93 protein-coding genes and 19 pseudogenes (2 of these 112 running past the window's edge) are annotated in these 115,343 nt (G+C 42.7%); 48 read left to right on the forward strand and 64 right to left on the reverse strand.

The annotated features are described in order from the left end of the window. The 7 genes and pseudogenes from N4T56_RS12290 to N4T56_RS12320 all read left to right on the forward strand — a co-directional run. Positions 1–1,811 carry the 3' portion of a TonB-dependent receptor gene (locus tag N4T56_RS12290; protein ID WP_390904052.1) on the forward strand. 124 nt of this gene lie to the left of the window's left edge, so only the last 1,811 of its 1,935 coding nucleotides appear in the window; its start codon lies beyond the left edge, outside the window; it ends in the stop codon at positions 1,809–1,811. A 282-nt stretch (positions 1,812–2,093) separates the two neighbouring features. Next, positions 2,094–3,675: pseudogene (locus N4T56_RS12295) on the forward strand (tryptophan halogenase family protein). Between the two features lie 93 nt (positions 3,676–3,768). Then, entirely contained in the window at positions 3,769–4,491 is a 723-nt protein-coding gene (locus N4T56_RS12300; protein ID WP_261733430.1) for a SapC family protein, read from the forward strand. A 12-nt stretch (positions 4,492–4,503) separates the two neighbouring features. Then, positions 4,504–5,136 carry a cupin-like domain-containing protein gene (locus N4T56_RS12305; protein WP_261733431.1) on the forward strand — a complete coding sequence of 211 codons (633 nt, stop codon included), beginning with the start codon at positions 4,504–4,506 and terminating at the stop codon, positions 5,134–5,136. Beyond that, the gene (locus N4T56_RS12310; RefSeq protein WP_261733432.1) at positions 5,108–5,524 is read left to right on the forward strand and encodes a cupin-like domain-containing protein; all 417 of its coding nucleotides are present in this window, start codon (positions 5,108–5,110) and stop codon (positions 5,522–5,524) included. Before N4T56_RS12305 ends, N4T56_RS12310 begins: the two co-directional genes overlap by 29 nt. 45 nt (positions 5,525–5,569) lie before the next feature. Further along, positions 5,570–7,064, forward strand: a pseudogene (locus N4T56_RS12315) (tryptophan halogenase family protein). A 7-nt stretch (positions 7,065–7,071) separates the two neighbouring features. Continuing rightward, complete coding sequence (locus N4T56_RS12320; protein ID WP_261733433.1) at positions 7,072–7,794, forward strand: DUF6445 family protein; 723 nt, start codon at positions 7,072–7,074, stop codon at positions 7,792–7,794. A gap of 1 nt (position 7,795) precedes the next feature. On the opposite strand, the gene N4T56_RS12325 is transcribed toward N4T56_RS12320, so the two are convergent. Then, positions 7,796–8,299 carry a tRNA-uridine aminocarboxypropyltransferase gene (locus N4T56_RS12325; protein WP_261733434.1) on the reverse strand — a complete coding sequence of 168 codons (504 nt, stop codon included), beginning with the start codon at positions 8,297–8,299 and terminating at the stop codon, positions 7,796–7,798. Between the two features lie 250 nt (positions 8,300–8,549). Here N4T56_RS12325 and N4T56_RS12330 point away from each other — a divergent pair, with 250 nt between their 5' ends. Together N4T56_RS12330 and N4T56_RS12335 are read left to right on the forward strand one after the other, a co-directional pair. After that, positions 8,550–9,095, forward strand: a complete 546-nt coding sequence (locus tag N4T56_RS12330; RefSeq protein WP_261733435.1) for a LysE family translocator — start codon at positions 8,550–8,552, stop codon at positions 9,093–9,095. Between the two features lie 8 nt (positions 9,096–9,103). After that, positions 9,104–10,075: an NADH:flavin oxidoreductase gene (locus N4T56_RS12335; RefSeq protein ID WP_261733436.1), complete on the forward strand. Its 972-nt coding sequence runs from the start codon at positions 9,104–9,106 to the stop codon at positions 10,073–10,075. A 28-nt stretch (positions 10,076–10,103) separates the two neighbouring features. Here N4T56_RS12335 and N4T56_RS12340 read toward each other — a convergent pair whose 3' ends face one another. The 5 genes and pseudogenes from N4T56_RS12340 to N4T56_RS12365 form a co-directional block, all read right to left on the reverse strand. Then, positions 10,104–10,277: a hypothetical protein gene (locus N4T56_RS12340; protein WP_261733437.1), complete on the reverse strand. Its 174-nt coding sequence runs from the start codon at positions 10,275–10,277 to the stop codon at positions 10,104–10,106. 258 nt (positions 10,278–10,535) lie between these two features. Beyond that, on the reverse strand, positions 10,536–10,694 hold the full coding sequence (locus N4T56_RS12345) for a hypothetical protein (RefSeq protein WP_261733438.1): 159 nt from the start codon (positions 10,692–10,694) through the stop codon (positions 10,536–10,538). A 75-nt stretch (positions 10,695–10,769) separates the two neighbouring features. Beyond that, positions 10,770–13,977, reverse strand: a pseudogene (locus tag N4T56_RS12350) (DEAD/DEAH box helicase). A gap of 596 nt (positions 13,978–14,573) precedes the next feature. After that, positions 14,574–14,759, reverse strand: a complete 186-nt coding sequence (locus N4T56_RS12360; RefSeq protein WP_261733440.1) for a hypothetical protein — start codon at positions 14,757–14,759, stop codon at positions 14,574–14,576. A 478-nt stretch (positions 14,760–15,237) separates the two neighbouring features. Further along, on the reverse strand, positions 15,238–17,190 hold the full coding sequence (locus tag N4T56_RS12365) for a monovalent cation:proton antiporter family protein (RefSeq protein WP_261733441.1): 1,953 nt from the start codon (positions 17,188–17,190) through the stop codon (positions 15,238–15,240). Between the two features lie 161 nt (positions 17,191–17,351). Between N4T56_RS12365 and dgcS the strand changes: the two genes are divergently transcribed. Then, on the forward strand, positions 17,352–18,233 hold the full coding sequence (dgcS, locus tag N4T56_RS12370; protein WP_261733442.1) for a diguanylate cyclase DgcS: 882 nt from the start codon (positions 17,352–17,354) through the stop codon (positions 18,231–18,233). A gap of 239 nt (positions 18,234–18,472) precedes the next feature. Here the strand turns inward: dgcS and N4T56_RS12375 are convergent, their stop codons facing one another. Next, on the reverse strand, positions 18,473–18,880 hold the full coding sequence (locus tag N4T56_RS12375; protein WP_261733443.1) for a UPF0158 family protein: 408 nt from the start codon (positions 18,878–18,880) through the stop codon (positions 18,473–18,475). Positions 18,881–19,327: 447 nt separating this feature from the next. On the opposite strand from N4T56_RS12375, the gene N4T56_RS12380 reads away from it, so the two are divergent. After that, a complete protein-coding gene (locus tag N4T56_RS12380; protein WP_261733444.1) occupies positions 19,328–20,218 on the forward strand; it encodes a tyrosine-type recombinase/integrase in 891 nt (296 codons plus the stop codon). Then, a complete protein-coding gene (locus N4T56_RS12385) occupies positions 20,215–21,282 on the forward strand; it encodes an IS91 family transposase (RefSeq protein WP_261733445.1) in 1,068 nt (355 codons plus the stop codon). The genes N4T56_RS12380 and N4T56_RS12385 overlap by 4 nt, the downstream gene beginning before the upstream one ends. 1,386 nt (positions 21,283–22,668) lie before the next feature. Here N4T56_RS12385 and N4T56_RS12390 read toward each other — a convergent pair. The 23 genes and pseudogenes from N4T56_RS12390 to rpsB all read right to left on the reverse strand — a co-directional run bounded on the left by N4T56_RS12390 (position 22,669) and on the right by rpsB (position 45,771). After that, positions 22,669–22,962 (reverse strand): hypothetical protein, encoded by a 294-nt coding sequence (locus N4T56_RS12390; RefSeq protein ID WP_188959236.1) that lies wholly within the window; start codon positions 22,960–22,962, stop codon positions 22,669–22,671. A gap of 54 nt (positions 22,963–23,016) precedes the next feature. Further along, a complete protein-coding gene (locus N4T56_RS12395) occupies positions 23,017–23,448 on the reverse strand; it encodes a YHYH protein (RefSeq protein WP_261733446.1) in 432 nt (143 codons plus the stop codon). A gap of 4 nt (positions 23,449–23,452) precedes the next feature. Then, complete coding sequence (locus N4T56_RS12400) at positions 23,453–24,034, reverse strand: hypothetical protein (RefSeq protein WP_261733447.1); 582 nt, start codon at positions 24,032–24,034, stop codon at positions 23,453–23,455. A 161-nt stretch (positions 24,035–24,195) separates the two neighbouring features. Beyond that, on the reverse strand, positions 24,196–25,785 hold the full coding sequence (locus tag N4T56_RS12405) for a M28 family metallopeptidase (RefSeq protein WP_261733448.1): 1,590 nt from the start codon (positions 25,783–25,785) through the stop codon (positions 24,196–24,198). Positions 25,786–25,930: 145 nt separating this feature from the next. Then, positions 25,931–26,686 carry a tRNA lysidine(34) synthetase TilS gene (gene tilS / locus N4T56_RS12410; RefSeq protein WP_261734818.1) on the reverse strand — a complete coding sequence of 252 codons (756 nt, stop codon included), beginning with the start codon at positions 26,684–26,686 and terminating at the stop codon, positions 25,931–25,933. A 147-nt stretch (positions 26,687–26,833) separates the two neighbouring features. Then, positions 26,834–27,035 (reverse strand): annotated as a pseudogene (locus N4T56_RS22790) (ATP-binding protein); the annotation flags it as partial. A gap of 28 nt (positions 27,036–27,063) precedes the next feature. After that, entirely contained in the window at positions 27,064–27,429 is a 366-nt protein-coding gene (locus tag N4T56_RS22795; protein ID WP_261733449.1) for an ATP-binding protein, read from the reverse strand. 9 nt (positions 27,430–27,438) lie between these two features. Then, positions 27,439–30,915, reverse strand: a pseudogene (gene dnaE, locus N4T56_RS12425) (DNA polymerase III subunit alpha). A 110-nt stretch (positions 30,916–31,025) separates the two neighbouring features. Continuing rightward, positions 31,026–31,656, reverse strand: a pseudogene (gene rnhB / locus N4T56_RS12430) (ribonuclease HII). 14 nt (positions 31,657–31,670) lie between these two features. Further along, positions 31,671–32,830: pseudogene (gene lpxB / locus N4T56_RS12435) on the reverse strand (lipid-A-disaccharide synthase). Positions 32,831–32,838: 8 nt separating this feature from the next. Next, positions 32,839–33,609, reverse strand: coding sequence for an acyl-ACP--UDP-N-acetylglucosamine O-acyltransferase (gene lpxA, locus N4T56_RS12440; RefSeq protein ID WP_261733450.1), 771 nt, complete (start codon positions 33,607–33,609; stop codon positions 32,839–32,841). Next, a complete protein-coding gene (gene fabZ, locus N4T56_RS12445; RefSeq protein ID WP_261733451.1) occupies positions 33,606–34,067 on the reverse strand; it encodes a 3-hydroxyacyl-ACP dehydratase FabZ in 462 nt (153 codons plus the stop codon). Before fabZ ends, lpxA begins: the two co-directional genes overlap by 4 nt. 32 nt (positions 34,068–34,099) lie before the next feature. Further along, a pseudogene (lpxD, locus tag N4T56_RS12450) lies at positions 34,100–35,124 on the reverse strand (UDP-3-O-(3-hydroxymyristoyl)glucosamine N-acyltransferase). Between the two features lie 5 nt (positions 35,125–35,129). After that, on the reverse strand, positions 35,130–35,627 hold the full coding sequence (locus N4T56_RS12455) for an OmpH family outer membrane protein (protein ID WP_188922154.1): 498 nt from the start codon (positions 35,625–35,627) through the stop codon (positions 35,130–35,132). A 64-nt stretch (positions 35,628–35,691) separates the two neighbouring features. Then, complete coding sequence (bamA, locus tag N4T56_RS12460) at positions 35,692–38,175, reverse strand: outer membrane protein assembly factor BamA (protein WP_261733452.1); 2,484 nt, start codon at positions 38,173–38,175, stop codon at positions 35,692–35,694. Between the two features lie 31 nt (positions 38,176–38,206). After that, entirely contained in the window at positions 38,207–39,577 is a 1,371-nt protein-coding gene (gene rseP / locus N4T56_RS12465) for a sigma E protease regulator RseP (RefSeq protein WP_261733453.1), read from the reverse strand. 12 nt (positions 39,578–39,589) lie between these two features. Next, a complete protein-coding gene (ispC, locus tag N4T56_RS12470) occupies positions 39,590–40,780 on the reverse strand; it encodes a 1-deoxy-D-xylulose-5-phosphate reductoisomerase (RefSeq protein ID WP_261734819.1) in 1,191 nt (396 codons plus the stop codon). Between the two features lie 5 nt (positions 40,781–40,785). Next, positions 40,786–41,644: pseudogene (locus tag N4T56_RS12475) on the reverse strand (phosphatidate cytidylyltransferase). 19 nt (positions 41,645–41,663) lie between these two features. After that, positions 41,664–42,487: pseudogene (gene uppS / locus N4T56_RS12480) on the reverse strand (polyprenyl diphosphate synthase). A gap of 81 nt (positions 42,488–42,568) precedes the next feature. Further along, positions 42,569–43,111, reverse strand: coding sequence for a ribosome recycling factor (frr, locus tag N4T56_RS12485; RefSeq protein ID WP_390904119.1), 543 nt, complete (start codon positions 43,109–43,111; stop codon positions 42,569–42,571). 157 nt (positions 43,112–43,268) lie between these two features. Next, on the reverse strand, positions 43,269–44,006 hold the full coding sequence (gene pyrH, locus N4T56_RS12490; protein WP_261733455.1) for a UMP kinase: 738 nt from the start codon (positions 44,004–44,006) through the stop codon (positions 43,269–43,271). A gap of 69 nt (positions 44,007–44,075) precedes the next feature. After that, entirely contained in the window at positions 44,076–44,927 is an 852-nt protein-coding gene (gene tsf, locus N4T56_RS12495; protein ID WP_261733456.1) for a translation elongation factor Ts, read from the reverse strand. Between the two features lie 115 nt (positions 44,928–45,042). After that, positions 45,043–45,771 carry a 30S ribosomal protein S2 gene (gene rpsB / locus N4T56_RS12500; RefSeq protein ID WP_188922121.1) on the reverse strand — a complete coding sequence of 243 codons (729 nt, stop codon included), beginning with the start codon at positions 45,769–45,771 and terminating at the stop codon, positions 45,043–45,045. A gap of 372 nt (positions 45,772–46,143) precedes the next feature. On the opposite strand from rpsB, the gene map reads away from it, so the two are divergent. The 3 genes and pseudogenes from map (at position 46,144) to dapD (ending at position 50,421) form a co-directional block, all read left to right on the forward strand. Beyond that, positions 46,144–46,941 (forward strand): type I methionyl aminopeptidase, encoded by a 798-nt coding sequence (gene map, locus N4T56_RS12505; RefSeq protein WP_261733457.1) that lies wholly within the window; start codon positions 46,144–46,146, stop codon positions 46,939–46,941. 20 nt (positions 46,942–46,961) lie between these two features. Then, positions 46,962–49,535, forward strand: coding sequence for a bifunctional uridylyltransferase/uridylyl-removing protein GlnD (gene glnD / locus N4T56_RS12510; RefSeq protein ID WP_261733458.1), 2,574 nt, complete (start codon positions 46,962–46,964; stop codon positions 49,533–49,535). A 60-nt stretch (positions 49,536–49,595) separates the two neighbouring features. After that, positions 49,596–50,421 (forward strand): annotated as a pseudogene (gene dapD, locus N4T56_RS12515) (2,3,4,5-tetrahydropyridine-2,6-dicarboxylate N-succinyltransferase). Positions 50,422–50,495: 74 nt separating this feature from the next. Here the strand turns inward: dapD and N4T56_RS12520 are convergent. The 6 genes and pseudogenes from N4T56_RS12520 to N4T56_RS12545 form a co-directional block, all read right to left on the reverse strand. Continuing rightward, positions 50,496–52,391, reverse strand: a complete 1,896-nt coding sequence (locus N4T56_RS12520; protein ID WP_261733459.1) for an HD domain-containing phosphohydrolase — start codon at positions 52,389–52,391, stop codon at positions 50,496–50,498. Positions 52,392–53,099: 708 nt separating this feature from the next. Further along, positions 53,100–53,969, reverse strand: coding sequence for a formyltetrahydrofolate deformylase (purU, locus tag N4T56_RS12525; protein ID WP_261733460.1), 870 nt, complete (start codon positions 53,967–53,969; stop codon positions 53,100–53,102). Positions 53,970–54,141: 172 nt separating this feature from the next. Beyond that, positions 54,142–55,621 (reverse strand): annotated as a pseudogene (locus N4T56_RS12530) (PTS transporter subunit EIIC). After that, positions 55,573–56,037, reverse strand: coding sequence for a flavodoxin (locus tag N4T56_RS12535; RefSeq protein ID WP_261733461.1), 465 nt, complete (start codon positions 56,035–56,037; stop codon positions 55,573–55,575). The pseudogene N4T56_RS12530 and the gene N4T56_RS12535 overlap by 49 nt, the downstream one beginning before the upstream one ends. Before the next feature lie 372 nt (positions 56,038–56,409). Next, positions 56,410–57,161, reverse strand: a pseudogene (gene truC / locus N4T56_RS12540) (tRNA pseudouridine(65) synthase TruC). 172 nt (positions 57,162–57,333) lie between these two features. Further along, positions 57,334–57,651: a YqcC family protein gene (locus N4T56_RS12545; RefSeq protein WP_261734820.1), complete on the reverse strand. Its 318-nt coding sequence runs from the start codon at positions 57,649–57,651 to the stop codon at positions 57,334–57,336. 93 nt (positions 57,652–57,744) lie between these two features. Here N4T56_RS12545 and N4T56_RS12550 point away from each other — a divergent pair, with 93 nt between their 5' ends. Both N4T56_RS12550 and N4T56_RS12555 read left to right on the forward strand, forming a co-directional pair. Continuing rightward, entirely contained in the window at positions 57,745–58,758 is a 1,014-nt protein-coding gene (locus tag N4T56_RS12550; RefSeq protein ID WP_261733462.1) for a DUF3549 family protein, read from the forward strand. Then, on the forward strand, positions 58,755–59,141 hold the full coding sequence (locus tag N4T56_RS12555; RefSeq protein ID WP_261733463.1) for a DUF3301 domain-containing protein: 387 nt from the start codon (positions 58,755–58,757) through the stop codon (positions 59,139–59,141). Before N4T56_RS12550 ends, N4T56_RS12555 begins: the two co-directional genes overlap by 4 nt. Positions 59,142–59,241: 100 nt before the next feature. Here the strand turns inward: N4T56_RS12555 and N4T56_RS12560 are convergent, their stop codons facing one another. The 4 genes and pseudogenes from N4T56_RS12560 to N4T56_RS12575 form a co-directional block, all read right to left on the reverse strand. Then, positions 59,242–59,574 carry a hypothetical protein gene (locus N4T56_RS12560; protein ID WP_261733464.1) on the reverse strand — a complete coding sequence of 111 codons (333 nt, stop codon included), beginning with the start codon at positions 59,572–59,574 and terminating at the stop codon, positions 59,242–59,244. Positions 59,575–59,635: 61 nt separating this feature from the next. After that, the gene (locus N4T56_RS12565; protein WP_261733465.1) at positions 59,636–59,950 is read right to left on the reverse strand and encodes a hypothetical protein; all 315 of its coding nucleotides are present in this window, start codon (positions 59,948–59,950) and stop codon (positions 59,636–59,638) included. A 1,795-nt stretch (positions 59,951–61,745) separates the two neighbouring features. Next, entirely contained in the window at positions 61,746–62,069 is a 324-nt protein-coding gene (locus tag N4T56_RS12570) for a DUF962 domain-containing protein (protein WP_261733466.1), read from the reverse strand. A gap of 78 nt (positions 62,070–62,147) precedes the next feature. Next, positions 62,148–62,796 (reverse strand): annotated as a pseudogene (locus tag N4T56_RS12575) (GNAT family N-acetyltransferase). Positions 62,797–62,977: 181 nt separating this feature from the next. Here N4T56_RS12575 and N4T56_RS12580 point away from each other — a divergent pair. Beyond that, complete coding sequence (locus N4T56_RS12580; protein WP_261733467.1) at positions 62,978–63,208, forward strand: DUF2789 domain-containing protein; 231 nt, start codon at positions 62,978–62,980, stop codon at positions 63,206–63,208. Positions 63,209–63,227: 19 nt separating this feature from the next. Here the strand turns inward: N4T56_RS12580 and N4T56_RS12585 are convergent, their stop codons facing one another. Next, positions 63,228–63,611, reverse strand: a complete 384-nt coding sequence (locus N4T56_RS12585; protein ID WP_261733468.1) for a DUF3192 domain-containing protein — start codon at positions 63,609–63,611, stop codon at positions 63,228–63,230. Positions 63,612–63,768: 157 nt separating this feature from the next. Between N4T56_RS12585 and N4T56_RS12590 the strand changes: the two genes are divergently transcribed. Both N4T56_RS12590 and N4T56_RS12595 read left to right on the forward strand, forming a co-directional pair. After that, positions 63,769–64,122, forward strand: coding sequence for a hypothetical protein (locus N4T56_RS12590; protein WP_261733469.1), 354 nt, complete (start codon positions 63,769–63,771; stop codon positions 64,120–64,122). Between the two features lie 3 nt (positions 64,123–64,125). Further along, the gene (locus tag N4T56_RS12595; protein WP_261733470.1) at positions 64,126–64,899 is read left to right on the forward strand and encodes a Zn-ribbon-containing protein; all 774 of its coding nucleotides are present in this window, start codon (positions 64,126–64,128) and stop codon (positions 64,897–64,899) included. A gap of 86 nt (positions 64,900–64,985) precedes the next feature. Here N4T56_RS12595 and syd read toward each other — a convergent pair whose 3' ends face one another. Continuing rightward, complete coding sequence (gene syd, locus N4T56_RS12600) at positions 64,986–65,639, reverse strand: SecY-interacting protein (RefSeq protein WP_261733471.1); 654 nt, start codon at positions 65,637–65,639, stop codon at positions 64,986–64,988. Between the two features lie 54 nt (positions 65,640–65,693). Between syd and queF the strand changes: the two are divergent. Further along, a pseudogene (gene queF, locus N4T56_RS12605) lies at positions 65,694–66,552 on the forward strand (NADPH-dependent 7-cyano-7-deazaguanine reductase QueF). A gap of 88 nt (positions 66,553–66,640) precedes the next feature. Here the strand turns inward: queF and N4T56_RS12610 are convergent. From N4T56_RS12610 to N4T56_RS12620, 3 genes are all read right to left on the reverse strand, one after another. Beyond that, positions 66,641–67,309 (reverse strand): LysR substrate-binding domain-containing protein, encoded by a 669-nt coding sequence (locus N4T56_RS12610; RefSeq protein ID WP_261733472.1) that lies wholly within the window; start codon positions 67,307–67,309, stop codon positions 66,641–66,643. 28 nt (positions 67,310–67,337) lie between these two features. Beyond that, positions 67,338–68,506 (reverse strand): IS3 family transposase gene (locus tag N4T56_RS12615; RefSeq protein WP_390904053.1). Its coding sequence is split into 2 segments (ribosomal slippage): positions 67,338–68,245 and positions 68,245–68,506, totalling 1,170 coding nucleotides; the frame shifts between segments, so codons are not numbered across the junction. A 60-nt stretch (positions 68,507–68,566) separates the two neighbouring features. Then, the gene (locus N4T56_RS12620; RefSeq protein ID WP_261733474.1) at positions 68,567–68,848 is read right to left on the reverse strand and encodes a LysR family transcriptional regulator; all 282 of its coding nucleotides are present in this window, start codon (positions 68,846–68,848) and stop codon (positions 68,567–68,569) included. 141 nt (positions 68,849–68,989) lie between these two features. Here N4T56_RS12620 and N4T56_RS12625 point away from each other — a divergent pair, with 141 nt between their 5' ends. Further along, positions 68,990–70,978 carry an alkyl/aryl-sulfatase gene (locus N4T56_RS12625; RefSeq protein ID WP_261733475.1) on the forward strand — a complete coding sequence of 663 codons (1,989 nt, stop codon included), beginning with the start codon at positions 68,990–68,992 and terminating at the stop codon, positions 70,976–70,978. 283 nt (positions 70,979–71,261) lie between these two features. Here the strand turns inward: N4T56_RS12625 and N4T56_RS12630 are convergent, their stop codons facing one another. Beyond that, the gene (locus N4T56_RS12630; protein WP_261733476.1) at positions 71,262–72,077 is read right to left on the reverse strand and encodes a 4'-phosphopantetheinyl transferase family protein; all 816 of its coding nucleotides are present in this window, start codon (positions 72,075–72,077) and stop codon (positions 71,262–71,264) included. A 165-nt stretch (positions 72,078–72,242) separates the two neighbouring features. Between N4T56_RS12630 and N4T56_RS12635 the strand changes: the two genes are divergently transcribed. From N4T56_RS12635 to N4T56_RS12650, 4 genes are all read left to right on the forward strand, one after another. Beyond that, positions 72,243–73,226, forward strand: coding sequence for an FAD:protein FMN transferase (locus N4T56_RS12635; protein ID WP_261733477.1), 984 nt, complete (start codon positions 72,243–72,245; stop codon positions 73,224–73,226). Between the two features lie 561 nt (positions 73,227–73,787). Then, a complete protein-coding gene (locus N4T56_RS12640) occupies positions 73,788–75,089 on the forward strand; it encodes an efflux RND transporter periplasmic adaptor subunit (RefSeq protein WP_261733478.1) in 1,302 nt (433 codons plus the stop codon). Next, entirely contained in the window at positions 75,082–75,804 is a 723-nt protein-coding gene (locus N4T56_RS12645; protein ID WP_315903048.1) for an ABC transporter ATP-binding protein, read from the forward strand. Before N4T56_RS12640 ends, N4T56_RS12645 begins: the two co-directional genes overlap by 8 nt. After that, positions 75,804–77,009: an ABC transporter permease gene (locus N4T56_RS12650; protein WP_261733479.1), complete on the forward strand. Its 1,206-nt coding sequence runs from the start codon at positions 75,804–75,806 to the stop codon at positions 77,007–77,009. The genes N4T56_RS12645 and N4T56_RS12650 overlap by 1 nt, the downstream gene beginning before the upstream one ends. Before the next feature lie 417 nt (positions 77,010–77,426). Here N4T56_RS12650 and N4T56_RS12655 read toward each other — a convergent pair whose 3' ends face one another. From N4T56_RS12655 to N4T56_RS22935, 7 genes and pseudogenes are all read right to left on the reverse strand, one after another. Further along, positions 77,427–78,068, reverse strand: coding sequence for a hypothetical protein (locus N4T56_RS12655; RefSeq protein WP_261733480.1), 642 nt, complete (start codon positions 78,066–78,068; stop codon positions 77,427–77,429). A gap of 587 nt (positions 78,069–78,655) precedes the next feature. Next, positions 78,656–79,701: pseudogene (locus N4T56_RS12660) on the reverse strand (IS110 family transposase). Between the two features lie 295 nt (positions 79,702–79,996). Continuing rightward, positions 79,997–80,971, reverse strand: coding sequence for a transposase (locus N4T56_RS12665; RefSeq protein WP_261733481.1), 975 nt, complete (start codon positions 80,969–80,971; stop codon positions 79,997–79,999). Between the two features lie 280 nt (positions 80,972–81,251). Further along, positions 81,252–81,710, reverse strand: coding sequence for a hypothetical protein (locus N4T56_RS12670; RefSeq protein WP_261733482.1), 459 nt, complete (start codon positions 81,708–81,710; stop codon positions 81,252–81,254). 572 nt (positions 81,711–82,282) lie between these two features. Further along, positions 82,283–82,696: a helix-turn-helix domain-containing protein gene (locus N4T56_RS12675; RefSeq protein WP_261733483.1), complete on the reverse strand. Its 414-nt coding sequence runs from the start codon at positions 82,694–82,696 to the stop codon at positions 82,283–82,285. A 522-nt stretch (positions 82,697–83,218) separates the two neighbouring features. Further along, positions 83,219–84,196: a transposase gene (locus tag N4T56_RS12680; RefSeq protein WP_261733484.1), complete on the reverse strand. Its 978-nt coding sequence runs from the start codon at positions 84,194–84,196 to the stop codon at positions 83,219–83,221. 88 nt (positions 84,197–84,284) lie between these two features. After that, positions 84,285–84,389, reverse strand: a pseudogene (locus tag N4T56_RS22935) (transposase); the annotation flags it as partial. 319 nt (positions 84,390–84,708) lie between these two features. Here N4T56_RS22935 and N4T56_RS12685 point away from each other — a divergent pair. Both N4T56_RS12685 and N4T56_RS12690 read left to right on the forward strand, forming a co-directional pair. Beyond that, positions 84,709–85,599, forward strand: coding sequence for a tyrosine-type recombinase/integrase (locus N4T56_RS12685; RefSeq protein ID WP_261733444.1), 891 nt, complete (start codon positions 84,709–84,711; stop codon positions 85,597–85,599). Further along, positions 85,596–86,663, forward strand: coding sequence for an IS91 family transposase (locus N4T56_RS12690; protein ID WP_261733485.1), 1,068 nt, complete (start codon positions 85,596–85,598; stop codon positions 86,661–86,663). Before N4T56_RS12685 ends, N4T56_RS12690 begins: the two co-directional genes overlap by 4 nt. A gap of 266 nt (positions 86,664–86,929) precedes the next feature. Here N4T56_RS12690 and N4T56_RS12695 read toward each other — a convergent pair whose 3' ends face one another. From N4T56_RS12695 to N4T56_RS12715, 5 genes are all read right to left on the reverse strand, one after another. Beyond that, positions 86,930–87,334: a hypothetical protein gene (locus tag N4T56_RS12695; RefSeq protein ID WP_261733486.1), complete on the reverse strand. Its 405-nt coding sequence runs from the start codon at positions 87,332–87,334 to the stop codon at positions 86,930–86,932. Between the two features lie 612 nt (positions 87,335–87,946). Continuing rightward, the gene (locus tag N4T56_RS12700) at positions 87,947–89,524 is read right to left on the reverse strand and encodes a general secretion pathway protein GspF (protein ID WP_261733487.1); all 1,578 of its coding nucleotides are present in this window, start codon (positions 89,522–89,524) and stop codon (positions 87,947–87,949) included. 103 nt (positions 89,525–89,627) lie between these two features. Further along, positions 89,628–92,066 (reverse strand): LamG domain-containing protein, encoded by a 2,439-nt coding sequence (locus tag N4T56_RS12705; protein ID WP_261733488.1) that lies wholly within the window; start codon positions 92,064–92,066, stop codon positions 89,628–89,630. A gap of 2 nt (positions 92,067–92,068) precedes the next feature. Further along, complete coding sequence (locus tag N4T56_RS12710) at positions 92,069–92,329, reverse strand: hypothetical protein (RefSeq protein WP_261733489.1); 261 nt, start codon at positions 92,327–92,329, stop codon at positions 92,069–92,071. Beyond that, a complete protein-coding gene (locus N4T56_RS12715; protein ID WP_261733490.1) occupies positions 92,311–93,276 on the reverse strand; it encodes a hypothetical protein in 966 nt (321 codons plus the stop codon). Before N4T56_RS12715 ends, N4T56_RS12710 begins: the two co-directional genes overlap by 19 nt. Before the next feature lie 568 nt (positions 93,277–93,844). On the opposite strand from N4T56_RS12715, the gene N4T56_RS12720 reads away from it, so the two are divergent. The 18 genes and pseudogenes from N4T56_RS12720 to N4T56_RS12805 all read left to right on the forward strand — a co-directional run bounded on the left by N4T56_RS12720 (position 93,845) and on the right by N4T56_RS12805 (position 109,562). Further along, a complete protein-coding gene (locus tag N4T56_RS12720) occupies positions 93,845–96,382 on the forward strand; it encodes an HzsA-related protein (protein WP_261733491.1) in 2,538 nt (845 codons plus the stop codon). A gap of 55 nt (positions 96,383–96,437) precedes the next feature. Further along, positions 96,438–96,596 (forward strand): hypothetical protein, encoded by a 159-nt coding sequence (locus N4T56_RS12725; RefSeq protein ID WP_261733492.1) that lies wholly within the window; start codon positions 96,438–96,440, stop codon positions 96,594–96,596. After that, positions 96,559–97,179, forward strand: coding sequence for an outer membrane beta-barrel protein (locus N4T56_RS12730; RefSeq protein WP_261733493.1), 621 nt, complete (start codon positions 96,559–96,561; stop codon positions 97,177–97,179). Before N4T56_RS12725 ends, N4T56_RS12730 begins: the two co-directional genes overlap by 38 nt. Further along, on the forward strand, positions 97,149–97,811 hold the full coding sequence (locus tag N4T56_RS12735) for an outer membrane beta-barrel domain-containing protein (RefSeq protein WP_261733494.1): 663 nt from the start codon (positions 97,149–97,151) through the stop codon (positions 97,809–97,811). The genes N4T56_RS12730 and N4T56_RS12735 overlap by 31 nt, the downstream gene beginning before the upstream one ends. Before the next feature lie 128 nt (positions 97,812–97,939). Then, positions 97,940–98,382: pseudogene (locus tag N4T56_RS12740) on the forward strand (TlpA family protein disulfide reductase). A 7-nt stretch (positions 98,383–98,389) separates the two neighbouring features. After that, positions 98,390–98,650 (forward strand): DUF4266 domain-containing protein, encoded by a 261-nt coding sequence (locus N4T56_RS12745; RefSeq protein WP_261734822.1) that lies wholly within the window; start codon positions 98,390–98,392, stop codon positions 98,648–98,650. Further along, the gene (locus N4T56_RS12750; protein ID WP_261733495.1) at positions 98,637–99,791 is read left to right on the forward strand and encodes a DUF3570 domain-containing protein; all 1,155 of its coding nucleotides are present in this window, start codon (positions 98,637–98,639) and stop codon (positions 99,789–99,791) included. Before N4T56_RS12745 ends, N4T56_RS12750 begins: the two co-directional genes overlap by 14 nt. 65 nt (positions 99,792–99,856) lie before the next feature. After that, on the forward strand, positions 99,857–100,411 hold the full coding sequence (locus N4T56_RS12755) for an AraC family transcriptional regulator (RefSeq protein ID WP_261733496.1): 555 nt from the start codon (positions 99,857–99,859) through the stop codon (positions 100,409–100,411). Between the two features lie 6 nt (positions 100,412–100,417). Next, positions 100,418–102,553, forward strand: coding sequence for a hypothetical protein (locus N4T56_RS12760; RefSeq protein WP_261733497.1), 2,136 nt, complete (start codon positions 100,418–100,420; stop codon positions 102,551–102,553). Continuing rightward, a complete protein-coding gene (locus tag N4T56_RS12765) occupies positions 102,553–102,675 on the forward strand; it encodes a hypothetical protein (RefSeq protein WP_261733498.1) in 123 nt (40 codons plus the stop codon). Before N4T56_RS12760 ends, N4T56_RS12765 begins: the two co-directional genes overlap by 1 nt. Next, on the forward strand, positions 102,668–104,869 hold the full coding sequence (locus N4T56_RS12770; RefSeq protein ID WP_261733499.1) for a hypothetical protein: 2,202 nt from the start codon (positions 102,668–102,670) through the stop codon (positions 104,867–104,869). Before N4T56_RS12765 ends, N4T56_RS12770 begins: the two co-directional genes overlap by 8 nt. Continuing rightward, entirely contained in the window at positions 104,809–105,597 is a 789-nt protein-coding gene (locus N4T56_RS12775) for a hypothetical protein (protein ID WP_261733500.1), read from the forward strand. The genes N4T56_RS12770 and N4T56_RS12775 overlap by 61 nt, the downstream gene beginning before the upstream one ends. A 54-nt stretch (positions 105,598–105,651) precedes the next feature. Beyond that, positions 105,652–106,371 carry a tetratricopeptide repeat protein gene (locus N4T56_RS12780; RefSeq protein ID WP_261733501.1) on the forward strand — a complete coding sequence of 240 codons (720 nt, stop codon included), beginning with the start codon at positions 105,652–105,654 and terminating at the stop codon, positions 106,369–106,371. 1 nt (position 106,372) lies between these two features. Next, on the forward strand, positions 106,373–106,693 hold the full coding sequence (locus N4T56_RS12785) for a hypothetical protein (RefSeq protein ID WP_261733502.1): 321 nt from the start codon (positions 106,373–106,375) through the stop codon (positions 106,691–106,693). A 119-nt stretch (positions 106,694–106,812) separates the two neighbouring features. Further along, on the forward strand, positions 106,813–107,466 hold the full coding sequence (locus N4T56_RS12790; RefSeq protein WP_261733503.1) for a MotA/TolQ/ExbB proton channel family protein: 654 nt from the start codon (positions 106,813–106,815) through the stop codon (positions 107,464–107,466). A gap of 5 nt (positions 107,467–107,471) precedes the next feature. Continuing rightward, the gene (locus N4T56_RS12795) at positions 107,472–108,026 is read left to right on the forward strand and encodes a biopolymer transporter ExbD (RefSeq protein WP_261733504.1); all 555 of its coding nucleotides are present in this window, start codon (positions 107,472–107,474) and stop codon (positions 108,024–108,026) included. Beyond that, a complete protein-coding gene (locus N4T56_RS12800; protein ID WP_261733505.1) occupies positions 108,023–108,556 on the forward strand; it encodes an ExbD/TolR family protein in 534 nt (177 codons plus the stop codon). Before N4T56_RS12795 ends, N4T56_RS12800 begins: the two co-directional genes overlap by 4 nt. A 1-nt stretch (position 108,557) precedes the next feature. Continuing rightward, positions 108,558–109,562, forward strand: a complete 1,005-nt coding sequence (locus N4T56_RS12805) for an AgmX/PglI C-terminal domain-containing protein (protein ID WP_261733506.1) — start codon at positions 108,558–108,560, stop codon at positions 109,560–109,562. A gap of 85 nt (positions 109,563–109,647) precedes the next feature. Here N4T56_RS12805 and N4T56_RS12810 read toward each other — a convergent pair whose 3' ends face one another. The 6 genes from N4T56_RS12810 to N4T56_RS22525 form a co-directional block, all read right to left on the reverse strand. Further along, a complete protein-coding gene (locus N4T56_RS12810) occupies positions 109,648–109,926 on the reverse strand; it encodes a hypothetical protein (protein WP_261733507.1) in 279 nt (92 codons plus the stop codon). Positions 109,927–109,949: 23 nt separating this feature from the next. Continuing rightward, the gene (locus N4T56_RS12815) at positions 109,950–110,495 is read right to left on the reverse strand and encodes a YHYH protein (RefSeq protein WP_261733508.1); all 546 of its coding nucleotides are present in this window, start codon (positions 110,493–110,495) and stop codon (positions 109,950–109,952) included. Further along, entirely contained in the window at positions 110,452–110,976 is a 525-nt protein-coding gene (locus N4T56_RS12820; RefSeq protein WP_261733509.1) for a hypothetical protein, read from the reverse strand. The genes N4T56_RS12815 and N4T56_RS12820 overlap by 44 nt, the downstream gene beginning before the upstream one ends. 214 nt (positions 110,977–111,190) lie before the next feature. Next, the gene (locus N4T56_RS12825; protein ID WP_261733510.1) at positions 111,191–112,165 is read right to left on the reverse strand and encodes a GGDEF domain-containing protein; all 975 of its coding nucleotides are present in this window, start codon (positions 112,163–112,165) and stop codon (positions 111,191–111,193) included. A 304-nt stretch (positions 112,166–112,469) separates the two neighbouring features. Next, positions 112,470–112,718: a class I SAM-dependent methyltransferase gene (locus N4T56_RS22520; RefSeq protein ID WP_315903049.1), complete on the reverse strand. Its 249-nt coding sequence runs from the start codon at positions 112,716–112,718 to the stop codon at positions 112,470–112,472. 24 nt (positions 112,719–112,742) lie between these two features. Beyond that, entirely contained in the window at positions 112,743–113,084 is a 342-nt protein-coding gene (locus N4T56_RS22525; RefSeq protein ID WP_315903050.1) for a class I SAM-dependent methyltransferase, read from the reverse strand. Positions 113,085–113,554: 470 nt separating this feature from the next. Here N4T56_RS22525 and N4T56_RS12835 point away from each other — a divergent pair, with 470 nt between their 5' ends. Together N4T56_RS12835 and N4T56_RS12840 are read left to right on the forward strand one after the other, a co-directional pair. Continuing rightward, complete coding sequence (locus N4T56_RS12835) at positions 113,555–114,427, forward strand: transcriptional regulator (protein WP_261733511.1); 873 nt, start codon at positions 113,555–113,557, stop codon at positions 114,425–114,427. Further along, positions 114,411–115,343 (forward strand): annotated as a pseudogene (locus N4T56_RS12840) (phosphopantetheine-binding protein); it runs 7,266 nt beyond the window's last position. Before N4T56_RS12835 ends, N4T56_RS12840 begins: the two are co-directional and overlap by 17 nt.

The raw sequence follows: 115,343 nt of genomic DNA on the forward strand, positions 1-115,343 counted from the left end.
GTGGTTCATTAGGTTTCAACATTGAGTGGCAAGCTACCGATGACTTAAAACTAACTTTTGATGCACACAACTCAGTTGCTGAAAACAAACCAAACAACATTTACGGTTCAAGCAACAACTTAAGTACTGCAGCCTTTATCCGTACAAGCGCAGCAACCGACTTTAGCGGCGACTTACCCGTACTTGCAGTGGGTGGCGGTAACGCTGTGACCGCGGCAGATATGATGGTAACGGGTTCAGTATTTACCAACTCACGTAACAAGTCTGAAATTGACCAGTATCAATTTGACGGTGAATACTACCTTGAAGATGCGGGTAGCATTGATTTTGGTATTGCAATAACTAACGTCAATAACCACTCTCAAACCGTTAACGTACAACGTAACGACTGGGGCGGTGTTGGTTCAGCAGGTGATTTAGACGATGCATGGTTCCCAGCCGACACTATTCATGACAAATTTGATGCCAACGGCGGTGACTTCTCACTTGCTGATGGTGACTTTGATATCTTAAACACCATTTTCATGTGGGACTTTGACTCAGTTCGTGATTACGCTGCGGCTAATTACAGTTCTTCAGTGAGTGGTGATTGTGGTAATGGTTTCTGCCCATCAACTAACTATGCGTCTGAAACCGATCGTTACACAGAAGAAGAATCGCAAGCGGTTTATGTACAGTACAACTACGATAATGAAATCGCAGGTATGCCATATGATGTGCATTTCGGCCTTCGTTATGAGCAAACCGATGTGACCTCAACCGCAGCTGTTGCCGGTTATGATGGTGCCAATTGGATTGCTGAAACGGAAATCGCGTTATCGGCAACCGGTGAACAAGTCTTTGAAACGAAAAAAGGTGATTATGACTACTTGTTACCAAGCTTTAACTTCAATATTGAAGTGGTAGAAGATGTCATTTTACGTGCTGCATACAGTGAAACCATTGGTCGTCCAGATTATACCGCGATTCAAGGTGGTACAGTATTAGCCACATTAGCAAACCGGACTAACGGCGGTGGCTCAGCGGGTAACCCAACGTTATTACCATTAGAGTCTGAAAACATCGACTTCTCGGCTGAGTGGTATTATGCGCCTTCAAGCTACGTGTCCGCGGGTTACTTCCGTAAAGATACTAAAAACTTTATTAGCTCTGAAATAGTACAAACCACTAACGGCATTTATAACCCAGCATCGGGTGATTTATATAAAGCCGCAGTAGCTGCAACAGGCACCACTGAAGCTGGCGCAGTTCGTGATTATATTTTCGCTAACTTTGCAGATAACGCTGCCGTAGATGTTGATAATCAAATTATTAGCGGCAGTGCAGATAACAACGATGAATTACTAAACTTCAATATTTCTACACCTTCGAATAGCTCTGATAACGCTGTGATTGATGGTTGGGAGTTTGCAGTGCAACACTTCTTCGGTGAAACCGGAGTGGGTGTGATTGCTAACTATACGCTGGTTGACAGTGATATTGCCTTAGTGGGTATTAGTGATACCGCCAACGCGGTGTTAGTGTACGAAAACTATGGTTTCCAGGCTCGTGTTGCTTACAACTGGCGTGATGAATTCTTAAGCGCCACAAGCCAAGGTACTGGTTTATTCCCACAGTACACTGAAGCTTACTCACAAATCGATTTGTCAGTGAGTTATGACATCGAGCAAGTTGAAGGCTTAACCGTGTTTTTCGAAGGGCTTAACATTACTGAAGAATACACACGAGTTCGTGGATACACTGACGATCAAGTGTTAAATCTAACCGAAACAGGTGCACGTTATAGTATTGGTGCACGTTACACCTTCTAAGTTGTATTTAACTTGATGTTATCCCGTCTAACCCTGGCTTTAACGGGATACATCAAGGCTCTATTTAGGTCGTTGGGGTGAGCAAACTTTGCCACCTCTTTTTGATATATTAAGTAACAAGGACGTTACTATTTTTGTTTTGCGGATAACTCGCTTACCCTGTAAAACAAATCACTGAAACAGCTTACATTTTACAAAATTCTACTTATGATGTTTCTGATGCGAACAAAACATCATAGAACACTTAAAATAACAATAACGCCAAAAGCGTAGGTAGATATTATGCAAAAACCAATCACCCAAATCGTCATTGTTGGCGGCGGCACCGCAGGTTGGATCACCGCAGGGTTACTGGCGGCTGAGCATAATGTCGACAAGGGCGTATTGGCTATCTCTCCTAAGCTCAACATCACCTTAATTGAATCGCCCGATGTAGCCACCATTGGTGTAGGTGAAGGCACCTGGCCTTCAATGCGCTCAACCTTGAGCAAAATAGGTATTGATGAAAATGACTTTATTCATCGTTGTGATGCGAGCTTCAAACAAGGCTCTCGCTTTATTAATTGGCGCACCGACGCGTTCGAAAAATCCAACAGCTACATACATCCTTTTAGCCTGCCACATGGACATCAAGAACTCGATTTATGCCCATTTTGGTTGCCTCACTCAGATCAAGTTAGCTTTGCACAGGCTGTCAGTAGCCAAGAAGTATTATCACAACTCGGTTTAGCGCCAAAAACCATCTCGTCAACGCAATATCATTTTCAAAACAACTATGGTTATCATCTCAATGCAGGCAAATTCAGCCAGTTACTCACCGAACATTGTACGCAAAAACTAGGGGTAACTCATATTCGCGATCATGTCGAACATATCGTCAATAATGAACAGGGTGACATTGAAAAGCTTATTACTCAGCAACATGGTGAAATAAACGGTCAATTATTTATTGACTGTACAGGCGTTAAATCTTTGCTATTAGGTGAGCATTTACAAGTACCGTTCTTATGTCAAAAATCCGTATTATTTAATGACAGCGCCTTAGCAATGCAAGTGCCTTATGAAGATCCTGCAACGGCTATTGCCTCTTGTACTCACTCAACCGCCCAGCCAAACGGCTGGATTTGGGATATAGGCTTACCTACCCGCAAAGGGGTTGGTTATGTGTATTCATCAAGCCACAGTAATGATCAACAAGCTGAGCAAGAGCTGCGAAATTACTTAACAACCAACGGCACCAGTAAGCAACTCGTTTCACAACTTGAGCCTCGAAAGCTGAATATTAGCCCGGGTTATCATGCAAAATGCTGGCAAAACAATTGTATTGCCATAGGTATGGCTGCTGGATTTATCGAACCGTTAGAAGCCTCAGCCCTTGCGTTAATTGAGTGGACAGCGTCCACACTAGCGCAGCAATTACCGTCCAATCGTCAGGTGATGGACACCATTGCAGATAGAGTCAACTTACGTTATCAGCAGCATTGGCAACAAATTATCGACTTTCTAAAACTGCATTATGTCATTAGCCAACGCGATGCCGATGCCTATTGGCGCGACCATCGTGACAGCAACTCAATACCCGATCGCTTACAGGCGCAGCTTGAGTTATGGCGATACCAGGCACCAAGCCAACATGATATTAGCTACAAAGAAGCGCTCTTCCCTGCGGCCAGTTTTCAATATGTGCTTTATGGGATGGGCTTTCAAACCCAATTACCTCAACATGTTAAACCGTCTCAGTTGCAACTTGCACAACGATTATTTAACGATAACCAACAACGTACCCAAGCATTGAGTAAAAGTTTACCGACTAACCGTGCTTTATTAGATAAAGTGGCTCCAATATGGGTTTCCCAAGCTTTAAAGACTTTTTAAACAAAAAGATTTGAAACTGCAAAATCACTTACAAAAACCATAACAACATACTGTATTTGAACGAACAAGATAGGACATCATCATGAGCCAACACGTATTACTGAACAGCATCGACCATAAAGACTTAAAGGTGAAAACCAGCCGCTCTGCCGCCTTAGGCGACAATGTGTGGTTCAGTGTCACTTTTCCGCAAGAGTTTCGCAGTATTCAGGCTCATTACCCTATTTTCTTTCATAAAGACTCGGCTACCGGCCAATTTTATTCAATGGCATTGTTTGGTTTTCAACAAGATGAAAACCTGTTTTTATCAGATGCTGGTTGGAGCGCCTCTTATGTGCCGCTCAGTGTGCGCCGCCAGCCCTTTTTAATCGGCCAACAAACCGTGCGCGAAGATGGCGTAGAGCGTCAACAACGGGTTATCCATATTGATATCGACCACCCAAGAGTCAGCCAAACGGAAGGCGAAGCGCTGTTTTTACCCTACGGCGGCAACACTCCGTTATTAGATGAAGTCGGTGAAATGCTGGAAGTCATTCACCACGGGCTTATCGACAGCCAGCGTTTTATTGACGCGCTCATTGAGCATGAATTGCTTGAGTCCTTCACCTTAGATATCGAACTCGACAACGGTAAAAAGCATCAAATGATTGGCTTTTACACCATTAACGAAAACACCCTCGCGACGCTATCAGCAGACACCTTAGCGACATTGCATCAACAAGGTTACTTACAAGCCATTTATATGGCGCTGGCTTCACAAAGCAAAGTACGCGATTTACTTAACCTTAAAAATGCTCAAGGCTAAGGAATAGCGCTGATGTCCAATGACACATTAACACCCGTCGACTGCGTCAGCGATTGGACGTTAGCGCAAGTGATGGCGCACATAGAGCAAGCCGACAAACCCATAGTGTTTAAAGGTTTATGTCGTCATTGGCCTTTAGTGCAAGCTGGGCTTGAATCAACCGATAAAGCATTAGACTATTTACGCCAGTTTTATCAAGGTTCTGCCGTTACCGCCTACTACTTGGCGCCAGAGGAACAAGGGCGAGTGTTTTACAATCAGCAGCTTGATGGCTTTAACTACCAAGCTGGACGCCTTGATTTCAATCAACTGTTATCTCGTTTACAACAGGAAAATACTAGCGCTCATCCTGCCGGCATTTACATGGGTTCTACCGATATTCATCAATGTTTACCGGGCCTTGGTGAACAAAACAGTCTGGATTTACAGCCCATCAATCCACTCACCAGTATTTGGCTAGGCAACAAAACTAAGGTAGCAGCTCATTTTGACTTTCCGCTCAACCTTGCCTGTAACGTGGTGGGTAAACGTACCTTTACTCTTTTTCCGCCTGAGCAAATAAGTAACCTCTATGTCGGCTACAATGGAGTTTTCTCCCGGTGGGCAGGACATCAGCATGGTAGATGTCGAACACCCAGACTTTGAGCGTTTCCCTAAATTTCAACAGGCGTTAGCTGCGTCGTTAACAGCTGAATTAAATCCAGGTGATGTGTTATTTATTCCCAGCATGTGGTGGCATCATGTTCGCGGAATTGACGATATAAATGTGCTCATTACCCACTGGTGGCGTGATACCCCAGGCTACTTAGGTCGTCCTAATAACGCATTACAGCACAGCATGTTAAGCCTACGCTCATTGCCAAAGGCACAGCGTAAGGCATGGAAAGCTATGTTCGATCATTACATCTTCGATCATGATGATGTTGACGACAGTTATATTACAGATAACGCAAAAGGCATGTTAACCAAACCGTTAGATGAGTTAAATGCACGTAAGTTACGTGCAGATTTAATCAATAAATTAAAACGATAATGCTGAATACAGCAACAAACTAAGACATTAAACAGGAAGCCCAAGATGAATAAATCAATCAAAAAAGTTGTTATCGCTGGCGGCGGTACTGCAGGTTGGATGGCTGCAGCCGCGTTTAGCAAACTTATGGGCAAAAATCTTGATATTGTCTTAGTAGAATCTGACGACATTGGCACTGTGGGTGTTGGCGAAGCCACCATCCCTACCCTACACATTTTTCATCGATTATTAGGTTTAAAAGAGCAAGATGTGATGGCTGCTACCAATGCCACTTTTAAGCTGGGGATTCAATTTGAAAACTGGCACGACGTCAATAAAGACTATTTGCACTCGTTTGGTTTTTTAGGCAAAGACTGCTGGGCTTGCGGCTTTCAGCACTTTTGGCTTAAAGGCAAGCAGCAAAATATGGTCAGTGAGATCGGCGATTACTGCACTGAACATTTAGCCGCTCGTCAGGTGCCGTTTTGCAGTATTACCCAACCAAGATTACAACCATGCTTACCATATGGACGCCAGTTTATATGCCAAATTCTTACGCAAATTTGCCGAGCAACACGGCATGACGCGCATTGAAGGTAAAATTGCTGATGTATTACAGCACGATGACTCAGGCAACATTAAAGCGTTACAGCTTGAAAATGGTGACATCATTGAAGGCGATTTATTTATCGACTGCACCGGATTTAGAGCCTTATTAATCGAGCAAACCTTAAATACTGGCTTTGAAGATTGGAGCCACTGGTTACCGTGCGACAGCGCCATTGCAGTACAAACCGAAGCGGTACAACAACCCATTCCTTATACTCGCTCAATTGCGCATCAATCGGGCTGGCAATGGCGTATTCCATTGCAAACCCGCACAGGTAACGGCTTGGTGTTTTGCAGCAAATTTATTTCGGATGCCGACGCCACCGAGTTACTGCTCAATAACATTGAAGGCCAACCGATTAATCAACCGCGCGTGATTAAATTCAAAACTGGCACGCGGCGCCAGCATTGGAACAAAAACTGTGTTGCGGTTGGCTTGTCTGCAGGCTTTTTAGAGCCACTCGAGTCTACCAGCATCCATATGATCCAGCGCAGTATCGTGCGTTTGCTGCAACTGTTTCCGGCTCATGGCGTCATTCAGGCTGACGTCGATGAATTTAACCAACAAACCAAAATTGAAATGGACAATATTCGCGACTTTATTATTTTGCATTATAAGGTTACCGACCGTGAAGACAGCCGCTTTTGGCGCTACTGTAAAAACATGCCAATACCCACCTCATTGCAACATCGTATTGATATGTTTAGTCAATCAGGCAAAGTTTATAAATACGGTAATGAACTGTTTGGCGAAAGCTCGTGGATCCAAGTCATGATGGGACAAGGTTTGATACCAAAGGAATACCACCCGATTGTCGATTTAATGGAACCTGCTGAGTTGCAAAGCTTTTTAAACAACATAAAAGCCACAGTTAAACGCAAAGTTGATACCCTGCCAGCGCATCATGACTTTGTGCAACACTATTGCAAGTCAACCGCGATGCAAGGCTAAACTAACGATGTCGTCGCAAGCCACTCAACCGCTAATACAGGTCAATCCTATTGCGCCGCAGGTGCAGTTGATCGGCCAACAACAAACGCCGGTTATCGTGATAGATAATTTTGCAGGTGATATTTCTGAGCTGGTTGATATCGCAATTAATGACAGTCAATTTAACCAGGATAAAAGCTCGTTTTATCCTGGTCAGCGTACTGCACTACCAAGGCAATATATTATCGATGTGCTTAACGCGGTATTTCAACTTATTTACGATGTGTATCGCATCCCAACAACCCGGCGCTTAAAACCGCAACAAGGGGTATTTTCATTAATCAACACCCAAGCAAAAGATCTAGTACCACTGCAATGTTTGCCCCACTTTGATACGCCAAACCCCTATTACTTCGCCATATTGCATTATCTTAATGACGGCCCCCATGGCGACACCGGATTTTTTAAGCACAATGCCAGTGGTTTTGAGCGGATTACTAACGACAACATTGACTCATATTTTACCCAAGCACAGCCTTTTGTTGATCAAATAATCCAATCAAACCCACGCTATTGTGTGGCCAGTAATGATCATTTCTGCTTGTATCATCGGGTAGAATATCGGCCAAATCGTGTGGTGATTTACCCAGGCAACTTACTGCATTCAACCCTAGTCAATCCAGATGTAGACATCGATGCCAACCCGCAAACCGGTCGCCTTACCGCAAATATATTTATCGATTTTCAATAAGCTAGCGTTCAATAAACCCAATTAAGCATTCAGTCAGTTGTTGTGCTAACTCAGGCTCTCCGGCTTGTTTAAGCAATAATGCCACGCATTCTGCGGTGCATAACCCACCCTCAAGTTGATTACGCCTTAAGGGATAAATAGAGGCATATGTTGGCTGCAAACCCACTTTAACTAAGCTTTTAAGATATGGGCTTTTATTGTACATTTTGCGCGCTTCTTGCCAGGTGGCGTCAATCAACAGCAAATATTCAAAAGGTGGCGTACACTCCTTTGCAGATGCATTAACATTATCAGCAGAGTTTGAGCTCACAAGTGGCGGGTCATCATCTGTTGGAAACACTAACCCCACAAGCCCTGCATCAATGGCGGTTATTAATACTGGATCAGGCTGCTTACGGTGCCACTCAATCACACGAGCACGCTCGCCTAACACTTGCGACACTAATTGGCCGGTGTTATTGGCGCGAAGCAACTCTCTTGAGTGGGTTAATAAGATAATTTGCACAGCAATTCCTACTACATTCTATACACCTGAATAATCACGCAATGTAACACATCTACCCTCTAATTTTCAGACATAATGGATTACATAATTGATGCCTGATCGCGCCATACTCTATAGAAATGTACGATATAATGATAAACAGTAAACTAATATCCCTATACCGTATTAAAAGAACATTAATGGCTTACCAACAAATCGTCGCGTTATTTTTTACTATGCTGGTTTTAGCCATTGTGCCCGGCTACCAGCGGTGTTTGCGGTGGTATCGCGCTCATTCTCAAATGGTTTTAACCATGGTGCAGCGTTAACACTTGGCGTGCTGCTTGGCGATTTTCTGTATATTTTATTGGCTTTATTTGGTTTGGCTGCCATCGCCAATGCGATGGATTCCACATTTGAACTGATTAAATATGCCAGCGCCTTGTATTTATGCTGGCTTGGCATCAGCATGCTGCGCGCGACAGCACATGGCATTCAACTCGCAGTGCCGCCTAAAGTCAGCTTAACTAAAAACCTCTTTACCGGGATTATCATTGCTTTAAGTAACCCTAAAGCGTTGGTTTTTTATGTGAGCTTTTTCCCCGCATTTGTGCCTATGACTCAAGTCAGTTTTTTGGATGTCATCATTATTATAACCATCGCCACTGCCGCTTTTGGTTCTGTAAACCTGACTTACGCATACCTTGCATCAAGTGCGAAGAGAGTGTTTAACTCAACTAAAGCGGCCATGATAATTAATCGTACTGCGGGCAGTATTATGTTGCTTGCTGGAATCTTGGTTGCCATTACTCTATAGGATTTTCAATGACAGCACTGCGCTTTACCTCGTTAACCTTAATCAGCGGATTAACCTTCAAAAACCGTTTAGTGATCCTGCCGATGGCATCACAAACCGCAGACGAAAATGGTTTAGCAACCGAAAAAACCTTTAGCCATTATCAAAATTTGGCTCAATCGGGTGCTGGCCTTGTGATGGTTGAATATAGCCATGTGAATGTAGCTGGGCGTAGTGAAACCAATCAACTCGGGCTCCACGATGACGCGTGTTTACCTGGGTTAACCCAGATAGCCAGTACACTGCACAGTGCTGGCATTAAAACGGGTTTACAAATTACCCATTGCGGTGGCAAAGACAGTGCCGGTATTAGCAGCGATATCATGGGGCCTTCTGGCATTACGGTACCCGCATACGACCGTGTATTACCCACACCTAGGGCTATGACAATGGACGATATCAAGCAATGGCAACAAGACTTTGTGGCTGCTGCAATACGTGCCGACAAAGCCGGTTTTGATTTAGTTGAAATCCATTGTGCTCACGGTTATGGCATCAACCAGTGGTTATCGCCATTAACCAATCAGCGTGAAGATGAATACGGCGGTAAGCTTGAAAACCGCACTAGAATATTAATTGAAATTGTCACTCAAATTAAACAAGTGGTGCCTAGGTTAGCGGTGATGACTCGTATTCCTGGCCAAGATGGATATCCAGGTGGTTTAACTCATGCAGACATGGCACAAGTCAGCCAATGGTTAGTGGCTGCAGGCGTTGAAATACTCAATGTATCATCAGGAATTGGCGGCTGGAATCGACCTAAAGATAAACGCGGCGAAGGCTTTTTAGTAGAAGATGCCGCGCCGTTAACGGGCACCACCACTGCGGCGGTTATTGGTGTTGGCGGCATTGAAAGCGTGGATTACATCGAAACCATTTTAGCCACCAAGCAAGTGGATTTAGTGGCGGTAGGCCGGGCGATTTTAGCTCGACCCACGTGAATTTGCTCATAGGGTGATGCAAAGCTCGTTATAGCTCATCTGCTGTTTTGCTAGCGGGTGAAATAATACCTTTAAAAATCAGCGGGTAGCGTCTTACTCGCTGGCCAACATCGTCACTCATCACCTGTTTGTATAGCAATTCAATATCACCATTGTCTTCAAATACCAGTAGCAATCTATCAATGGCGGTATGCCATACCATTGTGCGTTAATAAATGATGCACTCAGCGAGAGTTTAAAAGGGCTTAGACAAGGCGCATGACTGAATGAATAGTGATTCTCTTTCGAAGTCATGCAACGCAGTGTAAGCCCTTTTAAAACTCGCCTGAAAGGAATGCCCCAGCAGATTTTGTTCTGCGTTCTCGCTATTTGAAAGGGAACAGCCATTACTGCATAACGACGCCTTAATCAAAAACCGCTGGATGCATTCTGAGTGGTCACTTATTAATGCACAATGGTATTAGCCCTTTTTCAAAAAAGGCTGCGCCTGAAACTGCGCAATGTTGTGTCTCACAATAGCGATTTTTTCTGGGTGACGGCGCAGCTCAGCAAACACTTGCTCAAAATAGTCCATGTGCAGCGCAGGCGTAGCACGATTGCCACGTCTTGTCCTTGGCACACCTGAGCCTCGTTTAAAATACATTGCAGGCAATGTTGTAACCTCAAATTAACTCGCGTTTACTCAATTAGGTGATTAACTCAACAGCGCCAATAAATCTTCGGCGTTACCTTGCCATGCACTCCTGAGTGCCATCGGATAATATGCTGTCTGCCAAACCTTGTTTATGCTGCTGCATTTCCTGAATTTTTTCTTCAACCGTCCCTTGTGCAATTAGCTTATACACAAATACCGGATTAAGCTGACCAATGCGGTGGGCACGATCGGTTGCCTGACGTTCTGCAGCAGGGTTCCACCATGGGTCGAAATGAATAACCGTATCTGCTGCAGTTAAATTAAGCCCTGTACCACCGGCTTTTAAGCTAATCAAAAACACCGAGTTGTCACCTTCTTGAAAAGAATCTATCTGAGGTTGACGGTCGAGTGTTTGGCCGGTTAATTTACTGTAACTAATTTCTAGTGTTTTAAGTTCATCTTCAATCAACGCCAGCATGCCGGTGAATTGACTGAAAATAAGGATTTTACGGCCTTCTTCAATCATCTCAGGCAGGTTTTGAATTAACCAGGTGAGTTTAGCGTTATCTTTCACTTGTTGAGCTTGCTCGAGCTTAACAAGACGTGGATCACAACAAGCCTGACGTAATTTTAATAACGCATCTAAAAACTCAATATGGCTGCTAGACACACCTTTTTTAGCAAACAGTTCGCGCAGTTTTTTCTCCATCACTAAGCGGATAGACTCGTAAAGATTACGTTGGTCTTTCTCAAGCTCAAGTGTCTGGATAATTTCGGTTTTCTCAGGCAGTTCAGACACCACTTCTTTTTTGGAGCGGCGCAGCATAAACGGCGAAATGCGCTTACTGAGCAATAGCGACTTTTCAACATCAGCTTGTTTCTCTATCGAGCCACGAAACTCTTTATTAAAGTAAGTATGCTGGCCTAATAACCCCGGTAAACAGAAATCCATTAACGATTTAAGTTCGCCCAAGTGATTTTCAAGCGGCGTGCCCGACAAACATAAACGAAACTTACCCTTTAAGGTTTTGATCACCTGAGTGACTTTAGCCTGGGCGTTTTTGATCTGCTGGGCTTCATCTAAAATGATATGGTCGAACACATAATCGCTATATATGGCTTCATCGCGCAGCATGAGCGGATACGTTGTCACCACCACATCAAAGTCATCGATTTGCTCTAACAATGGCTGGCGTTTATTACCATGGATCACCACCACATTAAGTGACGGGGCAAATTTGTTGGCTTCTTTAAGCCAGTTACCCACCAAACTGGTTGGGCATACAATTAAACTGGTGCGATGCGTCTTGGCTTCTTGCTTGGCTTTCAGTAAAAAAGCCAGCGTTTGAATGGTTTTACCTAAGCCCATGTCGTCGGCTAAAATTCCGCCCAGTTGGTACTCTTTTAAAAAGCACAGCCAATCGAACCCTTGTTTTTGATAATCACGCAGCGTGGCATTTAAACCCACTGGTAATTCAACCTCTGTTACCCCTTTAAACTCAGCTAGTTTTGCCGCAAGGTTGCGCACCCGCTCGCCATTGAGCAAACGCACATCGCTGGCAGATAAATCATTAAGTATATGGGCTCGGTTACGCGGTATGGCAATTTGGTCACCAGAGTTGCGGTTAAACAACTCTTGAATAATTGAAATCAGTGGTTTAATGGTTTTAGCTTTAATTTTAATAAAGCCACCATTAGGTCCTGGTAGCAGTAATTCATCGTCATCTGCCGGCTCACCATTTTGTTGTAACCAACGGGCAACTAAGGCTAATAACGGTACATTTTGGCCTTCAATATCGGCACTCAACGACAGCGAAAACCAGCCCGACTCGTCATCGTCAACCAAATCAACATCTAACTGCGCATCGACAATGTTTAAGTCAAAGTCATCTTCAAACTGAATTTCAACGCCCAACGCAGTTAATGCATCAAGGCCATTCTCAGTTAAGTCAGACCACTCGAAAATCGATTCTGGCAATAAGCCAACACTTAAAAAGTATTCAGGTTGCTTACCATACTCACTCGGAATAAACGTCACTAAACCGGCTTCAGTTAACCCATTTAATATGGCTAATTCTTGGTCGACTTGACGATGCACTTGATATTGAACACTGCCCTTTTTAACCAGGCTAATACGCTCGGGTTTTAGTGAGGCATTAAAACTAACATCGCCATAATGCTGCTCTACCCGAATGACCGGTTGTAATACGGGATTATTGGCATAAATCTCACGAGTAAAAATCAATATGGTTTTTAAAGGATCGTTGATTTCGCAAAAATCAATTTCGCTTGGCACTGGCACAGTTTTAGGTGAAAAGTGTTGCAGCATTTTGTGGCTAATTTGATCAACTTGAGCCAATGGTACAGGCGGCATATGTTGCAATAAATTGAGCTTTTTGGCCGATAAATCCGTGTCGATTTTGCCTAAGCGTAAGTAATCGAGTTCGGCATATAATGGTGGCTCTGTGGCAATAAATTCCCAGTTTTCAAGTCCGGGCATGCGCATTTGCATTTGTGTGTGCTTTTTATCTATCTCACACCAAATAAACTCAGGCGCAATTGATTTTGCCCAGGTTAACGGGGTGCGATTTTCTTCCCAAAAGCACACCTGTTCTGCAAGCATTTTGGTTAAGGCTAAATAGGATATTTCGCCGTCGATATAGATTTTTGAACCGTGATTATTTGACGACAATAACAAGCTAATGATTTGTTTATCTTCAGGGTCAACCCACCAAGGTATACTATAACGAATATCAGTTAACGCCAGCTTACTGCCTTTGTTATATTGACCTTTCTTATTGAGTTTACTGCGTTTGAATTCGACAAAAATTCCATTGGGATCATTAGATAACACATAGATAACGCGATCTTTCTCTTCTTGTTCATCTTCAAATTCACTGACCGTTTTTTGCTCGTCAAGTTGGCGTAACCACTGGTGAATGCGTTGTTCTTCTACGGGCTTTTTGTCCACCAGCGCCAGCATTGCGGCGGCAACATGTTTGCAATTGGTACGCACAGGACAAGTACAATGCGAACGCATTACAATTTTGTGGTTCACATTAACGAGAGTGATTTCTTGACGGTAAGGCTCATCTGCAGAGCCTTCGACATATGCTTCGATATCATGATTATTACTGCTGGCAGTCACTTCAAGAACTCGACCCTGGATCAAGTAGTTTTGTGCTTTTTGAATTTGGGTAGCCGAAAACAGTTTAGCAATCATCTCTAATGAAAGCTTAATGGGAAGATTAAACAGTTTCGCCGACATCAATATACCTAATAAAAAACCAGCAGATAAATTATCACTGCTGATAAAAAGTTAACTTACCATTCTATGGAATAAAGCATGCAATATCTAGGGTCTGTTGATCTTTCAAGGTTATTTTTGTAGCGAATTGTTAGTCTTTTATACAAGGCAGAGACTTTGAGGTGTAGTTATTCTACATAAAAAGTCGATAACGCAGTAAAAATGGCGAACAAACGCTGCCCGAAGGGTTCGGCCAAAAACGTTTTACTCTTTGTTGAATGATTCTTTGCAAATAAAGAGTTGCTTAGATGACTAGGCATCAATCCATTCGCCTCGATTAACACGTTTTTAACTCGAACAAAATTTGACCAGCAGAGTTCAACAGACCCTAGAGTTTGTCCAATATTTGCTTGTAAATCTTACTTAAAATACAGCGGTTCGTATGCTCTAGGCAATAAAGGCATGATCACTGACTGATTATTAACTTAGTACATGGCGGTTTACTGAAAGGTTAACTCTGAGCGTGAAAACAAAAAGCGCGACCTATTTAGATAAGACAAGATGATGTCGATACATTGTTTGGTAAAAAGCCAATGGCTATTCATTTGCCTTGTGAGTTACCAGTATTCAAACAACAGATTAATTAATAACATGAGTAACCAAGGCGAACAGACCAGCCCTGCTTTTAAACGGCTTAGCTGTTGTCGATAATCGTGTAAAGTAGCATCGTTCAAATGAGAAATGTCACCCGTATTAAACGATTCCATCAACATCACTTCGGTACCTTTTTGTGCTTGTCCCATTTTACTACCAACGCGCTGACATTCATCATACATCTTTGGATAACAGTCCTTGATATAATGGCAAATATATTGAGTCACTATATTTAATCGATAAACAAAAAATCCCAGCGAAATCGCAGTTAATAGCAACCAACTCAGCAACACCATTCTTGACCCTCTCGCGGTACATAAAATACTCAAAAATAAAAACTAACGATATCAGATAACTAAAAAGACAATTCTGAGTAAATAACTTTTACTCTGGAGAAATAGGTAAATCTCCACAATAGGACAAAAAAAGTAAAACCAAGTTCAATATAGGGTCTTAATGAGTAGGCTCACGGTTTAGTCATCAATATATGGATATGGCTGCATGTGCGCGAAACATCTATTATATGACGTTTAATCATAATTCATAAACGAATTATGCTTAATTAACGCTAACCAACAATAAATGGATTTATACCAGCGTTATTGATGGTGTTTTGCTTCAATGGATTTAGCCTTGTAATAAATACTCTTCGGCTTTTTCAATGCTGCGCGGTTTACCCACTAACATCAAAATATCATTACGCCTTAAAATCCAATCCGTAGGTGGTGGATCCATTTCTTCACCACGTCGGCGTACGGCTCTTAACTCCACATCTAAGGTTTGCCACGGAATATCCGCCACCGTTTTACCCACTGCACTGGCGCCATTGGCTAACGATACGGCGTGCAATAAGTCGAGGGTAAAATCGGTTTCGGTACCAGAGAAAAAACCGTGTAAATACTGGTAATGGTTGCGCCGCTCTGACTCTAACCGTTTAATAATTCGCGCTAATGGTACACCACACTTAAACAACACTTGCGACACCAACATTAAGCTACCCTCTAAAGACTCAGGGATCACTTGTGTCGCTCCTGCCTCTTTAAGCTCATGTAAATTAGCATCATCACGAGTGCGCACTAAAATTTTCACATCGGGTGCTAATTTGCGTGCAACTGCTAAACATTCTTCTGATTGCCTTGGCTCGCAAAACGTCACCACCACAAGGCTAGCCTGGCGAATCCCCATTTTTTTCAATAATGCCATTCGACAAGCATCACCAAAGTATATGTTTTCGCCTGCCGCTCTAGCTTCTGTCACCCGCGTTGGGTCAAGATCCATCACCATATAAGGCACGGCTTCAGTTTTTAAAAATCGGGCAATGGTTTGACCCACTCGGCCATAGCCTAAAATCAACACTAAATCATTATCATCACTCACAGGTAAACGGATTTCTACTGGTTCATCCAGTGGTTTTTTACTTCCTCCTGTAAGCTTTTTGGCAACATCAATACTGTGACGAATAAGCCACGGCGCTATCGACATAGAAATGACTGCCACAGCAACCAGTACGGTACTGACTTCATTTTCAAGCAATTGGTAATTCACCGCCAATGCCAATAATACAAAACTGAATTCACCCACCTGACTCAAGCAAATTGCCGTGCTTAAGGCTATTTTTGCTTTTTCACCCACCAACTTCAATAAGCCAAACACAATCGTAATTTTGGTTAATACCACACTGATTAAAATAAGCAGCACTTGCCACCAATATTGCATCACTAAATTAAAGTCGAGCAACATGCCTATCGAGATAAAAAACAGTCCCATCAACAAATCGCGAAACGGCCTAATATCAGCTTCTAACTGCCTACGGTATTGACTCTCACCTAACAACATACCAGCAATAAATGCGCCTAACGCCATGGATAACCCCAGCCACTGGGTAAATGCGCCAGTGACTAATGCCACCACTAAGGTAGAAAGTACAAACAGCTCATTTGAGCGTGAACGCGCAACTTCATCAAAAATTCGCGGCAATATCCATTTACCAAACGACATTAAGCCTAAAAAAGCCAAAATACCGGATAACAGACCCCAGGCGATGCCGTTAAAGCTCATTTGGGTGCCATCATTGGCCAATAACGGCATTAAAATTAACAAGGGTACTACGGCTAAATCTTGGAATAACAACACACTGACCGATAATTCACCGTGGCGTCTGCGTAACCAGTTTTGTTCATTAAGGAGTTTAAGCACAATGGCTGTTGACGATAATGCTATCGCCGAACCAATCACCACCGCAGCCACCAGGTTTTGACCGACTAACATGGCAATGCCGCCAGCAACTAATGCAGTTACAATCATTTGTGCACTGCCCAAACCAAACACGGTACGGCGCATCGCCCATAAACGTGGCACCGAGAACTCAAGCCCGAGTGTGAACATCAGTAATACCACGCCAAGTTCTGCAACCGACTGCATTTGTAACTGGGTAAACCAATGAAAACCACTTGGACCGCTCACCACGCCGGTTAACAAATAAGCCAAAATAGCCGGCAAACCAAGGCGGCGCAACAATGCAATCGCCACAATCGCAATCACAAGCATTGAAAGAATATGAATAAAAATGCTGTGTTCCATTACGGTATAGGCTCCTTGTCAAAAAAATGTCGATAGGGAATTTACGAATATCTAATCTCTACAGTAAATCATCAAACAACTAATAACTATAGAATTTTTTTCATAGGCACGAATATTGCTACAAACAAAGTAATTAGTTGTTACGTACTGGAGTAAAAACAATGGATTTCGCATCTACATCAGAGCTGTATCCTGAAGACTACTGGTACCGTTCAGACGCTTACTTGAACATGGACTTAGAACTCGATCTTGTTCAAGTGATTCAACAACTACATGGAAGTTTAGATCCTAGGACAGTTTTTGCCTGTTTCGGCAAAATACTAGGACAACATTTGCCGGTTAAAGGATTGCAGTTGACCCTAGAAAAACAAAAGTTTGCCTGGGGACGTCATTACGGTATTGAACTGCAACGCACTATTGTAGATAAACAAGACCAATTTAACATGACTTACCAATTAGCCATGCCGCTAAGCAAAACGCAAACGACAACGTTAAACCGGTTAGAAGCGATATTGATCCAACCGCTAAGTAATGCGATCAAGTATCAAAACATGTCTAAGCAAGCCATGTTTGATTCACTGACGGGACTGGGTAATCGTTATTATTATACCCAAGCGATCAGTACAGCATTGGCACGTGCTAACCGTCACCAAGGTAAAGTGTCTTTAGTGGTAATCGATCTAGACAAGTTTAAACAACTTAATGATATCTATGGTCACAAAGCAGGTGATTATGTATTAGTTGAATTTGCCGAACTCATTAACGAAGCGATTCGTAATACCGACCAAGCATTTAGAATTGGCGGTGATGAGTTTGTTATTATTGCTCAAGGTGATGCTAAAGCTGCTGAAATTGTTTGCCAACGTATTATTGACATGATGCCAAAACATGCTCAATTAACCGAATACGATATACAATGCAGTTTGGGTATTGCAGAGGCGATACCAGAACAACATGCAGACAACTTGTATGATCGTGCCGATAAAGCCATGTATGCAGCCAAAGCTGCTGGGCGCAATTGTTATCGCATCTGCAATAAGTAACCTAAGTCGATTGGCCTTAAACGCAATGGTTGATTTGAATAGAAAACAATAAATACAAATCAAGTCAGCCTGTACATTTTTAGTCTTTGGTTGGTCAAACAGCTCAAATTAGCCCTAGCTTCATTTGGAATTAGGACTTTTTTTAAGACTGTAACTAATTTTCACCAAGAGTGTATAATTATTTAATTTACATTAAAATCATAACGTTACACCTAACAACAATGCCAACAAACATAAATTCAATTACATTGAATGCCAATTTCATTACACCATTCTAATGCCGCATTTCTTAACGCAGCTTGTTCAAAAGCGTACCAATTGTCTAATTGATTAAGCGATGCGAGCAGGCTCTTAAACTTTGAAAATGCTCCACTGCGATTGAATATCCCATAAACTAAGTCTAATTTTTCAGGACAATGTTCTGCAATAAATGCTATGGCGAGGGGTTTACCTAAATTGAAGTCTGCTTTGCTGGGTATACAAACAAATTTTGCATTTTCATACAAATCATTAGGCACAGGCGTATCGACTGGGTCATCGACATAGTGGATTTCACCTGTTTGTATGTTGATATATGCCTCGCTATCAAACGAGCCTGAAGCGCTAAATTCAATCGCCATTTCAATATCTTCTATCTTAACCTGCATATCAATCCTTTGGCTGATAACACGCCGTAAATTAGGGCTAATAATAAATTCATATAATAATCTTAAACGCTTGGCCAAATAATGAATACAATAAATTTATCCCGTAAATAACAGTCTGGTGTGGGGGAACGGCCACGACGCTGGTGGCAGTTGGTCACATTTTAAACACCCATTGCTACATAAATGAATTAACTAATTTACTTTTAGAGGCTCTAATTCAACTCTGAATTTGAGGACGTTGAAAAATAGCGTGATCCCAGACATGGATGTCTGGCTAGCTTTAATTTAACTGAAAAAGCTGTCAAGCAAAAGCCAACTGTTTTTTGTCCGTTTAAGTGCCTTGTTGAACGAAGCCGCTCTGCGGCAGAAAAGATAAAGCCCATCTTTCTCACCATCATAAATACTTACTAGACCCTGCCTACCTTGGCATTATCTAGGAGTATCACCATGGAAACTCATGAACAACAACGCTTTGATTTTCTTTATGAACAACATCTTACCAATTTAACTCTGCAAGGCAAGCGCCCTGCTACCATCGATGCGTACGGTCGCGCAGTTAGGCGCATTAGTGCTTATTTTGACTGTTGCCCTGATAACCTTTCAACCGATGATTTGAAGCGTTATTTTGCTGATTTAATTGCCTCTCACTCCTGGAGTACCGTAAAACTCGACCGTAATGGATTACAGTTTTTCTACCGGTATGTCCTTAATCAATCTTGGGAGTGGCTCAACATTGTTAAGCCGCCGCAGGTCAAACGCCTACCGGATATTCTAACCCCTGCCGAAGTCTCAATCGTCATTAGCCTCACCCATAAGCTGCGATATCAAGTGTGCTTTTTAACCTTATACAGTATGGGGTTGCGCCTCGGTGAAGCAATTTCATTGCAGGTTGGCGATATCGATTCAGCGTTGATGCAGGTGCATATTCGTGACGCCAAAGGCGGCAAGGATAGGTTAGTACCTTTACCGCAACGCACATTGTTAGCGCTGCGGTATTACTGGCAAACCCATCGCCATCCTCGGCATGTATTTCCCGGTAAAGACGGTAAACCAGACTCGCTGATGGACCGCGGTGGTATTCAAAAGGCCATGAAAAAAGTGATTTCTGAGTGCAACATTCACAAATCTATCAGTCCACATAATTTACGTCACAGCTATGCGACTCATTTGCTAGAGCAAGGGTTAGATTTACGCTCAGTACAGCACTTGCTCGGTCACAACAGCCTAAACACCACAGCAAGGTATACACGTCTCACTCAAATTACCCGTAAGAACACGGCCTTGTCGGTTAACCAGCTCACTAATAATTTGGTGTTGAAGTGGGAGTGTGACATATGAAGTTTATCGATATTTTACGTGACCATCTTGATGTGTTTAATCAAGCTTATAATGGCCAAATAACAACATCAATGCGCCATGCCATTAATGCCATGCTGAGCTGTCGCGCTCACACCCAAAGAGCTAGCCACTGGGCTTGTCAGGGGTGCACTCATACAGCAGATTTCCCGCTGTCATGTGGTCATCGCAGTTGTCCTCAATGTCAGTACAACACCACGGCAGATTGGTTAGCGAAGCAACAGGCTAAACTGTTACCTGTCGATTACTTTATGGTGACATTTACTTTGCCATATGAACTGCGTGTGGTGGCTAAATATCAACCGGAAGCACTCTATCCAGCCATGTTTTCAGTGGCTGCCAGTGTGCTCAAAGACTTTGCGCTTAACTCTCCAAAACTGGCCGGTGATATTGGTTTCACTGGCGTGCTGCATACTCACAGCCGGCGGCGAGATTTACATCCGCATATTCACTTTATTATTCCAGCGGGCAGTTTCAACAAAACCCAACAACACTGGAAAAAGAATAAGGGCAAATACCTGTTCAACGCTTTCAATTTAGCTAAAGTGTGGCGCGCACGTTTGCTGGAACAGTTGGCAAAACTGAAACTCAAACTGCCAACCTCACTGCCGAAAAAATGGGTGGTTGACTGCCAGCATGTGGGTAAAGGGTTGCCTGCACTGCAATATCTATCACGCTATCTTTATCGTGGTGTACTGCCTGACAAAAACATCAAAAGTGAAGCCGATGGGCTTGTCAGTTTTAAGTATAAAGACAGTCAAACTCAGTCTACAAAAGTACGAACCTTACCCGCCACAGAATTTCTCTGGTTGATGCTCCAGCATGTGTTGCCTAAAGGGTTACGACGAGTGAGAGACTATGGATTACTCAGAGGCAATGCCAAAAAACTCAGGCTACAAATACAACTGATGCTGGCGGTTGCTGGGGCTGTATTTCCAATCATTCCCGAGATAAAGCGCAGATTAGCAACGCGCCGTTGCCCCTGTTGTCTGCAACCAATGCGCTTTATGGGCATAGTGAAACGACCGACAAACTTAATACCCTGAACTTATGTTGAAAATGATAATAAGGATAATGGCTTAACTGAATACCGTGGAGGGTTAATTTAAGATACTGAAATATAGCGAGTTAACTAATTAGCAAGGAGGCTAAGGGAACTGGCTGTCTACTGAAAAGTAGCTAGCTAACAATCACATCAAACAGCGCGTTTTCTCGAGCTGTTAATTACATAATAAAGAGTCACATCTCACGTATTCGGGCTTGTTCAACACTTGGGATAAGGACGCGGCTTCGCGCGGCCTATCCTTATTTGTTATATGCAGCGGTGGTTGTAGCCTAACACTGCATGAATTTAAGTCGCCCGTAATATAAAAACCTGACCGTGAACTTTTACGCTACTCACTACTGCCAGAACAAAATTAATAGCGTTGCCACCTTTGAAAAAGGAATAAATGGCAATGCTTATTAGTGCAAACACCAAACCTTGTTTAGCGTAAAACAATGGTTAAAATCTCTTGCTCTAAAACATAATTACTAAGAGCATATAACGTCGTATTGAGGTGCAAGCTTGTCCCGAAGGGTTGGCGCTTCACTTGCATTTTTCTTGCAAGAGGAGTGACAAAAAGGTTGTCACTTCCAATACTTTGTTATGTGCCGCCCATTAACATATAATATGAGTATAGAAACAGTTACACAGAAGATTTTTGACTTAGAAATAATTTGTTGAAGCCGATAGGCTGAAATATGCAAACCAATTCATATTAAGCCTGTTTTCAATATTTAGAGGGTTCATTTGCTTCAGTTAAGTACCCGACTTTATTGTTTTTATTTTTAAATTTATCAAATTATTACAAGGAAAAAACTGATCAGAACCCATTAATTATAGCTTTAAATTCTTCGTGAACATAACAGCTTATTGAACGGCCAAATAAATTTAAAGTCGGCCGTTTAAGTTATTGATTAATATCATCCTACATTTACTATCTTATTGATGTAAAGCAGTTTTATTTAACGCCACTGACACATAAAAGCGAGCTTGCGCGTTAAAAGTGAACCCAATAATCGAAAATAAATTAAAAGACATTAATATCAATGCATTAGAGGGTTCGTGAATTATTACTCGTACTACTTTAGTTTACTTATCAACCGATTAAACTTAAAAATACGCAAAAAAACCATTACAACTGTTTTTATATACAGTACACACCACATAAAGGTGAGAGACTAGCTGCAACTGGATAGCTGTCCGACATTTGTAAGCCTGTTAAAATGCAGTCAGGAGCTGGGTGAAGCGCTACGACGTTAGTGGCCGCAGGCCATAAAAAAGAACAAATACCTGGATTCCGGCTCAAAAGCAAAGCTGGATAGTGTGTTACAGATAGACTTACGCTCATCTGCCGTGTACGAAGTACTTCGATGAAGTTGCCACAAAGTTAATCTTTATTCATTGCAACAGGGTCAGACTCATTCTTTTTCGCTGGCAGTTTTTGGATTGGCTGATTTCTAACGCACATTAAAGCGTCAGACATATACTGGCAACTGCCTATGTATAAATCCTGATGCCCACCTTCAAACTGGCAGTCATCTGAACGGGCTTTGTCATGGCATACGCTCACAGCCTTTTCATTGAGATGGCCTGAATGAGCCTGGGAAAAGCTTGCTATTAACATCAACAGACAAGTGACTATTACGGCTGGTAAACGCCTTTGCGACACTGAAATGGGCATGAATACTTGCGCTCCTATTACTTTCTTTCTGGCGGATGTCCGTCTCTAGGAGGCTTACCACCTTCTGGTGGACGGCCTCCATCTGGTGGTCTCCTGCTGACCGCCAGCGGGAATGACCGTTTCGCCATGCATGCAACCAATAAACATATTTTCACTCGGGCTTGCCGCATGGTAATGATAACCACGAGTATCATCCGTGATGCCACGGCATTCATCTAACGATTCCTCTTTTCCCTCAGAATTTCTCATAGCATAAATACCATAACCATCTGACGCATAACCGATAAGCGGTGCATGTCCATCACTGGTGGTCGTTGCCTGTTTATCGGTACAACCTGTGGTTGAATGATAATGATATCCTTGATGCGCATTAATGTGCCCCCCACAGTCATCAAACGCGGCAATGGTATAGCTCCCTAAAATAGCATTTACCGGTGCCGGGCCTGATAATTCTGCACCATCAAGCGCAATACCAACGGTATGCACCCGGCTAGATTGAAGCCGCTGGAATAGGCGTTGTGGGTATAAGGTAAGTAAGAGAGAAGTCATCATCAAGATAGGATAGTTCACACTCGATACAATTTTGTTTGTATTGCTCTGCAACATCTGGACGTGCTGCGCCTAAACAAGCTTCTTTGGTTGCGGTATAACGGACTTTATTAGTCTTGGTATCATAAACGAGCCATTTTTCATCACCATAATATTCACCCAGTTTTAAGATAAATTCACCAGTGATATCCACCAAATCGCCACTGCCCGTTTTACTGAACCACGCACCACCAACCTCGGCACCATCGGTAGTATTTCTTGGGCAAAAGGGATCAGGCTCTCGACCTGCTGGGGCGCCAGAGGTCGTAAACTCGTAACAGGTTGTTACCGTACCCTGCGCGGTTTCACACTCAACGATTTTAGGCGGTTGCGTAAATGCCCCCTCTGTAAACATTCCAAGATCGATTCCCGTGGTTTTTATTGTTGGTTCAATTTTATCGCCAGAGGAAAACTCACAACCGCTTAATAAAGTGAGGCTTAAAACCATAAGGCCTATCGATACGCTTGCTTTAGATTGCGTCATGAATGATTTCCTTTTCAATGAGTCACATTGATTTTTGAATTGCTCTGCGTTGTAATATAGCTGAACCCTATTAATGTAGTAAGTACTAATTTAACTATCAAAACTACAACACTGAATAAAAAGGAAGCTTTCGCCTCCTCTCTTTATCCAACTAGCTAACACTATTTACCGTCTTGTGCTCTGCGCTTTTTAAAGTCTGACTCTTCGAGCCATTTTGGCCAGTCGTTGTTGTTGGCAAGCTTTTCAATAATTTCACTGATTAAGCCGAGATCTTGCTCGACTCCGCCTAAATTCCAGCTGGCATCATAATCGTCAGCATCTTGATGATATTTATGAGCAATATAATCTGGGTCAGTATCACCTAGGCTCATAAACATTAACCCTGGAACCCCCTGTTGGGCTAAAGCAAAGTGGTCTGAACGGAACATAAGGCCGTTTTGTGGACGAGGATCTGCTTTGACTGTGCGCCCTTGTGCTTTGGCGGCATCATCTAAATAAGTCTCTAACTCTGAAACGCCCTGGCCGTAACGCAGTATGTAACTAACACCTTTGCCAACGTTCATGCCGTCTATGTTTAAAAATGATACTATTTGTTTAGTCGGGACAGGAGGATTGGCAGCAAAGTATTGCGCACCAATAAGGCCTGTTTCTTCTGCGGTAAAGGCTGTAAACAAAATAGAGCGTTTAGGGGCTTTATTTTGCGCTTTAAAATGTCGCGCTAACTGTAATACTCCAGCAACACCTGAGGCATTGTCGACAGCACCGTTATAAATGCGCGTCTTGCCATCTTGCACTGTTTTACCTAAATGATCCCAATGCGCATGCATAACAACCCATTCATCGGCTTGTGAACTGCCAGGTAAAATACCGGCTACGTTATAAGACGTGGCCAATTCGATTTGGTTTTTGAGGGTTAAATTGGCTTTAAGTTTAAGTGGTATCGCTTTAAAACCTGGCTTTGCGGCGGTGAGTTTTAGTCTGTCGTAATCAAGGCCTGCTGCGCTAAAGATTTTTTGTGCACCGTGATGTTGAACCCAACCCATGACACCGATGTGAGATTGATTTTTGTGGTTATCCACTAAGGTATATTTGGTATTGGTGTTGCTGTTTTCAACTACGTTCCAGCCGTAGGCTGCGGGTGCAGTTTCGTGCACAATAAACACCGCTTTGGCGCCCTGCCTTGCAGCTTCTTCGTATTTGTAGATCCAGCGGCCATAGTAGGTCATGGCGTTACCTTTAAACACGTTTGGATCTTGAGTGGCAAAGCCTGGGTCGTTAACTAACATGATGACCGTTTTGCCTTTCACATCAACATTAGCGTAATCGTTCCATTGGTATTCTGGGGCATTGATACCATAACCCACAAAAACAACGTCGCTGTTGTTTAATGACACTTGTGGCTGAATTTGTTCAGTGCGGGCGGTAAAATCGCTACCGTTATTTAGCACCACATCAGCAATGGTGAGCTGCATAGTTTGATCTGCAGTGATTTTAGCCATAGGCACAGCTTGGCGATAACTATCACCAAAACCAGGGGCAAGCCCCATCTCTTTGTAGGCTTTTTCTAAATATTCAACGGTCAGTGTCTCGCCTTGAGACAAGGCTCCACGACCTTCAAACTCATCACTGGCTAGTGTTTGCACATCTTGACGGTAGGTTTTTTCATCAAATTTAAATGGCGCGGCATTTGTGCTTTGTAATAAAAAAACACTACATAAAGCTATTAAACGAAAGGTATTCACGGACAACATCCTTTGTAAATATTTAGAAGGTGATTGTTACAATAGCTCAGTATTAGAGCAGACTTCGTCCTGCTAGAAACTTCGCGACGATAATGACCAGACTCACCAATATAGTCTGAAGCAATAATCAGTGCTAGCGCTTTTTTATCGTTATTCAACGGGTTGTCAAAAGCGGCAAGCTAAGACCTGGTTGGCCTGGCGCTGCCAGGTAACGTTTGTCTATCCACAATCCTATGGCGGCAACTAACACATCATCGTAAAAGATTAATGGGATTTGCTGACGGCACCATGGCGGAATTTGACACTCCTGCCAGAGCTTCTTAAGCTCTCGAGGTTTGGTACGTTGCGATGTGGCAAACTGTGGTTGACATTTAATTGAACCCGATGCGCCATATTTTATCGTAACTTGTACGTGAGTGGCTGGCAATGTAAGTAATGGTGTTGTTGATACTGAACCTTCTTGTGGTGCAAATTCAGCTTTATGCGACTGTATTTGCAAACTCACTGTCAGTTGTCCTACTTTGCCGTTAGCTTGATTTAACTCACCGGCAAACAACGCACGAATATCATTTTGCAGTCTTGTGGCATCCAAAGGCGCTAACGCTAGATTAGTTAACACATAAGCCACATTGGCAAAACGTTTAACTTGATAATCGCCCCATTGAATGGTCACGTTGGCATCGTCTTTTGCTTCGAGCAATTGTGATAGAATTTGCTGTAATTGCGATTGCGATGGCAGATTAACACCACAATGTTGTAAATACCCCCTAAACAGCAATGCTTGCCATGCAGGAGTTAATAGGCTCAACTGCGCCAGTTTAAACCCACTAGACTCAGTGATTAATCCATTGGTATCGGTGGGTAGCGTTAACCACTGGGGTAAGCGATGACTCACTTCATCATCAATCACTTGTTGTTGCTCTGCACACAATGCAGCGCTTCTTGCTGCTGTGGTGGCAATACTTGGCCAGCGTTGTTTTAGGCGGGGAATGATTTCTAGGCGTAAAAAGTTACGATCGTAACTGTCGTCTTGATTACTCTCATCTTCTATGTGGTTTAATTGATATTGGGCAGCAAATTGCTCTATTTGCTGACGGCTAATGGCTAACAGCGGCCTAAGCAACCAGGATTGCTTATATAATTGCGTTGGCGCCATAGCGCCCAGGCCTTTGAACCTGACCACGTTTTAATGCCAGCAATAAGGTTTCGAGTTGATCATCTTGATGGTGGGCGGTAAGAAAGATATCACCGGGATTCAAATAGCGCTCAAATGCTTGATAACGCGCATCACGTGCTTTGGCTTCTAAGCTTTCCCTTGTAGCCTTTTTCTACCTTAACCCGCTCCACTTGTACCGGAAGTTGGTAATGATTCGCACGACTAATACAATGCTCAACCCATACATTAGCATTAGGGCTTAAGCCGTGATGTACGTGAATAAGCAAACATGCAATGTGTGGATGTTTTTGAGCAAAGGCACTTAAGCCAAATGCCAAGACCTCAGAGTCAACCCCACCACTGTAAGCCAGTACTAACTTAGGCGCATGCTCATTTAACTGCACACCTTGTTGGAACAAAGGCAGCACGCTATTTTCTATTAAGGTTAATAGCTGTGCGGTTGTTATATTGTCTGACTTCAGCGTGGCATGAGCCATGATATTTGCCTAATTAAACGTAATTTTAACGTTATTTGAACCGAGCAATCGTTCAAGCGATAGCATTAACTCATCGCTTGGGTTTACTCGCCATTCATCACCTAAAGTAATCTTACCGCTGGCTTCTGGTTTAACATAATTGATCACCACTGGCACCGCGCCATTACGCCATGGAGTTAAGGTTTGTTCAAATGTATCTAACCACTCTGGGTTGACATCATTGCCTTGGACATTAATTTCAACCGATTTGGCAAAGTGGCTGCGAGCTTCACCAATTTCAATCACATTACGGGCATTCATGCGGTTGCCGCCAGAGAAATCATCAAAGCTGACATCACCTTCGCAAATTAAAATGCGATCTTTTTCAAGTAAATGTCCAAATTTTTCAAACGGCTCGGTAAATAGCATGATTTCGAGACGCGCACTTTTATCATCAAGGGTAACCAGACCCATTTTAGAACCACGCTTGGTGATCATCACTCGGGTTGCTACCACTAACCCGGCCGCTTTAACGGTTTTGCCCCGTTCGGTTGGATGAATGTCTTTTAAACGACCATTAGTGTATTGCTTAAGCTCTTTTAAATACTGGTTTATCGGGTGCCCAGTTAAGTAGAGCCCTAAGGTTTCGCGCTCGCCTTCTAACCAAACTTTATCAGGCCATGGCGTGCACTGAACAAAGTTTTGCTTGCTGTCTTCTGGCTCGCTATTAAGCAAACCAAACATATCATGCTGGCCTATCGCCTCTGCTTTGGCATGCTGGGCTGCTGCGCTAATGGCTTCTGGTAATGTTGCCATCATTGAGGCGCGATGCGTGCCTAGGGTGTCTAACGCCCCTGCTAGAATAAGTTTCTCGATGACGCGTTTGTTGAGCTTTTTTAAATCGACACGAGCACAGAAATCAAATAAATCGATAAAAGGACCGTCTTTACGTGCTTCTAAAATCGAATCAACTGGCCCTCGCCCACGCCTTTAATGGCGCCAATGCCATAAACAATATTAAGGTCGTCATCGACGGTAAACTTAAACAAGCCTTTGTTTACATCGGGCGGAATAAGCGGTAAGCCCATGCGTTCGCATTCATCGACTAAGGTGACGATTTTGTCTGTATTGTCCATGTCGGCAGACATTACCGCGGCCATAAACTGCGCCGGATAGTGGGTTTTAAGCCACAATGTTTGGTACGACACAAGGGCATATGCGGCCGAATGCGATTTATTAAAACCATACCCAGCAAACTTTTCTACCAGGTCGAAAATTTTCATCGACAGTTCGCCGTCGATGCCATTATTGATAGCGCCTTCTTTAAAGATGCCACGCTGTTTGGCCATTTCTTCAGGTTTTTTCTTACCCATTGCACGGCGGAGCATGTCCGCGCCACCAAGGGTATAACCAGACAATACCTGAGCAATCTGCATTACCTGCTCTTGGTACAAGATAATGCCGTAAGTAGGAGACAATAATTCTTTTAACGACTCGTGTTGATATTCAGAATCTGGGTAAGACACTTCTTCACGGCCGTGTTTACGTTCGATAAAGTTATCAACCATGCCCGATTGCAAAGTGCCTGGACGAAACAGTGCCACAAGTGCAATCATGTCTTCAAAACAGTCAGGTTGCAGGCGCTTAATAAGATCTTTCATGCCGCGAGATTCAAGCTGGAATACTGCAGTGGTCTCATAACGTTGTAGCAATCTAAAACAAGCTGGGTCGGTTAATGAAATAGCTTCAATACGCACAGGCTCTTTACCTTCTTTAACCAAGCGCGGATTAATCATCTGCAACGCCCAGTCAATAATGGTCAAGGTCCGTAATCCCAAGAAGTCGAACTTAACCAAACCCGCGGTTTCAACATCGTTTTTGTCGAACTGAGTAACCGGGTTTAAACCTTCTGCGTCGCAATATAATGGCGCAAAGTCAGTGATACGTGTGGGGGCAATCACCACACCACCGGCATGTTTACCCGCGTTACGGGTGACCCCTTCAAGGCGGCGACACATGTCGATAAGCTCTTTTACATCTTCATCAGCGGCGTAAGCCTCGGGTAGCGATGGCTCAACCTCAAAAGCCTTGGCCAATGTCATCCCAGGTTCTGCTGGGATCATTTTTGTTAAGCGTTCAACAAAACCGTATGGATGGCCTAATACTCGGCCAACATCGCGTACAACCGCTTTTGCCGCCATGGTGCCAAAGGTAATAATCTGTGATACCGCTTCTCTGCCATAGAGTTCGGCTACGTGGTCAATCACCTCGTCACGACGGTCCATACAAAAGTCGACGTCAAAGTCGGGCATTGAGACACGTTCAGGGTTTAAGAAACGTTCGAACAGTAAGTCATACTCTAGCGGATCAAGGTCGGTAATTTTAAGCGCATAAGCCACAAGTGAACCCGCCCCAGAACCACGGCCTGGCCGCGACAGGAATACCGTTATCTTTACCCCATTGAATAAACTCCATTACGATAAGGAAGTAACCCGGGAAGCCCATCTGGTTAATGACTTTGAGTTCAATTTCAAGGCGTTCGTCGTACTCACCACGTTTTTCAGCTCTTACCTGTGGATCAGGAAATAAAAACTCGAGTCGCTCTTCTAAGCCTTTTTCAGACACATCAACTAAAAAGTCTTCAATAGATAAATCGCCGGTGGGGAAGTTCGGTAAAAAGTACTCGTGTAATCGAATGGTGACATTACACCGTTTAGCGATTTCGACGGTATTTTGTATCGCCGAAGGGATATCGCTAAACAATTCGCACATCTCATCTTGACTGCGTAAATACTGTTGGTCGCTATAAGTTTTAGGACGACGAGGATCCACAAGGGTAAAACCGTCATGAATCGCCACGCGAATCTCGTGAGCTTCAAAGTCATCTTGCTTTAAAAACACCACTTGGTTAGTGGCAACTACCGGCAAACCTCTGCTTGATGCGAGCTCAACCGCCATGTGCAGGTAACGTTCTTCATCAGCCCGCCCTGTTCGGATTAATTCTAAATAATAGCGGTCGTTAAAGTGTTGCTGGTAAAAGCTCACTAAAGCATCAACCTGGTGTTGATTGCCTTTTAATAACGCCTTACCCACATCACCTTCTTTAGCTCCCGATAAAATAATTAAGCCACTGTTAAATTTAACCAGCCATTCTTGATCTATCACTACCCGGCCATCAATTTGACCACGCAAGTAAGCTTCACTGATTAATTGGGTAAGGTTTTGATAGCCTTCGTTGTCCATCGCTATAATAGTCAACGCGCAAAATTCTTTTTCAAAGCCTGGCGTTTGCACCCAAAAGTCTGCACCGACTATGGGTTTAATCCCAGCGCCATGGCAACCACCATAAAACTTTACGAGGCCGCAAAAGTTGTTTTGATCGGTTAACGCTATCGCCGCCATGTCGAGGCTTTCTGCCGCGGCAATAATGGGCTTAACTTTTGCGACGCCGTCAGACATCGAAAAATCACTGTGAACGCGTAAATGAACAAAACGAGGATCGGACATAGATTAATTATTCTTCGAAAAAGATGAATGTAATAACATGAAAAAGCGGAATTTAGACTATCAAACTAACCTACTTTCTCCAATGATTAAGTAGGTTATTGTCTTTAATATTAAGATTTATTCTGCAGTAAAATACGTTCAGCAACAGGTTTAAAGCTTTTACGATGCTCAGGCAACACGCCGTGCAATGCTAAAGCCTCAAAATGGGCTTTAGTTGGATAACCTTTGTGTTTAGCAAAGCCATATTGAGGATATTGGCTGTCTAAGATAGCCATTTCAGCATCGCGGGTCACTTTAGCTATTATAGATGCCGCACTAATGGCTGCGACTAAGCCGTCACCTTTAATCACGGCATGGCTAGCAATACCAAAGTCAGGTACACGATTACCGTCGACGAGCACGCGATGCGGCTGAATACTTAACCCGGCAACTGCACGTTGCATGGCTAACATGGTGGCATGCAATATATTCAGCTCATCAATTTCTGCCGGGCTAGCTCGGCCAACACTGACACTCAGTGCGTTGTCGATAATATCTTGATACAAGGCATTACGGCGTTTTTCGCTGAGCTTTTTAGAGTCATTTAAACCCGCAATAGATTTATTGGGGTCTAAAATCACTGCTGCAGTTACCACGTCGCCCACTAATGAGGCCGCGGCCAACCTCATCAACGCCTGCAACCACACCTTGTGATATCAAATTGACTTGTTCAGCTGTGATGTTTTTTATCACAACCGGCATAGTATCAAGCGTTATCATTTGGATTGTCCTGTTACCAGTAAAGCATCTACGGCATCAGCAGCACGTTCACTGGCATTGCATTTAAGTAGCTGGTGCATTTGCTCGAATCGGGCATTTAACGGCGCAAAATCTTTATTCAACTGATCAATTATCGCATCTGCAATTAATTGAGGTTGGCAATTTGCTTGCATTAACTCAGGTACAATAGTTTCATTTGCCAGTAAATTGGGTAATGAATAATTGCTGATGTTCATCATGCGAATGGCGATGGCATACGTTATCGGGCTAACACGGTAGGAAACCACCATAGGACGCTTAACCAACATCGCCTCTAAAGTGGCAGTGCCAGACGCTAATAAAATACAGTCTGCAGCCGCCATCACTTCACGGGAATGGCCATCAATAAGATGAATTTCTAGATCGGGAGCGTATTGCTTTAATGCTTCAGTAAATTGTTGTTTGCGCGCCTCATTCACTAGAGGCGTCACTAATTTAATATCGGGATAGGCCTGTTTAACCAACACAGCGGCTTTAATAAAAGGCTCGGCAAGCTGTGCTAATTCACCACCGCGAGAACCAGGCAGCACGGCGAGGTATTCTGCCGTTGGGTCAAGGCCTAAATCGAAACGCGCCGCCAACTTATCACTTTGCATTGGGATGTCATCTGCCAAAGTATGGCCGACAAATGTGCAAGGGACTTGGTGTTTATCGTAAAAGGCTTTTTCGAACGGCAATAAAGACAGCACCATATTGGTGGCTTTAGCTATTTTAAAAATGCGTTTTGGACGCCACGCCCATACCGAAGGGCTAACGTAATGCACGGTTTTAATGCCTTTGGCTTTTAATTTAAGCTCAACACCAATATTAAAATCAGGGGCATCAATACCAATAAAACAATCTGGTGATAGCGCAGTAATTTGGTTAATTAAACTTGAACGGATCTTAAGTAAGCGTGGCAAGCGTGACAGCACTTCAACCAGGCTACCATTACGGCTAACTCTTCCATTGAAAATAGACTTTCAAATCCGAGCGCTTGCATACGCGGACCACCAATACCAATGAAACGGGCATCTGGATGACGTTTTTTAAGTGATTTAACTAAGCCAGCACCTAAAATATCGCCGGAGATTTCTCCGGCGACAATGGCAAATATTTTTTGAGATCGTTGAGTCATCGTGTCTTCTATCGAATAATGCCGCGACCAGGATGATTAATAAATTCCATAAAGGCTTTTACATTTTCATCTTTTTCGGCCATCTCACTGACTTCAGCGTTAGCTTCTTCAATGGTTAAGCTTTTACGGAACACTGCTTTATACGCATTTAAAATCGCACGCTGACTTTCTTTACTAAAGCCACGACGTTTTAAGCCCTCAAGGTTTAATCCTCTTGGTGCGGCAGGAGAGCCTGCAGCCATCACAAATGGCGGCACATCTTGTAATATAAGAGAGGCACCCGCTGTGAAGGCATGATGACCAATGCGAACAAACTGATGCACACCTGTCATACCGCCAAGAATGACCCAATCGCCGACATGTACATGGCCAGCAATTGAAGCATTGTTAGCCATAATGACGTTATTACCCACAACACAGTCGTGCGCAATATGCACATAAGCCATAAATAAACAGTTTGAACCAATACGGGTTTCGTGATTGTCTTGTGTTGTGCCACGATGAATGGTCACAGACTCACGTATGATATTATTATCACCGATAATTAAGCGTGTTTGTTCGCCAGCATATTTTTTGTCTTGGCACTCTTCACCGACTGATGCAAATTGAAATATGCGGTTGCCTTTACCAATCACAGTTAGGCCTTTAACAACCACATGAGAGCTTATCCATGTGTCGTCGCCAATTTCAACGTTTTCGCCAATGTAGGTCCAAGGCTCTATCGTTACATTTTGTCCGATTTTGGCTGTTGGGTGAACAAATGCTAATTTATCTATCACTTTTTAATCTCTCTACGTGCACACATAATTTCTGCAGAACAAACCAGTTCCCCATCAACTAATGCTTCACCAATAAATACACCAATGCCACGGCGCTCTTTAATCATTTTGACGTGGAAATGTATTTGATCGCCTGGTTCAACGACACGTTTAAAACGCGCTTTATCGATACCAGCAAAATAGTACAATACGTCAGGAGAAGGCTCTGTACTCATGGTTTTAAACGCGAGTAAGCCTGTTGCTTGAGCCATTGCTTCTAAAATCAATACACCCGGCATTACCGGTTGTATAGGAAAATGGCACTGAAAAAATGGCTCATTAATGGTGACGTTTTTAATCGCATGTAGTTGCTCACCTTTGGTGAAATCAAGCACACGGTCGATTAACAAAAATGGATATCTATGAGGTAGATATTTAAGGATCTCTTTAATATCCATGGTGTTTAATTGGTTTGACACACTACATTCCTTAATCAAGGCAGAATATTAGGTTATTCGTCGCCCTTGGCACTTTTTTCGAGCTGTTTAACTCGGCTAAATAATTCATCTAATTGACGGAAACGCACAGTGTTACGGCGCCAAAGTTTGTTTTCCATTGCAATAGTAGCAGAAGAATACACGCCTTTGTCACGAATAACACTCGTTACATTGGTCCCACCAGAGACATGAACACCGTCAGCAATGGATAAATGCCCAGAAATTGCACAGTTACCACCAATAATACAGTACTTACCAATGGTCGAACTGCCCGCGATAACCGTACCACCAGCAATCGCACTGTTTTGACCAATAATCACATTATGGGCAATTTGAATCTGGTTATCGATAATCACGCCGTCATGAATTTCGGTAGGTGACAACGCACCTCTGTCGATACTTGTGCACGCTCCAATTTCAACATGATTACCCACCCTAACACCGCCGGTTTGAGGGATTTTAATCCAAGTACCGCGCTCATTGGCATAACCAAAACCATCAGAACCAATTACAGTACCAGACTGCACAAGACAGTGTGTCCCCATGTGTACATCATGATAAATGGTAACGTTAGCCCAAAGTCGCGAGCCAGAACCAATAATACTGTCTTGGCCAATAACACAACCGGGCCGACTTGAACATTTTCACCTAAAATAACACCTGCTTCAATGACCGTATTCGCGCCAATAGCAACACCATCGCCAATAATGGCAGAGGGATCAATGTGTGCTGACGGATGAATGCCTAATGCTTGTTTAGGTGTGGTATCGAGCAGTTGTGCCACTCGGGCAAAACTCACATAAGGATCTGCAACAATTAATGCATTACCTTGATAAAATTCAGCTTCTTTTTCGCTCAGCAATACGGCACTAGCTTGAGTTGCCTCAAGTAGTGCACGGTATTTACCATTGGCTAAAAAAGAGAGTTGACCTTCAACCGCATCTTCAAGTGTTGCAACACTGGTAATGACTAATGTTGCATCGCCTTTAATCGTTGCGTTTAATTGCTGGCCAAGCTCTTTTAAAGTCACTTTTTGCATATTACTTACTTGCCTTTGCTTAAGGCTTCAACCACTTTACCGCTGATATCAGCTTCTGGCTTAACAAAAATAACTGCACCACGTTGTAACACTAGGTCGTAATCTTCTTTACCAGCAATGGTATTTATCGCTTGTTGAACTTGAACTAATAGTTTGTTTTGCTCTTCACCTTGACGACGACGCATGTCTTCATCCAGTGCTTTGCCTTTTAATTGGAAATCAGACTTTAATGATTCCATTTTACGTACTAATTCAGTTTTTTGAGTGTCGCTCATTAATGCGCCGTCACGTTGTTGCTTTTCAACTAGCGTACGCATTTCTTCCTGCATTTTTTGAACTTCAGCAACACGATCACCAAATTCAGTTTTTAATGACTTTGCAATTTGCTCGCGCTGTGGCAACTGCTCAAATACTTCACCCATGTCAACCACTGCTATTTTCTCTGCGTGAGCTAGCATAGGTGTAGCAAGAAATGCCAAAGTAACTAGTGCGCGATTTACCATCTTTTTCAAAGTAGACTCCTTTTAAACTTGTTGTTATCAGCAAAACTTGCCGAGTGTATTTGTTTTAGAACGTTTTGCCAATATTGAACGAGAAAATCTCTGTTTCATCGTCTTCATATTCTTTAATTGGCCAGGCTAAACTGAATACCATTGGTCCCATAGGAGACAACCACTGTACGCTCATACCCCATGATGCCCGAATACGTTCAGGGTCGCTATAATCACTTAACTGAGAAAATTGATCCGAAGGTAAATAACGATAGCCATCATAATCAAATTCAGTATCCCACACGTTACCGGCATCGATGAAGAAGCTAGTACGCACCGAGTTGGTATAAGCTTCATCTAAGAATGGCGTTGGGACGATCATCTCAATACTGGCGGTTGCAATTGCGTTACCACCAATAGAGCTACCGTCACTCACATACACTGAGTCTGGGTCGCCTGGTAAGCTACAACCATCCGCTGATGGGTCTGGCGAACAAGATTCACTACCACGGTAGAGATAGAATGAACGTGAATCAACAGAATTAGAGGAGAAGCCACGCAATGAACTTGATCCGCCTGAGTAGTAGTTCTCCCAGAACGGTAAAATTTGATCATTGTCGTTAAAGCTACCATAACCGTTAGCGTAACCTAAATGCGCTCGCGCTAACAAAACAAATCCGTGTTGACGAGTCATCGGGAAATAGAAGTTAGTTTCGAAGTCAGTTTTAAAATATTGTAAATCTGACCCCGGTACCGTCACTTTACCGCTAAAACGTTGTGACGAGCCATCTGTAGGGAACGTACCTCGGTTAAGCGTACTGCGATACCATCCTGCACTTAGCTCAAAGTTATCAAAACTTAAATCAGAATCTACATCATCAGTTTCACGGTAAATATTATAAAAACGCACCGCTTGCTCATAAGATGAGATTTCAGAAATGGTGTTATGACGATAACCAATACCACCATTTAAACGGTTAGATTCGTTTACTGGGAAGCCTGAAGTCAATGCAACACCATAAGATTTGTTCTTATAACGCTCAAGGTTAGCTTCGTTAGCATCAAACTCGTTCCAATAAATGCTTCCGCCTAAACTGACGCCGTCTTTGGTAAAATACGGGTCGGTATAAGACAAGGTCGCACTTTTTGAATATTTGTTGGTGTTAATGCTCACACCGGCTTGGTTACCGGTACCAAGGAAGTTATTTTGCTCAACGCCAAACTGTAAGCTAACGCCTGACTCTGTACCGTAACCGACACCAGCATTGAACGAACCAGATGGTTGCTCTTTAACGGTAACCGCAACATCGACCAGATCGTCACTGCCAGGGACTTGAATTGTTTCGGTTTCAACCGTTTCAAAGTAACCTAAACGGTTAAGACGAGTTTTAGATTGTTCAATTTGCGCTGAGTTTAACCAAGCCCCTTCCATTTGGCGTAATTCGCGACGCATCACTTCATCTTTAGTTACGGTATTACCGGTAAAGTTGATAGAGCGAACATAAACACGTTTACCAGGATTAACATTGATGTTGAGAACAACTTCTTTGTTTTCATCATCAATTTCTGGATAGGTTTTAACTTCTGGGTAAGCGTAACCAAAACGGCCAAGGTATTTACTGTACATTTCTTCGGTGAATGTCACATCTGCACCGTTGTACATATTGCCCGGTTTAATTGGCAAAATCGATTTCATTAACTCTTCACGTGCCATAAGGTCGCCTACTAAGTTAACGTCTTTAACCTTGTATTTTTCGCCTTCACTAACGTTGATTGTGATATACAAACCTTTACGGTCTGGGGTCATCGCAACCTGAGTAGACGACACTTCAAAGCGAATATAGCCTTGGTTGTGGTAATAAGTCTTAATAGTTTCTAAGTCGGCTTGTAGTTTTTGCTTTTGATAGCGACGCTCGCCGAACAAATCCCACCATGCAACAAAGTCTTTAAGCTCAAGCATGCTAATCAGCTCTGAGTCAGAAAAGACAGTGTTACCAACTACGTTAATTTGACGAATCTCTGCCGCTAGACCTTCTGTAAACTTAAATTTAAGTTCAACTCGGTTACGCGGTAAGTTAATGATTTGCGCCTCAACTTTAGCGCCATACTTACCCACACCGTAATAGAAATCTTGCAGGCCTTTTTCAATGCCGGACAACATCGTTCTATCTAACGACTCACCTGATTTAACACCAGAACCATCAAGACTCTCTTGTAGCTGTTCGTCTTTAATGTCTTTGTTGCCTTCAAACGAGATAATACTGATGGTTGGACGTTCTTTGACGTTCACATACAAAATGCCATTTTCATGGCTAATGCTGATGTTTTCAAAGTTGGTCGAACCATACAGGCTCTTAATGGCTTGCTGTAATTTAACTTCATCTATTGTGTCACCTACTTTCACAGGCAAACTTAATAGCGCTGCACCGAGAGCAACTCGTTGCAAACCTTCTACTTGAATGTCGGTCACTTCAAAAGGTTGGAAAGACTCTGCCCAACCATTCCCTGAAAAAGACGCGCCGACGAATAACATCGAGGCAAAAATTTTATTCAATCTCATAGAGCACTTCTAATTATTTGTCTGTCCTTGCTCAGAGTCGGGCAAAATCGTTGAATAAGGCTACGCCCATCAACATTAGCAGCAAAGCTGCGCCAAACCTGAAACCTATTTCCTGTACCTTTTCCGGTACAGGCTTACCAGTAATCACTTCTACAAAGTAATACAGCAAGTGTCCACCATCGAGCACTGGCAAAGGCATTAAATTAATAATGCCTAAGTTAACGCTGATGAGCGCGATAAACCCAAGAAAATACACTAACCCGTAACTTGCACTGGCGCCTGCGCCTTGTGCAATCGAGATAGGATCGCTTAGATTTTTCACCGACACATCGCCGGTAAATAACTTTCCAATCATCTTGAAGCTGACCACAACGAGTTGCCACGTTTTGTCTGCTGCCGCGATGAGCGAATCTACTATGCCATACTCAAGTTCAAAGCGCATATTATCTGGCCATGGTGCTTGAGTTGGGCTTATGCCAACAATACCAATGGTTTGCCCATCTGCGTTTTGTTGTGCTTTAGGTGTCACATCGACATGGATAACTTGTCCATCACGTATCAATGTCATGTTGATTGTTTGGTTTGCCGATGTTTGTACCACATCAACAAAAGCATTCCAATCACTGTAAGGATTACCGTTAATACTGGTTAAGGTGTCGCCCACCTGTAAACCCGCTTGCTCTGCAGCACTGTCAGCACTGACAACGGCAATGGTGGGGTCAATACCTGGGCGGAAAATATTTAAACCTAACGAGGTGATAGGTGACGTTTTTTCTGGGTCAAACACCCATTCACTTGTATCTAACGTGACTGTCTTTGTCGGCATATCCATGCCCGACAAGGTCGCTAGCGGGGCGATGGTTAAATCAAGACTACTGTCTCCAATGTGCCCGACTAAAGCCAGGTTCACTTCTTCCCAAGTGCGAACATTTTGACCTGACACAGCAATAATCTGTTGTGGTTCGACCACATTGATGATGCCTGCTGGACTGTCTAATTTGGTGCTATCGATAACCGGTTTAAGTGACGGGGTGCCAATGATGTACATAATGTACAAAGCAACAATGGCAAAAATAAAGTTCGCAATGGAGCCTGCAGATACAATGGCAATACGTTGCCATACCGTTTTACGGTTAAAAGCCTGGTCAACTAATTCAACAGGCACATCTTCAACCCGCTCATCGAGCATTTTAACGTAACCACCGAGTGGGATCATTGCAACCACATACTCGGTACCGTCTTGGCCTACTTTACGCCAAATGGCTTTACCAAACCCAATAGAGAAACGTTCCACTTTGACGCCACAACGACGAGCAACCCAGAAATGGCCGTATTCATGGGCAGTAATTAAAATACCCAATGCAACGATAAATGAACCAAGGCTCCACAAAAAATCTATCATTATTTCCCTGAATTAATTAAGTGTTTTAATTACTGACTTCGCGGTTACACGCGCCTGCTCATCGAGCTGTAAAATATCTTCAATGCTGGCTAATCTAGTTTGTTGTACCGAATCTAAACAGCGATGATTAACATCCGCTATATCAGTAAAGCGTATCTGACCTTTTAAAAATGCATCAACAGCAATTTCATTGGCTGCGTTCAGCACTGTCGTGGCTTCTTGGCCTTGTTTACAAGCTTGCATCGCTAATTGTAAACATGGAAAGCGGCTAAAGTCAGGTTCACAAAAGCTTAATTGTCCGACTTTGAAAAAGTCTAAAGGTTCAACACCAGCATGAATTCTTTGCGGATAGCTCATACAATGAGCAATTGGTGTGCGCATATCTGGGTTTCCCATTTGTGCGACAACCGAACCATCTCGATACTGCACCATGGAATGGATCACGCTTTGTGGATGTATCACCACTTTTAGCTGTTCTTCTTGAGTATTAAACAGCCAACGAGCCTCAATAAACTCTAAGCCTTTATTCATCATAGTGGCAGAATCTACTGAGATTTTAGGCCCCATAGACCAATTAGGATGATTACAGGCTTGAGCCGGTGTCATGGCACTTAAGGTGCTTAGGTCGGTTTGTAAAAACGGACCGCCTGAACCGGTCAATAAGATATGTGAAATGCCATGTTGACCAAGGTCGCAGTAGCCAAGTTGCCCCTGAACTTGCAGGGGTAAACATTGAAAAATCGCATTATGCTCGCTATCAACAGGTAGCACGGTAGCACCTGAGATTTTTGCTGTGTTCATAAACAACTCGCCAGACATCACAAGCGCTTCTTTATTGGCCAACAACACACGTTTACCCGCCTTTACGGCATCAAACGTAGGCACTAGACCTGCTGCACCAACAATGGCAGCCATGACCGTATCGGTGCGACTATCAGTCACTAGTGCATTAAGCGCCTGTGCGCCTGTCGTTACCTCGGTAATGCAACTGATTGGGAGCTGCGCTTTAAGCTGCTTAGCGGCGTGCTCATTAACCATATGCGCATATTGTGGTTGGTGTTGTAAACACAGTGCAAGCATCTTATCGACACTGGCATTGGCCACTAAAGCGTAAACATTAAATTCAGTCGGGTTGTTCGCTATCACACTGAGCGTACTTGCCCCTATGGAGCCTGTCGCTCCTAATATCACCATATTTTGCATTGGCATTACATCCACATTGCAATATAGATAAAGGTAAACACGGGAAAGGCCGCCGTTAAGCTGTCGATGCGATCTAAAATACCACCGTGGCCAGGTAAAATGGTGCCTGAATCTTTAATATTGGCTGCACGTTTAAACATGCTTTCAGATAAGTCACCAAAGGCAGAGGCCAATGCAGTGACTAACGTCACAGCAACCAATAATCCAAGCTCTTGCTCAGGTGCAACATACATAACGCCAGCAACCACAACCATGGTAGTGATCAACCCGCCAGCGAGACCTTCTAAGGTTTTAGCTGGGCTAACGCTTGGCATCAATTTGTGTTTACCTAGCGTGCGGTCTCGCAAAATATGCACCAGTATCGGTAGCCCATACCACTAGCATTACTAAAAACACTAATGCGCCACCATAGTATGGATCGACATTGCTGCTTAACGATTTGAGTGCGATTAGCGAGGCAAAACATGGCACTAATGTTAGCTGTCCAAACATAGACTTTAACATTGGGCTGGTTTTCCAAAATTTGGCACTTTTAGGGAAGCTGAATACCAGCACTGAACTAACAAGCCACCAAAACACACCAATGGTGATGATTGCAAGGTACATTGGATGTAATTGACCTTTAAACCACAACACATCAACTGGTACCGTTAAATTAAGCGCTATAAGCAAAAAGCCTAAGGTGGCCGTAAAAGACCATTGAGTCGCATTGCATTGAGGGTCAATAAAACTGCCCCACTCTTTTGCTGCAATTAAAAACACTGGTACTAAAACCCAAGCAAAGTAATTTGCTGGTAGTAAAAATATCGCCCCGAGTACAATTGGGATTAACCACAATGCTGTTATTATTCGTTGTTTTAGCAAAAACTAATCCTCTTAAATTTTATATTGCGCGTATTTCTTCGATTTGACTCCCTGTCAAACCAAAACGGCGCTGCCGACTAGCAAAAATGACAAGTGCATCGCGAAATGCTTGTTCATCAAAGTCAGGCCACAGGGTGTCAGTAAACACCAATTCGGCATAGGCGGCCTGCCACAAAACAAAGTTACTAATGCGGTAATCACCGCCTGTACGGATCATTAAATCAACTTCGCTCTGATTTTGCATGCATAAATGTTCATTTAGTGCATCTTCAGTCATCTGACTGCTGCTGATTTCACCAGTTGCGACTTTTTCGGCTAATTTTTGTGCCGCTTGTAAAATATCCCAGCGTCCACCGTAGTTAGCTGCCACGTTCAGTATTAAGCCAGTGTTGCCTGCCGTTTTTTCTTGTGCGGCGGCAATTTGCTTTTGCAAACGCGGTGAAAAACGGCTGATGTCGCCAATAATATTGAGCTTGACTTGGTTTTTATCAAGTAATTTCAATTCGCGCTGCAATACCGTAAAAAACAACTCCATTAATAAGCTGACTTCTTTGTCTGGACGACGCCAATTTTCACTCGAAAAAGCAAACAGCGTTAATGATTGAATCCCTAACTGGCTGGCAGTGCTCACTGCACGACGTACCGCTTTAACACCGGCTTTATGGCCAAACACTCGGGCTTTTCCCTGCAGTTGGTCCAGCGGCCATTACCATCCATAATAATCGCAACATGCTTAGGTAGAGATTGTTTTACAACATCAGATAATTGTCCCGGCAGCAATTGCGAAGCGACTAACTCCGGATCTGCATTTGGATCTGATTCAAACTCAACTGTAGATGACATCTACGGCAATCCTTTATAAAAACAAACGCCGTGTAGTATACCCTTACACGGCGTGTTAACTCTAGCGTCTGTGTCGAGAGATTATACTTCCATCAACTCTTTTTCTTTCGCCGCTAAAATAGTATCGATATTTTTGATGTAAGAATCAGTGTGTTTTTGCACTTCGTCTTCACTGCGGCGCACATCATCTTCAGTACATTCTTTGGCTTTTTCAAGCTTCTTAACTTCGCTGATTACATCACGACGTACGTTACGGATAGCAATACGGCCATTTTCAGCTTCGTTTTTAACCACTTTGATAAAGTCTTTACGACGCTCTTCTGTCAATGCTGGTAACGGAATACGTAACGTTGCCCCTGCTGTCATAGGGTTTAAGCCTAAATCAGAGCTCATGATGGCTTTTTCTACTGCTTGAACCATAGTACGGTCAAACACCGTGACGGTTAATGTACGTGAGTCTTCAACACCGACGTTACCGACCTGGTTGAGTGGTGCCATAGAACCGTAATAAGAAACTTGAATAGAGTCTAATAAACTTGGGTGAGCGCGACCAGTACGAACTTTAGCCATTTGGTTTTTAGTCGCATCAACGCATTTACCCATGCGCTCTTGGGCATCTAACATAATAGTATCAATCACAATAATTTCCTTTTTGTCACAAATTCATGTGTGCTTGAGCTTTGGTCTAAGAATGACACAAGCAATAAAACAGCTCAAACAGTTAATTTACACTTTGATAAGAATAAATATTATTTGGTATAACTATTTTTTACTTCTGTGATTAAGCAGGTTTTTTACTGCTAATAACAGTGCCTTCATCTTCACCCATAATCACACGGCGAAGTGCGCCAGGCTTGTTCATATTGAACACTAAAATTGGCATCTCATGATCACGCGCCATGGTAAATGCGGCAAGATCCATTACTTTTAATTCTGATTCAAGGACTTCGGCATAGCTTAACGTGTCATATTTAACTGCTTCAGGGTTTTTCATTGGGTCAGCAGAGTATACACCATCTACTTTAGTCCCTTTTAATACCACTTCAGCTTCAATTTCAATTCCGCGTAAACACGCTGCAGAATCGGTCGTGCAAAAAGGATTACCAGTACCAGCAGCAAAAATCACTACACGGCCTGATTTTAATAAGCTAATCGCTTCAGCCCAGTTGTAGTCGTCACACACGCCTTTTAACGGAATGGCAGACATTAGGCGAGCATTAACATATGCACGGTGCAAGGCATCACGCATGGCTAAGCCATTCATTACCGTTGCCAACATACCCATGTGATCGCCCACCACGCGGTTCATACCAGCTTTTGCTAAGCCTTCACCACGAAACAGATTACCACCACCAATGACCACACCAACTTGAATGCCGAGTTCAACAAGCTCTTTTACTTCTTGTGCCATACGATCAAGTACTTTTGGGTCAATGCCGAAGCCTTCTTCGCCCATTAATGCTTCACCGCTTAATTTAAGCAGAATACGTCTAAACGCTGGTTTTGGATTGGTGCTCATAATTTTCGTCCTGATTATAACAAGACCGCAGCGGTTGCTGCGGTCTTAGGGTACTTAGAGAAAAAGCGATTACGCTTTTTTAGTTGCAGCGATTTGAGCAGCTACTTCAGCAGCAAAATCTTCTTCTTTCTTCTCAATACCTTCACCAACTTCTAAACGAATGAAGTTAGTTACTGTTGCTTTTTTCTCTTTAAGAATTTCGCCAACAGTTTTCTTAGGTTCCATGATGAAAGCTTGACCAGTAAGAGAGATCTCACCAGTAAACTTCTTCATACGACCAGAAACCATCTTCTCAGCGATTTCTTGTGGCTTACCTTCGTTCATTGCGATTTCTACTTGTAGAGCTCGTTCTCTTTCAACAAGATCTGCAGGTACATCTTCAGGATTAACGAATTCAGGCTTAGAAGCAGCAACGTGCATAGCGATATGCTTTAACGTTTCTTCATCAGCTTCACCAGTAACAACAACACCAATACGGTCGCCGTGACGGTATGAAGATAAGTTTGCGCCATCGATGTATTCAACGCGACGAACGTTGATGTTTTCACCGATTTTAGCCACTAAAGCAACACGAGTTTCTTCAAACTGTGCTTTAAGATCTTCGATAGTCACTTTAGATGCAGCAGCAACGTCTAACACTGCGTTTGCGAAACCTAGGAAGTTTGAATCTTTAGCAACGAAGTCAGTTTGGCAGTTAACTTCTAAAAGTGCAGCGAAACCGTCGCCGTTCTTGATTAGAATAGTACCGTCAGCAGCGATGTTACCCGCTTTTTTAGCCGCTTTTGCAGCGCCGCTCTTACGCATGTTATCAATTGCTAATTCGATGTCACCGTTAGTTTCAGTCAGTGCATTCTTACAGTCCATCATGCCAGCGCCAGTGCGGTCACGAAGTTCTTTAACTTGGGCAGCAGTAATTGCCATTGTTAAATCCTCTAATTTAATTCGTCTAATTATGCATTTATAAAACAGGTGCAAAGGCCCTCGTTCACCAATTATGTTATTGGCAAATAAGGGAGATGCTAAGCATCACGCCTTATTAAACAGCTTCTACGAAACCGTCTTGCTCAGCTTGAACAGCTAAATCTTGACCACGGCCAGAGTTGGCAGCAGCAGCAACAGATGAAGTGTACAAACGAATAGCACGCATCGCGTCGTCGTTACCAGGAACGATGTAGTTAACACCGTCTGGGGCAGAGTTAGTATCAACAACTGCAACAACTGGGATACCTAGGTTGTTTGCTTCTTTAATAGCGATATGCTCGTGGTCAGCACCGATAACGAATAATACGTCAGGTAAGCCGCCCATGTTTTTAATTCCGCCTAAAGACTTTTCTAACTTGTCTAATTCGCGTGAACGCATTAGCGCTTCTTTCTTAGTAAGCTTGTCGAAAGTACCGTCTACAGACTGGCTTTCTAGCTCTTTAAGACGCTTGATTGACTGACGAACAGTTTTCCAGTTTGTTAACATACCGCCTAACCAGCGGTGATCAACATAGTACTGGTCACAAGAAATTGCAGATTCTTTGATAGCTTCGCCAGCAGCGCGCTTAGTACCTACGAATAATACTTTACCTTTCTTAGAAGCAACGTTGCTAATGAAAGCTAAAGCTTCGTTGAACATTGGTACAGTGTGCTCAAGGTTGATGATGTGTACACCGTTACGAGCGCCGAAGATGAAAGGCTTCATCTTTGGGTTCCAGTAACGTGTTTGGTGACCGAAGTGAACACCAGCTTGTAGCATGTCGCGCATTGAAACAGTAGTCATTGTATATACCTTAATGTAAGGGGTTAGACCTCCACGCATCCCATGTTTTCGACCCTCTTATTACCGTTGTAATAAAAAAGCACCCCGAAAAATGTGTCGATACGTGTGTGATTTAGTATTTAAGTTAATTGCCATGTATAATGACCGCCATATTTTACGGTTTGCCGAACTCTTTGTGATGTTTTGTTTAAAATGCCTATAAATAAGCGTTTAATGACATACAACGACATCGAGCTAACTCGAACCGTACAACAACGATCTTATACACAACGGCGCGCTTTATACCATAATCGGCAGCGAATTACAAATTTTTGCCGTAAAATCCTTGGGTAAAACAAGCCAATTTTGACCGCCAAATGATAGAGAGTTTTCATGAGTATTGTGATTAAAAATGCAGACGAAATAGCAAAAATGCGTGCAGCAGGAAAACTGGCTGCGCAAGTATTAGAAATGGTTGCACCTTTTGTAAAAGCTGGCGCGACCACGGACGAGCTTAACGAGATTTGTGCAAAGTATACCGAAGAGCAAGGCGCAATTTCAGCACCGCTCAATTACCATGGTTTTCCAAAATCAATTTGCACCTCTGTTAATGAAGTCGTTTGCCATGGCATTCCATCTGGATACGTTTTAAAAGAAGGTGATATGCTCAACATTGATATTACTGTCATTAAAGACGGTTATCATGGTGATACGTCTAAAATGTTTTTAATCGGTGAAGTGTCTGCAAAAGACAAACGCTTAAGCCGAATTGCCCAGGAAAGCTTATATTTAGCGATTCGTAAGGTTCGACCTGGTTTAAAATTAGGCGAAATTGGTACGACCATCGAAAAATTCATCAAGGCAAGCAAAACAGGGCTTGATAAGTACTCCATCGTGCAAGATTATTGTGGTCATGGTATTGGTTCTGGTTTTCATGAAGAGCCTCAAGTTGTACATTACAAAAACAATGACAAAACCGTGCTTAAACCTGGCATGTGTTTTACTATTGAGCCAATGATTAACGCGGGTCGCCATACCACAATTTTAGACAAAAGCGATAATTGGACTGTCACCACATCTGATGGTAAAAACTCAGCTCAGTGGGAGCATACATTACTGGTTACCGAAACCGGTGTAGAAGTATTAACTTTACGCGAAGAAGAAGACTTCCCTCGTATTATTAATCACTAACAGAAAGAGTAAGGATATCAATGAAAACTGCGCTGGCCGCCAAAAATGCATTAATAGACTTAAACCAGCGCTTAGTTGAGCAATACACAGCAAAACACCCTATTGCTGATATTGTTAAGCATCGCAGTCAATTTGTTGATTCTTTATTAACCCAAGCATGGCAAGAGTTCGCCTTAAATACTGGCGATCTTGCTTTGATTGCGGTTGGCGGTTACGGCCGCGGTGAATTACATCCTCATTCAGATATCGATTTATTGTTTTTAGTCAACGATGAACCGTTATCTGCCGAATTAGAAAGCCAATTAAGTCAGTTTATTACTTATCTTTGGGACACTGGACTTGAAATTGGCCACAGTGTTCGTACGCTTAGCCAAACCATTGAACAAGGCAAAGCTGACATCACCATTGCCACTAACTTAATTGAAGCAAGGCTATTAAGTGGTAGCGAACAGTTGTTCGATTTACTTTATGACAACATCCGCCAGCACGACTTTTGGCCTTCTTGTGAGTTTTATAATGCCAAAAGAGATGAACAAATATCTCGGCACAGCAAAGCCAGCGCCTTTGATTTAGAACCCAATATTAAAACCTGTCCTGGTGGGCTACGAGACATTCAAACCGTGGCATGGGTAGCCATGCGCCACTTTGATGCCGCCACCTTAGAAGAACTGGTCGAGTATGATTTTCTTGCCCCCGCTGAATTAGAAGAATTGCTTGAATGTCAAAACTTTTTGTGGGAAATCCGTTTTGCGCTGCACATCACCGCAAATCGCAATGAAAACCGGCTGCTGTTCGATTTACAACGTCAAATAGCCAGTTTACTTGGTTATGAAGACGCAACACAGCTCGCTGTTGAGCAAATGATGAAACGCTACTATCGCACGGTTCGCCGCGTGATGGAGCTTAATCAAATGCTGCTGCAATTATTTAAACGCGCCACACTTGGTCATACGCAAGCATTAGAAATTCAGCCAATCAACGAACAATTCCAACGCCGTGGTCGTTACATTGAAGTTTTAGACGATGAGTTATTTACTCGCGCTAATGAAGAGATTTTACGTTTGTTTTTAATGATAGCGAAAAACTCTAACATTCAAGATATTTACGCCCCAACCTTACGTCTACTGCGAAACGCACGTCGTGGCTTAACCGCTCCCTTGCAAGATAATCCCGCTTGTCGCAAAGTGCTTATGGAAATTTTAAAGCATCCTAGAGGCATTGAAGCATTATCATTTATGCACAAACACGGTATTTTATCGTCATATTTACCCGCCTGGCGTAAAATTGAAGGTCAAATGCAGTTTGACCTATTCCATGCGTATACCGTCGATGAGCATACTCATAGGTTATTGCTTAATATTGAACGTTTTTCACAGGCGGAACAAAAAGATGAGTTTCCTCTTGGGGCGATTTTAATTAACCAATTGCCTAAAAAAGGCTTATTGGTGCTTGGGGCAATATTTCATGATATTGCAAAAGGTCGTGGTGGCGACCACAGTAAGCTGGGTTCAAAAGATGCCATCGACTTTTGTAAATTGCATGGCATGAACGATCATGACGGACGCCTGGTTGCATGGTTAGTTGAAAATCATCTAGTGATGTCAGTCACCGCTCAGCGCCGTGATATTTCAGATCCTGACGTAGTAGCTGAATTTGCCGATAAAGTCTACGACACCGTTCATTTAAGTTATTTGTATTGCCTTACCGTTGCCGATATCTGTGCCACCAATGAAAAAACCTGGAACAACTGGAAAGCCTCACTACTGCGTGATTTATATTTTTCGACACAGCGCGTTTTAGCCCGTGGCAAAGAAAAACCTGTCGACGTAAAAGCGCGGGTAAGCGAAATTCAAGCTAAGGCTAAAAAAGAACTGATCCGCCGCGGCTTAAAAGAAAAAGACATGGACTTATTGTGGTCGCGTTTTAAAACAGATTATTTTTTACGCCATCAACCCAATCAAGTGGCTTGGCACGCCGAAGCGATTTTAAAGCATAACCGCGACGAGCCATTAGTATTAATGTCTAAGCACACGACTCGAGGCGGCACAGAGCTGTTTATTTACAGTAAAGATAAACCTAAGCTGTTTGCCACGGTAATGACCGTATTAGACAATAAAAACATCAATGTTCATGACGCCAACATCATGACCTCAAAAGATGACTACGTACTCGATACCTTTGTCATTTTAGAACAAGATGGCGAGCCGATTATTCAGTTATCGCGGATCCAAAGTATACGTAAAGCGCTCGAAAAAGCCTTAGCCAGCGAAAATCCAAAACTGCCAAAGTTCAGAAAACTGGCGCGGATCATGAAACCTTTTAATGTTGCGACTCATGTGAGTTTCTTACCGAGTGCCCGTCATGGTACAAGTATGATGGAATTAATCACCCTCGATACGCCTGGCCTACTCGCCAAAGTCGGTGACACATTTTATCGTTGTGGTGTGACATTGTTGGCGGCAAAAATCACCACTATCGGTGAGCGCGCAGAGGATTTCTTTATATTGCAAAACCAAAGCGGCGCGGCTTTAGACGAGCCACAGCAGCAACAATTATCAGAAGCCTTAAAATTGGCACTGAAATCATCTAACTAATTTTTTAAACTCAATGTTTATGCTAATTTTGAGCTAATCATTACCTACTGGGAGAAAACAATGGAGGCTTTACGCCAACGCATTGAAGCAGCATTCGAAACGCGCCAAGACATTTCACCAACAAGTGTCGATGCAAGTGTACGTGCTGATGTTGAAACTGTCATCAACATGCTAGACAAAGGCGAAGCACGCGTTGCTGAAAAAATTGACGGTGAATGGCATGTTCACCAATGGCTTAAAAAAGCAGTGTTACTGTCGTTCCGTATTTTCGACAACGGTGTGATTGACGGTGGCGACACTAAATATTTCGACAAAGTACCGCAAAAATTTGCTGACTATGAAGAAGCACGCTTTAAAGCTGAAGGTATCCGAGTTGTGCCACCAGCGACCGTACGTAAAGGCTCATTTATCGGTAAAAACACCGTATTAATGCCATCTTATGTAAACTTGGGCGCTTACGTTGACGAAGGCACCATGGTTGATACATGGGCAACTGTTGGCTCATGTGCACAAATCGGTAAAAACGTTCACTTATCTGGCGGTGTCGGTATTGGTGGCGTATTAGAGCCACTACAAGCTGGTCCTACTATCATTGAAGACAACTGCTTCATTGGCGCGCGCAGCGAGATCGTTGAAGGCGTTGTTGTTGAAGAAGGCAGCGTGATCTCAATGGGCGTTTACATTGGCCAAAGCACACGTATTTTTGACCGTGAGAACCGGTGAAGTACATTACGGTCGTGTACCAGCAGGTTCCGTTGTTGTGTCTGGTAACTTGCCATCAGCTTGCGGTAAATACAGCTTGTATGCTGCGATTATCGTTAAGAAAGTAGACGCTAAAACTCGCGGTAAAGTGGGTATTAATGAACTACTGCGCATTGTTGATTAATCATCGTACTCGATGCATTCATTAACATAAAAAAGGCGCTGATATGCGCCTTTTTAGTTAACCTGATGTAATGGTTATTGCTTTAAAATTGCATTGGCCAGTAATTGCCAGGTTAACATGCCCAATACTTGTTCTTTGTCATTTTGAACTAGCAAGTAGTTGGCATTGGTTTTATCTAGGGCGATTTTGGCATCATTTAAAATAGTGTGACCGTTAATTAAATCCATTTTATGGGTCATAATTTGATGCGCACGTTTATTTAATAAACTTCTATCGGCCGCCCGCTCTGCTGCAGTATCAATAAATGGGCTGTGCCAAAATGCTAACGTTTGGGTATCAATAATCCCAATGGGTTTACGTTCTTGCTCAGATAATACCACGGCAACGTCCAATTTAGCCTTTTTCATCATGGCTTCAGCATGCTCTAAGGTATGGTACTCCTCTAAGAATACCACTGGAATTAATGATAAGCTTGAAACATATTCTTCTTCTTTAAAATCTTCAACAGCCAAAATCTCTAAACAGGTATCAACCACATCGGCATCTAAACGTATCCCTCGACCTTTCATTAACTCAGCGATTAACGCATCCATTCCCAATGATGGACGGTATGGACGATGACTTAAAATAGAGTCTGCAATATCTGCAACGGCAATGATTTTAGCCTCTAATATGATGTCTTTACCTTTAAGACCTTTAGGGTAACCAGAACCGTCTAAACGCTCATGATGCTGTAAAATCATTTCTTTAATTGGCCAAGGAAACTCGACCTCATCGACAATCATGGCACCTTGCTCAGGATGCTGTTTCACTAACTCAAATTCAGCATCAGTTAATCGGGAAGGTTTAGCCAAAATTTGGCTCGGCAATGCCAGTTTGCCGATATCGTGAATTAACGCGCCTAATTTAAGCCCTTCTAGGCGCTCAGGCGACAAGCCCATTTTCTCACCCATTAAATAACTTAACTGTGCAACAGACTTTTGATGGCCTGCGGTATACGCATCTTTGAGCTCTAGGGCTTCAGATATTGCGCCAATCAATTGCACTAAAATCAAGGTCATTCTCTCTTTTTGCGCCTTGATAATACCAGATTGATGTGACACCGCTTTCATGGTTCTTGGCAGCTCAACACTATGCCATAAAATGGTAGCAAAAATACTTAACGATTTAGCATCTACCTGGGTATAAGGCTTATCTCTGTTACCTACGCCAATAATACCCACTAATTTTTTACGATAGTGAATAGGAATACATAAATGATTTTTAAAGGCAAAGTAGCCATCTTTTTGACTCTTGCCTTCAATAACTGTAGTTAAATCATTATGAATAACCGCTTTACGGGTTTTAATTGTTTCCGCCCAGATACCAGAATCGGCTTTATAGGTTTGTGTTTTCGGGATAGAAAAGTAATCACCAACTTCTTTGTTCCATGCGGTTTGAAGGATTTGATTCGATTTTTCATTAAAAATATGGACATAACCTACTTTTGAATGTGTTAACGATAATCCTTGATTAATTGCAGTGACAAAAACTAAGTCACCACTAGCATTAATGACTTGTTCTATTTGATCTAGCCACTCATCACTTGACTGGATAGCTTGATGATAATCAGGATGAAGTTCATTTAGCCAAGCTTGATCAAGTTCGATTTCAATAATGCTAAGGCACCAATGTTCGACACTCTCAGTTAAAGGAGTAAACCGTGCTTGTAATGCATGGCCTTTGTCATCAACAAAGTTAATCACATGAGGAGTGTCGCGAAGGGTAAAATCAATGTCGTCGAGTGTTAAGGTTGGGAACGAAATAGACAGCGGTTGTTTTAAAATCGCCGAAATCGGTTTTTTAATTAGGGTGTACAAGGGTTCGCTTAGCTTAATTAACTCAAGCCGATTGTTTACAATGCCCCAACTCAGTTTTGCACTTTTGGGTACTTCAGATGGTTTTAAGAAAAAATCAGCTTTTTGTAGCATCAACGACCCTATAAAAATTAAAATTTATCCACTATCAAATGACATAAAACATGAATAACCTAGTACTAACAATCCGTTGATTTTTGGTTGGACACCAATCTGATTTAGTATCTAATCCATTTAGTGCGTTTCAAGTTAGCTATTCACGCTGCATACAACATAACGCTATATTTGAATCACTACTCACTTGCGGGTTTAATGGCATTATTCTGTACTTGAGCCTTTGCCTAGGGTCTGTTGATCTTTCAAGGTTGTTTTTGCAGCGAATTGTTGGCCATTACTCACATATATAACTGCGCGGCAGAGACTTTGAAGTGTAGTTATTCTACATAAAAAGTCGATAACGCAGTAAAAATGGCCAACAAACGCTGCCCAAAGGGTTCGGCTAAAAACGTTTTACTCTTTGTTGAATGATTCTTTGCAAATAAAGAGTTGCTTAGATGACTAGGCATCAATCCATTCGCCTCGATTAAAACGTTTTTAACTCGAACAAAATTCAAACAGCAAAGATCAACAGACCCCAGGCACATTATAGTAAAATAGTGGGCAAGCTAGTATGAATCGCTTACCCAAACATCGTGAAACAATTTCTTACCACTACAACTATCAATGTGATAACAATAACACAATAATTTATATCGGCCACAATACGGCATAACTTAAACTCAAATTTCCATAAACTGAGTTAAGTTAATCACTACATAACGATTAAAACACCACCGTTTTGTTACCGTAAACCACAACTTGCTCATTAAGTACCAGTTGTAATGCTTTACTCAGTACACTTTTTTCAACATCACGGCCGTTATGCGCCAATTCTTCTGCACTGTAACTGTGATTCACTGAAATAACATCTTGCTTAATAATCGGACCTTCGTCGAGGTGATTATTTACAAAATGCGCTGTGGCTCCAATAATTTTAACGCCACGATCCCACGCTTGCTTATACGGTGATGCGCCGATAAAAGCCGGTAGGAATGAATGATGGATATTGATGATTTTATCCGCAAACGCTGAAACAAATTCTGGTGTGAGTACTCGCATGTATTTCGCTAATACTACAAAGTCAGGATTATATGGTTGGATCACTTTAAGCATCGCTTGTTCATGCTCTTGACGATTTAACCCTTCATGACTGACATAATGAAACGGAATATCAAATTTTTCTGTTAATGGTTGCAATACATCGTAATTACCAACGACTGCGGCAATCTCAACATCTAAACCACCATAATAAGATTTCATTAAAATATCGCCCAAACAATGGGCTTCTTTGGTCACCATAATGACAATGCGCTTGGTGCACATATCCACAAGTCTCATGTGATTTTGAGCAGGAAGCACTTCACGCAATTCGTTTAATAGACGCTCATCGTCAAACTGCCCTTCAAGTTCTGCGCGCATAAAAAATCGACCTTGAGCATGATCGACAAACTCGGTGTTTTTAATAATATTAAGATGGTTAGCGAAACACACGCTGGTAATTTTTGCGATTAATCCTTTCGCATCGGCACAATCAGTAATTAATACTTTGCGCTGTAATTCCGTTGGACTGCTGTTACTTGGCTGATGACTCACGCTTACGACTCCTGTTAAATGGCTACAATACCAATCGTTTTGCCAGTTTGCCACTGAAAACCGCTCTTAGGGGAGTTTTTTTGATGATAAATGCTCATAAACACAAATTAATTTGTTTGTGCATCGATTACTTAAAAATAATGAGCAATTGGTTAACTTGAAGTCATTCGGTTTAGCGTCGTGAATCTAAATATTTTTGCAGCAATTTACGTAACGATTCAGCCTTAGTGCCATAAACCACCTGTACACCTTTGCCCATCACGACGACCCCTTTGGCACCAAGACGCATTAACCGTGCTTTATCAATTAAATTGGCTTGATTTACACTAATGCGTAAACGCGTTAAGCAGGCATTGATTTCAACAATATTATCGCGACCACCGAGCGCTGAAATCATTGCAAGTAAGCTTTCTTTAGGTTCTGATTCCTGGTCGGTTAGATCTAATCTTCCGGGGGTTTTTAAGTTAAAGGCTAAAATACTGGCGCGAAATAAAGCGTAGTAAATAATGGCGGTAACCGGCTCCAAGTAGCCAAATCCAGTACGTATTAGCTGAGCGCGAAAACAGCAAACTAAAGTCCACTAAACCGTGGGAAAATACGATGCTGTGGTGCACTTCTAATAAAATACACACACTGTAAGCCACACCGGTTAATAAGGCATGAACAAAAAACAGTAACGGTGCAATAAACATAAAAGCAAATTCAATTGGCTCGGTTACCCCTGTTAACCAACTTGCTGTAGCCGCTGAAAGCATAATACCTGCCACACGGTTACGCTCTGATTTGTCAGCACAGCGCCAAATAGCCAATGCAGCGGCGGGTAAACCCCACATTTTAATTAAATAACCACCGGCTAAATTACCCGCTAGCGGATCGCCCGCCAGATAACGAGCCACCTCACCTCTCACTACAGTGCCTTGATTAATGTATTGGCCAACTTCAAGGTAAAATGGAGCATTCCAAATATGGTGAAGTCCTAACGGAATTAAGAGACGCTCAACGGTGCCATAAACACCAAAAGCAATTGCGGGATCTTGATATACCGACCAATCAGATAAATGCTCGATCACTAATGATAAAGGCGGCCAAACATGACTGAGCACATAGGCTAATATCATCGACAATGGAATAACAATAATAGGCGCGCTTCGTCTGCCTTCAAAAAATGAAAAAATGGCGGGTAATTTAACATGATAGCTAATCTTCACTGCGAGGCAGGTAATGGCCCCCACCAGCATGCCACCAGCAATGCCAGTATCAATGGTTTGCATTCCCCACAGTGGCCGTGACACTAAACCATAAATGTCGGTCAGCGCCCCCATGGTTGATAAGAATACGCCAAAACCAAACACCGCAGAAAATGCAGCAATCCCTTGATCACGACAAAACCCAATTGCAACCGCCACACTAAATAGCAGAGGCATCATGGTAAAAACCAAATTACCTACGGCCGATAATACAATATTGAGTTCATTAGGAATAAAAGGTAACGGGTTAACCGTGAGGCCGAGCATGACCCCTGCGGCAGGTAATATCGCAATAGGGATTAGCAGCGCTTGACTTAAGCGCTGGGCAAATTTAAACCATTGTTGCGAAAAAAAACTTACGCTTCGTTGGCCGATGTGGCGGCGTGTTGCCAACTGCTTATCCATGTTTCAGCTTCAATTTCGGGTTCCATTGTTTCACAAGCATCTATTTCAAGTGTTTCGGTGAGCTGCTTGGCACCTAGCTCTGTTAACAGTTCATCAAACTGTTTGATTGCGCCACAGAATGTGTCGTAACTAGAGTCGCCTAAACCAATTAAGCTGTATTGTAATGCAGGTAAATAAGGTGCATTCGATTTGAGTTCGTTAAACCAAGGTGCAATATCCTCAGGAATGTCACCTTGCCCTGTGGTAGAACATACCACGATTAACAATTCATCTTGTGGCGGCACAAATCCCGATAACTCATTAGGTTGCAGAAGTTTAGTGGCAAATCCTAATTTTGCAATGACCTTTTCAATGGTTTCCGCGGTATATTGGGCACTACCATAAACAGTACCAAAAACAATATTGACCTTTTTCATGGTATACTATTCCCTTAAATAAAATTCGATATAAAATGCGTTGAGTCTGAATAACTTACTTTATTCGTTAAGCTTCTCGCAAGTGCCTTTTATAACGTATGTAAAATATATAGAGCAATGATAGATACGCTCTAAGTAAACAAAGACATTACGGAAGCAGTAGCATGCGACAAGTCAGCAGAAAGCGAAAACTCAAACTCCAGCATAAATTCGCGCACATTCGCCGTAATTATTATTTTCATGCAGAGCAGCAAGACCACGAACTTTTACCCCCCATTGCAGAGTTCGAAAAACTTAAAAAGGCTCTATCTGATCACATGGAATAACGCTGGCTTGCCATTACAGCTTAATATAGTGCGTTATTTGTTTGCCTTAACTCAGTAACATACTCGGCATTGATGATAATTGATCATCATCCCAACCAAATGCGTCAAACACAGTTAACCACTCTGTTTCTAATTCCGTTTCAATATGCATGGATTGTTGGGTCACCGGGTGGACAAATTGCAAACTTTTGGCAATTAACCACAAACGGTTGATGTTAAAATGCTCTCTAAAAACTTATTTTGTTTACCATCACCATGGGTAGTATCACCCACAATTGGGTGACGAAGATGCGCCATATGACGACGTAATTGATGCTTTCGTCCTGTATGCGGGCTTAAACGCACTAATGCATATCGACTACTTGGATATCGACCTGAACTAAATGGGATTTCAGTGTTTAATAGTGGCTGAAAATCTGTGACCGCATCTTGTGCGGCTTTGTTAGGGTCAACGTGTTTATCGCCAATATCATCAAATTCTTGCTTGAGTGCGTAATCTAAGGTGCCAGACTCATGCATATTACCGCGCACAATTGCCAAATATTGTTTGTTAATGCTGTGATCGGCAAACTGTTCGCACAACTGGCGTGCTACATCACTGGATTTAGCAAATAACAATACCCCCGATGTGGGTCGGTCTAAACGATGAACAGGAAATACATGACAACCGACCAAATCACGTGTCATTTGCATGGCAAAAAAGCGTTCTTTACGCGCCAAATAACTGCGATGAACCAACAATCCTGCAGGTTTGTGTATCGCCACGATGTGTTCATCTTCATATAAGATTTCAATCATTGGCGGCTGTTCATCAGGCTCTATTGCAACATCTGTGCTCGTTAAAGGTGCAGCCTCTTCAACAAACTCAGGCTCATAGCATTCGTCGTTATCAGTGGCTGATAGCGTATCATTATCTTTAGCATTCATTATGGGTATCACTTAACTTTAGTGGGGCTTAAAATTTAATGGGTTATTGTTGGCTTAATACTGAGTCAAAGTTGTGTAAATGACGTATCAGCTCAGCGTAATCGGTCATACCTTGCCACACATGTTCAGCCATTGGCGCTATGGCCATATTGGTCGGTAACGGCTGCTCGAGCTCAATAAGTTCACGCATTTTGGGTATAAAAATAAACTGCAACCACTGCTCAAATGCCATGGTATCACAAGCAAAAGGGGCGCTGCTCGCCATAGCGTGCACACTGGGCGCACTATCAACCCATAAAGAACACTGCTTAAGTGTTTGTTCTAAAATAATTAAATGGTTTTTACAGGTAAAATAAAGCATAAACATGAACGACAATATCGAGGCTAAGTCGGATTATGATATCATTTAGCTTCTTGAATACCCATCCAACTTGTTTGATTTAGTGAAGACACCATGACCGAAATAACCACCTTAAGCCAATTTCTGACCACCGCGAACACCCAATTCCAAATTTACGATTTAGGTCGCCGTGTTCAGCACATTGATATGTTGGCATTTCACCAAATCGATTCTTTATTGGCACCTTATCCGTATCCTATTCAAGGGCATGCGCAGTTTGCCATCGTGTTTTGGCAGCAACAACAGCAACCGTATATCTGGTTTGTTAAGTTACCCTTAGACGAGCAAGGCTTGTTATCACCCGCCCCTCGCACTCAATTTATTAAAATGATTTTAGAGGCTCTAGGGCGAGATCCTACCCAAGCATTAACCGATGAGCAGCAAGAACAACTTGCTAACCATCCTTTTAGCTTTAAACCAAATCAAAATAAGCTCGCACTGTTTAATGCCTTAGTTAGACTGCAACTTGGACAAGCAGCCTCTAGCCAGTATGAATTTGCAGCACAATATTTGTCTGGCCAAGCGCCAACAGACAGCTGGCAACAATTAGGTTTACAAGGTTTAGCGGATATTTGCGTTCGCGCACATCAATTTGATCATCTTAATGACATTATTAATGCATTCGATCAAACACCAATAGAGGTGCAAGCAGCATTGTGCCAATGCCTTGAGCATATTAGTGTTGAAGCCGATTTAGCTGAACGGTTATTTGCAAAGATGTCGCAAGCTGAGCCTGACTTAAAAGTGATGTATTTAGCCGCTCTTGCGTCAAATACGCAACTGAGTATGGCTGCTATTACGCAACTGGATGAACAGCAATTGTTAAACGACAATAGTTTAATTACCATTGCAGCGCGTAATTGGCTGGCACTAAAAGATGATGCAACCCGTAAAGTGTATTTAGAAGCATTAGCAAAACAGCCACAGCACTTCTTTAACCAAGTGTTTGCTGATATCGTGGCGATACCAAGCTTACGTCAAGGATTACTGTCAGATTTACGTCATCCAGACCGAAGCATTCAATTAGCGACCGCCATTGGCGGATTATTTAAGGCCACCAGCCTATGATGAGTGATTTTTTATTAATTGTTGCTTTAGTTGTTGTCGGTGCATTTTTTTGGCAACTTAGGCAAATGGCTGAACTCAGCCGTAAAGTTACTGAGCAATCATGCAAAAAACAAAATGTTCAAATGCTTGCTATTGCGATGGAATCTGCTCGCCCAAGTATTGGCGGATCAACCGGAATTTGTTGGAAAGCCACATTTATGTTCGAATTTAGTACCGATGGTATCAATCAATTCCGCGGCCATATTATGATGCACGGCAATCGAGTGACTAAAATTCAATGGCCTATTTTCCCTGAACCAGAATGGATGGACGCCCCGATGGCAAGCGGTAAATTTGGTGGGTGTGGGTCAAGCCAAAGTTGTAACTCTGGTAAGTGCCACTAGTTCAGTATTGAAGCACCGTTTATTACCACAGTTCAGCAGTAAGCTTACTAAAAAACGCTATTTTTAACAAAATAGCGTTTTTTTTGCTTAGATTATTGGATTAGGTTTGTGGCTTATCCAATATTTTATACTCGCTATACGTCACTTTATGTATGCTATCTAATGATTTAAAAATCGCTGCGGTACCATTAATGGTGGTTGAAGTGTGCGCAGGCATCACCAATCCTTCAAACACATCAAAACCCAACTCCAATTCAAATTTGGTAAGGGTGACTGAAAATGCAGGGTTTAATTCGTCGGTATTGCTGATTAGAATTTTGCGTAACTGCTTCGAGCTCTTATCTAGGTAAATAGTCCCAGTTAATGCATTATTATCTAATTTGTCGATATTGGGTGTAAACGAAAATGCGACATTATCGCCCTCCTCATCCACTAATGTTAATGTCGATAAATTAATCAGATCAGAAAACGCTAATTCATGGGTATTTTCGTCTTTATCTTGCAGGAGTTCTTGCTGATGTTCTGCGGTATTCTTTTAAACGATTTTTGTCAGGCGTTTCACCATTTTCAGTCACTAAGCTCCAGCGTTCTGAGCCGGGTAAAGCGGCATTAAACTGTTCAACTCGGGTCATGTCTGGCATCACAGTATGTTGTGAATACTGCCAACGCACTTTAGTATCGTCAGTATTGTAATTGATATCGCTTAACGCTTGCTCGACCCATTGTTGCTGCTCTTCACTCACTTGTGCATTGCCGTTATAGCAAACTAATGAAAACCCCATCAATAGTGCAATTTGAAACCCTTTCATGCTATCTCCTCAACCATGTGTACTTAACCCCATGCGTATATGCATTTTACAATTTGACAACATATGCTGATAAAGTTCCATAATCTTAAAAAAAGCAAAAAGAAAGGCCGCGACAGTAACTGTCGCGGCCTTTTTATCTCTTGTTAAGCCTTCCCGCTATTACAGTGCTCCCTGCACCATCCATGCGTCTAACTTGCGTCCTGCTCAATCCTTGGTCATTCCGTGATGATCCTTGTGCTTGCGTACTTTCCTTCTTACTCGATTATCCATTGACCGAGCCTGCTCTATCCTAAGCGTGTCCTTGTATCATCCTTGAAATCTTTACTTATCCTGTAGCAAATCATTTGCTGAGCATTGTGCGTCCTGCAACATTATCATCCTAATAATGTTTAAAACCCGTTATTCACTTTAAGCGTATAACGTGTTTTGCGTTTCATCCTGAAACAGTCATTCGTCCATCACATCCGTTTGCTTGTGGTCATCTATGACCTATTTACTTCCTTGTGATTGTTCCGTCCTAGGAACAAGATAAATAATAGTTCATTTACCTCCACGTAAACAGGCTCTATCAAGTGAATAATTTAGCACCATAATCGCATAAAAAATAAAAGCACATTAAATTAATAACTTAAGATTTTTATAAATTATTTACTCAAAAATAAAGTGATTAATCTCACATTGCTTGTGAGATATATCTCACAAATAGGCAGGCTAAAATGGCAAGCGTCACACCAGAAGTTAACAACAAAACAACAAGTAAAGCGGTGCAAATAAGATAATGCTTGTATTAAAACAAATAAACACTCCACACGTTCATTATTGTTTTGTGAAAAAATCGTGAATGTCCATGCGTTCCCATAACAGGCAACTAAGAAGACAATGGAAAAATGACTAAGCAATTAGCGTTAAACATACCCGACTCAAAAGCAAGCTGCAAAATGGTTAGGCGAGACTGTAACTTACTTTATTTAAAAACCATTCAAATTTAATTCCCTACAACAATGAACAAACTTAAATATGGTCCTTCGAATCTAATACCATATATGGTATTAATTGAATTTTGAATCGACTTTCCCTCCCTGCGTCAACATACCGCCAGTCATGGAGATGGTAAAACAATTGATTAAAATTTTTTGGCTACAAAAGCAAAAAGGCACAACCTTAATAATAAGGTTGTGCCTGTAACGCTTTTTGTCAGCAATCCAGCTGAAATTGTGCTCCCTGCATCATCCATGTATACATGCATCCTGCATCCGTTTCCTTGTGCTCATTTCCTTGATTCTTTGTAAACAAAGTATCTTATGAGTGTCATTCCGTTGAACAGTCTATCCATCGACTGAGCATTCAATCCGTTGAGTCATCCTTGTTGCGTCCTGCAGTCCTATCCCTTTTTCCTTGTGTCGCTTGCGCTTCACCCTTCCTTGATTCGGTTATCCATTTACCGAGCTTATGCCTAGTTCCGTGGGCGTGTCCTGTGCATCATCCTTGAAATTCTGTACTAACAATCTACTTTAGCAATTGGTTTCAGTTCTCAAGCAAACTCAGCTTTATTTCTCATCCTAAGAAAACCACTTCGTTATTTGCTTTCGATGGGTACATTTTATCTAAAAAGCATTGCATGGAAAGTCACTAAAACTGACTGACATAAAAGATTCACATATCAAAAAACGTACTAAAAACACAACCCACTGTTTAATATATGATTTTAATCATGAGCCATGCTAAATGCTGGCAAAAAAAGATAAGATAACCTACATCAATGTAGGATAATGCTTACAAGAGTGTGAGCTAGGCTCTACTTTGCCCCAATAACGTTGCGCCACAGCCGTTTTAACATTTGTCCAAACATCACCCAATCTCCCCATAAGCTATACAGTGGGTAGGTAAATGTTGCTGGGCGATTTTTTTCAAATATAAAGTGGCCTAACCAGGCAAAACCATAGCCAACAACCGGTAATAAAAGCAGTTGCCACCAATGTTGGTTAATTAGCGTATTGACAATAATGACTAAAATAATAGTGCTGCCTACATAGTGTAATCTCCGGCACACAGGGTCTTGATGTTGCGACAGGTAAAACGGATAAAACTCGGCAAAAGAGGTATAACGTTTGGGTTGCATAACTTACTCCATAATGTATTTAACTAACAACGGATAACAACAAATAACCATTGAAAATGTTAGATGTTTTGTTTCGGTTTAGCCTTGGTTTGCTGCTTCCTGTTTGTTATAAAACAAAATTTCGCCATCAACTTGACCAATATTCACTTCTGCTAGACTGACAAATCCTTGTTGAACAAACACAGCATGGTGATATGGGTGAGTCACAAATACACCAATACCATCTAGCCGTGGTTGTTCGTCGCACCAGCTCAGTACCGCCTCGACTAACCGCAGAACCGTAGCCTTTTTTTTGTTCATTTGGTACTAGGGCAATAAACTGTAAAATGCCGCATTTATCTGACGGAAGATGTTCTAATATACAGCTTTCTTTTTCCATTAACCCTTGGGTTGACTTCCAACCTGTGCCCATCACCATTTTTAAACGCCAGTGCCAATAGCGGCACTCGCCTAAAGGGATTTGTTGTGTTATCACACATGCCACACCGATAAGACGTTCTTGATCAAATAAGCCAATTAGCGCCTGTTCTTGCTGCCACAGTTCATTTAACTCTTCGCGGATCGCCGCGCGAAGCTTTTGTTCATACTGTTGAATGTCTTGCTTGCCCAGTACCTCAATAAAATAAGGATCATCGTGGTATGCGTTGTAAAGGATTGAGGCCGCCACACGTAAGTCTTCAGCAGTTAAATACACTGCGCGTAAGGTTTCCAAGGTATTATTGTCCATTATCGTTATTCCTTGTGTTATGACTCTTGTTAACTTAGCAAGTTAACAAGTTTGAAACAATCAACAAATATTGTTTACCTTATATAGTTAATAGTTCGCTATATCGGCGAGTTCATTGCAATTTTTGCGCTGAAGATTAATACTGAATTAATTGCAATAAGTCATCTAGGGAGTCGTGAAAATGGATACCACAGAAAATGATTTAAGCCATTTATTTCAACAATTAGGGCTAGGCCATAAACCGCAAGAGATCAATGATTTTATTAGCCAAAATAAGTTAGCTAAACACACTTTATTAATTGATGCCCCATGTTGGAATTCGAGTCAATGCGCATTTTTAAAAGAGGCATTAATGGAAGACGCCCAATGGTCGGAAGTCATCGACCAATTGGACGTCATGATGAGAGAATAGTAGCAATAATTACATTAGCTTAAATTTGCTGATATGCCGTGTCACCCCAGCCCACTAAGAGGTTATCTCTAAACACCACTGGGGTGCACTCATCTTTAGTGGTTTTACCGTCGCCTTTTGCCCACTGAGTACGATAAAATAAGACTTTTATTGCTTGGTCTGTATTAGCTGAATTGGTTTTTGAATACGCTTCACTGAAATCAGCGGTGCCCATTAGTGTCACCACTTGTTCGCTGCTCATGCCGAGTGCAAGGTTAGCCAATAAAGCACGGTTTTTATCTTGTTGTTCTTGCCAATACTCATGGCTTTTTCCTGATTCATGATCGCCTACGCTAATCACACAGCCGCTTAATCCCACTGACATTAGCGCTACGACACTTGCCGCAATAAGTTTTGATTTCATGTTGCATCCTTTTTGTTAAAATATAGCCCGCATTGTGTTGTGATCCTTTAAGCTAGAATCATGCCAAAATATAAAACATTGAATTTAATAGGTTTTATATTTCATTTCTGCAACAGTAGTGATTCTGACTACCAAAAATTAAGGAATTTAACTAACAATGAGTCCAATTGAACAGGTGTTAGCCGCAGCAAAGTCCATTGCCATTAATGGACATACACCGAGCTTAGCGTTAATAAAAAGTCGTTTAGGCAGTCGCTTCCCCATGCCAGTGCTGATCCAGGGCTTACAACAATTTAAATCTTTGCCAAAATCTGAATGGCAAAACTTACCTGAGTTGAATGACATTCCGCCCCTAGAGTCCCCAAGTGACGAGCTCGCCAGCCCAATTGCGCAATTGCAGCAACAAGTCGACACCATGCAGCAACTGATTAACCAGCTCAACAACCGCGTAAATGAACTTGAACAACAAGTTAACCAACATTTGCCAACAACTTCCCCTAAGGCCGAATAATCCATGTTTGTTTTTGAACTTCGCTTTGAATGCTTTGCCGACACCACTATTGATGCCGCCGAAAAAGCCATTAACGGCTTACTCGAAGCGCTGCGCGCTAATGGACAAATATTGGGACGTGAGTTCGCAGTCGCGTTTAATGACGGTGAATTTAAAGTGCGCTTGTTATTGCCAGAAAAAACCAGCCTAGCCAACCGTTATAATAGCCCGTGGGTAAAAATGGCATTAACCGAGCTGACACAAGCCAAGCTGCTGGCGCCGAGAGAAAAGTTTATTGGTCAGGACATTAACTCTGAAGTAACCAATACCGACGAGCCGTCTTGGCAATTGTTGTATACCAGTTATGTTCATATGTGCTCGCCACTGCGCAATGGCGATAACTTATTACCGATCCCGCTTTATCAACTACCAGCCACCTTCAATGGCGACCATAAACGCATCATAAAATGGCAAACTGAATGGCAAGCCTGTGATGAACTGCAAATGGCGGCGGCCACTAAAGCAGAATTTGCAGCATTAGATGAAATCACTCGGGCAGACAGTGATTTATTTAGACGAGGATGGGACTTGCGTGGGCGGATTGAATACCTAACGAGGATACCGACTTACTATTATTTATATCGCGTGGGCGGAGAGTCATTACAAACAGAACTCAACCGCCCTTGCCCACGCTGCGGCTCACATGAATGGAAGCTCGAACAACCGTTATCAGACATGTTTCACTTTCGCTGCAAACCTTGCCGTATTGTGTCTAACATTTCATGGGATCATCAATAAACCTAATGAAATTGAAAATGCATCACACTTTATATACATATGAATATACAGCGTGATGCAGATATTCATTTGCAATAAACATTAACCTAATGATGTTTGCCACGTAAGGTATCCCACATCGTTTTAATCCGCTGCCAAATACCAGGGTGATCAACAATAGGCGCACTCTCTTCAACGGGCTTTTGCGGCGGTTTGATCATGGGCGAAATAATCTGCAAAAACTCGGTTAGCGACTCTGCTAATTTTGTGCGTTGTTTTTCACCTGGAATTTCAATCCACACACTGCCATCGTCATTATTAACGGTGAGCATTTCATCGCCCTCACCTAGCACACCAATAAACCAGGTTGCGGGTTGTTTAAGCTTTTGCTTCATGATCAAATGACCAATTACATTTTGTTGCAAATTTTCAAAGTCTTCTTGGTTCCACACTTGCAATAACTCACCTTCACCAAATGGCGCAGTAAACTGTAATGGCGCTGAAAAATATTCACCATAAAATGCATGAATATCTTGGTGTAGTTGAATATTTAATGCATTCTCAACATTATTAAAGTCAGCCGCATCATCACGTTTAACCGGCTGCCAAAACACAGTATCATCAGTGTCTGAGTTAAATTTTCCTTGAATACATATTGAGTCTTCGCCCAAAGGATAATAGCGCGGAAATTCAGACAAGGTATCTTGGTAAGATTTAAGATAGTTATTTATAAAGTTTTCTAATGCAGATGAACAAGACACTTAAGCCACTCGTAGTTTATAATAAAACCATATTTTGACACGGAAACCGATTAGATGACACACAATCACGACCCTTATAGTGATGCTGATGCACTTAAAGGCCTAACCTTAGGCCATGCAACTGTATATCAAGCTGAGTATGACGCGTCACTGCTGCAAGGGGTTCCACGCAAACTTAATCGAGATGCAATTGCATTAAGTGGTGATTTACCTTTCCATGGTACTGATATTTGGATCGAGCTATGAATTGTCATGGCTAAACGCCAAAGGCAAGCCTGTTGTAGCGTTATTAGAAGTGCAACTGGATATCAATAGCGCCAATCTGATTGAATCCAAATCGTTTAAATTGTACTTAAATAGCTTTAATCAAACTAAGTTTGATAGCGTTGAAGACGTGCAAGACACATTACGTCGCGATTTAGCCGCTTGTGCAGAAGGTGAAGTGACGGTGAAGGTTATCGAACCTAAACACTTTAACCTTGAACGTATTGTCGATTTACCCGGCAGCTGCATTGACGATTTAGACATCGAAGTCACAGAGTACGAGTTTAATCCAGACCATTTAATTGACGGTACAGATCCTGACAAAAATGTCGCAGAAACACTAAACTCAAACTTATTAAAGTCTAACTGCTTAATTACCTCACAACCTGATTGGGGCAGTGTGATGATCCGTTATCAAGGACCTAAGATTGATCGTGAAAAACTGCTGCGCTATTTGATTTCTTTCCGTCAACATAATGAGTTTCACGAACAGTGTGTGGAGCGTATTTTTGTCGACTTAAAAAAATACTGCCAATGCACTAAGTTAACTGTGTATGCGCGTTATACTCGTCGCGGTGGTTTAGACATTAACCCATACCGCAGCGATTTTGAAAACCCACCAGAATCTAACCGTCTCGCCAGACAGTAAACACTAAAGCACTAGCGTAAAACGTTAAAAGCCAATCATCATCGATTGGCTTTTTTTGTTGCCCGTTAAGCGGTATATACTTGTTCTATTAAGCGGAATAAGCTTGTTCCATTAACGTTTCAATAGTTTGTCTAAGCCAAATACATGACTTATCTTGCACATGTTTACTCGGCCAAATACTGAATAATTCAATAGGTCGAGTTTCAAATGGTAATTCGAGTAAATCGAGTTTAAATAACTCAGCGTAACTTTTACTAAATGTACAAGGTGCGATTCCAATAGCATTAGATTTACTGATTAATGACAACATACTCAGTATAGACGATTGTTCACTGTATAAAATTCGCTGTGGAAGCAGTTCATTAGAAATGATATCTGCCACACGCATATTATCGCGATGAAATCGATACATAACATGTTGTGCTGCAAAATATTGATCTCGATTTACACTCTGTTGAATACTAGGGTGTTGTTGGCGCACCACACAAACCATCCTCTCCTGAGCAACCTTTTGAAAATGAAACATCTTGAGTTTTGGAGGCACAATATCAATTAATAAATCAACTTTTTGCATTTGAAGATCTTGATATTGTTCATCCTCAATTGCTGGCGAATGTTTACATACTATTCTTACCGTTAAGTTGGCTAACAACTTATCAAGATACGGCTGAAGCAAATCAATCACCGCTTCATTGGCGTATATCGTAAATAGTCTTGATGATGTGCAAGGATCAAACTCGCGTATTGACCTGGTCAACTGAATTCGGACAACCTAGTTAAGTTCCTTAAGCTACATCCTTCAAATGCTTATCCATACGTTCAAACTCATTGGGACTTTGATAATTGAGGTAAGAATGCATTCGTTGGCTGTTGTACCACATTGTGATGTAATTCAAGACATCTTGTTGAGCTGCATAGCGCGTTCGATAATTGCGCCAATGAACTCGTTCTTGCTTCAAGCTACCGAAAAAGCTTTCTACTACTGCATTATCCCAGCAACAGCCTTTTTTGCTCATACTGCCGACAAACTTATGTAGCCTCAGTATCCGTCTGTATTGGTGGCTCGCATATTGAACGCCTTGATCTGAGTGTATGATCAATCCGGCTTTTGGCTTTCGTTGCCATATTGCCATTGTTAGGGCATCACAAACCAACTGTGCTTTCATTCTGCTGCCCATACTCCAACCAACAACTTTACGCGAATAGAGATCGATTACGACCGCTAAATACAGCCATCCTTCAGAAGTCCATATGTACGTAATATCTTGCACCCACGCTTGATTAGCGCGCTGAACGTCGAAATCCTGCTTAAGTTCATTATCATATATAGGCTTCTTGTGGTCGCTGTTGGTTGTTGTCTTGTACTTCTTTTTATAGCGCACCCAAACGTTTGCTTCTTTCATCAACTGCGCTGTTTTCTTACGCCCAACAGGGTAATCAAGTGAATTCAAAGCCTTTCGAATACGTCTTTGTCCATAGGTGTTATCGCTAAACTCGGCGATATTCTTCACCCACTGCAACATCTCTTGATGCTCTGTATCAACAGAGTACTGAGACTTCCGCTTTTGATAACTGTAGTAATTATTGTTTTTCACACCCAACACGTGACACATTAATATCACTGGCCAGATCTTCTTATTTTGGGCAATAAACGCGTATTTTATTTCGTTTCTTTGGCAAAGAAGACCGTCGCTTTTTTTAGTATTTCACGCTCCATTTCTAAACGCTTAACTTGTGCTTTTAGCTTGCGGATCTCTTCCTGCTCAGACGTTAACTTGCCGTTACCTCTAAAAGCATGGCCATCATAATTTTCTGCTTCTTTTATCCATCGGCCAAGAAGCTGAGGTGTTACTTCTAAATTTCTAGCAGCCTCAGCAATACTGTAATTTTGCTCTCTAACTAATGCGATAGCATCAAGTTTGAATTCTTTTGAATAGGTTTTACGTGTTTTCATTTTAATCTCCAGTTAAATCAATTATGTCTTAACTGGGTTAGTCGTATCAATTAAACCACGTCATATCCCCATTAAGGTTTGCTCCATCGAATCAAGCATTGGCTGAATAGAATTAAAAATATGTAGCCCTGTCGCTGTTGGTTCAATACCTCGTCCAACTCTGATAAATAATTCACATTCTAAGGCCACTTTTAGACGATTTATTGCATTACTTACCGAAGACTGAGTTAACCCTAATTGTTCTGAAGCCAGAGTAATTGATGAATATTGACAAACCGTACAAAACACTCTCAATAAATTGAGGTCCAAAGTCATCAATTTACACTTAAACTCATCGTTCATAGCCTTATCCTTTATCTTCAACACATTCATACTATGAATGTATTAACACCATTTAGCCATAGTTATCTTTAACTTCCAATTAACTAAGATAGATTCATCAACTTTGAACCCTAAATTTTTATTTTAATGAGGAATACCATCATGAAAAAATCTATCATCGCGCTATCAATAATGACATTGTCACTCAACGCCGTAGCTTCACAGCACGAACACGATCATCTAACAGTCGACTATCACGGCAAGGCAGCCACACCGGCTACGATTGCGCATAATATCGCTGTAGCTAAAGACCTTAACTTTAAAGATAAAGACGCATTCGAACGTTTTAGTAAAAACCAAATTGCTGAGTTTGACCAAGCGACCGCCGCTATTTTGCGAGCAGAGTTTAGCTTTATCAGTGAGCAATTTCCTGACTCCGTTAACCCATCTCTTTATCGCCAAGCACAGCTTAATATGGTGCCAAACGGTTTATATAAAGTGACTGATGGTATCTACCAAATTCGTGGCACTGACTTATCTAATATGACCTTGATCCGTGGAGAAACAGGTTGGATTGTTTACGATGTATTGCTCACAAAAGAAGCGGCAGAGCAGTCAATTAAATTTGCACTCGAACACCTACCCGAAGGCAACGATTTACCCATTGTTGCAATGATTTATTCTCATAGCCATGCTGACCATTTTGGCGGCGCACGTGGTGTACAGAATTTATTTCCTGACGTGAAAGTGTATGGTTCAAATAACATTACAACAGAAGTAGTAGATGAAAACGTACTTGCGGGTAACGCAATGAGCCGCCGAGCGGGTTATCAATATGGTGCCACATTAGGTAAACACGACCACGGTATTGTCGATGCAGCCTTGGCAAAAGGCTTATCAAAAGGTGAAATTACCTATGTGAAACCAGATTACGAACTCAACCAACAAGGCAAATGGGAAACCTTAACCATCGACGGGCTAGAAATGGTATTTATGGATGCCTCTGGCACTGAAGCAGCCAGCGAAATGGTGACTTATATTCCGTCAATGAAAGCGCTATGGTCAGGAGAGCTCACCTATGACGGTATGCATAACATTTATACATTACGTGGTGCCAAAGTGCGTGACGCCTTAAAATGGTCAAAAGACATTAACCAAATGGTCAATGCATTCGGTCAAGATGTTGAAGTATTATTTGCATCACATTCAGCACCGGTTTGGGGTAATAGTGAAGTTAATCAATACCTTAAAATGCAACGTGATAACTATGGTTTAGTGCATAACCAATCATTACGCTTAGCCAACCAAGGTGTGGTGATACAAGATATTGGCGATGCCATTATGGATACCATTCCGCAACAGGTCAAAGACACTTGGTATACCAATGGTTATCATGGTACCTACAGTCACAACGCCAAAGCGGTTTACAACATGTATTTGGGTTACTTTGACATGAACCCTGCCAACTTAAACCCTCTGCCAACTCAGCAAGAAGCGACTAAATTTGTTGAATATATGGGTGGTGCTGAAAATGTGGTCAAAAAAGCCAAGACAGACTTTGCCCAAGGAGATTATCGTTTTGTCGCAACGGCGCTCAATAAAGTAGTGATGGCAGACCCAAGTAATGAAAATGCACGCGATTTATTAGCAGACACCTATGAACAACTGGGTTATCAAGCTGAAGGCGCTGGTTGGAGAAACATTTACCTTACGGGTGCCCAAGAGTTACGCGTTGGTATACAACCTGGTGCACCTAAATCTGCTTCTGCAGATGTATTAAGCGAAATGGATATGACCACATTGTTTGACTTTTTAGCCGTCAAAGTCGACAGCATTGCTGCAGACAAGTTAGGTAACATCAGTTTAAATGTGGTCACTAAAGCGACAAACACAACACCTGAAACTACCGTGTTTGTTGAGCTTAGCCATGGCAATCTCAATAACATTGTGGTCGAAAAAGCTAAAACGGCAGACGCTACATTAACCGTCGACAAAGACGATATTGTTAAGGTGTTATTAGGTAAAACGTCACTTAAACAATTACTTGAACAAGGTAAAGCCAGTATGACAGGTGACCAACAAGCCTTTGGTAAAATAGCCTCCACTTTAGTGCAATTTGATGAAAGCTTTGCCATCGTCCCTTTAAAGTAAACGTTAGCAGTAAAACAGTTGCGAATAACGAGTAACATATTTCGTCACTTAATTCAGCCGAAGCGATGCTTCGGCTGAATTGCTTTTCCGCATATTTTTATGCCTGATGCTTTATAGAGAACTTACGATCAACAGACCCTAGGCATTAGCATCGGCCAATAATTGTGCCAGTGACAATTGATAAACCGTTAATGCACTATCGCCACAGTCGTCAGCTCTCGTTAACTCTAGCCCAATATCTTGTTTATTTACGCCTAAGGTGACAGCAAAACGATAATGCTGATCAAGCCGGCTCCATTTGCGTTTGCCATATCATCGTATTAGCAATATCTTCAGCATCGGTAAAGTTAAGCTTAACCCCTTGATATAAGGCAATAGATTGCTCAATCTTGCCCTTCAATTGCACATGCCCTTCATTTAACTCACTAAAGTCAACGGCAAAGGAGTTAAGTGACAAGGCTAAACCTAAACCACGCGCTTTAATGTAAGACTCTTTTACCGCCCATAAATCAAAGAAACGTTGCCGCTGTAGCTCAATGGGTAGCTGCAATAATGCCTCGGTTTCAGCCTGGGTAAAATAATGATTTAAAATTGGCACAATATCGGTACTGCTGCGCTCACGTTCAATATCAACACCAAAACACAGAGATGGAAGATGCACAGATTGAGTACTTTGGGTTAACTCAACATTAAACTCTGGCTTGAGGTTTACGTTTTGCAGGCTGGTCGTCGTTTCAATCACGCCAATCATTAACCATTGGCCACTGTGACTTAAATTAAAATCTAAACCCGTTAACGCAGATAAATCATGGCTTAATGCAGGTTTACCTTTGGCGCCATAAATAAACTGCCATTGAGCAGGCTTAACCTTGCTGTGACGGGATAATATCGCCCTTAACGCTAATCGTACTTGTAAGGCATTATTACGCGCAGACGGGCTTTTATAACGGGCAACTTTAGCCACTTCATCTTCGCTTAGCCAGCCAAGGGCTAACCCCGCACTAAAATCTGCTGAATGGAGTTCATCATCAAGTGGCATAAAGTAAACATGCGGAGTTATGGGCAGATAACATTGATTTTTATCGGCAATAATGGGCATTAAAACAACAAAACTCGAGTAGGCAATAATAAGGTTAAATTACCGTAATATGCACAATGCAGCGAGTAATTTGTCGATTAAGCGCTTATTTTCACTCAAGCTGTTGCCGATTGCTGTCATTTAATCAACAATCAGCGCTACCGTCTTACAGGAGACAATCGATTCATGGGTAAATTTAGTGCTGTTATTGTCATCATATTGTTTACATTCAACTCGCATTCGGCCTTTGCCCAGTGGCACCAAAAGAGTTTTCATGTCATGGGTACCCTCGCCCACGTTGAATTTTGGCTAGACGATGATGCAGCTCAAGCAACGGCAGATGAACTCATAGTGGCGGTTGAACAAGAAATGCAACGCATTGATCAAACCATGAGCCCTTATATCGCCACCAGCGCAGTGAGCGTGATTAACCGAGATGCGGCCACTCGCCCTGTTATTGTTAGCCAGGAGTTGTTTGATTTACTCACCGATGCGCACGATATTGCAGAATTAACCCACGGAATGTTTGATATCACTTATGCCTCTATCGGTTATCAATACGATTACCGCAAGCATCAAAAACCCAATCAAGATGCAATCAAACAAGCGTTAACCGCCATTAATTATCAAACCGTTATCTTAGATAAAGCTAGCTTATCCGTTAAATTTACCGATGCGGATGTGAAAATTGATTTAGGCGGTATAGCCAAAGGTCATGCGGTTAAAAACTGTATCGCCATTCTTAAAAAAGCCGGTATTGAACATGCACTTATTAGCGCTGGCGGTGACACCACACTGCTAGGCGATCGTATCGGTCGCCCGTGGTTTGTGGGCATTAAACACCCTCGCGCCGAAGACAAAACTGCGGTGCAGTTACCTCTGAGTAATGAATCGATATCCACATCAGGCGACTATGAGCGTTACTTCATCGAAGACGGCGTGCGTTATCATCACATCATTAATCCCAAAACCGGCGACTCCGCCCGCAATGTGGTGAGCGTATCGATTATTGGTAAAAACCCAACTTACGTCGATGCCCTCTCCACCGCCATTTTTGTGATGGGATTACAACAAGGTATGGCGTTAATCAATGAGTTACCAGATTACGAAGCCATCATTATCGACAACCAACAAACCTTGCATGTATCAACTGGGTTACAACAAGATTGATGATTAACAATCTTCTCGTCGTGGTGGAAAGCATTATGATGTTGCCAACATCATAATGACTTTTACAAAACCGATATCGGTCAGCTCACGGATTAGGATAGGAATAGCCTAATACGTATGAGTGTTTCAATTAACTGGCGCAGTGGTGCGAATTTAAATAACGGCCTGCATGACTGTTAAGTTTGCCTTTTATAAGCATCAGGGCAGTAAAATCGCTTCTAGCGGTAAATAAGTCACATCAAAAACAACAATAAGAGTGAGAATGCTGTACAGAAAACTGAGGCCAAAAAGCCATCGGTGAGCAGAGTATTATCTTGACTCACCGGGAGCGTCCATATGGCCATGTCACAGTGTGAACACTCATGCGGTGCCCCTAGATATTTAGCCCATTCAACACGTTGTTATATTGTAATAATTCTCGCTAAGTTGATTCAGATCACATTGCCTTTTTTTCTAATCATTACACTGATTAATATACTCCCAAGAAAGCATTGGGCTATTTATTAAAGAAAAGGTCACCAGCCTTAATAGAGATAATGCAACCCAATCGAGGTGTGCTATATGGTATCTACACCACAAAAATCTAGCACAAATCAAAAAAATGATATTCGTGAAACACTGGGGCTCGATAAGCCTTCTAAACACCACAAGAGTTTCAACAAATATTTTTGGTTCACAGGGATAATAGTGGTTATCGCTATTTTGTCATGGCAATTTTTAGCCAATGGTCAGTCTCAAACCACACAATACAAAACGACTAACGTGAGTAAAGGTTCATTAAATATTACGGTTACGGCTACGGGGACATTACAACCGGTCAATCAAGTTGAAGTAGGATCTGAAATTTCTGGAACCATTAAAACGGTATTAGTTGATTTCAATGATTATGTAGAAAAAGACCAGATACTTGCTCGCATGAACACCGATCAATTAGAAGCTAAAGTTAGCCAAGCAAGGGCATCACTTGATTCAGCAAAAGCTCAAGTTAAGCAAATAGAAGCCACCATTGTAGAAACTCAAAAAGCCTTAACTCGTTATCGTCAATTAGTTAAAAAAGACTTGTATTCAATACAAGAATTAGACGTGTCGCAAGCATCATATGACCGAGCAGTCGCTAACCTTGCCAGTGCTAAAGCGTTGGTCGCTCAATCACAAGCAGCACTGAATGCTGAATTAACCACTTTGGCAAAAGCGACCATACATTCTCCCATTGATGGCATAGTATTAATTCGTGATGTTGAGCCAGGGCAAACTATGGCCGCGTCGTTCCAAACCCCTGTGATGTTTACTCTCGCCGAAAACCTCACTCAAATGGAATTACACGTAGATGTAGATGAAGCTGATGTGGGTCAAATTAGCGTAGGTCAAAAGGCATTATTTACAGTAGATGCTTATGCAAACAGAAACTTTCCTGCAACGATAACCGACGTGCATTTTGCCTCGCAAACAATAGACGGCGTGGTGACATATGAAACCGTTTTACGCGTTGATAATTCTGATTTATTACTGCGCCCAGGAATGACGGCAACCGCAGATATTCTCGTAAAACAAATAAACGATTCATTATTGGTGCCTAATGCCGCACTACGCTTTAAACCATCAAATGAGGAGACACAATCCAGTAACAACGGCGGCTTTATGAAAAGTATCATGCCTCGACCACCCAGCATCTCCAAAACTAAAGTTGAAAGTAATGATACAGATAACCTTCAACAGCACGTGTGGACACTTCGTGATAATCAACCTATCGCGATTAATGTTACAACGGGATCAACCAATGGTATCAATACCGAAATAATCAGCGGTGACCTTAAAGCCGATATGCCATTGATCATCGATACAATCGGTACTAAAAGTGAGTAATGCTATCGTCAGTCATCAGTCCCCTCTCATTGAGTTAAGAGAAGTATATAAGGTATACGGAACTGGCCAAGCTAAAATGCAAGCTTTAGCAGGAGTCAATTTAACCATTAATCGTGGTGATTTTATTGCCGTGATGGATTCCAGTGGCTCAGGTAAATCGACCTGTATGAATGTATTAGGTTGCCTAGATACTCCAACATCAGGTCAATATCTGTTTGATGGAATAGATGTCGGCACATTAAGTCGCGATCAATTAGCACTTTTAAGACGCAATTACCTTGGGTTTATCTTTCAGGGATTCAACTTACTCAATAGAACATCCGCATTAGAAAATGTCGAATTACCGTTAATCTATCGAGGTTTGCCTGCAGGCGAGCGCAGTGAGCGAGCATTAAATGCATTAAATGTCGTGGGGTTGAGTGGTTGGGCTCATCACACGCCAGGTGAATTGTCTGGTGGTCAACAGCAACGCGTGGCGATTGCACGAGCAATTGTGACTCAACCAGCGGTATTATTAGCAGACGAACCAACCGGTAATCTAGATTCTTCCCGTAGCCGAGAAATCATGGAGTTATTAAGTTCATTTAATAGTGAGCTGGATATTACGGTTGTTATGGTCACTCACGAGCCTGACATGGCCGCCTTTGCCAAACGACAGATCCACTTCCTCGATGGGCAGGTTGTCAGAGATGATGACAACGGAGGAGCTCACTAATGTTATGGAATGCGGTGTTACTGGCTATGCGAGAAATACGCCGTAATCTTATGCGCTCATTCCTCACTGTGTTAGGTATTGTTATCGGTGTTGCTGCGGTGATCATTATGGTCACCATTGGTGGCGGCGCAACCTTACAGGTGACAGAACAAGTCGCTAGTCTTGGCAGTAATCTGTTATTAGTCTCACCGGGACAGAGAATGGGGATGGGACAACGATCATCGGCATCAGCATTTCGTTTGGCTGATGCAGAGGCTATTGCTCGAGAGATTAACAATATCAATGCAGTCGCTCCCTCTTCATCGCAAGGTGCTACCGTGGTATACGGTAATGAAAACTGGAGCACCAGTATTATGGGCTCCACCAACCAGTTTTTTGTGGCTGGTAACTGGATTTTTGAATCTGGACGCGCATTTACCCAAAGTGAATTACGCGCGGGTAAAGCCATATGCGTTATCGGCGAAAGCGTTCGTAAAGAATTGTTTGGTAGTCAAAATCCTTTAGGTCAAAAAATTCGATTAGAAAAATTTTCATGTGAAATAATCGGGCTATTGAATGCAAAAGGACAGTCTACCATGGGGACGGATCAAGACGACTTAGTAGTGATACCCCTGCGAACTTTTCAGCGACGTTTATCCGGTAATCAAGATATTAAACTCATTCAAATTTCAGTTAACGATGGCCAGTCAACACAAAAAGTAAAACAAGCTATCGGCGAATTATTGCGTGAACGGCGCCATATCGCGACTAATGAAGAAGACGACTTTACCGTAATGGATATGAAAGAAATATCTAACATGTTAAGCGGTATCACAAAAGTATTAACTACGTTATTGGGTGCTGTGGCAGCAGTGAGTTTATTGGTAGGCGGCATTGGTATTATGAATATCATGTTGGTATCAGTCACCGAACGCACGCGGGAAATTGGTATTCGTCTTGCTATTGGTGCCATGGAGCGGGAAGTACTGTTACAGTTTTTGGTCGAAGCGGTAATGTTGTCATCATTAGGCGGCATTATTGGGATTATACTGGCATTAATTGGATCGGTTACGCTGGCAAACTTAATGGGAGTTCCCTTTGTATTTAATCTAATCATTGTCGCCATATCTTTTTTATTTTCAGCCGCTGTAGGCGTTATTTTTGGCTACTTCCCTGCTCGTAAGGCCGCACAACTCGATCCTATAGAAGCCTTACGCCATGAATAGACTTTTTAAAATATAGCCTATACAAACGACTGTGTTGGTACTGAAAACAATACCACCCATTTCTTTAACAAATAACATAACTCGTTTTCATGACTTTGGCGAGGGTTACGATCGATGTGAACAACTCATCAATTTTTATCGATATGGTTAAAATATTATCGTTAAATTAGTATTATTTGAAGTGGGTGGCTATGTATTATTATTATGAATATGCCCATCGACTTTAGCCTGGTATAACTTACCGTAACCCACATTGGTATCATACACCCAGGTTCGCGTTTGTTGACCTGTTTGACTCGTTTGACGACCCAGCCAACAATCTTGGGTATCTTAATTATTTTTTCTAAGTTTCCGAAAAGTGCGTGTACTTTTTCAATAAAGGATTGCTAGATATCTTTCGTTGGGAGTGCCTATCTATTACAAGAAGGCCACCTTACGCTGTTGACTATCAAATAGGTTATTTACATGTTGCTGTGCAACACTAAACGCTTTGTCACTCAAATAATTAAGAGGGTAAAAACCCTTAATCGCTCCGTTAGCTATATCCTTAGGCTGCACTAGCCACTTAGTTTCTTCATTGGCAATCGAAGTAGAAGCACCTCCGAACAGTCCTTTTTTCACTCTATCTTCAGTTACTGGTAAATAATCATCACACAAAAATCTGCTATACCCGTATGTCACATTGCCAGTATCAGACAAATCACTGAACAATTGAATTTCCTTTTTCAGCCCTTCATCAAAGCTTGTCAGGGCGGTAAATTCAAATACTGAAAAGTCAAGCTCTAGGTAAGAAAACACCTTATTAACAGCCAGTACAGTCCTACCTCTGGCATCAAAAATGTCTAAGCTCTCTAGCTCATCTAAACTTAGCTTTGCTATCTGCCGAAGCTCAGGTGTTGTATCAAGCATTTCACCATAGTTCATAGAAAATTGCGCAACTTCAAACTCACTATAATGAATAAACGGATTAATCAAGCCTCTCACATCTATCGAGTCTTTACTCGTTGCTAAAAAATATACTTTAGTAACGTTATATTTAGTTTTATTTTTGAAAAACATAATTGTTTACCAAACCACTTTTGAAGTTGAACAGCCCAATTATTCACACTTACAGAACCAGAGATACCTTCGTTTCTCATCTTATTGGCGTTTCTTTGAATCAAAAAAATTATAAAAAAATTAAGCCACCAAAAAATTAAGCCAACCATTTCTTGAACATAACCACCAAAAAATTAAATAAAAAAATTAAGCCATATATGGACGCTCCCGGTGAGTCAAGGCAATAATCTGCTCACCCAAAGCTTTTTGGCCTTAGTTTTCTATTTTATTACTTCACACTTATCGTTGCTTTTAATGTGCTCATTTACCGCTAGAAGCGGTTGTACTGCCATATATACGGGCTTAACAGTAAGCACTGCGCCCCTAATGAAATCCGTACCATTGCGCCTTTAATTGTAAAACACCTATGCGGATTAGGTTTACCCTATCCTTGGCCTATTCGGGCTAGCACTGGTTGGACTGAGCCATTTCTTCATCGTTAACAACAACCTTGGTGAGTATTTAAAGTGCTATCTTGCGGCTCTTATCACCCAATCGGGTTATTTACCCTTGGCCAGACCGAGCTCTGCAAGATAGCGACAACAGTATTAACAGGTACCATGATTGACTCCTTGGTGCGCAGAGTATTGCGGAGCATAAGGCACTTGTTTTTGCAATAAAATCCACATCAGTCTGGCGAGTCGATGAGCGGTAGCAACGACAGTTGTGCAGATGCTTTTTCGGCTTCTTAACTGCGTTATCCAACGGTTTAAATCATCTTGCTTTTTACTCGCATGACTGACGACGGTTCTGGCGCCATGAATAAGCTGTTTACGTAAGTAGCAGTCGCCTCGTTTGGTAATACTGCCATTGACACTCTTGTTGCCTGAGGCGAATTGTTGTGGGGTTAATCCTAGCCAGACCGCCAGCTCTTTAGGGGTATTGAAAGCTTGGCCAGCGCCAATGGAAGCGGCAAACACTGAAGCGATAATAGAGTACAACACCTGGAATACTTAATAGGATTTTGCCATTAGGGTCTTGCTCGACCATTTGTTTTATCAGGCGGTTAATTCGCTCTAATCGGGTACTCACAGTTTGATACTCATCCCAGAAATCATTGGCCATTAACTTGATGATAGGCCGCCGTGACTCATCGTTAATGATATCCCACATGGCTCGCTCAAACGCACTGTGACCTTGCGGAAAACAAATACCGAAATCCACTAACACCCCACGAATTTGATTGGTGCAGGCGGTTCTTTGTTTTACCAAGCGCTCTCTGATGCGGTGCAGCATGAGTATCTCTTGCTGGGCTTCAGTTTTGATCGGCACGAAGCGAATGTTGAGCACTAAAACTGGCTTCATAAATCGCCATGGCATCATTTTTATCGTTCTTGCTGCCACGTACAAAGGGCGTGACATGTTGGGCGGGAATGAGCTTAACGTTATGCCCCATGGCAATAAACTTACGGCTTCAATAATGGGAAGAATAACACGCCTCAAAGACCACATCACAGGCAGGCTGCTGCGACATAAACTCGCTCAACTGAGCGCGATTTAAGCGCTTGCTGAACACTTGCTTGGCGTGTTTATCCATCCCCAACACTTGAAAAACATTTTTTGCTAAATCAATCGAAATAGTGCTAACTTTCATGGTGGACGCTCCTTAAGTAACTGTATGGTTCAACATCAGTTTGGCGCATTGACGCCGTATTAGGGAGCGTCCATCTCATCACCCATTATTTATAAAAGTAACTTAACTCTTTTTTATGGCTTTGGCGAGGGTTACGATCGATGTACTCAACTCATCAACCTTTATCTAAATCTAAATAACTAAAATATTATCGTTAAATGAGTGGTTTATTCATCATTTGCAGAATTCAACACAGCAGAGGACCTTGATATCAATCAAGCATAAGAAGAATTGTAATTTGATTGGGGATGATGACTTAAGCGCACAACCAACGCTGACAATTTGCCGCGCCTTGTCGTCGTTTTCGCTCTAGATGTTCGCAATAGTCAGTTAATGCGGGTAAAGCTCCGACAGCGCCTTTAAATAACGCACCAAATTCAGTGGTGATTTTAAGCCAATTCTCTGCAGGGATGTTTAATCTATTCAGTATGTCCTGACGACTTGAACTAATGGCACCACGCTTATCTTCTCTAATAATCCGACCGGTATCTTCAACCAGTACAATGTAGTCTTTCACGCTGAACATGAGCCCGTTAGGCATATTGAGTCGCTCATTACCCACAAACGGTAATAGCTCAGGTGGTTGCTCGCCTTTCATTGCTGAATTGATACGGCGCTGAATACTGGTGTAATCTGAGGTTTCTGGGGTTGTTGCCATTTTGGCGCGGATAGGGTTTAAATCAACATAAGCCATACAGGCTAAAACTGCGACTTCATCAAGCAAAGCCTGAGACTTAAAGCGTCCTTCCCAGAAGCGACCTGTACATTTATCTTCTTTGTTGGCCATTCTGGCGATGGGCTCACTGAGTGAACGCATAAACCAACTGATATCAATTAAGCGCTTACGGTATTCAGTAATGCATTCATTAACCGTTTGAAGCTCAAATGAGTTAAGGTCTTCTTTCAGGTATTTGTGTGTGAGTAACGTGCCCTTAAAGCCTTTGTGCCATTGAATGAGCACTTCTTTATCTGACCACTGTTTTGCTTTATCAGCATCGACTTTTATAACCACATGTAAGTGATTACTCATCACGGCATAAGCACAGATATCAATGGCAAAGATAGTCGCTAATTCTAGAATCCGGGAGTCGACCCACTCACGCCGATGCTCAAAGTTCTCACCAGTAGATTTATCGATTCCACATAAGAATGCCTTGCGCACTACACGAGAACAGCAGTGATAGTAAGGCGTATCTTCTAGGCTCACGATTGTCTGTCTTGGTCTGGCCATCTTTAATTACCCATTCTAGAAACGTAAATAAAGGGTAGTCGAGTGTTTATTATTTAACCAGCTGGAGTGGGTGGCTATGTATTCTTTCGGAATACAGTAAGCGTTAAGTAATAAGTATCAGAAAAAAGCAGGATTATATTCACTGAGAGATGGATGGATCGCAGTTCATTATCCTAACCAGAAAGCTAGTTAGGTGTTCTAAATGAACTGCCCTGTGCGGAGCCGCATGCAGGGTGGGGTGGGCGCTGGGGACTAGATACCTCCGGCTACCCAATTATATTTACTTTATACTTACAAAAGGTAATTGAGAAAAGCTTTTACCGTCCAATATTGTATCGTTAGCTTCAAACGATATGTTTATTATTTTACTCTCGACGAGACTAACTGCTACATATTTATAGCTTTCATAACCAATAGGAGCACCGGTCACTTTATAGATATAGTTATTACAACCACTATCATTTGACGCATAAAAAGAATTCACAATAATATTTTCATGGAGCTGGCTAAGAGTTGCAGTATAACCAGCTATTCTTTCTGCTATCTCATCTTCTTTAATGCCATGAGAACGTAAATTATTAACTAGGTATTTAATATTGAACCTAGCAATGGGGTTCATAGGCTTTTTTAAGTCAAAAATAAAGTTTAGGTAAACGTCTGAGTTAGTCGCATCACAAGGTTCAGCTTTGACCTCAATGGGTAAAGAAAGAATAAAGAAAAATATAATTGAAAATTTCACCAAGCCTCCTTGTAAATATAACGCCCGCCTCTAGGGAATCCCTAGATAACTCTTTTAAATTTCAAAATAGTAGACAAGCATGGTGCTATTTGATCCAAGAGGGAACAGCCGTTGGTTTCCTCTTGGTCTGGTGTTGGCGAAGCGCCACGACGTTGGTGCCCGCAGGCTATAGCCTAAACACATTCACTACACTATCGGTTGAAACGCGGTTAGCGAGTCGAGCATAGTGGCATTGCCTAATCCTTGCCCTGGTGCGACAGAGGTAAATTGACCTTGCTCGCCGTGTAATGCCATGTAATTAAGCAGTACGGTTTCAACCTAACAGAAAACCATGCAACAGAAAACCATGCCACCCATTTCTTTATTTATTATTTAACCAGCTGGAGTGGGTGGCCATGTACGGTCGAGAACCTAATTCTAGTATGTTGGTTTTTCTAAAATACACATTCATCATGGGCAACTAACTTTTCAATAACGGGCGCAGGCACGTGGGGCATAATGGCGAAGCCGCCCCGCGTGTATGCGTCCCAGCGAACGCAGTGAGTGAGATTATTGAGTTGTTATATCGCTACTCACCAATATTTCTTCGTATCAATATAATGCTTCATGTTAGAAAATATGTAAGCTAGAAGGAAAAATGCCGGCGTGGCAATTACGTCGGGGTTTATGAACCAAGTTAGTAGGCCCAAAAGCACCGTCATCATTTCTAACATAATAATTTGCTTTCTTGCTTTTACTCCCCAAAACGAAAACCTGACCCATAACGGCTCTTTGTTCCATTCATAAGATGTTTTGTCTATCACGATAATTTCCTCTTGAAGTTTAGAAATGTCAATTTCAAACACAGAGGCAAGGGCTTTAAGAGATTCTATGCTGGCCTTGTTTCCACTTTCTATTCGTTGAATAGTTCTCGTACTCAAACCGCTTAACGTGGCAAGTTGTTCTTGTGACCAGTTTCGTTTTTCTCTAAGACGTTTGACTATCATTTGGGCTCCTTACCAATGCGAGAGGAAACTATCCATGTTTTAATCGATTGTCGGTTACGAAATTCACACGACAGTGGGACGACAGGCGATGTTTACAGCGATATAACAGCTTATTAAAGGCCAAATAAATTTAAAGTAGGCCGCTTAAGTTATTGATTAGTATCATCCTACATTTGCTATATTATTGAAGTAAAGCAATTAATTATGTCTAACAGGCAAAAACAAACCATGCTTGCACGTAAAGTAGAATTTGCCTTCACTTTACAAAAAACTAAAGATAACAAAAAAAAATTAAGCAAAAAAAAATTAAGCCACCCATTACTTAAATAAATGACATAACTCGTTTTCATGGCTTTGGCGAGGGTTACGAACGATGTGATCAACTCATCAATTTTTATCGATATAGCTAAAATATTATCGTTAAATTAGTGGTTTATTCATCATTTGCAGAATTCAACACAGCAGAGGACCTTGATATCAATCAAGCATAAGAAGAATTGTAATTTGATTGGGGATGATGACTTAAGCGCACAACCAACGTTGACAATTTGATACGCCTTGTCGTCGTTTTCGGTCTAAATGCTCACAATATTCGGTTAATGCGGGTAATGCTCCTACAGCACCTTTAAATAACGCACCAAATTCAGTGGTGATTTTAAGCCAATTCTCTGCTGGGATGTTTAATCTATTCAGTATGTCCTGACTACTTGAACTAATGGCACCACGCTTATCTTCTCGAATAATCCGACCGGTATCTTCAACCAATACTATGTAGTCTTTCACGCTGAACATGAGCCCGTTAGGCATATTGAGTCGCTCATTACCCACAAACGGTAATAGCTCAGATGGTTGCTCGCCTTTCATTGCTGAATTGATACGGCGCTGAATACTGGTGTAATCTGAGGTTTCTGGGGTTGCGGCCATCTTGGCTCTGACAGGGTTTAAATCGACATAAGCCATACAGGCTAAAACTGCGGCTTCATCAAGCAAAGCCTGAGATTTAAACCTGCCTTCCCAGAATCTTCCGGTACATTTATCTTCTTTGTTGGCCATTCTGGCTATAGGCTCACTGAGTGAGCGCATAAACCAACTGATATCAATTAAGCGCTTACGGTATTCAGTAATGCATTCATTAACCGTTTGAAGCTCAAACTGGTTAAGGTCTTCTTCTTTTAGGTATTTATGCGTAAGCAACGTGCCCTTAAAGCCTTTGTGCCATTGAATGAGCACTTCTTTATCTGACCACTTTTTTGCTTTATCAGCATCGACTTTTATAACCACATGTAAGTGATTGCTCATCACGGCATAAGCACAGATATCAATGGCAAAGATAGTCGCTAATTCTAGAATCCGGGAGTCGACCCACTCGCGCCGATGCTCAAAGTTCTCACCTGTTGAATTATCTATTCCACATAAGAATGCCTTACGCACCACTCGGGAACAGCAGTGGTAGTAAGGCGTATCTTCCAGGCTAACGATTGTCTGTCTTGGTCTGGCCATCTTTAATTACCCATTCTAGAAACGTAAATAAAGGGTAGTCGAGTGTTTATTATTTCACCAGCTGGAGTGGGTGGCTATTTATTCTGCTAATATAACAAAGGGCATACTCGAATGTGCCAGGCAAAATTTGCTCTGAAAAATTGATGGGAATGAATTTACTTTGGCAGGATAAGTCAGGCTTGTAGTTGGCCATAACAATTTACTGTAGGTGAATAATATCTATTAGATCACAGGCATCGACACACCGCAAGCTCAAAAAACAACCAATTTGTTTTTTAGTAAATAGACGTTAAAAACGTCTATTTTGGAGAAATTCTACAGCCTCAACGCCTCGTTAAGCGGATAAAAATGGTTGGCTATAATCGCGAAGCGATGGCCGACTTTAGTTTTTCTGATTTGAGCGCCTTGTTGAACGAAGCCGCTCTGCGGCAGAAAAGATAAAGCCCATCTTTCTCACCATCATAAATACTTACTAGACCCTGCCTACCTTGGCATTATCTAGGAGTATCACCATGGAAACTCATGAACAACAACGCTTTGATTTTCTTTATGAACAACATCTTACCAATTTAACTCTGCAAGGCAAGCGCCCTGCTACCATCGATGCGTACGGTCGCGCAGTTAGGCGCATTAGTGCTTATTTTGACTGTTGCCCTGATAACCTTTCAACCGATGATTTGAAGCGTTATTTTGCTGATTTAATTGCCTCTCACTCCTGGAGTACCGTAAAACTCGACCGTAATGGATTACAGTTTTTCTACCGGTATGTCCTTAATCAATCTTGGGAGTGGCTCAACATTGTTAAGCCGCCGCAGGTCAAACGCCTACCGGATATTCTAACCCCTGCCGAAGTCTCAATCGTCATTAGCCTCACCCATAAGCTGCGATATCAAGTGTGCTTTTTAACCTTATACAGTATGGGGTTGCGCCTCGGTGAAGCAATTTCATTGCAGGTTGGCGATATCGATTCAGCGTTGATGCAGGTGCATATTCGTGACGCCAAAGGCGGCAAGGATAGGTTAGTACCTTTACCGCAACGCACATTGTTAGCGCTGCGGTATTACTGGCAAACCCATCGCCATCCTCGGCATGTATTTCCCGGTAAAGACGGTAAACCAGACTCGCTGATGGATCGCGGCGGTATTCAAAAGGCCATGAAAAAAGTGATTTCTGAGTGCAACATTCACAAATCTATCAGTCCACATAATTTACGTCACAGCTATGCGACTCATTTGCTAGAGCAAGGGTTAGATTTACGCTCAGTACAGCACTTGCTCGGTCACAACAGCCTAAACACCACAGCAAGGTATACACGTCTCACTCAAATTACCCGTAAGAACACGGCCTTGTCGGTTAACCAGCTCACTAATAATTTGGTGTTGAAGTGGGAGTGTGACATATGAAGTTTATCGATATTTTACGTGACCATCTTGATGTGTTTAATCAAGCTTATGATGGCCAAATAACAACATCAATGCGCCATGCCATTAATGCCATGCTGAGCTGTCGCGCTCACACCCAAAGAGCTAGCCACTGGGCTTGTCAGGGGTGCACTCATACAGCAGATTTCCCGCTGTCATGTGGTCATCGCAGTTGTCCTCAATGTCAGTACAACACCACGGCAGATTGGTTAGCGAAGCAACAGGCTAAACTGTTACCTGTCGATTACTTTATGGTGACACTTACTTTGCCATATGAACTGCGTGTGGTGGCTAAATATCAACCGGAAGCACTCTATCCAGCCATGTTTTCAGTGGCTGCCAGTGTGCTCAAAGACTTTGCGCTTAACTCTCCAAAACTGGCCGGTGATATTGGTTTCACTGGCGTGCTGCATACTCACAGCCGGCGGCGAGATTTACATCCGCATATTCACTTTATTATTCCAGCGGGCAGTTTCAACAAAACCCAACAACACTGGAAAAAGAATAAGGGCAAATACCTGTTCAACGCTTTCAATTTAGCTAAAGTGTGGCGCGCACGTTTGCTGGAACAGTTGGCAAAACTGAATCTCAAACTGCCAACCTCACTGCCGAAAAAATGGGTGGTTGACTGCCAGCATGTGGGTAAAGGGTTGCCTGCACTGCAATATCTATCACGCTATCTTTATCGTGGTGTACTGCCTGACAAAAACATCAAAAGTGAAGCCGATGGGCTTGTCAGTTTTAAGTATAAAGACAGTCAAACTCAGTCTACAAAAGTACGAACCTTACCCGCCACAGAATTTCTCTGGTTGATGCTCCAGCATGTGTTGCCTAAAGGGTTACGACGAGTGAGAGACTATGGATTACTCAGAGGCAATGCCAAAAAACTCAGGCTACAAATACAACTGATGCTGGCGGTTGCTGGGGCTGTATTTCCAATCATTCCCGAGATAAAGCGCAGATTAGCAACGCGCCGTTGCCCCTGTTGTCTGCAACCAATGCGCTTTATGGGCATAGTGAAACGACCGACAAACTTAATACCCTGAACTTATGTTGAAAATGATAATAAGGATAATGGCTTAACTGAATACCGTGGAGGGTTAATTTAAGATACTGAAATATAGTGAGTTAACTAATTAGCAAGGAGGCTAAGGGAACTGGCTGTCTACTGAAAAGTAGCTAGCTAACAATCACATCAAACAGCGCGTTTTCTCGAGCTGTTAATTACATAATAAAGAGTCACATCTCACGTATTCGGGCTTGTTCAACACTTGGGATAAGGACGCGGCTTCGCGCGGCCTATCCTTATTAGTTAGGCATTTTTTATCATAAGTTTAGAGAATTTATTATATGAGTCACTCATAATCGCATGTGGCAAAGGATGTAAAACTCTTGTCTGCGAAACGAATTGATCATGAAACTCTCGGTTCTTTGAAATATATACTGATGACACACCGTCAGTGAATTGATCACCCGTGATATCAATAATATAGTTTTCATATTCTAACCATGCGTGTGATGACTCACCTCTTTGGCCAGAAACAGATTCAATATTTCGAACGCCCTTAGAAATGAGATATTTACTCAGCATGTCGGTAGTACAACCACATGCGCCATTAGGAAAACGGTCAAAGAATGTTTTTCCAATGTAGCTTCCATTTTCAACTAAGACTTCACGTGCTTTTTCAACGATTCCGCGGATACTTTCAATGTTCATATATACTCCGTGAATGCCTAACAGCTTATTGAAGGGCAAATGAAAATTAAAGTTGCCCTTTAACTTATTGATTATTAACATCCTACATTTGCTATCTTATTGAAGTAAAGCAATTAATTGTGCCTAACAGACAAAAACAAACCGAGCTTGCGCGTAAAGTAGAATTTTGGCTCAGTACACTAAAAATTAAAGCCAATAAAATCAAATGATTACGGTTTTTCTATTTTTAATACGATACAACTAAAGAACGATTTTAAATCGTTTTTTAGTTGTAAATCGATGAAATCCCATTATAACTGTACATAAAAACAGTGCGTATCATATAAAAGTGTCCCAGTTGATTTTATCTTTCACTCTTTTGGCTTTTTCACATGCGCTGTATGTGGCTGTTGGGGTTAAGGGTTTCCTCCTTGCCCGAGTTTATCTCCCATCGAAATGCACCTTGGTACAGAAATGATCAAACTTTAAGATAAACGCACAGATAGCCGAGCTTACAAGGATGTACTCGCAGCGTGTCACAGAAGTGTTTGCATTTGAGGTAACTCTGCCGCATCCATGCTAGATCAATATCAACAATCCCTTTGTCTTTTGATTTTCTTACAAATAGCCAAACTACACTATCGGTTGAAACGCAGTTAACGAATCGAGCATGGTGGCATTGCCTAATCCTTGCCCTGGTGCGACAGAGGTAAATTGACCTTGCTCGCCGTGTAATGCCATGTAATTAAGCAGTACGGTTTCAACCAACAAATTCACGTTATTGGCCGACGGTGCCGACGCGGTGTCAACAGAGGCATCAGAGCGCATAAAACCAATTTGTTGTTTTTGGGTCATTTGGTCGTCATTACCGCCCATTAATTGGGGTTTACCAGACGGGTTATACACCAAAAAGAACGAGGCTCCCGTTGACGAATTATCGCCTGTCCACTCACCTTTACCGCGTCCTTCCATCGAGTCATCAATACGGCCATTACTTGAAACAGAGCCATCACTGAATACATATAACATTAACGGCATATTACGACGTGAAGCATACTCTAAACATGCGCCCATACAGCGCCCTGCTCGTAAATCACGTAACTCACCGGTTGCCCGCTCGCCAGTGTGATAATCAAACCCGCCCATGGTCACGGTACCAGCGCCAGAGAAGCCATTCACCACTAATTTCATGATGGATGCCGTTTTTTGAAACTCTGATTCTGAATCAAACTCATTAATACCAAAAATACCACCAGAGCCAACAATATCAGGGTCTAATAACGGATTTAAGGTTGAAGGATCACCAAAGCGATCTGCTAAATCAGCACTTTTCACATAGCCACAATTAACCAGATCTTTAATCACATCATCACGTGTGACCTGGGTATTCACCGCCGCCATTTTTTGCGCGCTAATACGTTGAATGCTTTCCATTACCGCCACAGCGTCACGTTGCGACAATAAACTGAATAAATCCCCCACATCCACCAAACCTGTCACGTCTGACGGACGGTCAATTTTAGTTGGCCGTTTACTTAAATCGATAAAGCTTGTGGGCGCCATTGAGTTACCGCCCGAATCTGAATTACGCGACCCCACCAACGGCATTAACGAGCCATTGGCACCCGCCGCTGCAATGGCATACATAGGGTTATGTGGGTTATTGCCGGTGTCGTTGTCTGAGCGATTTGGGATCACCGCACCATTTATGCGCGATGCCGTATCTGGAGACACTTTTTCTAAAATACCGCGTAAAAACGCCGAGTCAGAATGAAATGCTAAGCCTAAGTCAGTATTAATAAAATCAGACATACCTGCATTTGGATTAGCGATAGAGGGCGCCATATCACCGGGTAAGCCTAGCTTGTTATAACCCGCTGTAGATAGAAAATCTTGCTGACCGCCAGCACCGCCAACTAATACGTTAGAACCTGCAATATTGGCACCGCCCGCTAAATCAAAACTAATAAACGGAATTTTGCCCGCCCCCTGCACGCTAATACCACAGGAGCCCCTTAATGCCTCAAGATCTGGCGACAAAGTAGCATGAGCATTGTTAGGGTTAGCAAACATGCTAAACAAAGATAAGCCCGCAACCGCCGCACCACCTTTGTATAAACCCGTTGAAATAAACTCGCGTCGAGTCATGGGTTTACGATGATCTGCAAACAACAATGGACTGTCTGGGTGAAAATGCTTTGGTCTAGTCATTGTTGTTTCCTTGTTGTATCGGTTTTACACACTCATCGGCAGCTAATATCAATGGCGTTAACATTAGTTGCACACTGGGTAATAGGTATGTCATCAGCAGCTCCTATTGCACTAACATCACGGCACTAGCGAGTACCGCTGCACATGTCGATTTGGCAATCGTTCTTGTGCGCTCAGCATCGCAGGCACCACTGCACACCGACAAGCCGGTCACCAAACTGTCTAATTCTGCATAAACATCGCTTTGGCTAGGTTGGTTACTCAATGACAATGGCATTAATTGATTAATTAACGGGTTCAGTAAATTGCTCCTCTGAGCAGTGCTCAATGCCTCACTAGGCACAGCGGTAAAATCAACATCAGGGAACCAATTACCTCGAATTGTATTATCTTCAATTGCCGAGTCGCAGTAAGCAATCGCTAATTGGGTAATGCCCATTTGCTGCGCTGAAATAAAGGTTTCAATGTTCTCAAGGCTAGGTAATTGACGTTTAACCAGCTCATAAGTCTCAAACACCTTGGTTGATTGCTGCGCCACTCCGGTTAGCACACTCATGCTGTGATTAATTTCAGCAAAGTTACGCACACCCACTTGAGCTGACTCAGTCGTGGCAGGTACTTCTGTTGGGGTGACAAATACGCCAGGTAGCACCACATTACTGTGCTCGCCGAATTGCTCAAAGGTTAAGAAAAACTCATCCTGACTTGCGCCTTTTTCAAGTGCGATAATGGTGCCAAGTGCCGAAATAGAAAACGGCTCAGCAAGCACCTGGCCTGACGATACCGACAAATCGAGATTAACGTACGACTGACCTTGAGCGCTTTCTTTGCCGTTTATGCCAATGCGTAAGCCTTTTACTTCAAAGCTGTCGCTCACTGGCGTGCCGTCAATATTCACAATCGCAGCATTACTGAATAAATAACTGTAATTATCAAATTGGCTTACCTCAAACATCACATAAGTATTAGGTAAATCGATGAGATGACTTATTGAGAACAGTAAAAAGAACTTTTCACCAACGCCCACTTCATAATTTTGTTGCACTTGCTCAGGTGCTAAAACCCTGTTGTAAAGCGCAAGTAAGCGAACATCGCCTTGCCATACATGTTGATTAGACGCTTCACGGCCTAAAATGAGCGCAAAGCTGTCATCCCAATTTGCTAATGGGGCAATATCTTCATCCACTACATCAATCAGCTGACCGTTCACATAAATACTGCGACCATCAATGGCGTTATAGGTCATCACCACATGTTGCAAAGTCGCTTGCAGCACTTCATCAGCGTCGGGGGTACTTAATGCAGGCTCACCGTTATTATTGGATGATTCTGTACGCAACATAAAGTCATAATTATATAGTGTTTGCCCAAGAGTAAAGTTACGTGCGTCGTCGCCTGCAGAATAAGTCACAATACGGGCAGGACCTTCTTGGGTGACATTGTTTGGTGTTACCCAGGCTTCAACCGAAAACTCACCTGTAGCGGTAATTAAATCGTGTAACTTTTTACTATTGGCGGTACTAGCTTGCGCTTTACCATCAATAAATGACAACCCCCAGCTGCCTAACCATTCTACATCACCCGTTAAGGTTAAATTTGCCGCAGGAGAAATACCCGAGGTGTCATAAGCAATGGTGCCCTCGCCGGTTTTGAATTGGTATAGCGCAATCACGTCAGTTTCAAAACGGCCACCGCTTGATGCAGTAATACCGTCCGTTAACCGCAACGATTTAGACACCACCATATCAGGTGAGATTTCATCAAGTTCAATGCCGTCGCTTAATGCAGTAATCGCATCGCGCATTTCAATACTGTCGTCTAAACAGTTATTCCAACAGTTATGAAACTCAGAGCCTAAGCGCACCACTAATCGTGATTGTGCTGGGGTATCTAAATTGATCACCCCTTTTGCGGCTTCATACGCTTGTTCGATATCATTGCTGGCAAAAAAGGGCGACTGTGCAGCTGGCACACCTTCGTTATGGCAAGAGACACAATGTTGATACACAACCGGATACACATGCTGGCTGAATAAGCTGCTGTCATCTGGGTAGTTTTTGCTTGAGCCAGGGTCTCTTATAACCGGTGCGGTTAGCTCAATAGTATTGGCTGTGCTCACTCGGTCATCAGCCCATAACTTAATCCACTGCGTCATGGTTTCGCCACAAGCGGAGTCACTTGCCAACCAACAATTGTGCCCGCCCGCGACTTTACTGACTAAACGCGAAGCATTAGGCTCGGTTAAATCAACTAAAGGATTAGTGGCGGCATAAGCGTCGTTAACATCATTACGGCTGGCAAAATAAGGGGCTTGATTACCTTCGGTATGACAAGCACCGCACTTATCTTGGGTCGACATGTTGTCCCACAACGACGTCTTGTATTTTTGAATATCGGCCGTTGCCGCGGCAGAGCCGGTATACACATCAGATGTAGGAGTTTGCTGAGCGGGTGGATTTTCTTCAACATCGCCACCACCACAGGCACTTAAGCCAAACAGTAATGAGACAAAAACAAGGCGTTTAAACAGTAAATGCTTCATGTTTATTCTCCCATGCAGTAGTTGCCAACTTCGGCAAATACTCGCTTAAGTTGATAAGCATTCTGCTTAAATGAGGCTGTGGTTGCGCTAATTTGCGCAATATCGGCTTGGCTTTCTGCCTCACGCAAACACACTGACTTAAATACCTTTTTCACCTGGCATTGTGCAAAGGCATTGCTATTAGCCAACTCTTCTCCAAACGATTTAGCGCCACTGCCCTGGCCGGGTAAGCCGCTGTCCCAGCCTAATTTTTGATTGGCCATTCGCGCCAATAATTTTGCCAATCATCATTTGGCGTCACAAACCCATAGGGAAAACTGGTCGAGTTAATATGGTATTTAGCTTGAACGCGAGTGCCCGTGTCGGGATCGGTCTGACCGCTGGTGTTATAAGCAATTGCGCCGCTTTCCCCCGTTGGGTCCTGCTCGAGGTTAAACTCATAATTATAGTAAGCAAATGCTTGGGCTAATGGATCCATACCGCTGTGACAACTTGAGCAGTTATTAATAAACAAACGGCTGTCGCCACCAGGGCTACGGCTCACATCTTGGCGAATACGGTCAGTTGAACGAGTATTGTCTTTAAGCGGCTCTAAATCGGTACATAAATGGTTCATTAAAGTAAAGCGGAACATTGCGCGGTTAGTGCCTAAATAAAAGAACTCTTTGGCAGCGGCGCGGCTAGTTAGCACTCCTGCGGTGGCAGATGAAGGCAAACCGTTTAAACTTGATTGAGTGGTGCGTTCAAGCCCCTCTTTTAAATCAATAAATTGGTCTTCTAATGCTTGATAGTGCGCATTATCATTACGGTTGTAAGCGGGTAAATTTAAACTGTTTTTACCCACGTACACCATATCAGCTTGCAAGATTTCTCTAAAATCAACATCGTCTCTCACGGCCCCTATCACAGTGGCGGAATAGTCATTTAAGGGCGCAAAAACATCTTGGTCAATGTTAGTCCACGGTGTGGCAAATAACTTAAGTGTGGTGGAGTAAAATGCAGGGGTTTCCATGGCAAGATAGGCCGCTTCAATGGGTTTTCCATCATCCAATAACGCAGCCATACTCAGCAACGTGGCCTCAGAGGCTGCAACACCGGCAATACGGTCGTGTAATTGTTTTGCTTGCTCTAAACTGCCGGCACATACATTCACCGATAATAAGCTTAACGCCCCAAGCGTCAATAGATTAATAACATGCTTAACTGACATGATTGTTCCCAAATAAGATAATAAGCTCCGGCTTGTTACCGTACGAAGACGCTCCTTCATACTGTCTCCTTTTTCACACTGACCTCTTAGCCATAAACTTGCTCTGACGTAGATAAATGCTCGATTTTTGAACGCCAGATAATGTTTACCGACGCTATTGAACACACTTGCAGTGAGTATTTTTCAAGCAATTTTTATCATGAATGGTGCTGATTAAATCATTCAATGAGCCACATTAAAAGTTTTTATTTTGTTAATTTTTTTGACACTGCCAGCCAATTGATTGACGTCAAAAAAGTGCCTGGAGCCGTCAAAAAAAAGTGTTAAAACAATTTACATAAAAGTCTTGAAACACTGAGCCTACAAGGCAATAATGTCAAGTGCAATCAGGTTTCACTAAGATATTTACAGCAATCATTACAATAATAATAACCGTAAAGGAAAACAAATGAGGCCGACTTGGGGCTATAACATAATCGTGCTAACAGTAACCACATTGTTAATAGGATGTTACACTGAGACAGCGATAAAAGATGAACAGCCTGACCCCGTTCTTGTGGAATATCCGGTGGCTTACATCGAGCGAAACTTAACCGCTGTCGATCAATCACCTGCACAATTTGATACCCTCAACCCAGCTTATTTTAATCCTGGTGCGCAACTATTAATTAAACGAAATGCCTTTGCCGACTCTCCAGCCACTAACTTAACAACCAGCTTATTTGGTGAAGATCAGCTTATTGATATTCGCGATCTTTCCGTTTCTGACGACGGCCAACAAATGCTGATGGCGATCCGCGCTCCAGAAATTGACGATGCAGACGATGATGAGCAGCCTACATGGAACATTTGGCGTTACACAGTTGCCGATGAAACCCTAGAACGCGTTATAACTAGCGATGTGACCGCAGAGCAAGCCGATGACTTAATGCCGAGCTTTTTACCCGACGGCAGAATTGTGTTTGCCTCAACTCGCCAGCGTTTATCACGGGCTATTTTACTCGACGAAGGTAAACCGCAATACACGGCATTAGATGAAAGCCGCAACAATGAAACCTTCAACATCCACGTAATGGATCCAGACGGCAGCACCATCACACAGCTTAGCTTCAATTTAAGCCACGATTTTTATCCTTTAGTATTGCAAAGCGGTAAAATCTTATACAGCAGATGGGACCGGATGGGCGCCGACCATGGGGTAAACTTATACCGCATGAATCCCGATGGCAGCGACAATGAACTCGTGTTTGGTTGGCATTCACATCAACTCAATTTAGATGGGCAAACGGAATCAATTGATTTTGTAAAGCCACAACAATTACCTAACGGCGACATTTTGATGCTGTTAACCTCACAAGATGACAGCGTAATTCAAAAACGTCCTGTGGTCATTAATATCGATGACTATATTGATGCAGAGCAAGCCACTGCGACATCTGGTGCCGAGGGCAGTGCCATTACTGACGCTGAACTATCTGATTTTAGCTTTACATTTTCAACAGAACTGTCTCAAACAGGTCGCTTGAATCACTTATTTCCCCTCCCCGACACCAGCCAACGTTACTTAATGAGTTGGGATTTATGTCGAGTGGTAGTCAACGATGTTATTCGTGCTTGCGGCCAGTTAACCGCTGAGCAACTGGCTGATGAAAACCTGATCCAAGCTGACCCGTTATACGAATTATGGCTACTTGATAACGCCGAAAACACCCAGCAGTTAGTTGCTACAACCGCTCAAGGAACCGTGTTAACTGAGTCTGTGGTATTGCAACCAAGCTCGCAGCCTAAAACCTTTATTGCCGATAAAGTGGTCGGCAATGAACTCGACTCACAGCTTAGCCAAGCGTTAGCGGGCTCAATCCACATTCGCAGCGTGTATGACTTTGACGGTATCGACAGCACCGCCAATGCCGGTGGGATCAGTCAATTAAGTGATCCATCACAAACACCTGCAGCTAATTTACCTGCACGTTTTTTACGTATTGTTCGGGGCGTGCCCATGCCACCGGATGAGGTGCGCGACATTCCAAACACGGATTTTGGTCGCAGTAATAATCAACTCATGCGCGAGATTATTGGTTATAGCCCTATTCAACCCGATGGTTCGGTTAAAATTAAAGTACCAGCCAACGTGCCGTTAGCCATTAGCGTGTTAGATGCAGATGGCCAACGTATCGGAGGCCGCCATCGTCAATGGATAACATTAATCCCAGGTGAAACCTTAGAATGTATCGGTTGTCATACCGCCAACAGCCCATTACCTCATGGCCGATTAGACGCCCAAGCAGACAGCATTAACCCTGGCGCGACCGGCGGTTTTGCTTACCCTAATGCCAGCAACAACATCATCCCAGAGCAAGGGCAAACCATGGCCGAAGCTGATGAAATGGTCAATGGCCTTGCCGAGTTAACGGCCAGCCTGTCCTATCGAGACATTTGGACTAACCCAGTATTGTCAGACGTTAATCCAAGCATTGATTACAACTACAGCAATTTAGCCACGCCAGCCCCAACGGGCAACGAATGTTTTGATAACTGGACAGCTTATTGCCGCATACAAATCAATTATGTTGAGCACATTCAGCCACTGTGGGATCTTGCAAGGCCTGTTGTCGACACAGCAACTCAACTGATCGTTGCCGACAATACCTGTACTAGTTGCCACAATATTGTCGATGCCGACGGCGCAGCCCAGGTGCCTGCAGGGCAATTGTCATTAGTCAATGCAGCGTCTAGCGACGAACCTGCCCATTTAACCTCATACCGCGAACTGCTGTTTAACGATGTAGAGCAAGAAGAAGTGGATGGCATTTTAATCGACAGGTTAATTGAAGTGCTCGATGCCGACGGCAACGTGGTGTATCAGGTTGACAGTAATGGCGAGCTTATTCTCGACGCTGATGGTAACCCTATTCCAGTGTTAACCACGGTCAATGTGCCCGCCATTTTATCGACTAACGGCGCCAGTGCAAGCAGCACATTTTTTGAGGTGATGAACAACACCACACATCAAACTATGTTGTCGGCAGATGAGCTCAAATTGCTCAACGAATGGTTAGACATTGGCGCCCAATATTACAACACGCCATTTTACTCACAGGACTAACTAAGCACAGCGCCAACCCAATCCGTTGGCGCAATAGACTTTGCGATAGGGAATTATGCTGACTTACATACGCAACACCTGCCTGCTACTGACACTATTGTGCTTAAGCCCAATATTACAGGCTGAAGACAACCCGAGTTTACGTATCGACGTACCTTTTGTTGAGCTGCACTCAGGTGCCGAGTGCGGGCTACCCAGTGGTATCGGTTATTGAAAAAAATGAGATGGTCAGCGTATTACTTAAACGCACCTCTTGGTTAAAAGTAAAAGACAAACGTGGCATTGAAGGCTGGTTTCATGAAGATGATTTATTGGGCTTATCTCAAGACGGTCAAGCCATTAGCGCCACACAAATCACAGCGCAAGACGTGATAAACCGTCAATTTGAAGCAGGGATGATGTACGGCGATCTAGAAGAGTCCAACTTTTATAACTTGTTTGCTGGTTATGCCTTTACCCCCGTCTTTAGCGCGGAGTTATCAGCAGGTAAAGCGTTGGGGAGCATTTCAGACAGTGATGTATTTGAAGTGATGTTACTCAGCCAGCCAATGCCAGATTTACTCGTTGTGCCTTACATCGGCGTTGGCGCGGGGGTCATTAATACCGAACCTCATAGCGTGTTAGCCGACACCGAGTCACGCCGTAGCACGCTAATGAGCGCCGCGGCTGGCATTAAATACCACCTTGCCCGTAATTTTATATTACGCGCCGAATACAAACTCTCGTTAGCCTTAACCGACCGAGATGAAAATGAAGAGATCCAAACATGGAAAATAGGATTCAGCGTATTTTTTTAATGCCATTACTGACCGCCAGCACCTTGGCGTTGAGTGCATTAACCCCAAGCTCAGTTGCCTTTGCTGCTGATGATACCGCTAACACTGTTAAAGCGGATGTAGAGCGCCGCGATGTGCTTGACGACCTACTCGACACTGAAAACTTTGAAGCCGGGCTTCAGGGCGGCATCATGTCGATTGAGGATTTTGAGTCCAGCTCATGGCTTAGCGCGCATCTTGGCTATCACATCAGCGAGCATTTTTATGTTAAAGCCCGCTACGCCCAAGCTAAAGCAGGCAAAACCAGTTTTGAAAAGCTTGCCAATGCCGCGCCGCTGTTAACCGACGACGAGCGAGAGCTAACGTATTACGGCTTAAACATTGGCTATAACTTGCTGCCTGGTGAAATCTTTTTCAGTAAAGACACAGTGTTTAATAGCGTGTTTTCAGTTGAACTCGGTGGCGGTAACACCGACTTTGCCGGTGACGAACAGTTTACCGTTAACTTAACCGCCAACTATCGAGTGTTTTTAACCGACTGGATAGCATGGGACTTAAGCATGAGTGATTACCTGTTTAACACAGAGGTTACTGGCGAATCTAAAACCACACACAACTTAAGCTTTGCTACCGGCGTGTCGTTTTATTTTTAATATTTTGCTGATTTAAAATAAGTACTTATAAGAAAAACCAATAAGGAAATACAATGTTGTTCAGTCGATTTAGCGGTAAATGTCTTGTTGCCTTAGGTGCATCATTATTGTCAATACAATTATTGTCGATGCAGGCTCACGCGCTCACCATTGGTGAAGCCGCACCCGACTTCACCTTAAAAAATCAACAAGGCACTAACCTTAACTTAACCGAACAACGCGGTGAAATAATCTTAATCAACTTTTGGGCATCTTGGTGCGGCCTTGCCGTAAAGAAATGCCGGTACTGCAAAAGTTACAAGACAAGTATCAAGACTTAGGCGTGCAAGTTTGGGGCGTCAACGTTGAGCAAGAAAACCAGGCCGGTAAAGACTTTCTAGCCGATCTTGATTTGAGCTTCTCAATCTTTTTTGACCAAACCAACTCCTTGTCTAAAACCTATCAGGTTGAAGCCATGCCGACGACGGTGATGATTGATCGTAACGGCAAGGTGCGTTTTGTGTTTCAAGGCTATCAAGATGGCTATGAAAAAAAATACGCCGCCGCCATTAAACAGCTGATCAGAGAGTAAATCGATGATGACATTCACTTTATCACCTCGCCTCACCGCCTTGTCGCTTAAAGGCATCGCGCTACTCAGCCTAATTGGACTTAGTGGTTGCTCAAACATGGGTATTGAGCCCTGGGTTAAACCTTACGAGCGCCAAAACCTGGCCGACCCGATAATGCGCATGAATCGTCACCCAAGCGCCAGTATGCATGTGGCTCACGTACTTGAAGGCCGTGAATCAGCTCGTGGCGCTGAAGGCACCGGTGGAGGTGGTTGTGGTTGTAACTAAATGGCTTAATAACAGCGTCAAACTCTTCGCGGCAATATGCCTGGGTTTAACGACCTTAATGGCTCAAGCAGCTGTGCTCGATCCTGACCGCGCTGATGTGTTGTATCACAGCTACGAAGGGGGCGGCATGACCATTGATGGTGCATCCGTCATGTTGCGAAAAAAGGCGTCTGAATCGGTGGCGATTACCGCTTACTATTACTTGGACAGCATTTCATCAGCCTCTGTTGATGTGATCAGTACCGCCAGTCCGTACAGCGAAAAACGCCACGAAGGCCAAATCGGAATTGAATACTTACACGACAAAACCTTAATGTCGCTTAATTTACGTCAAAGTAATGAAGACGATTATTTAGCTCAATCATTTAGCATTAATGTGTCACAAGACACCTTTGGTGACTTAACCAATCTTAATTTGGGTTTGTCTTACGGCGACAACGAAATTAAGCGTAATGGCGATGACATCTTTGAAGAACAAAGTGAGCAATATCGTATTCGTGCAGGCATCAATCAAATTTTAACCCGCAACCTCACCGCCAGCCTCAACGTTGAAGCCATTGCCGACAGTGGTTATTTAAATAACCCTTATCGCACCGTGCGTTATGTCGACAACAGCGTTCCATCGGGTGTGGGGTATCAGGCTGAAGTGTATCCAGAAACCCGCAATTCGTTTGCGGCAAAATTATCGGCCAGTTACTTTTTACCTTATCGCGCAGCCTTGTTTTTTCACTACCGCCATTTTAACGACAGTTGGGAAATCACCGCCAGCGATGTTGAAGTGGGTTATCGACATCCCATTGGTGACAGCTTAGAGCTAGAGCTAAAAGTGCGTTACTACCAGCAAACTCAGGCGGAGTTTTACAGCGATTTATTCCCCTATCGTGACGCGCAAAATTATATGGCGCGCGACAAAGAGTTAAGTGACTTTAGCGACATTACCTACGGGCTTGGGATTACTTATCAGCTGCCAGCATCGGTATCATTTGGCGATACCCGCTCAGAGGCATCGCTTCAATGGGATTATATTGACTTTCAATACAATAATTTTAGGAACCCTAATGCAGAAGGCGGAGTCGGTAACGAACCCTTTTATGGCTTCTCTGCCAATGTGGTCCGCGCCTTTGTTAGCGTGTACTTTTAATGTGTGTATTTAATGTCATCGATAACATATTGACCCTACAACGAAATTGCCAAGGCCTTAACCCTATGACTACTGTGCGTAAATGTTGTGCATTTTTAACCCGCTTATTTGCTGTCACGGCACTGCTTACAGGCTTTTTGTCTATACCATTGCATGCTGAAGACGCCAATAAAGGCGCGCTGGCATCCGAGCTTGAAGACATTAAAAGCCAGGTGCTAAAGCTCAATCGCGATTTGTTTATTTTAGAAGAAGATTTACTGTTTCCGGCCAGCACTCAAATTGCGGTGTTTGTCTCGGTTGATGTAGGGCGTTTTCTTAAACTCGACAGTGTAGAACTTAAAATTGACGACAATAATGTCAGCGGTTTTTTATATACCGAGCGTCAACGTAAAGCATTAGAACAAGGCGGCATTCAACGTATTTACTTGGGTAATATCAAAACTGGTCCGCACCTGCTAACCGCTATTTTTACCGGTAACGATGCAGAAGGTCGCACAGTCCAACGCGCGATTAGCCATAACTTTGATAAAACCGATGAAACCGTGATGATTGAACTTAAAGTCGAAGACAGTGAATCAAGCTATCGCGCTGATATCAAAGTCGAACAGTGGGCGTTGTAAATCATAATGGCCGCCATCATTCAATCCGTTAATGCAAAGCAACCTTACCGCATTGGCCAACTTTTGCGCCCAATGAGCGCAGCTGCGCTATTAACTTGCGCGTTAACTTTATTTGCCCTCCCTGCAGTCCATGCAGCAGAGCAAACTGAGGGACGCACAACAGCTAAAACAGACTTAGAAGATAAATTCTATCGCCAAGCATTGTACTTTTACTTTGCGGGTGATTATGGCTCAGCACTGAGGCAAATTAGTTTAAACCGTCAACGTCAGGGCATAGATTCTGATCGCAGCCAGCTGTTTGAAGCTGGATTACAAGTGGCCATTGGGTTACACGACCAAGCCACACAAACCTTAGCGCAATTTGAACAAAACCAAACGGGCACAGCCAACAGCAGTCAAGCAAAATCAGCCACATCACCGCAAGAGTTGTTGTTAATTGCCTTGTTGCAATTAACCGAGCAACAAATTGATCAAGGCGACAATGTTAGCGCCCAGCTTACTCTAGGTAAAATTACCACAGTATTACCTGACTATCTTGAGCAATATCATATATTAAGCCAATTAGCTTATTGGCCAGCAACGCCACCATTAACCGCTCATGTGCAGCAAACAGCCGGTGCAGATGACGCGGTGCAGACTAATTCATCTGCCGCTTACATTGCCTTAAACCAGGCATTACTGTACATGGAGCAGCAACAATACAGCGCAGCTCAACCTATATTAATCGAGCTTAAAAACCAGCAATGGCAGGCTCCCGAGGTTAATTTTTGGCAAAAGCTGTTTAACCCGTTTACACAGCCCGATATTGTTGACGCCAACGACCAGCTAAAACCACAAGTACAAGATGCATTGTTGCAACAACAAGCGATTAACGACTACGCCAAATTATTACTGGCGCAGCTCTATGTTGCCAACCAGCAATACAATTTAGCCTACAAGGAGTTGGTTGATTTTCCGCAGCAAAGCCCTTATGCCGAATCGGCACTATTTTTGTTTGCCTATTCTGCCCAGCAACAACAGCAATATGACATGTCGTTCAAACTGTTGGCGTTATTACAACAGCAATACCCATACTCACATTTAGCCTGGCAAGCCGCATTGCTCAGCGCCAAACAAGTGAGTGAGCTGCAATCGTTAGCTCAGGGGTTAACCCTGTATCAGCAAGCTGAGCAGTTATATTTGCAAAAAATTGCCGAGCTAAAACAATTTGGCAAGACCTTCAACGACAGCAAAAACATCATGGACTTTGCGGCTAAAGCTGAAGATGAGCAAAACGCCTTATTAACACCAAAGTCAGATGTACTCGCGCTTATGTTAACCCAGCGCTTCAACACCGACGCCCCTTGGCTTAAAAAGGCATTAAACGATCCGTTACTGGCAACCGATTACCAAACCCTGCTAAACCTTGAGTTACTCAGCGACAATATCAAAACCCAGCAAGCAAATAGCCAATGGCTTAAAGACACGCTAACACTCAACAGTCAACGCCAAGCTAGGGTTAAAGAACAGCAAAAGCAATTGGCTTACCGTGAGATGATCCAAAGCTTAACGGCGCAAAAGCAGCGTATCGCGGATATTATCGCCCAGGCAGAAATCGAGCAAAACCCACAGGTGTTTGCCAACCCAACGCAGCAACAATGGTTAAATCGTATTGATGCCAGCCAAGCCACGCTAAATAAATTGGCTTCACAACGTAATACCGATGATGAGCAGCTGCGACTCAATAGAATCAAAGGTGTGTTGCAATGGCAGTTACAAAGCACATTCCCACAACAGCTTTGGCAACATAAACAAAGTCTTAAACAATTATCTGAACAACTCGTTCTGCTTGAGCAGCAAGCCAGTCGCTTTAGTGATTTATCCACTAACCCACGCTTACTGTCTGACTTTGGCGTACGCCAACAGCAAACACAAACCGACATCAACAAAATGACCTTGAATATCGAGGCGTTGAGTCTCAAAACCAGCCGAGAGATCCGCGGCAAGATCAGTATTTTTACCCAGCAACAGCAATATACATTAGAGCAATTATTGCTCACCAGCCGTCATCAAATGGCCAATGTATTAGAGCAAATGGCGCAAGCTGACAACATATCATCCCCTGCTTCAGGTGTTGATAGCGCTTCACAAGGAGCGCGCTAATGTCTACCTCATCTTATGCATCAAGCGTGTTGATTATCGTCAGTGGTATGCTGTTATCGGGTTGTTTTAGTAGTGGGCAAACTGATTATAACCAACAAGCCAAACGAGTACAGTTTGAGTGATTTAGCCAATAAAACGAGCAGCGAACAAGTCGCCGCCGTCGAAATGAGCCAACAGCAACGAAGCGCCGCTTTGGCTGGGATTTATCAACAATTATTGACCTTAGAGCCCGATCCAGAAGTGCGCACGCATGTGGAATATCGCCTGGCGCAAATTAATACTGAATCCTTTGAAGCCCAATCTTATGCTGATTTAGGCGATGAGTTAACTGATCCAGCACAAGCCGACAGTCAGGTATTGGCTCAGCTCAGTAAAAACGATGCCGCATTGCAGCAATTAATTGAGCAATACCAGCAGCTACTGCAACGCTATCCGCAGCATGCTGAAAATGAACATTTACGCTACCAATTAGCTAAAGCGCTCGACTTACAAGGTAATCTAGGCGCTAGCCTGGCGCAGGTTGAATTACTATTAAGCCAATATCCTCAAACCGATTATCTGGCTGAACTGAACTTTAGGCGCGGCGAAATTTACTACAATTTGCAAAATTACATTGCGGCTATTCAAGCCTATAAACAGGTATTAACAGCCAACAATAATCAAAAATATCAGCTCAATAGTTTGTATATGCTTGGTTGGTCTGAATTTAAGCTCAACCGACTCGCTAATGCCGATAATGCATTTTTACAGGTATTTGAAGCACTGGTTGCTAGCCAACAAAATAACCCACAAGTGACCAAGTTAACCGCGGATGATTTTGCTTTTGAAAAGCTTGGCAGCCGCGCGCAAAACCTGGCCATCGACACGCAACGAGTGCTGAGTATTTCATTAAGCCAACAACTGCAATCACAGTCATTGGTGGCATTAGTGAATGACAATCAATCGCTACCCTATATTGGTTTATATCAACATGTGTTATTTGCCAACTTAGCCACCTTTTTACTCGACAAAAAGCTCGACCATGATGCAGAGTTAACTTACCAAGCTTATATCGACTTTGCCCCAAATCATATCTGGGCGGCGCGCTTTTCACTGGACTTACTCGACCTGCTCCAGCAGCAGGGTAAATTTGCCGCCATGCATAAACTTAAAAATGATTATGTAAAACAATATGGTTTAAATAGCGCCTTTTGGCTAAATGCTTCAACGGCACACCAAAGTGAATTATTACCGCATTTACTCAACTTTAGTGACGAGCACAGCCGCCGTTTATATGCCAACGCTCAAACCTTGCAAGGCAATGAGCGTATTAACGCCTTTGCCCAAGCTGCAGGCGCATTAAACACTTATTTGCAGCTGGCCCAATTGCCTCAAGCCAAGCCATTACTAAGCAAAGACATTATTCACGACCAGTATCTTTTTGCTGATGCAAACTATGAAGCCAAGCAGTATCAAGCTTCGCTAGACAGCTATTACACCATTGCGTATGAGCCAACTGATGCTGAGGCATCAACAGCGTTAAGCCAAATACAGCAGCAATCAGCCTACGCCACAACCGTGACCATACGTGAGCTGATCTCACAGCAAAGTCCAACTGCTATTGAAGTTGTCACACCATTGATTAGCAAACGTAATCAATTAGATAAACAATTTATTAAACAATATCCGCAAGATGAACGCGCCTTACAATTGGCCGGCAATGCGGCGCAATATTCATTTGACAGCCAAGACTGCGTTAGCTTGAAATACTTTACCGATTTTGTCTTACAAGCTCATGGCATAGCACCACTGACTGCGAGCTCTAGCGCAGCACAAATGGCAACGCCATTATCAGACACTGCCCGTAAACAAGTGCAGTTTGTCAGCCAACTGTATGCCAATAGCCTGTATCAACAAGAGCAATATGCGCAGGCAGAAGACGCTTACGTGCTTGCGCTACAATACACAGATAACAGCACTACCGCCTGGAGCGAAATGCGCAACTTACTGGCCTCGAGTATTTACTTTCAAGCCCAGGCCGTTAAACAAACTGAGCCACTATTGGCTGTTAGTCAGTTATTGCGCGTCGCTCAAGTGGTGCCAGAATCACAATATGCAGTAAACGCAGAACTGGATGCCGCTAACCTTTTGCTAGAACAACAGCGCTGGCAACAAGCCATTGATGTGTTAAAACCGTTTCAAAAACAACATCCAAACCATGAGTTTAGCGCGGCAATTCCGGCAAAGTTAGCCCAGTCATACGAAGCGTTAGCCCAGTGGGACTTAGCCGCAGAGCAATTATTAATTATTGTGGCCAACGAGCAACCAGGCCGTTAAAGCGTGAAGCACAATACACCGCAGCCGAATATTATTTAAAAGCAGGCGATCGCAATAACGCTCTCACCACATTCAGAAGCTATGCAAAAACTTACCCACAACCATTCGATGTGGCTCAAGAAGTGCGCTTTAAAATGAGTGAATTTTATCGCCAAAGCGGTGAAGCCAATAAACAATATTACTGGTTTAGACAAATACTTAGCTTTGATCGCCAGCAACGACAAAGTGATGCCAACGCCATTCAAGCCCGCCAGGTCGAGCTCGGCTCAATTGCCGCCTTTGCGTTAGGCGAAGCAGAGCAGCGAAGCTTTGCGGCCATTAAGCTCAATGCGCCACTGCAAAAAAGCTTAAAGCGTAAACAAGACGCCATGAAAAAAGCCATTAATTACTACCAACAGGTACTTGGTTTTCAATTAGCTAAATACGTGCCGCATGCCACTTATAATCTAGCAGAAATGTACCGTCAATTGGCAAGCGACATGATGAACTCTCAGCGCCCTAACGATTTAGATGAGCTTGCCCTTGAAGAGTACGAAATCTTACTCGAAGAACTCGCCTACCCGTTTGAAGAAAAAGCCATCGACATCCACATCAGTAACGCACAGCGGGCATGGGAAGATATTGTTGATCAATGGGTTGATAAAAGCTTTACCCGCCTGGCAGAGATGTCTCCAGCCCTATACCAAAAATCAGAATTAACACATGAGGTTATCGATGCGATCCATTAAATCATTATCAACCTCAGCCATGGGCTAAGTGCATTTATCGCCTTGTTCTGTGCGATGTTTTTAGCCAGTTGCAGCACGGCGCCAAATAGTAATGATGCCAATACGCCAAGCCGCGCAGCATCATCGGATACCGCTGAACAACACATTGTCGACATGGTTAATATCACTCACAAAGACGCCAATACTACTTTAACCGCGATTGCCGACAAACAAGATCAGCGCAACGTGTACCTTGAACAAGCATCGCTTCGTTTAGCCGAAGTCCCTGCGGCAGTGTTAGCACAATATCAGCAAGCAATTAACGCGATGAAAAACCAGCAATGGCAAAACGCTAATAGCCTGTTTGATAATGTCATCGCAACTCAGCCACAGTTATCGGGGGCTTACGTCAATAAAGCCATCATAGCAATTAACCAACAATCTTTTGATCAAGCAGATGCATTATTAGATCAGGCCATTAAGGCCAACAGCAGTAACCCATACGCGCATCAAATTAAGGCCAATATTGCCAGACAACAAGGCCAATATGCCCAGGCTGAACAGGGCTATTTAACCGCACTAACATTGTGGCCGCAGTATCCTCAGGCTCAAATCAATTTAGCGATGTTATTAGAGCTTTATCGCGGTAAGTTATTACAAGCAAGGCAGTTTTATTTGGCTTACTTAGCCAATCAACCAGACGATGAACAAGCAAAGCGCTGGCTTGCTGGCGTCGAAATTAAAATTCAACGAGCAGGGTTAACCCTACCCGATAATACCAACGGAGCAGGCTAATATGAACACGATAAAAGCGTTGCAATTGACTGCTGTTTGTTTGTGTTGGGCGTCGGCTATTCAAACAAGTTTTGCCAATGAAGCCGACAAGCCAAACACAACGGCGGTAAACAACAAGCCGGTGGTAATCGAAAGCCAAGTCACGGGTTCTCAAGAGCAACCTAAAGTGCTGTACATCATGCCGTGGCAAGGGATTACCCATCCTATAGACATCAATAACAACGACATGCAGCTCACCCTGCCTGAATTTAAACCCATAAACCCCAAAGCATTTAGGCAACAGGTGAGAGACTTTGCCAATAGCAATCAACAGACAAAGTAAGCCCAATAAAATAAATACAGCTAAACACCAAAATACCTTAACAATCTGAGTCACAAGATAATTGCCCCATGCAGCCATAAACACCTGGGGACAAACAACAAAAATAGAAGGAACATCACATGAGTTTTACCGACCATATCATTGCGTTTTTACAAAATGGTGGCTCATTTATCTACCCTATCGCGTTAGTGTTAGTGATCGGTTTAGCCATTACCATTGAACGCTGGTTATATTTAAGCTCAGCGCATCGCACTAACCAAAAAGCATTTTCGTTGATAAAAAACGCCCTCAAAACAGGCGACGTTAATACCATTAGTCAACATGCACAAAACCATAAAGCACCCGTGTTTGACGTATTGCAGTCAGGTATTGCGCGCATATCAAGTGCCAGCCGCCGTGAAGATGTTGAATACGCCATGGAAGAAACCGTAATGGAATACATGCTACGCCTTGAAAAACGCACGCCATTTATTGCCACACTGGCGAATATCGCAACGTTACTCGGTTTGTTAGGTACTATTATGGGCTTAATTGCGGCGTTCTCTGCCGTTGCCAGCGCCGATCCTGCAGAAAAAGCCAACTTATTGTCATCGAGTATTTCGGTGGCGATGAACACCACTGCATTTGGTTTGATCACCGCTATCCCACTGATTTTATTTCACTCTAGCCTGCAAACTAAAACGGCCACCATTGTTGACTCAATTGAAATGGCAGGCATCAAACTGCTTAATTCGTTGTCATTTAACCAGCAAACGGATAACTACCGAGGTTAATGAGTATGAGACGCCACCGTCGCCCCAATACCCAAGATGCAGAACTGGATATCACCTCATTTATGAATTTGATGATAGTGTTAGTGCCAGTGTTACTGCTGAGTTTGGTGTTCTCACAAGTGCGCATTCTTAACTTACAACTGCCGGTGTTAACCGAAGAAGAACAAGCACAAGATGAACAAGAACCCAAAATACTCGAATTAGTGATTACCCCTAGCCGCTTAACCCTTAACTATCCGGCGGGTATGGCACTTAAACAATTTGACATAACAGAGACAGGCTATGACTTTGCCGCCCTGTCGGTGTACCTGCAAGATTTAAAACTGACATTTCAGCAGCAAGGCATAGAGAAAAACGACATTGTATTACTGCTAGACCCAGCCATTGACTACCAAACCATCGTATCGGCCATGGACACAGTTCGCTCATTTAAAGCCGTAGTTGCCGCTAATTTGGTTGATGCAGAGTTGTTTCCAATGGTCTCACTTGGGGATGCTCCCGCGGTCAGTGACTCAGAGTCACAGACCACTATTGGACAACCAATAGGAGCCAAGCAATGATGAAACAATCGGCCAGAAGCCGCAGATTAGTTAAACATCACAAACGCTTAAAAGCGGGTAGTAAGCTTAACCTTGTCGCGTTAATGGACATTTTCACGATTTTAGTGTTTTTCTTAATTGTGAATCAGTCTGAAGTGCGTGTATTGCAAAATATCGAAAAGCTCAGCTTGCCAGTGTCTGTCGCTGAAACCTTGCCCGTTGAAAACCTGGTTATCACAGTCATCGCCGACACAGTGTTAGTACAAGAGCGGGCTATTTGGCAAAAAAGTGAAGATGGACAAGGACTCACTGAACAAGAAAACCCTGAGTTTATTGAAACCTTAACCACTGAGCTCACCTACCAGGCCAGTAAGCGCACCGAACTGACTGAAACCGAACAGCAAAATGGCCGCGCGGTCACCATTATTGGCGATGCTGCAACACCTTATGTGGTGTTAAAGCAAATAATGGCAGCCTGTGCAACAACGGGGTATCGTGATATTTCGTTAGCGGTTGAACAACAGGCTAAACAAGCTGATGGGGAGAGCTAACATGACTACAGCTACCCTTGGAACAGCTCAACTTAATCAGCACACAAGTAATAGCTTTAATGATTTAGGCGACTTATTTAAACCCAGCAAACAAGACAAACTGTTTAAACAGATTTTGTGGGTGCTGTTGTTGGTTTATTTGGTGTTTGCCGTTGTGGTGCCCATGCTTGAACAAGTTGAACTGCCACGAGAAGTTAAAGAGCAAGTGCCGCCACAGCTGGCGAAAATCATCTTACAAGAAAAGCAGTTACCGCCACCGGTTAAACCTGAAGTGAAGCCACCGGAGCCAGAACCGCTGCCTGAGCCAGAGCCGGCTCCGCCTGAAGACAAGGTAGTCGAGAAGCCAATTGAGCCTGTGGTAAAACCTCAAGTTGTGCAACCCACAACCCGTGAGGCAGCCAAAGAAAAAGCCAGCACATCAGGCTTAGCCGCCATGAAAGATGAGTTATTTTCGATGCGTGAAGCCTTTGATGTTACCCCGACGGCGCAGCGTAAGCTTGATCAAACCACGAGCCAAGAGGTCAAAGTAAAACGTGACCTACTCGCCGGTGCAGCCAATAAACAAACTGATAATTTGGCAAAATCAACCATTAGCCAAACGGTGTCATCTGGCTCGCTGAGCGGTAACGAAACCCAACAAATTCGTCTCGCAAAAGAAGAAGTGTTAGCCAGTCAGGGCGCCGCGGCTGAACAGGCCAGCCAGGCAAGTCATGCTGGTCAACGTTCAGAGGCTGCTCTTAGACGCACCTTAGAAGCCAATAAATCACGGCTTTATTCACTCTACAACCGCGCCTTAAGAAAAGATCCCTTTTTAAAAGGCAAAGTGATGTTTGAAATTGTCATTCAACCTAATGGCAGTATCAGCAAGGTGACGATTAAATCGAGCGAACTTAACGATGCTAAATTAGAGCGTCAATTAACCTTGGTGCTCCGTTCAATCACTTTCCCAGCTGAAAAAGTCGCGGTAATGACCACCATTTGGGCCATTGACTTCTTTCCAAGCTAAACAACTTTATCGACTAGTTTTAAGCCGTAAAAAAGCAGGTAATGAAATACCCATTACCTGCTTTTTTATCGTTAGAATATAAAAATTAATGATTTTCGTGACTATCATGATGTGAAGATACCGTCACTTCAGCAACATCTGCAGGTGTTACCTTTTCAGCGGTGATTATCGGTTGATTGCGCACACACATCAACGCCTCGTTAAATACTCTGCAAGTACCTTTAAATAAATCACCATGGGCATTAGTGTAAGCACATTGCTGAGTTTTAACCGCATCAGCACAGGCATCCCAAGGCGCTTTAAAAACATGTTCTTCATGTGCAAAAGCAGATAACGTTGAGGTTAATGCCAGTACTAAAGCCATTGTCAATAACTTAAAATGGGGCATCATTGTGCTATCTCACCCGCAAAGCAACCAATAAAAGTATTTTCACCCGCACCCGCTGCATGATAATGGTAACCGCGTGTATCATCACTGTGCCCACGGCATTCGTCTAAATCAGTGTCTTCTTCACCACTTTGATTAAGCATGCTGTAAATAGCAAAACCGTCCATTGCATAGGCAAACGCGCCACCATGACCATCACTTTCATAATCAATCGCAGGGCAAGTCCCATCCCCATGGTTAGCACCATGATAATGATAACCAGCAACGGGGTTAACATGGCCAACGCAATCATCAAATGCGGCAATAGTATAAGCACTTAAAATAGCTTGAGTAGGCGCAGCAACAGCAAGGTTTACGCCATTAAATGCGACACCGACATTGTCACTGCTAATATCTGCAGGGTTATCTCGTAACACTGGCGTGACAGGTATTAAGTAGGTGCTAGAAACCCCCTCACTAGCAACGTCACTGTAATAACTGATTTCACATTGCACACAAAAGTTATTGTATTCGGCCGCCGCATTGTAGCCTTGCTGCGGCTTCACAAGCCACTTGAGTGTCGGTGATATTCACTAAGCCCGTGTCTTTATCATAGAGTTGCCATTTACTGTCACCGTAAAATACACTCAAGTTAGACACGAACGAGCCCGTTAGATCATATAACACACCACCATCAAACCACTTACCTGCATCATCTGCTGTGGTTTCTATAGATTCAGGGCAGAATGGCTCCAATTCATTTCTATCAGCAGGAAAACCATTAACAGTCACGGAATAACAAATGCTGGCATCACCATTAGACAAGGTACAATCGACTATCTCTATTGACTCTAGTGAATTGAGTGCAAATACAGAGGGATCAACAACAACGATGTTATCTATAATCTCATCAACTTCAGTTTCCACCGTATCCGTTACCGTTTCCGTCACTGCGTCTGCGACACTGTCTGTTGTGTCATCCGTCCCGCAGCCTGCAAACAATAACGAACAACAAACCACTAAGCCTAGAGTTGACTTTATTTGCATTGCACTACATCCCAATTTATTGTGTTTATAGATACTGGTCATGACTCTACTAAACAACTATGCATAAACGGTGCAGTAAATAAGTATTTTTAACGACAACTCAACATATTATTGAATTAACTTAACATTTTATTTTTTGCATATTTATATCCACTGTCTTTGTGTTGTAAGACTAAACATAAATAAGAAGATAGGAATAACGAATAACAGTAACCTAATCTTTGCTGAAAACCGCACAATCACGGCCATTTTCTTTTGCCAAATACAAAGCTTCATCAGCTCGTTTTAGCCAAGTATCTGCTGTTGTTCCTTTGACCCAAGATGCAACACCAAAAGACACGGTAATCTCTTGGCCATCAGGTGTTTTTAATTCATTTTTGATAGCTGTTCGAAGATGTTGAATAAATGCTTGTGGTTGCTTATTGGAATCAGAGATGAGTAATACAAACTCTTCTCCGCCAAACCGATAAAGACGATCGTGTTTACGAATATGAGTAGTCGTAATGGTTACAAAATCTTTTAATACTTTGTCACCCACCGCATGACCAAATTTATCATTGATTTTTTTAAAGAAATCTAAATCTAAAATAGCTAATACATGACTAACGCCTTGACGTTCAGCAAGGGCTAACGCGGCCTGAATATCTGTACTCATTGCACGACGATTTAAGGCTCCGGTAAGCGGGTCAACGCTATTGAGGGTTTCGAGTAAGCTAAATTGTTTTGCTCCGTGACTGGCATAAACAAAAGCGCTCATTGATAACATAATGATTGTGACAACAAATGAGTTGAGCGATACCGTTTCAAAAATATCTGATAACGCTAGTAAAGATAGGCAAGCAACAAGATTAATAATAAACGCTTCTATCGGTCTAACTAAAATAAATGTACTTGCAAAAACAGGATAAACCCATAAAAAGCTACCTGTACCATTCGCTACCACGATAGTGACGACACCAGCATTAATAAATATCGCCAATATGGCGCTAACCAAGCGAATTTGCTTAGCCTTATGCGCATAAGCAACAAGGGATACAATCCCAATAACTAGCGTCATATCGATTATTGCAGCAACATAATTGTGCTCAAGAAAACGAATAACCACAAACGGAAAAACACCCAGTACAGCAACAATACTGAGAAGCAGTAAAAGCGACAATTGATATTTTTCTTGCAACTGATTGATCATAACGCTCTCGCCATAAATAAAAAAACAGTCAAGCTCATCAATCGATACGTTGCCGTTTACAACACTTTATCGTCAGTATCATTAATGTTTTATTTGTAGTTCATTCTTAGTCTAACGACTGCATAACTATATTATGCAAAAGTAACATTAGAAGACAGTGTTATATGCACATCTTGTAAGCAATGTTACAGAGCCAAAAAGTAAACCATTAGAATATATGATAACGGGAGTTTATTGCTGCGTGACGACATTAATACAAAGATAACACCATACTGAGTATCATGCCGTTTTGGTGGCAATAAGCTTAGCGCAAAAATGTCAAAATATGACCTTTAAATGCTTCTGGTAAATAATCTGTGTGTAATGGTTTTTGATGAACAGAACTAAAGCCTAGCTCAATCATTTTGGTTGACAGCTTGTTTTTTTTACCGCGGCCAGGATTCACTAAAATCACTTCGCAAACATCATTGGCATGGGCATTAATAAAGTGAGCTAACAACTCAACATGCTCATCTTCGTATAATAAATCGCTGCCAATAATTAAATCGAACAACCCCAAATGATCTTGATCACTGGCTCAGTCAGCTTGTTCATAATGAATCGGTTTGTCTTGGTTTAGCTCAGTATTTCGCAGCAAAAACTTTCCCACCTCAGGGTGATAATCTGTCGCGGTGATGTCAGCATGACGTTTGTTTAATAACAAACTGCTCAATGCCATGCCGCAACCTATCTCAAGTATGCGTTTATTGCCGGTGTGATAATCATCAATATGATGCGCAAGTACTAGACTTGATGGCCACACAACACCAAAAAGCGGCCACGTAGCAGAGGATATACCCAATTTTTCGGCCATACCATTAGGATCATAAAACTCTTGTTTATCACGTAATGTGCAAAGATGGATATCAATTGGAGTCAAACTCAACCGTTTGATAACTTAAGCGAAGACTTGTCATTTGACGGCCTTTTAGTAATGAATGGCCAAGTATCAGGGATAAAAAACAAAAAGTATGATTAACCAGACTATAGCAATCTAATGGAAAGACAATCTATTTAATCTCAACCGCAAATATCAAATGACGATTCACTTTAAGCGATACCCCCCAATACTTATCCGTCAGCAAGGTTGTCGATGGCCGTTTTATTAAAAGATAACGCTAAACATCACAACATTACTAACCTACTTTTTCAGACTCAATTTTGGGCTCTCATGGCACTTCAACATTGACTATCAAAGCTGACATCGTTGTTTTTAGTCTCGGGTGATTGTATCGAAGTGAAACCTCAGGTAATCTGCTTGTTGTTACTACGCATAAATGGATATTTGAGCTAACTTGAGTAAGTCTAGCGAGCGAACATCCCAATAGATTATTTGGAATCCCTGTCTAGATGGCAAAAAAGATACATTCACATCCTGAACCTAAGTATCCTGAAGGTCGGTCACGTCCCAAAACGGTTAATCACCGTAATGCCACGACGACCCCCGAAATGCGGCAGTTTATTCAGCAATCCGAATACAGCGTCAGTCAACTCGCTAAAATACTTAATATTAGTGAAGCCACCATCCGAAAATGGCGTAAGCGCGACTCAGTCAATAATGCCCCTAACACACCGCATAAACTCAATACGACCTTGTCACCCATGCAAGAATATGTGGTAGTCGGTTTGCGATACCAACTCAAAATGCCGTTAGACAGACTGTTGTCGATAACCCAGAAGTTTATTAATCCAAATGTTTCTCGCTCCGGCTTAGCTCGTTGCTTAAAACGTCACGGCGTATCAAAACTTGATGACGTTGACAGTGGATTTGTGCCTGAGCGTTATTTTAATCAATTACCCATTACCCAGGGCACTGACGTGGTCACTTATGCCGTCAACCCACAAACACTGGCAGATACTTTATCGTTCCCCAGTGTCAGTCATGTAGTACAAGTTGAATCATTAAGCATCCCCAAACAATACAGTCCAAAGCAAGCTTCTTCGGTGTTATTGGGCGTCGATGCTGACACCGACTGGGTTTATCTAGACATTTATCAAGACAGCCATACTCAGGCGAGCAATCGTTATATGGCTTATGTGCTCAAGCACGGACCGTTTCATTTACGTAAATTATTAGTACGTAACTATCACACTTTTCTTGCTCGTTTTCCTGGAGCAAGTCAATCAGCGGCAACGCCAAAGGCATCTAAAGCCGCTGCACCCCAACAGCAGATAACTGACTCTCAGTTATCAAGCGGAGACTCATATGAGCCAATCCAGTAATCACGACAAGCGTTTAAACAAACGCTTAAAAGACATGCCTGTCGCCATTGTCGGCATGGCGAGCATCTTTGCTAACTCGCGTTACCTGAATAAATTTTGGGATTTAATCAGCGAAAAAATTGACGCCATTGTTGATATTCCAGACAGCCATTGGAACGCCGACGATTACTACGATGCCGATAAATCTGCGCCCGATAAAAGCTACTGTAAACGTGGTGGTTTTTTACCTGAGGTCGATTTCAATCCAATGGAATTTGGCCTGCCGCCTAACATTTTAGAGTTAACCGACACCTCGCAGCTGTTGTCGTTAGTGGTCGCTAAAGAAGTGTTAGCCGATGCCGGAATCGATGCGCAATACGATACCGACCGTATCGGGATTACCCTTGGTGTGGGTGGCGGACAAAAAATCAACCACAGCTTAAGCAGCCGCTTACAATACCCAGTACTCAAGAAAGTATTCAAAAACAGTGGTATTAGTGACGCCGACAGCGAAATGCTGATTAAGAAGTTTCAAGATCAATATATCCACTGGGAAGAAAACTCGTTCCCAGGGTCACTCGGTAACGTCATTGCTGGTCGTATTGCGAACCGTTTTGACTTAGGCGGCATGAACTGTGTCGTCGATGCGGCTTGTGCGGGCTCGTTAGCGGCCATGCGCATGGCGATTACCGAACTGGTGGAAGGGCGCAGCGACATGATGATCACCGGCGGTGTTTGTACCGACAACTCACCGTCGATGTACATGAGTTTCTCAAAAACCCCTGCATTTACCACTAACGACACCATTCAACCATTTGATACTGATTCAAAAGGCATGATGATTGGTGAAGGTATTGGCATGGTGGCGATTAAGCGCCTTGAAGATGCTGAGCGTGATGGCGATAAAATCTATGCCGTAATTAAAGGCATTGGTTCA

It is taken from the genome of Shewanella phaeophyticola, assembly GCF_025398315.1.
Classification (GTDB): domain Bacteria; phylum Pseudomonadota; class Gammaproteobacteria; order Enterobacterales; family Shewanellaceae; genus Shewanella; species Shewanella phaeophyticola.

What these genes read in the sequence shown, in the direction of transcription:
- N4T56_RS12300 (WP_261733430.1), top strand. Translation starts at nt 3,769, where the DNA reads ATGAGCCAACACGTATTACTGAACAGCATCGACCATAAAGACTTAAAG.
- N4T56_RS12305 (WP_261733431.1), top strand. Translation starts at nt 4,504, where the DNA reads ATGTCCAATGACACATTAACACCCGTCGACTGCGTCAGCGATTGGACG.
- N4T56_RS12310 (WP_261733432.1), top strand. Translation starts at nt 5,108, where the DNA reads ATGGTAGATGTCGAACACCCAGACTTTGAGCGTTTCCCTAAATTTCAA.
- N4T56_RS12320 (WP_261733433.1), top strand. Translation starts at nt 7,072, where the DNA reads ATGTCGTCGCAAGCCACTCAACCGCTAATACAGGTCAATCCTATTGCG.
- N4T56_RS12335 (WP_261733436.1), top strand. Translation starts at nt 9,104, where the DNA reads ATGACAGCACTGCGCTTTACCTCGTTAACCTTAATCAGCGGATTAACC.
- N4T56_RS12340 (WP_261733437.1), bottom strand. Translation starts at nt 10,277, where the DNA reads ATGGTATGGCATACCGCCATTGATAGATTGCTACTGGTATTTGAAGAC.
- N4T56_RS12360 (WP_261733440.1), bottom strand. Translation starts at nt 14,759, where the DNA reads ATGGGACAAGCACAAAAAGGTACCGAAGTGATGTTGATGGAATCGTTT.
- N4T56_RS12365 (WP_261733441.1), bottom strand. Translation starts at nt 17,190, where the DNA reads ATGGAACACAGCATTTTTATTCATATTCTTTCAATGCTTGTGATTGCG.
- dgcS (WP_261733442.1), top strand. Translation starts at nt 17,352, where the DNA reads ATGGATTTCGCATCTACATCAGAGCTGTATCCTGAAGACTACTGGTAC.
- N4T56_RS12375 (WP_261733443.1), bottom strand. Translation starts at nt 18,880, where the DNA reads ATGCAGGTTAAGATAGAAGATATTGAAATGGCGATTGAATTTAGCGCT.
- N4T56_RS12380 (WP_261733444.1), top strand. Translation starts at nt 19,328, where the DNA reads ATGGAAACTCATGAACAACAACGCTTTGATTTTCTTTATGAACAACAT.
- N4T56_RS12385 (WP_261733445.1), top strand. Translation starts at nt 20,215, where the DNA reads ATGAAGTTTATCGATATTTTACGTGACCATCTTGATGTGTTTAATCAA.
- N4T56_RS12390 (WP_188959236.1), bottom strand. Translation starts at nt 22,962, where the DNA reads ATGCCCATTTCAGTGTCGCAAAGGCGTTTACCAGCCGTAATAGTCACT.
- N4T56_RS12400 (WP_261733447.1), bottom strand. Translation starts at nt 24,034, where the DNA reads ATGACGCAATCTAAAGCAAGCGTATCGATAGGCCTTATGGTTTTAAGC.
- N4T56_RS12405 (WP_261733448.1), bottom strand. Translation starts at nt 25,785, where the DNA reads ATGTTGTCCGTGAATACCTTTCGTTTAATAGCTTTATGTAGTGTTTTT.
- N4T56_RS22795 (WP_261733449.1), bottom strand. Translation starts at nt 27,429, where the DNA reads ATGGCTCATGCCACGCTGAAGTCAGACAATATAACAACCGCACAGCTA.
- N4T56_RS12455 (WP_188922154.1), bottom strand. Translation starts at nt 35,627, where the DNA reads ATGGTAAATCGCGCACTAGTTACTTTGGCATTTCTTGCTACACCTATG.
- bamA (WP_261733452.1), bottom strand. Translation starts at nt 38,175, where the DNA reads ATGAGATTGAATAAAATTTTTGCCTCGATGTTATTCGTCGGCGCGTCT.
- rseP (WP_261733453.1), bottom strand. Translation starts at nt 39,577, where the DNA reads ATGATAGATTTTTTGTGGAGCCTTGGTTCATTTATCGTTGCATTGGGT.
- ispC (WP_261734819.1), bottom strand. Translation starts at nt 40,780, where the DNA reads ATGCAAAATATGGTGATATTAGGAGCGACAGGCTCCATAGGGGCAAGT.
- frr (WP_390904119.1), bottom strand. Translation starts at nt 43,111, where the DNA reads ATGTTAGATGCCCAAGAGCGCATGGGTAAATGCGTTGATGCGACTAAA.
- pyrH (WP_261733455.1), bottom strand. Translation starts at nt 44,006, where the DNA reads ATGAGCACCAATCCAAAACCAGCGTTTAGACGTATTCTGCTTAAATTA.
- tsf (WP_261733456.1), bottom strand. Translation starts at nt 44,927, where the DNA reads ATGGCAATTACTGCTGCCCAAGTTAAAGAACTTCGTGACCGCACTGGC.
- rpsB (WP_188922121.1), bottom strand. Translation starts at nt 45,771, where the DNA reads ATGACTACTGTTTCAATGCGCGACATGCTACAAGCTGGTGTTCACTTC.
- map (WP_261733457.1), top strand. Translation starts at nt 46,144, where the DNA reads ATGAGTATTGTGATTAAAAATGCAGACGAAATAGCAAAAATGCGTGCA.
- glnD (WP_261733458.1), top strand. Translation starts at nt 46,962, where the DNA reads ATGAAAACTGCGCTGGCCGCCAAAAATGCATTAATAGACTTAAACCAG.
- N4T56_RS12520 (WP_261733459.1), bottom strand. Translation starts at nt 52,391, where the DNA reads ATGCTACAAAAAGCTGATTTTTTCTTAAAACCATCTGAAGTACCCAAA.
- N4T56_RS12535 (WP_261733461.1), bottom strand. Translation starts at nt 56,037, where the DNA reads ATGAAAAAGGTCAATATTGTTTTTGGTACTGTTTATGGTAGTGCCCAA.
- N4T56_RS12545 (WP_261734820.1), bottom strand. Translation starts at nt 57,651, where the DNA reads ATGCTTTATTTTACCTGTAAAAACCATTTAATTATTTTAGAACAAACA.
- N4T56_RS12550 (WP_261733462.1), top strand. Translation starts at nt 57,745, where the DNA reads ATGACCGAAATAACCACCTTAAGCCAATTTCTGACCACCGCGAACACC.
- N4T56_RS12555 (WP_261733463.1), top strand. Translation starts at nt 58,755, where the DNA reads ATGATGAGTGATTTTTTATTAATTGTTGCTTTAGTTGTTGTCGGTGCA.
- N4T56_RS12565 (WP_261733465.1), bottom strand. Translation starts at nt 59,950, where the DNA reads ATGAAAGGGTTTCAAATTGCACTATTGATGGGGTTTTCATTAGTTTGC.
- N4T56_RS12570 (WP_261733466.1), bottom strand. Translation starts at nt 62,069, where the DNA reads ATGCAACCCAAACGTTATACCTCTTTTGCCGAGTTTTATCCGTTTTAC.
- N4T56_RS12580 (WP_261733467.1), top strand. Translation starts at nt 62,978, where the DNA reads ATGGATACCACAGAAAATGATTTAAGCCATTTATTTCAACAATTAGGG.
- N4T56_RS12585 (WP_261733468.1), bottom strand. Translation starts at nt 63,611, where the DNA reads ATGAAATCAAAACTTATTGCGGCAAGTGTCGTAGCGCTAATGTCAGTG.
- N4T56_RS12590 (WP_261733469.1), top strand. Translation starts at nt 63,769, where the DNA reads ATGAGTCCAATTGAACAGGTGTTAGCCGCAGCAAAGTCCATTGCCATT.
- N4T56_RS12595 (WP_261733470.1), top strand. Translation starts at nt 64,126, where the DNA reads ATGTTTGTTTTTGAACTTCGCTTTGAATGCTTTGCCGACACCACTATT.
- N4T56_RS12620 (WP_261733474.1), bottom strand. Translation starts at nt 68,848, where the DNA reads ATGAACGATGAGTTTAAGTGTAAATTGATGACTTTGGACCTCAATTTA.
- N4T56_RS12625 (WP_261733475.1), top strand. Translation starts at nt 68,990, where the DNA reads ATGAAAAAATCTATCATCGCGCTATCAATAATGACATTGTCACTCAAC.
- N4T56_RS12630 (WP_261733476.1), bottom strand. Translation starts at nt 72,077, where the DNA reads ATGCCCATTATTGCCGATAAAAATCAATGTTATCTGCCCATAACTCCG.
- N4T56_RS12635 (WP_261733477.1), top strand. Translation starts at nt 72,243, where the DNA reads ATGGGTAAATTTAGTGCTGTTATTGTCATCATATTGTTTACATTCAAC.
- N4T56_RS12640 (WP_261733478.1), top strand. Translation starts at nt 73,788, where the DNA reads ATGGTATCTACACCACAAAAATCTAGCACAAATCAAAAAAATGATATT.
- N4T56_RS12650 (WP_261733479.1), top strand. Translation starts at nt 75,804, where the DNA reads ATGTTATGGAATGCGGTGTTACTGGCTATGCGAGAAATACGCCGTAAT.
- N4T56_RS12655 (WP_261733480.1), bottom strand. Translation starts at nt 78,068, where the DNA reads ATGTTTTTCAAAAATAAAACTAAATATAACGTTACTAAAGTATATTTT.
- N4T56_RS12665 (WP_261733481.1), bottom strand. Translation starts at nt 80,971, where the DNA reads ATGGCCAGACCAAGACAGACAATCGTGAGCCTAGAAGATACGCCTTAC.
- N4T56_RS12675 (WP_261733483.1), bottom strand. Translation starts at nt 82,696, where the DNA reads ATGATAGTCAAACGTCTTAGAGAAAAACGAAACTGGTCACAAGAACAA.
- N4T56_RS12680 (WP_261733484.1), bottom strand. Translation starts at nt 84,196, where the DNA reads ATGGCCAGACCAAGACAGACAATCGTTAGCCTGGAAGATACGCCTTAC.
- N4T56_RS12685 (WP_261733444.1), top strand. Translation starts at nt 84,709, where the DNA reads ATGGAAACTCATGAACAACAACGCTTTGATTTTCTTTATGAACAACAT.
- N4T56_RS12690 (WP_261733485.1), top strand. Translation starts at nt 85,596, where the DNA reads ATGAAGTTTATCGATATTTTACGTGACCATCTTGATGTGTTTAATCAA.
- N4T56_RS12695 (WP_261733486.1), bottom strand. Translation starts at nt 87,334, where the DNA reads ATGAACATTGAAAGTATCCGCGGAATCGTTGAAAAAGCACGTGAAGTC.
- N4T56_RS12700 (WP_261733487.1), bottom strand. Translation starts at nt 89,524, where the DNA reads ATGACTAGACCAAAGCATTTTCACCCAGACAGTCCATTGTTGTTTGCA.
- N4T56_RS12705 (WP_261733488.1), bottom strand. Translation starts at nt 92,066, where the DNA reads ATGAAGCATTTACTGTTTAAACGCCTTGTTTTTGTCTCATTACTGTTT.
- N4T56_RS12710 (WP_261733489.1), bottom strand. Translation starts at nt 92,329, where the DNA reads ATGGCCAATCAAAAATTAGGCTGGGACAGCGGCTTACCCGGCCAGGGC.
- N4T56_RS12715 (WP_261733490.1), bottom strand. Translation starts at nt 93,276, where the DNA reads ATGTCAGTTAAGCATGTTATTAATCTATTGACGCTTGGGGCGTTAAGC.
- N4T56_RS12725 (WP_261733492.1), top strand. Translation starts at nt 96,438, where the DNA reads ATGCTGACTTACATACGCAACACCTGCCTGCTACTGACACTATTGTGC.
- N4T56_RS12735 (WP_261733494.1), top strand. Translation starts at nt 97,149, where the DNA reads ATGGAAAATAGGATTCAGCGTATTTTTTTAATGCCATTACTGACCGCC.
- N4T56_RS12745 (WP_261734822.1), top strand. Translation starts at nt 98,390, where the DNA reads ATGACATTCACTTTATCACCTCGCCTCACCGCCTTGTCGCTTAAAGGC.
- N4T56_RS12755 (WP_261733496.1), top strand. Translation starts at nt 99,857, where the DNA reads ATGACTACTGTGCGTAAATGTTGTGCATTTTTAACCCGCTTATTTGCT.
- N4T56_RS12760 (WP_261733497.1), top strand. Translation starts at nt 100,418, where the DNA reads ATGGCCGCCATCATTCAATCCGTTAATGCAAAGCAACCTTACCGCATT.
- N4T56_RS12765 (WP_261733498.1), top strand. Translation starts at nt 102,553, where the DNA reads ATGTCTACCTCATCTTATGCATCAAGCGTGTTGATTATCGTCAGTGGT.
- N4T56_RS12780 (WP_261733501.1), top strand. Translation starts at nt 105,652, where the DNA reads ATGTTTTTAGCCAGTTGCAGCACGGCGCCAAATAGTAATGATGCCAAT.
- N4T56_RS12785 (WP_261733502.1), top strand. Translation starts at nt 106,373, where the DNA reads ATGAACACGATAAAAGCGTTGCAATTGACTGCTGTTTGTTTGTGTTGG.
- N4T56_RS12790 (WP_261733503.1), top strand. Translation starts at nt 106,813, where the DNA reads ATGAGTTTTACCGACCATATCATTGCGTTTTTACAAAATGGTGGCTCA.
- N4T56_RS12795 (WP_261733504.1), top strand. Translation starts at nt 107,472, where the DNA reads ATGAGACGCCACCGTCGCCCCAATACCCAAGATGCAGAACTGGATATC.
- N4T56_RS12800 (WP_261733505.1), top strand. Translation starts at nt 108,023, where the DNA reads ATGATGAAACAATCGGCCAGAAGCCGCAGATTAGTTAAACATCACAAA.
- N4T56_RS12805 (WP_261733506.1), top strand. Translation starts at nt 108,558, where the DNA reads ATGACTACAGCTACCCTTGGAACAGCTCAACTTAATCAGCACACAAGT.
- N4T56_RS12810 (WP_261733507.1), bottom strand. Translation starts at nt 109,926, where the DNA reads ATGGCTTTAGTACTGGCATTAACCTCAACGTTATCTGCTTTTGCACAT.
- N4T56_RS12820 (WP_261733509.1), bottom strand. Translation starts at nt 110,976, where the DNA reads ATGCAAATAAAGTCAACTCTAGGCTTAGTGGTTTGTTGTTCGTTATTG.
- N4T56_RS12825 (WP_261733510.1), bottom strand. Translation starts at nt 112,165, where the DNA reads ATGATCAATCAGTTGCAAGAAAAATATCAATTGTCGCTTTTACTGCTT.
- N4T56_RS12835 (WP_261733511.1), top strand. Translation starts at nt 113,555, where the DNA reads ATGGCAAAAAAGATACATTCACATCCTGAACCTAAGTATCCTGAAGGT.